This is a genomic window from Streptomyces sp. NPDC025806, from assembly GCF_055558275.1.
Window position 1 is genome coordinate 1 of sequence record NZ_JBVHMU010000020.1, and the last position, 100,345, is coordinate 100,345.

The window sequence follows — 100,345 nt, forward strand, 5'->3', positions numbered from 1 at the left end:
CCGGATGCACAACCTCGCCCTCGCCTGATAGGGCAGCGGGCACGGTAGCCCACCATGCCCGAGGCGACCAGAAGATCTTTTACGGGACAACCCTTAGGGTGTTGGGGCCTCGTCAGGGGCTGTAAGACTGGCCTCATGGCTGAACTGAACGGGAAACCCGTCACTCTCGACGAACTCCAGAGCCTTGCCCTCACGAACTACGGCCACTTCACCTCCATGCGTATGGAGGACGGCACGGTCCGCGGCTTGTCACTGCACCTCGATCGATTGGTGCGGGACTGCCGCATCGTCTTCGGAGTCGAGTTGGACCGCGAGCGGACGTTGAGCTACATCCGTAAGGCGGCGGAAGGCGTCACCGGGGTAGCTGGTCTCCGCGTCACGGTTTTTGACCCCGGGATCGACATGGGGCGTCCCAGCGAGGCCAAGGACCCGCACATCCTCGTGAACTTGCGTCCGGGAGGTGCCATGCCTCCGCCCCCGCTCACTGCCAAGACCTTCACCTTCACCCGGGACAGCGCGGCCGTGAAGCACATCGGGCTTCACTCACAGCTTCGGATTCGACGCGATGCCCAGCTCGCCGGCTTCGACGATGCGGTGTTCGTCGAGCCGGACGGACGGGTCTCTGAGGGCGGCACCTGGAACCTCGGGTTCGTCGACCAGGACGGCACGGTCATCTGGCCGGACGCTCCCGTCCTCCCCGGCACCACGATGCTCCTTCTCCAGGGGCTGGATGCCCCCAAGCAGGTCACAGCTCCAGTGCAGCTTGCCGACCTCTCGAACATGGCAGCCGCCTTCGCTACGAACACGACGATCGGGGTGCGCTCTGTGAGTGCTATCGACGACGTGCAGTTCCCGCAGGACCACCCCGTGCTCGAAGCGCTCCGTGTCGGCTACGTCGGGATTCCCGGCGACCGACTGTAGACGCGATCCGCCGCCCCTCCTCAGGGGCGGCGTTCACGACAGAGGTAGCCCATGCCACTCGTAACGAAATGGACCGGCCGTGAAGTTAAGGCTCTGCGCGAAGCCGTACGGATGAGCCTCATGGAGTTCGCTGAGAAGCTCGGGGTATCCGATCGCATCGTGTCGAGGTGGGAAGCCGACGGCGAGAAAGCCACCCTGCGCATGGTGAACCAGGCTGCGCTGGACACTGTTCTGGCTAAGGCCGACCAGGACGCCCAGGGGCGTTTCGTCGGCATCCTCGCGGTGGACGACATTCCTGCTCAAGCGGTCATCGAGCCGGATGAGGATCAGACGAGTAGCGGCGAGTACGTGAAGCATCCGGGTGACGGAAAGCTCATGGCACACGTGCCGGAAGGGATCTTCCTGTCCGGAGAGGACGACGATCCGGTGTGGGTGGACGATTTCCACATCGACACCTTCCCGACCACGAATGCCGACTACGCGCGATTCTGTGCGGCCACCAGGCATCCCGTGCCGGAGCACTGGGAGAACGGCCGATGTCCGCGAGAGCTGTATGACCACCCCGTTGTGCATGTGACATGGCGCGACGCGAACGCGTACGCGACGTGGGCGGGGAAGTCGCTGCCCACAGCAGACCAGTGGGAGAAGGCGGCACGCGGGACCGCCGGCCGTACCTTCCCCTGGGGCGATCAGAAGACGGCAGCCAAGTGCAACGTCAGAGAAACCGGAGTGGAGCGGACGACTTCGGTATCGCGGTACCACAGCGGTGTCTCGCCCTACGGGGTCTACGACATGGTGGGCAACGTGTGGGAGTGGCTTGCCACCCCGACTGAGCCAGGACGGTACGAGCTTCGGGGGAGCGCCTTTACGAGCCCGCTCTTCCGAGGTGTGCCGGCCGTCCCCAACGACGCCAACGACACGATGCAGGACGACGACACAGGGTTCCGCTGTGTGGCAACGCCCGAGCAGATGGTGCCCCGCAAGAAGTGACGCCATGGGGCCCGTTTCTGGGCCCCATGGGCCATGTGTGGGCCAGATGGCCTCTTGCCAGCCCTGAAACTGGGTGTGACCAGGGGATTCATGTTGCAACCTTGACGCTCTTGAAAACCGTCGTGGCGCGAGTCACCGTGGGTTCAAATCCCACACCCACCGCAGCAGGCCGACGGCCCCTGACCAGCATCATCGGTCAGGGGCCGTCGGCCTCTCGGCTCACCTGGCGGAGGAGCCGCTCGATATCGTCAGGTCCGATCGAGCCGCCTCGTGCAGCACGTTGAGCGCCTCCACCAGGAGGATCGGGCGCAGCGCGGCCGTGCCGTTCGAGGAGACCCGGGCGGTGTTCAGCAGCTCCCAGGTCCGCTGGTTGACCGCGTGGGCGGCGGTGGCGGCCTTCTCGTTGCTCAGCAGGACGAAGGTCTCGAAGAGGACGGACCTTCTGTTCTCGTTCTCCTCCATGGCGACCAGCGCCTCGGACGCGTCGGTTCCCTCGTCGCGGGCCCGGCCGGCGTCCATCGCGGCCCGCTGGATCTGCTTGATGCAGGTCACGTAGTCGATGTACGTGTCGAGCTTCCGCTCGTCCCAGCGAGTGGCCATCTCCCTCTGGAACTTGGCCCGTTCGGCGACGGCGGTGGCTACGTAGGACGTCAGGGCGCCGATGAGGACGCCGACCAAGGTGAAGATCTGGGTGGCCATGATCGACAACGTACCGTCGCCCCGACGGTCACCGGGACGCGGTCAGGCGGGCCGCCGAGGCGAGCGTCGAGCGCGTCTCGCGTTCGGTGAGGCCGGTGCGGATCGCGGCGTCGGCGAGGATCTCCAGGAACGCGTCGCCGAGACCGCTCTCGTAGGCGCGGCAGGCCGCCCAGAAGAGGCGTGTGTTGCGCTGTCCCTCATGGGCACCGAGCACGAACTGGACCAGCCCGTGGCCGTGTTGGCCGGAGTGCGGGACGGCGGCTCGGCCGGTGTGCGGCGGGCGGGGCGGGGGTGTGAGCAGCCGGAGCAGCGCGGGCGGGCAGGCGGCGGGGCTGAGGTGTCCGGTGCCCGGAACCGCGCTGTACACGCCCTGTTCGGTGCGGGAGCCGGGGCCCACGAGGTAGCCGCCGGCGCCGCGGATGTCGATGCCGGGGGCGAGGCGCCCGGCGGAGTTGGGCACGACGACGTCCGGCGGGCCGGTCAGCCACAGGTGCCGGCCGCCGCTGGGGGTGGCCACGACGACGGTGTCGGGGATCGTGAACAGATGCCGTAAGGCCAGCTCACGCAGCGAAGCGGAGGAATCCGTACCGGACTTGGTGTCCAGGTCGACGCCGATCAGGTGGTACGGCGGCAGACCGCAGGCGATGCCGTAGCCGGTGGCCCGGGGCGCGGCGGCGAACAGGGCGCGGATGCGGCGCGGGTCGGTCGTCGCGTCGTACACGCCGTGGCCGGGGAGCCCGCACTCGCCGTGGCAGCGCGGGGCGGACGGCGGGTCGCCGCGGTGCGGTGAGGGCAGGGCGGGGAGCTTCGTGCGGGAGAGCGGGATGACCGCGAGCCCGCGCTCGGCGGCGGAGAGGGCGTGCGCGAGGGCCAGGGTCGCGAGGGAGGCGCGCGGCACGGCGGAGGTGGGGCGTGCCGGGTGTCGGTCGGTGGTGGCCATGGCTCCATGTTCGTACATTCGTTCGAACAAGGGAAGTGGGTTGAGCCGTCCGGGGTGGCTATTTACCAAAAATGTGCCGAAACGCTTCATCCTCTGGGAGGACTGGGTGTTGATCGTCCTGGAGTGGGGTGTTCGCGGCTGAGCTGGGCTTTTGTGGCCGTGAGGCAGGTTTATCGACTTGTCCTCACGCTTGCGAGCGAATGAGGCGGTCCGGGGTGGTTCCCGGCGGATCCGGTGGGCAACTCTGGTCTCGCGACGTCGTGAACATCGCCGGGGCGGTCGGCCAACTTCCCCGGAGCAACCCGTACTTCTGGAGGAAAACACATGGCTTCCATCCGTACCGCCCGCGTCCTCGCCGCCGTCGCCGCCCTGCCTCTGGCCGCCGCCCTGTTCTCCGGGGTGGCGATGGCCGACAACGGCGCGATCGCGGACGACGGATCGAATGCGGGCGTCGCGTCGATCATCGGCAGCGGCGTGGGTCACGACAACTTCGGCAACTCCAGCACCACGCAGCAGCAGGCGGTCGGCGACGGCGCCTCGAACCAGAACAACAACGCGCAGGTGAACGGGTCGGCATTCACCGCGATCCACCAGTCCAACGAGAACATCGCGGTCCACTTCACCGAGCTCTGGTGACCTCCCGGCCCTTGTGCGACAGGGGCTCTGCGTGGGGTGCGTGACAGCTGCGCGGCGGTGCCATCGGCACCGCCGCGCAGGCGTTTTCCGCCCCGTGGGCCTTGAACGGGGCGCGGTCGCTGATCTCTTGACACCCGGCGGTATCTGACGGACAGTCAGAAACCCTTGTTCGTACGAGGTCCGGGAGGGCCGCCGCCGTGCACCTCGCCCCCACCGCGCGCCAGCGAGAGCTGCGCGCCCAACTGCGCGAACACTTCCGTACGGTGATGCCGGACGGCCCGCCCGCGGCCGACGACATCCCAGGTCAGCGCCGGGTGCTGCGGCGCCTCGGGGCGGAGGGGCTGCTCGGGCTCGGCTGGCCCGTCGAGTACGGCGGGCAGGGGCGCGGGCCCGACGAACAGTTCGTGTTCTTCGACGAGGCCTACCGGGCGGGCGCGCCCGTCTCGATGGTGACGCTGAACACCGTCGGCCCGACCCTCATGAAGTACGGAACCGAGGAGCAGAAGGCCTTCTTCCTGCCCCGCATCCTCAGCGGTGAGCTGGTCTTCGCGATCGGCTACAGCGAGCCGTCGGCCGGCACCGACCTCGCCTCGCTGCGGACCCGGGCGGTGCGCGAGGAGGGGAGCGGGGACTGGCTGATCGACGGCCAGAAGGTCTTCACGTCGAACGCGCAGAACGCCGACTGGATCTGGCTCGCCTGCCGCACCGACCCCGAGGCCCCCAAGCACCAGGGCATCTCGATCGTCCTCGTCCCGACCGACGCGCCCGGCTTCTCGTGGACGCCGATCGAGACGGTGGGCGGACTGACCACGACGGCCACGTACTACGACGGGATCCGGGTGCCGGGGACGAACCTGGTCGGGCCGGAGAACGGCGGCTGGGGCCTGATCACGAACCAGCTCAACCACGAACGGGTGGCGCTCGCCGCGATCGGCATGCAGGCCGAGGACTTCTACGAGCAGGTCGTCGAGGCGGCCCGTACACCCGATCCGGTGACGGGCGAGCGCCGGATTGACGCGTCCTGGGTGCGTTCCGGGCTGGCCGAGGCGCATGCCCGGCTGGCGGCTACGCGCCTGCTCAACTGGCGTTTGGTGGGGGATGTGGGGGCCGGCCGGCTGGCCCCCGGGGACGCCAGCGGCGTGAAGTTCGCGGGAACCGAATCGGCGGTCGAGGTGTACCGAATATGTCAGCAGATCGCGGGCGAGGCCGGGTGGGTGCGGGCCGGGTCGCCCGGGGCGTTCGGGGCGGGTGATCCCGCGGCGGGGGACGGGGAGTTGGAGCGGATGAACCGGGCGGCACAGATCAACACGTTCGGCGGCGGAGTGAGCGAGGTCCAGCGGGAGATCGTGGCCGCGATGCGGCTCGGGATGAAGCGGGGGAGGCGGTGACGGCCATGGTGCGAGAGGGAGGCAGGGAGCTGACCGAGGCGGAGCTGAAGCCGTTCGAGGGGCGGCCGGCGGCCACCGCGGCCGAGGGCAAGGACCCGGTCAACGGGCCGATGATCCGGCACTGGTGCGAGGCGGTGGGGGACACGAACCCGGCGTACGCGGGGCCCGACGCGATCGCGCCGCCGACGATGCTGCAGGCCTGGACGATGGGCGGCCTCTCCGGGTTCGAGGGGCGCTCGCCGGCCCACGACGAGCTGTTCGCGCTGCTGGACGGCGCGGGGTACACGTCGGTGGTCGCGACCGACTGCGAGCAGGAGTATCTGCGTCCGCTGCGGCCCGGCGACGCCATCACCTACGACTCGCTGATCGAGTCCGTCTCTCCGCTGAAGACGACGAAGCTGGGCTCGGGGCACTTCGTCACGACGCGGATGGACGTCCGGGTGGGCGGCGAGCTGGTGGGCACGCATCGCTTCCGCATCCTGAAGTACACGCCTGCGGCCAGGGAGCGGGCGGGGGCGGCGAAGGCGGGCGGAGCCGTGAAGAAGCGTCCGCGACCGGTGGTGAACAGGGACAACGCGGGCTTCTGGGAGGGCGTCGGCGACCACCGACTCCTCATCCAGCGTTGCACCACCTGCGAGACGCTCCGCTTCCCCTGGCTGCCGGGCTGCAACGCCTGCGGCGGGCAGGAGTGGGACACGGTGGAGGCGGCCGGCGAGGGCACGGTGTTCAGCTATGTCGTCATGCACCACCCGCCGTTCCCGGCCTTCGACCCGCCGTACGCGGTGGCCCTGGTGGAGCTCGCGGAGGGCGTGCGGATGGTGAGCAACGTGGTGGGGGTCCCGTACGACACGGTCCGGATCGGGATGCCGGTGCGGCTCGAATTCGTGGCTGTGGACGACGAGTTGGAGCTGCCCGTGTTCCGGGCCGTCGAGGCGGGTGAGGCGTGACATGGACTTCACCCCGACGGACGAGCAGGAGGCGGCGCGGGAGCTGGCCGCGCGGATCTTCGGCGACCTGTCCACCCCGGAGCGGCTGGCCGGCCTGGGCGGCGGCAGCGACACCGAGTTGTGGAAGGCGCTGAGCGGCGCGGGCCTGACCGCCGCCGTGGAGGAGACCGGGCTGCTCGGCCTGGTCCTGATGCTGGAGGAGCAGGGGAGGACGACGGCGCAGGTGCCGTTCGCGGCGAGCTGTGTGTACGGGCTGCTCGCGGTGGCGGGGCACGGTACGCAGGAGCAGCGGGAGCGGTTGCTGCCCGGGTTGCGGGACGGCACGACCGTGGCGACCGGGTCGTTCCCGGCGCGAGGTGGCATCGTGATCACCGGGCGGGAAGAGGGGGGTGCCGGGGGTGTGCGGGCGCGGCTGACCGGGACGGTGCCCTGGGTGCCGTGGCTGCGGGACGCGACGCAGGTGCTGGTGGCGGTCCGGGAGGACGGCCCGGCCCGAGCCGCGGGTGGAGAAGGCGAAGAAAGTATCCACAGCCTGTGGATGGTGTCGGCGGACGAGGCCGGATGCGAGCCGGTGGAGCTGACGGCGCCCTGGGCCGCGGGCCGGCTGGTGCTCGACGGGACGGCTGCCGAGCGGATCGGCGGGTCCGGGGCGTACGGGGAGGTGCTGGCGACGGCGCGGACCGCGTTCGCGGGGCTGCAGGCCGGGGTGTGTGCGGGCTCCCTGGCCCGGGCGGTGGAGTACACGAACGAGCGGGAGCAGTTCGGCCGGCCGCTCGCCGCCAAGCAGGGCGTCCAACTCCGGGCGGCGGAAGCCCATATGGACATCGAGGCGATCCGGGTCACGGCCTACGAGTCGGCCTGGCGGCGGGACGAGGGCCTCGCGTACGAGAGCCACGCGCTGACCGCGGCCTGGTGGGCGTCGGAGGCGGGCAAGCGGGTCGTGCACACGGGCCAGCACCTGCACGGCGGCATGGGCGCCGACCTGGACCATCCGGTGCACCGGCACTTCCTGTGGGGACGGCAGATCGACGGATACCTGGGGGCCGGTGGTGAACTGCTGGAGGAGCTGGGCGGGTTGATCGCGGCGGGGCAAGGGACGGGGACCACGGAAGGGAGCACGTCATGAAGGCAGGTGAGGCGCTGCCGCCGCTGGAGATTCCGGTGACCAGGACCCTGATCGTCGCCGGGGCCGTCGCGTCCCGGGACTACCAGGATGTCCACCACGACGCGGAGCTGGCCCGGCAGAAGGGCTCCCCCGACATCTTCATGAACATCCTGACGACGAACGGGCTGGTGGGCCGGTACATCACGGATCACTTCGGTCCCGCCGCAGTCCTGCGCAAGGTCGCGATCCGGCTGGGCGCGCCGAACTATCCGGGGGACACGATGGTGCTGACCGGCACGGTGCTCGACGTGGAGGCCGGTGACGAGGGGGAGACGGCCCGGGTCCAGGTCGTGGGGAAGAACGGGATCGGCAGCCATGTCACCGGCACGGTGACGGTCACCGTGCCGTCGGCGGGCCGGGACCGGGTCGCGGGGAGGCCGGCATGAGCGTGCGTGCGAAGGACCGGCTCGGCGGCAGGGCGGCGATCGCCGGCATCGGCGCCACCGAGTTCTCCAAGGACTCGGGGCGCAGTGAGCTGAAGCTCGCGGTGGAGGCCGTGCACGCGGCGCTCGACGACGCGGGCCTCTCCCCCGGTGACGTAGACGGACTGGTCACGTTCACGATGGACACGAGCCCGGAGATCACGGTCGCGCAGGCGGCGGGGATGGGGGAGCTCTCCTTCTTCTCCCGGGTGCACTACGGGGGCGGCGCGGCCTGCGGCACGGTGCAGCAGGCGGCCCTCGCGGTGGTGAGCGGGGTGGCCGAAGTGGTCGTCTGCTACCGGGCGTTCAACGAGCGGTCGGGCCGCCGCTTCGGTTCCGGCGTGCAGCACCGGGAGCCGTCGGCGGAGGGCGCGGCACTCGGCTGGTCCCTGCCCTTCGGGCTGCTCACCCCGGCGTCCTGGGTGGCGATGGCGGCGCAGCGGTATCTGCACGAGTACGGACTGACCCCGGAGGCGTTCGGTCATGTCGCCGTGGTGGACCGCAAGTACGCGGCGACGAACCCGGCGGCCTACTTCTACGGCAAGCCGATCACCCTCGACGACCATGCCGCCTCGCGCTGGATCGTCGATCCGCTGCGGCTGCTCGACTGCTGCCAGGAGACGGACGGTGGACAGGCGATTGTCGTCACGAGCGTGGAGCGGGCCCGGGACCTGCGCCGCGCGCCGGTGGTGATCGAGGCCGCGGCCCAGGGCGCCGGCCGGGCCCAGGAGCAGATGACCAGCTTCTACCGGGACGGTCTGACGGGGCTGCCGGAGATGAGTGTGGTGGCCCGGCAGCTGTGGCGGACCTCGGGGCTGCGGCCCTCGGACATCGACGTGGGGATCCTGTACGACCACTTCACGCCGTTCGTGCTGATGCAGCTGGAGGAGTTCGGGTTCTGCCGGCCGGGCGAGGCGGCGGACTTCGTCGCGGAGGAGCGCCTCCCGCTGAACACGCACGGGGGCCAGCTGGGCGAGGCCTATCTGCACGGGATGAACGGCATCGCGGAGGGCGTGCGGCAGCTGCGGGGCACGGCGGTGAACCAGATACCGGGTGCGGCGACGGCGCTGGTCACGGCCGGCACGGGCGTGCCGACCTCGGGACTGGTCCTCGGCCGGGACGGGTGAGGCGGGCACGGGCGGGTCTTCAGAGGGGGAGGCTCTCAGGGATGAACCCCCAAGGGTCCTCACCGCGTCCTCCACCTTCAGGAGGTGGGGCTACCACCCCGCGTACAACCTGAGGCGGACGCCGCTTCGGGACCTCCGGCCGATCCGCGGGGGTGGGGTGCGCTCATAGCGTGGAGCCATGACCGCAACCCTGGCGCCCGCCCGCAGCAGCGCAGCGCAGCCCGCACCGCGTCCCCCCGCCGGGACGCGCACTCCGGCGGGGACCTGTACCCCGGCAGGGGCGCGTACCCCGGCCGGGGCGCGTGCGGCGCACGGTGCGCACACGACGTACCCGTCGTTCGCGTCGTACGTCAGGGCGCGCCAGCCGGTGCTCCTGCGCACGGCCCGGTCGTTGACGGCGAACCCGTGTGACGCCGAGGACCTGTTGCAGACCGCGCTCGCGAAGACGTACGTCGCGTGGGACCGGATCGAGGACCACCGGGCGCTCGACGGGTACGTGCGCCGGGCTCTGCTGAACACGCGGACCTCCCAATGGCGTAAGCGCAAGGTGGACGAGTTCGTCTGCGACGAGTTGCCGGAGCCGCCGGTGCTTCCCGCCGGGGACCCGGCGGAGCAGCAGGCCCTGCACGACGCCATGTGGCGGGCGATCATGAAGCTGCCCGCGCGGCAGCGGGCGATGGTCGTCCTGCGGTACTACGAGGACCTGAGCGAGGCGCAGACCGCCGAGGTGCTCGGGGTCTCCGTCGGCACGGTCAAGAGCGCGGTCTCGCGGGCCCTCGGCAAGCTGCGGGAGGACCCGGAGCTGGGGCCGGTGCGGGCCTGATCTGGGGTTCAGGACGCCGATCGGGTGACCGCCCAGGTGATCGATCATTCCCGGGACTAGTGACATACCACGCGGTATGCGGTGAGAATCGGCAGAACTTTACTGCTCCGTAGCGCCCACCGGGAGGACGCCGTGCTGAGCACGATGCAGGACGTACCGCTGACCGTCACCCGCATCCTGAACCATGGGACGCGTGTGCACGGCACCTCGCAGATCATCACCTGGACGGGCGAGGGCGAGCCGCACCGCCGTTCGTTCGCCGAGGCGGGCGCCCGCGCGGCCCAGCTCGCGCACGCACTCCACGACGACCTCGGCATCCGGGGCGACGACCGCGTGGCCACCCTGATGTGGAACAACGCGGAGCACGTCGAGGCCTACTTCGCCGCCCCCGCGATGGGCGCCGTGCTGCACACGCTGAACCTGCGGCTCCCGGCGGAGCAGCTGAGCTGGATCGTGAACCACGCGGCCGACCGCGTGATCATCGTGAACGGATCGCTGCTGCCGCTGCTCGCCCCGTTGCTGCCCGGAATGGCGACGGTCGAGCACGTCGTGGTCTCCGGGCCCGGCGACCGTTCGCTCCTGGAGGGCGCGCGGGCGCGGGTGCACGAGTACGAGGAGCTCGTCGCCGGGAAGCCGACCACGTACGACTGGCCGGAGCTGGACGAACGGCAGGCCGCCGCGATGTGTTACACCTCCGGCACCACGGGCGACCCGAAGGGCGTCGTCTACTCGCACCGTTCGATCTACCTGCACTCGATGCAGGTGAACATGACGCAGTCGATGGGCCTGACCGACGCGGACACCTCGCTCGTCGTCGTGCCGCAGTTCCACGTCAACGCCTGGGGTCTGCCGCACGCCACGTTCATGACCGGCGTGAACATGCTGATGCCGGACCGCTTCCTGCAGCCCGGGCCGCTGGCCGAGATGATCGAGGCCGAGCGCCCCACGCACGCCGCCGCCGTCCCCACCATCTGGCAGGGCCTGCTCGCCGAGCTCGCCGCCAAGCCGCGCGACGTGTCGACGCTGACCCAGGTCACCATCGGCGGTTCGGCCTGCCCGCCCTCCCTCATGAAGGCCTTCGACGACCTCGGCATGCGGGTCTGCCACGCCTGGGGCATGACCGAGACCTCCCCGCTGGGCACCGTCGCCCGCCCGCCGGCCGGCGTCGAGCCGGGCAGCGACGAGGAGTTCGCGTACCGGCTCACCCAGGGCCGCTTCCCCGCCGGTGTCGAGGCGCGACTGACCGGCCCCGGCGGCGAGCAGCTGCCCTGGGACGGCGAGTCCGCGGGCGAGCTGGAGGTGCGCGGGCCGTGGATCGCGGGCGCGTACTACAACGGCCCGGACGCCGAACCGCTGCGCCCCGCCGACAAGTTCAGCGAGGACGGCTGGCTCAAGACCGGTGACGTGGGCACCATCAGCCCCGAGGGCTTCCTGACCCTCACCGACCGCGCCAAGGACGTCATCAAGTCCGGCGGCGAGTGGATCTCCAGCGTCGACCTCGAGAACGCGCTGATGTCGCACCCGGACGTCGCCGAGGCCGCCGTCGTCGCCGTCCCGGACGACAAATGGGGCGAGCGCCCGCTGGCCACCGTCGTACTGAAGGAAGGGGCGAGCGCCGACTTCGAGACGCTGCGCGCGTTCCTCGCCGAGAAGGTCGCGAAGTGGCAGCTGCCCGAGCGCTGGACGATCATCCCCGCCGTCCCGAAGACCAGCGTCGGCAAGTTCGACAAGAAGGTGCTGCGCCGGCAGTACGCCGACGGCGACCTGGACGTCACGCAGCTCTGACGCCCGGACCCACGCACTGTTTCACGTGAAACAGGGGCGGCCCCGTCTCGGGGCCGCCCCTGTTCCGTGCGCGTTCAGCGGGTCGTCAGTTCGTGCCGATCTTCGCCAGCAGGTCCACGATCCGGCCCTGCACCTCGTCGCTCGTCGACCGCTCCGCGAGGAACAGCACCGTCTCCCCCGCCGCCAGGCGCGGCAGATCCGCCTCGTCGACGGCGGCGGTGTAGACGACGAGCGGCGTGCGGTTCAACTGCCCGTTCGCCCGCAGCCAGTCGATGATGCCCGCGCGCCGGCGGCGGACCTGGAGCAGATCCATGACGACCAGGTTGGGCCGCATCTGGCCCGCCAGCGTCACCGCGTCCGCGTCGCTCGCGGCCCGCGCCACCTGCATCCCGCGCCGCTCCAGCGTGGCCGTCAGGGCGAGCGCGATCTCCTCGTGCTCTTCGATGAGCAGCACCCGCGGCGGGTGCTGCTCGCTGTCGCGCGGGGCCAGCGCCTTCAGAAGCACGGCCGGATCGGCACCGTACGCGGCCTCGCGCGTCGCCTGTCCGAGGCCCGCCGTCACCAGGACCGGCACCTCGGCGGCGACGGCGGCCTGGCGCAGCGACTGGAGGGCGGTCCGGGTGATCGGCCCGGTCAGCGGGTCCACGAACAGCGCGGCGGGGAACGCCGCGATCTGCGCGTCGACCTCCTCGCGCGAGTGCACCGTCACCGGACGGTAGCCGCGGTCGCTGAGCGCCTGCTGGGTCGTGACGTCCGGGGCGGGCCACACCAGCAGCCGGCGCGGGTTGTCCAGCGGCTCCGGGGGCAGCTCGTCGTCCATCGGCTGCGGCTGCGGCCGGTTGGCGATCTCCACGGCACCGCCGGGGCCGTCGAGCGGCTCGGGGCCCTCCGCCGCGTTCTGGTCGGGGGCGCCGATCGCGTAGGAACGGCCCGCGCCCTCCGAGGCGTTCGGGGACAACCGGGGCGGCTGCGGGTGCGGGCGGGCGGCGTTCGGCGCGGGCGCCGGTGCCGCTGCGGGCGCGGGTGCCGCCGCCGGAGTGGCCGTGCCCTGCGCGGGCGTCTGCGCACCCGTGGCCTCGGGCTGCTCCTGCCGGGTGGACAGCTTGCGCCGCCGACCCGAACCGCTCGTCGTGCCACCGCCCTGCGAGTGACCGTCCACCGGCTGCGGCACGCCCTGCGGCGGGGTCGCCCCGGCCTGCGCGGGCGTCTGCGGCGGCACGGATCCGGGAATCGGGCCCGGCGTCTGACCGCGGCGCTGCTGCTCGGCGATCTGACGCCCGAACGGCACGCCCTGCCCGAGCGTGCGCACGCTGAAGGCCCGGCCCTGCGTCGAGTTCGTGTCACCCGTCGGGGCCTGCGGGGCCTCCGCGGGCAGCGGCTGGGCGGCCCGCGCCTGCTGCTGCGCCTGCTGCGGTGTCTGCTGCTGCGGCGCCGGCGTGCCCTGGGCGGGCGTCGGCTGGGCCGGGTGCGGCTGCGGCGGGGTGTGGTCCTGGGCTGGGTCCGGCGCGGGCGACGCGTGCTGCTGGGACTCGTCCGCGACGGGCTGAGCGCCCTGCCCACCGGCACCGGCAGCCGCACCGGCCACGTCGGCGCCCTCGGCGTCGTCGTCACCGTCGTCCTCGAACTGCATGGGGGCCACGGTCGGGGCCACGACCGGCGCCGGAGCGGGCGCGGCCTGCGGCGCGCCCTGCGGAGCCGCTGCGGGCACGGACGGAACGACGAACGGCACCTGTTCGGGCACGGACGCCTGAGGCTGAGCGGGCTGAGGCTGTGGCGGCCGGGGCGTGCGGTCGGCCTCCGCCGGGGGCAGCGCGAACGCCTCCCGAGGCTGCGGCGAGGGGGCCGCCGCCTGCGCGGTGCCGAGTGCGCGCCGCGCCCGCCGCCCGGAAGGCTGCGCCACGGCACCGGAGTCGGCCGGTTCCAGCTCGTTCGCCCCCGCGCCGGGGGCTTCCTGCGGGGCCGCCGACGGCAGCGCGGGCAGCGCGTGCTGCTCCTGGGCGCCGGCCCGTCGGGCCCGCCGCCCGGTCGGCGCGGGCACGCCCTGCGGCGGCACCGTGTCGCCGAGGGCCGGGGCGCCCGCCGCGTGTTCGGCCGAGGTCATGACGGCACCCTGGGCCGCCGCGTGTTCCACCGCGCCGCCGCCGTCGGCGGCACGCGCCCGGCGCCGCCCGGTCCCGGAGGACGGTGCGCCGGAATCCGCAGGACCGACAGGGGTGTCCTGCGCCGGGGCCTGCACCGCGGGCAGTTCGAGACGCCCGGGCCCGCCGGAGTCGGCGGCGTCGACCGGCACGTCACCCTGAGCCGCGGCGGCGGACTCCACCCCCGCGTCGGCACCGGCCGCCGGTTCCTCGGCGGCCCGCCGCCCGCGCCGCCGGCCCGTACCGCCACCGGCGGCGGGCGGCTCGGCGAGCCCGCTCTCCAGGAACGCGTCCACCGACGGCCCCGAGGCCCGGCGCGCCCGACGACGTCCACCCCGCGTGGCCTGCGCCGGAACGTCCTGCGTGGCATCAGACGCGACCTCCGCCGCGACGGCAGAAGACGCAGAGGAACCAGAAGTCGCAGAGGACGCAGCGGACTCGGGAACCGGCACGGGAGCGGCGGGAACCACCCCGGCCCCACCCCCGATCGGCACTTCAAGGACGTACGCGCTGCCGCTCATGCCCGGCACCTCGTGCGTCTGCAGCACGCCGCCGTGCGCCCGCACGATGCCCCGGACGATCGGCTCGTGCACCGGGTCGCCGCCCGAGTAGGGGCCGCGCACCTCGATGCGGACGCTGTCCCCGCGCTGGGCCGCGGCCACCACGACGGTCGAGTCGACGTAACCGGCGCCCGCCACGGCCCGCGAGTTGCCGGTCGCGTCGATCCCGGCCACATCGGCGATCAGATGGGCGAGCGCGGTCGCGAGGCGCCCCGCGTCGACCTCGGCCTCGATCGGCGGCGCGTGCACGGCGAACTGGACCCGGCCGGGCCCGATCAGCTCGACGGCCCCGTCGACACCGGCCGCCACGACGGCGTCCAGCATCGCGGGCACCCGGGCGAGCTTCTCGTCGTCGGTGTCGAGGAGCTGGTACGCCAGCACGTTGTCGACCAGGGTCGTCATGCGGGAGTAGCCGGCCGACAGGTGGTGGAGCACCTGGTTGGCCTCGGGCCACAGCTGCCCGGCGTCGTCCGCCGCGAGCTGCCCGAGCTCCCGGCGCAGCTCCTCCAGCGGACCGCGCAGGGACTGGTCGAGGACGGCGAGCAGCTGCGCGTGACGGGCCGCCAGCGCCTCGAACCGGTCCTTCTCCCGCTCGGCGAACGCGGCGCCGCGCTCCCGCTCGGCCGACAGCTCCTCCGCGTGCTGCTCGCGCGCGGCGGCCAGCTCCCCGGTCAGGTCCTCACGGACGGAGGCGAGCTCGGCGGTCAGTTCCTCGCGCACCCGCTCCAGCTCGGCGGCGCGCTCCTCGCGCTCCTTCTCGGCGGCCTCGTCCCGCCGGGCCAGCTCGTCGGCGTGCTCGGTCACGAGCTGGTCGAAGGGGCGGCGGTCGGTGAACGTCATCACCGCGCCGACCAGTTGGTCCCCGTCGCGCACCGGCGCCGTCGTCATGTCGACGGGCACCTTCTCGCCGCTCTTCGACCACAGGACCTGCCCGCGCACGCGGTGCTTGCGCCCGGAGCGCAGCGTGTCGGCGAGCGGCGACTCCTCGTACGGGAACGTGTCGCCGTCCGCGCGCGAGTGCAGGACGAGCGTGTGCAGCTCCTTGCCGCCGAGATCGCTGGCGCGGAAGCCGAGGATCTGTGCGGCGGCCGGGTTGACCAGAACGATGCGTCCGTCGGTGTCGGTGCCGACGACGCCCTCGGCCGCGGCCCGCAGGATCATCTCGGTCTGCCGCTGCGAGCGGGCCAGTTCGGCCTCGGTGTCGAGGGTGCCGGAGAGGTCGCGCACGACGAGCATGAGCAGCTCGGAGCCGCTGTAGCCGCCGCCACCGAGCCCGCCGGAGCCGTAGGGGTCCACCGCGTCGCGCGCGCCGTCGGCCAGATTCGCGGAGGTGACCTCGACCGGGAACTCGCTGCCGTCGGTGCGGCGGGCGATCATCCGGGTCGGCTTGGTGCGCCCGCGCTCGTCGGTCGCGGTGTCCGGGCGGCGCATCGAGCCGGGGATCAGCCGCGAGTCGAACTCCGGCAGCAGGTCGAGCAGTCCGCGCCCGACGAGCGCGGTGCCCGGGGCCTCAAATGCCTCAAGTGCGATCGAATTGGCGTTGACGACGGTCCCGTTGGTGTTGACCAGCACCAACGCGTCCGGCAGTGCGTCGAGTATGGCTGCGAGGCGAGCAGCGCCTCGGGATGGCCTGCTGCTCACGACGACGCTTCCTCCCTGATGTACCGCTATACCGCGACCCGTCCACCGCACGGGCCCTCTTTGCCCCGCGGCGCGCGACGTGTCTCGGGAGGGAGTCTACGGGCAGTGGTTGCGCTCGCGACGCCGGATGAGAGGGAGCCCACGTAGAGGATGTGGGGATCCCGGGCGCGCCGGGTCATGACGCTGTGACCGATGGACCCTGGGTCACTGTGCGGTTGCGGGCAGCACGGGGCTCAGCTGGCGCCACCGGGCGATCTGGCAGCCGTCCCCCAGGCTGTACGAGGCGTCGACCGGGCGACCGTGCCAGGTGCCGGTGATGTGCGCGGTGGCGGGGCCGCCGTACTGCATCGTGCAGAGCTGGTCCTTGGGCGCGGGCGCGAACGGGTCCTGGCCCTCGTTCCCGATCTCGTCGAGCCGCGCGCAGGCCGCGGCGGCGTCCGGGTGCGTGCCGCCGGCGGGGGCACAGCGCAGCTCGTACGTGCCGTCGTTGCCGGTACCCGAGTCGGCGACCGTGAGCGTCAGCTTGTCGGGAGAGGGGGCAGGGGTGGGGGCCGCGCCCTGCGGGAGGAGTCCGTCGAGCAGGCCGACCGGGCCGGGGGCCGTGTGGATGGGGCCGGTGTCGGCGTGCGCGGCGGCGGGCAGCGAGGCGCCGAGGGCCGCGGCGGAGGCGGCGGCGGTGAGCAGCAGCCGGGCCGCGGTGCGGGTCGGCGACACGGACGTGCGGGAGGAGAAACGACGCAGCAACATGCCGTGTCTAACGCCCGGACCGCCACGACGTTGCGCGCCGCGCGGGGGCTTTGCCCTCTGGCCTGCCCTCCTAGTACCGTGGGGGGCGATTGGTGACGCGCCCTGAGCTGTGTCATCATCTGCACGCAACTCGACGCGCTCGCGCGGAGGGTTTGTGCTGGAGGCGTCGCCTAGTCCGGTCTATGGCGCCGCACTGCTAATGCGGTTTGGGCCTTAAAGCCCATCGAGGGTTCAAATCCCTCCGCCTCCGCAGCAAGATCCGAAGCCCCGGTCCACCAGGACCGGGGCTTCGCTGTTTCCACCGTGCTCCGCCGTGCTGTTTTTTGGGCGTCCGAGGGGCTCGCGGGGCCGCGCCCGCCGTCGGCGCCCAGCACCCGTCAGGCACGTTTTCGCAGGTCACAAGGGGTGGACCCAATGGATTTCACATGACGGCGGCAGTCATGTAATGTTCTTCCTGTCGCCGGGACAGGCCGAAAGGCCGGGAACGGAGACGACAACAAAACAAGCACTCGTAGCTTAACGGATAGAGCATCTGACTACGGATCAGAAGGTTGCAGGTTCGAATCCTGCCGAGTGCACATCGAGTGAGAGGCCCCGGACGAGAGTCCGGGGCCTCTCGCGTTTCAGGCTGCGGCGTCGGCCGGCTCCGGGGTCGCGGTCCGGGCGGGGGCGGTGACGCGGCGGCGGCGGGTCGGGAGGCCCATGGTCGGGTTGGCGACGCTCCAGGCCGCACCCTTGCAGATCAGTTCCTTGTAGAAGGCGGCGAGGCGGCCGGTCAGGGTTGCGTCGACGGCGCGATCGTCGGCGGTGACGTACTGGATCAGGCCCTCCTTGCGGCCCAGCGAGATGCACTGGTTGAAGTAGCGCAGCGGGGCGTTCGGGAGCTTGCCGCCGGTGAGGCGGGCGGCGATCGAGTCGGCGGCCTGCCAGGCGGTCGGGGTGCCGGAGGCGCAGGACATGCGCAGCGGCTTGTCGCCGGCGCCCATGGCGAGGGCGGCGTCGCCGATCGCGTACACGTCGGGGTGGGAGACCGAGCGCATCGTGCCGTCGACGACGATCTGGCCGGTGTCGCCGAGTTCCAGGGTGGTGGCGCGGGCGAGCGGGTGGGCGGCGAAGCCGGTCGTCCAGACCGTGACGTCGGCGGGGAGCGAGGTTCCGTCGGCGGTGGTGACCGTGTCGGGGCCGACCTCGGTGACGGCGGTGTTCTCGTGCACCGTGATGCCGAGTCCCGCGCAGACCTTGCGCAGGTGGCGGCGGCCCTTCGGGGAGAGCCAGTCGCCGAGTGCGCCGCGGGCGGCCAGGGCGACGGAGAGGTCCGGGCGCGACTCGGCGATCTCCGTGGCGGCCTCCAGGCCGGTCAGCCCGCCGCCGACGACGGTGACGGTCCCGCCGGCGGGCAGCGCGGCCAGGCGCTCGCGCAGCCGGAGCGCGCCGGGGCGGCTCGCGATCTGGTGGGCGTGCTCGGTGGTGCCGGGGACGCCGTGGGTGTTCCAGGCGCTGCCGAGGGCGTAGACGAGGGTGTCGTAGGCGAGTTCCTCGGGGGCCGCGCCGTCCGCGGTGACCGTGACGGTCTTGCGGTCGACGTCGATGCCGGTGACCTTCGCGAGCTTCAGGGCGACGCCGGTGCCCGCGAACATCTCGGCGAAGGGGCGGGGCGTCAGGTCCTGGCCGGCCGCCAGCTGGTGCATGCGGACGCGCTCGACGAAGTCGGGCTCCGCGTTGACCAGGGTGATCGAGACGTCGTCGCGGTGCAGGCGCTTGGTCAGGCGTCCCGCGGCGATGGCCCCGGTGTATCCGGCCCCGAGAACGATGATGCGGTGCTGCTGCATGTCCGGCTCCTGTCTGTGACGGTGTCGCCCCTTGAACCGGGCGGCCCGCCGATTCCTGACAGGAGTGGGATGTGACCTGGGTCACATGATGGTCAGAAGGCTGTGATCAGGGGTTCTCCGTGGTCCGTGGCGGTCCAGACGCGGGTCGCGCGCTCCAGCTTGTCGGGGTTCACCTGGCTGCGGACGGCCGCGACGTGCCCGTCGGCGATCTCCAGGCACATGACGCCGATGACGCGGCCGTCGACGACCGCCACGACCGCGGGGGCGCCGTTGGCCGTCGTGGCGTAGATGTCGGCCGGGCCGCCGGTGATGGCCCGCTTGGCCTTGCCCGGCTTGAACAGGCCGCGCATGAACGTGGCCACGGCCTTCGCGCCCTCGAACGCGCTCGCGCGGGCCGGCACCTTCCCGCCGCCGTCGCCGATCGCGATGGCGTCCGAGGTGAGGAGCTTGACGAGGGGTTCGGTGCGGCCGCTCGTGGCGGCGGCCAGGAACTCCTCGACGATGCGCTGGGCGGTCGCCTCGTCGATCTCGGTGCGGGGCGCGCGGGGCGTGCCGTCGGCGACGTGCTTCTTCGCCCGGTGCAGGATCTGCTGGCTGGACGCCTCGCTGATGTCGAGGATCTCGGCGATCTCCCGGTGCGGGTAGTCGAACGCCTCGCGCAGCACGTACACGGCCCGCTCGTTCGGCGTGAGCCGCTCCAGGAGGGTGAGGACGGCGTACGAGACGGACTCGCGCCGCTCGGCGGTGTCGGCGGGGCCGAGCATCGGGTCGCCGGGGAGCAGCGGCTCGGGCAGCCACTGGCCGACGTAGGTCTCGCGGCGGGCGCGCGCCGAGGTCAGCTGGTTGAGGCAGAGGTTGGTGAGCACCTTGGTGAGCCAGGCCTCGGGGACCTCGATGCGTCCGGGGTCGGCGGCCTGCCAGCGCAGATACGTGTCCTGCACCGCGTCCTCGGCCTCGCTCGCGGAGCCGAGGAGGCGGTACGCGATGGCCTGCAGGCGGGGCCTCGCGGCCTCGAACCGGTCCACGTCGTTCAGGCTCACGGACATGGTCCGGATCCTAGTCGGCGCCGGCGCGAGCGGCCCGGGGATTGTCAGTGGCGTGCGCCATCCTGGCCGTATGACGTGGTGGTGCACGGGGATGCGGTGGGCTGCGGACGGGCCGGAGTTCGGGTGGTGGTCGGGGGCGGCGACGGGGGCGTCGGCGGAGCGGGCGGGCGCGGTGCGGTTCGGGGAGCGGGTGGCGTTCCGGGTCTGTGGGCCGCGGCGGTGTCTGGGGGTGTGGCGGGGCGGGCGGCGCACGCCGTGTCCGGGGCGGGACGCGGTGCCGCAGCGGGGGACGCGGGCGCAGTGCGCGGAGTGTGCGGGGATCGACCGGGCGCGGTCGGTCGCGGCGGACACGCTGGCCGACGATCCGCGGCCGTACCGGGTGTATCTGGCCTGGTTCGGGGAGGGGCTGGTGAAGGTGGGGATCACGCGGGCCGACCGGGGCGGGGCGCGGCTCCTGGAGCAGGGGGCGGTGGCGTTCACCTGGCTCGGGGAGGGGCCGCTGATGGCCGCGCGGCGGGCGGAGGAGCTGCTGCGGGTCGGGCTCGGGGTGCCGGACCGGATCCCGTACGAGAAGAAGCGGCTGGTGCGGGTGGGGCTCGGGGGGCCGGAGGAGAGGGAGGCGGAGTTGGCGCGGGCGCATGCGGTGGCCGGGGAGCTGGAGGGGTGGCCGGAGTCGTTGGAGCGGCTGCCGTGCCGGGTGGTGGATCACGCGGAGGTGTTCGGGCTGGCGGCGCTCGACGGGCTGGACGGGGTCGTGGGCGCGGTGGTGGAGGGGGCGGTCGTGGCCGGGGTCGTGGTGGCTGTGGCAGGGCCGGATCTGCATCTGGTGGAGGCGGGCGGGCGGCGGCTCGCCGTCGATACGCGGGGGTTGGCGGGGTGGCCGCTGGAAGGGGTCGGGGCGGACGCGGTGGCCGAGGTGGCGGTGCGGGAGGTTCGCGGGGTTCAAGGGGGGTTGTTCTGAGGGGGGTTCGGGGCGGTCGACGGGCCTGAGGCGCCGGGTTCGGAGACCAAAGGGTCAAGGGTTGGATCCCGTTCGGAAAGGGTGTGGACAGGAAACGGCGGGAGAGGTGAACGTGAGGGCATGAGTGATCACAGAGATGCGCCCGCGCCGGTTCGACCGCAGCCGGCCTTCGAACCCCCGTACCACGTCGTCGTGTTCACCTCCGTCCGCGCCCAGGACGACGAGGGCTACGCCGAGACGGCGGTGCGGATGAGGGACCTGGTGCAGGAGATCCCGGGCTACCTCGGGCACGAGTCCGCGCGGACGCCGGGCGGACTCGGGATCACGGTCTCCTACTTCCGCGACGCCGCCGCGATCGAGGAGTGGCGGTCCGTGGGCGAGCACCGCGGCGCGCAGAAGCAGGGCCGCGCCGAGTGGTACGAGGAGTACACGGTGCACGTGGGCGAGGTCGTGCGCAGCCATGGATGGAAGCGTGACTGAGCCGCGCGACGGCGAGGGCGGGGGCGAGGACGAGGCCGCTCGGGTCGCCGCGTTCCGGGAGCGGCACGGGCTGCCCGCGCTCGTCGACGTGCACACGCACTTCATGCCGGACCGGGTGCTGCGCAAGGTGTGGGCCTACTTCGACTCGGCGGGTCCGCTGACCGGCTCCCCGTGGCCGATCACGTACCGCGAGGAGGAGGACCGGCGGCTCGCGCGGCTGCGCGAGTTCGGGGTGCGCGCGTTCACGTCGATGCTCTATCCGCACAAGGCGGGGATGGCGGAGTGGCTCAACGGCTGGTCGGCGGAGTTCGCCGCCCGCACGCCGGACTGCCTGCACACGGCGACGTTCTTCCCCGAGCCGGGCGCCGAGGACTATGTGCGGCGCGCGATCGAGGGCGGGGCGCGGATCTTCAAGGCGCATGTGCAGGTGGGCGCGTACGACCCGGCCGATCCGCTGCTCGACCCCGTGTGGGGGCTGCTCGCCGAGGCCGGGGTGCCCGTGGTGACGCACTGCGGTTCGGGTCCTGCGCCCGGCAAGCACACCGGGCCCGAGCCGATCGCGAGGGTCCTGGAGCGGCATCCGCGGCTGCCGCTGGTGGTCGCGCATCTGGGGATGCCGGAGTACACCGAGTTCCTGGACCTGGCGGAGCGGTACGGGGAGGTGCGGCTCGACACCACGATGGCGTTCACGGACTTCTGCGAGGAGCGCATGCCGTTCCCCGCGCGGGAGCGGGCCCGGCTCGCGGATCTGGGGGACCGGGTGCTGCTCGGCACGGACTTCCCGAACATCCCGTACCCGTACGTGCACCAGCTGGAGGCGATCGAGCGGCTGGGGCTCGGCAGCGCGTGGGTGCGGGCCGTGTGCCACGACAACGGGGCGAAGCTGTTCCTCGGCTGAGAGCCCGCTGTGCGTTTCTCAGGATTTTCACAGGTTCAGGAAAGGGGCTTCTCAGAGGGCGGTCGCAGGGTGGTGCCATGACCACAGCCGCGCCCCAGGGGCGAACCGAACTGCTGAGGCCGGACGGCAGGCCCGTCCGGGTGCTCGTGGTGGACGACGAACAGTCCATCACCGAGCTGATGTCGATGGCGCTGCGCTACGAGGGCTGGCAGATCAGGTCGGCGGGCGACGGGGCCGGGGCCGTGCGCAGCGCGCGGGAGTTCCGGCCCGACGCCGTCGTGCTGGACATGATGCTGCCGGACATGGACGGGCTGAGCGTGCTCGGCCGGCTGCGCCGTGAGCTGCCGGACGTGCCGGTGCTGTTCCTGACGGCGAAGGACGCCGTCGAGGACCGGATCGCCGGGCTCACCGCGGGCGGCGACGACTACGTCACCAAGCCGTTCAGCCTGGAGGAGGTGGTCGCGCGGCTGCGCGGCCTGATCCGCAGGACCGGCACGGCCGAGCGGCACAGCGACTCCGTGCTCGTCGTGGGCGACCTGTCGCTCGACGAGGACAGCCACGACGTCGAGCGCGGCGGCACCCACATCCACCTCACCGCCACCGAGTTCGAGCTGCTGCGCTTCCTGATGCGCAATCCGCGCCGCGTGCTCAGCAAGGCGCAGATCCTGGACCGGGTCTGGAGCTACGACTTCGGCGGCCGGGCCAACGTGGTCGAGCTGTACATCTCGTACCTGCGGCGCAAGATCGACGCCGGGCGTGAGCCGATGATCCACACCCGGCGCGGCGCCGGGTACCTGATCAAGCCCGCAGCGACGCCCGTGCCGTGAGGCGGGTCCGCGCACCGCGCGTCAGGACCCTGCGGACCCGGCTCGTCGTCACCGCCGTCGGCCTGATCGCCCTGGTCGCCGTGGTGATCGGCACGGTGACGACGCTGGCGCTGCACACGTATCTGTACGCGCAGCTGGACGGCAAGGTCGATCAGGTCGTGCACATGGCCCGGCGCGGCGACGGGCCCGGCGTGCAGGACGGCGGCCGGGGGCCCGGGACGGGCACGCGGGCGAGCGATCTGGCGTTCCTGGGCCTGCCGGGCCCCGGCGGCGGCGACACCGTGGGCGCGCTGGTCGACACCGACGGCTCCCTCACCCGCGCGGAGCGGTCCGAGCAGGACTCCCCCACCCGCACCACCGAGCTGACCGGCGCCCAGACGGACGCCCTCTCCTCGGTCCCCCGCGACGGGCGCGCGCACAGCGTCTCCCTGCCAGGACTGGGCGACTACCGCGTCCAGTCGAGCGGGGACGGCAGCCTGCTCGTCGGCCTCCCCTCCACGGACATCGACGCGACCCTGAACCGGCTCGTCCTCATCGAGGCCTCCGTCACCGGCGCGGGCCTGCTCGCGGCCGGGGTGACCGGCGCCGTCATGGTCGGCGTCGCGCTCCGACCGCTGCGCCGGGTCGCCGCGACCGCGACCCGCGTCTCCGAACTCCCCCTGCACAGCGGCGAGGTGGCCCTCCACGAGCGCGTCCCGGACGCGGAGGCCGACCCGCGTTCCGAGGTCGGCCAGGTCGGCGCCGCGCTCAACCGCATGCTCGACCACGTGCACGGCGCGCTGGAGGCACGGCAGCAGAGCGAGACCCGGGTGCGCCGGTTCGTCGCGGACGCCAGCCACGAGCTGCGCACCCCGCTCGCCTCCATCCGGGGCTACGCCGAACTGACCCGGCGCGGCCCCGAGCCGACCGGCCCCGACACCCGGCACGCGCTCGGCCGCATCGAGTCCGAGGCCCACCGGATGACGGGCCTGGTCGAGGACCTGCTGCTGCTCGCCCGGCTCGACACGGGCCGGCCCCTCGCCCACGAGTCGACGGATCTGTCGCCGTTGGTCGTGGACGCGGTCGCCGACGCCCGCGCCGCCGGGCCGGACCACGTCTGGCGGCTCGACCTGCCCGACGACCCCGCCGAGGTGCTCGCAGACCCGGCCCGCCTGCACCAGGTCCTCGTCAACCTGCTGGCCAACGCCCGTACGCACACCCCGCCCGGCACCACGGTCACCACGCGCGTGCACCGGGACGGGCCCTGGGTCCGCCTCGAGGTGCGGGACGACGGGCCGGGCATCCCGGCGGAGCTGCTGCCGCACGTCTTCGAGCGGTTCGCGCGCGGCGACTCCTCGCGCTCCCGCACGGCGGGCTCCACGGGGCTCGGACTGGCCATCGTGCACGCGGTCGTGGCCGCGCACGGCGGCGCCGTGACCGTGGACTCGGCCCCGGGCCGCACCGTGTTCACCGTCCACCTCCCGGCCCGGACCGAGCAGGACCAGCGAGACCGGCAGGACCAGAAGGACCGGCAGGACCAGCAAGTCCGGCAGGACCGGCAGGGTCAGCAAGACCGCCAGGACCGGCCTCAGGCGCCGCATCCGTACTCACAGGCGGGTCAAAGCCTCACCACACCGCCCTGACAGAGCAGTTGGCGACGGTCGGTGGCATGCGAACCGACTCTTCTGCGAGCACCGCTCCACCCGCCCCCGGGCCGGGGACGCTGCCGGCGCGGGAGCACCTTCCCGTCGGCAGCGGCGCCGTGCCGGTCCTGGACGTCGTCGTCCCCGTCTTCAACGAGGAGAAGGACCTCGACGCGTGCGTGCGGCGCCTGCACGCCCACCTGAACCGCACCTTTCCGTACCGCTTCCGGATCACGGTCGCGGACAACGCCTCAACCGACGCGACCCCGCAGGTCGCGCGGCGGCTCGCCACCGAGCTGGCCGGCGTCGCCTCCGTACGGCTTGAGGAGAAGGGGCGCGGGCGGGCCCTGCGCGCCGTCTGGTCCGCATCCGACGCGCCCGTCCTCGCCTACATGGACGTCGACCTGTCCACCGATCTGAACGCGCTGCTCCCGCTGGTGGCGCCGCTGATCTCCGGGCACTCGGACCTCGCGATCGGCTCCCGGCTCTCGCGTGCGGCGCGCGTGGTGCGCGGCCCCAAGCGGGAGTTCGTGTCCCGCACCTACAACCTGATCCTGCGCGGCTCGCTCCAGGCCCGCTTCTCCGACGCACAGTGCGGCTTCAAGGCGATCCGGCGCGAGGTGGCGCAGGTGCTGCTGCCGCTGGTCGAGGACACCGGCTGGTTCTTCGACACGGAGCTCCTGGTGCTCGCCGAGCGGGCCGGGCTGCGGATCCACGAGGTGCCCGTCGACTGGGTCGACGACCCGCACTCCAGCGTCCACATCGTGCGGACGGCGACCGAGGACCTGAAGGGCGTGTGGCGGGTCGGCCGGGCGCTCGCCACCGGTTCCCTGCCGCTCGACCGCCTCGCGCGCCCCTTCGGCGACGATCCGCGCGACCGCGGACTGCCCGGCGTCCCCAGGGGACTGGCCCGCCAGCTCGTCGGCTTCTGCGTCGTCGGCGGTCTGTCGACCCTGCTGTATCTGCTGCTCTACACCGGCTTCCGTACGTTCTCGGGGGCGCAGACCGCCAACGTGCTCGCGCTGCTCGTCTCGGCGGTCGCCAACACCGCCGCCAACCGGAGGCTCACCTTCGGCGTACGGGGCCGGGCGAACGCCGTGCGCCACCAGGCCCAGGGCATCGTCGTCTTCGGTATCGGATGGGTGCTGACCAGCGGCTCGCTGCTCGCGCTCGGTGCCGCGTCCGACGGCGGCGCCGCGCACTCCACCGAACTGGCGGTGCTCATCGCCGCGAACCTCGCGGCCACCGTGCTGCGCTTCCTGCTGCTGCGCGCCTGGGTCTTCCCGGACCGGTCCGACCGCCCGGCGATCTCCTCCGAGCCCACCCCCGGGAGCCGACGATGACCACACCACCCACCCCGACGGCCGCGCCCCTGACGGCGCCCGCGACCACGGTCGAACCCCGCCCCGCCGACCCCCGCTGGGTCCGCCCCGCGTTCCTCGCCCTCCTCCTCGTCATCGCCCTCGCCTACTTCTGGAACCTCTCCGCCTCCGGCTACGCCAACTCCTTCTACTCGGCCGCCGTTCAGGCGGGCAGCCAGAGCTGGAAGGCGTTCTTCTTCGGCTCGTCCGACGCCGCGAACGCGATCACCGTCGACAAACCCCCGGCCGCGCTGTGGCCGATGGGCCTCTCGGTGCGGCTCTTCGGGCTGAACTCCTGGGCGATCCTCGTGCCCGAGGTCCTGATGGGCGTAGCCACCGCGGCGGTCCTCTATGCCGCCGTGCGGCGCCGCTTCAGCGCCGCCGCGGGCCTGATCACCATGGCCGTGTTCGCCACGACCCCGGTTGCCGCGCTCATGTTCCGGTTCAACAACCCGGATGCGCTGCTCGCCCTCCTGATGACCGTCACGGTGTACTGCGTGCTGCGCGCGCTGGAGCGGGGCCGCACGAAGTGGCTGGTCCTGGCGGGCGCGGCGGTCGGTCTCGCCTTCCTCGCCAAGACGCTCCAGGCCTTCCTGATCCTGCCCCCGCTCGCCCTTGTCTACGGGGTCTGCGCCCCGGTGAGGCTGCGCCGCCGGCTCGCCCAACTGGCCCTCTCCGGGCTCGTCATGACCGTTGCGGGCTGCTGGTGGGTGGCCGTCGTCGAACTCTGGCCCGCGGCCTCCCGCCCGTACATCGGCGGTTCCCAGAACAACTCGTTCCTGGAGCTGACCTTCGGCTACAACGGCCTGGGCCGGATCAACGGCGACGAGACCGGCTCCGTCGGCGGAGGCGGAGCCGGTGGCGGCGGCATGGGCGGCGGTGACGGAGCCGGCGGCGGCATGGGCGGCGGAATCGGTCAGTGGGGCGAGACCGGCCTCGGCCGGATGTTCAACGCGGAGATCGGCGGCCAGATCTCCTGGCTGCTGCCCGCCGCGCTGATCCTGCTCGTCGCGGCGCTCGTCCTGACCCGGAAGGCCCGGCGCACGGACACCGCGCGCGCCGCGTTCCTCGCCTGGGGCGGCTCCCTGCTGACGACGGGCCTCGTCTTCAGCTTCATGGCCGGCATCTTCCACCAGTACTACACGGTGGCTCTGGCCCCGTATCTCGCCGCGGTGATCGGCATGGGCGCGGTCGTGCTGTGGGAGGAGCGGGCGAGGCTCGTCTGGCCGGTCACGCTCGGCGCGGCCGTCGCGGTCACCGGGATCTGGGGCTACGTGCTGCTCGGCCGCACGCCCGACTACCTGCCGTGGCTGCGCTGGGCCGTGCTGATCGGCACGCTCGCGGCGGGCCTGGGAAACGCGCTCGCGGGCCGGTTCGGGCGCGGGCTCGCGCTCGGCGCCGCGGGGCTCGGCCTCGTCGTGTCGCTGGCCGCGCCGACCGCGTACACCCTCAGCACGCTGGACACAGGGCACACCGGGTCGATCGTCACGGCGGGCCCGGCCGGCGCGAGCATGATGGGCGGCCGGGGCGGCCGGGGCGGTCCGGGCGGTGGTCCCGGGGGCGCCGGAGGCGGTCCGATGCAGCCGCCTGGTGGCCGGACGCAGGGCAACGGCCCCGGTACCGGCACCACCCCGGGCAACGGCCCCGGCGGGCAGCAGCGCGGCGGCTTCCCCGGAGGCTTCCCCGGCGGAGCCACGGCCGAGCGCGGACTCCGTGGCGGCGGTATGGGCGGTCTGCTCGACGGTGCCACGGTCGGCGCCGAGGCGAAGCGGCTGCTCCTGAAGGACGCCGACGCCTACACCTGGGCCGCCGCGGCCGTCGGCTCCCAGAACCAGGCGAGCTACCAACTGGCCACGGGCGTCCCGGTGATGGCCGTCGGAGGCTTCAACGGCACCGACCCGTCGCCCACCCTCGCCCAGTTCAAGAAGTACGTGGCGGAAGGGAAGATCCACTACTTCATCGGCGGAGGCATGGGCGGCGGCATGGGCGGCATGGGCGAGATGGGCGGCATGGGCTCGGGGGCGAGCTCCTCGTCCACGATCACCTCATGGGTCGAGCAGCACTTCGAGAAGGTGACGGCCGGAACGGCGACGTTCTACGACCTGACCCAGCCGAAGTCCTGACCCGGCCGAAGCCCTGATCCGACAGCCCGTCCGACAGCCCACGAGGCCTACCGGTCGAGCCGCACGTCGGCGACGACCGGCCGGTGATCGGAGGCGGCGGCCTCCGCCGGGATCGTCACGTCCCGCACGCCGACGCCCTCGCCGACCGCGACGTAGTCGATCCGGTTGACGGGGGCGTCCGCCGGATACGTACCGCCGGTCGCGGGCCCCGCGTCGCTTAGTTCCTGCCACAGCGGCGCCAGTTCGGGCGCGGTCGGCGCCGCGTTGAAGTCGCCGAGCAGGACCTGGCGGGCGCCGGGCAGGGCCGCGCGCTCGGCGCTCATGATCCGGCGGGTGTCGGCGACCTGCGCGGTCCGCACGGACGGGTCGCCCCGGTAGTCGAGATGGGTGACGAACACCTGGAGCGGGACGCCCCGCACCTTGAGGGTGACCTCGCCGAAGCCGGGGGCCGGGGCCGGCACCGGGTTCGGGACCTGGGTGGAGAGCCGGGTGATGTCGTGGTTGACGGCGGAGCGGATCCGGTACCGGGACAGGACGGCGACCCCGAACTCGCGGCGCGGCTGTCCGGCCGCCGCCGGGTCCAGGCTGTAGATCGGGGCGAACGCGACCCGCATGCCGAGCCGGTCGGCCAACTCCTGTGCCACGTCGAGGCTCTGGCTGCGGGCGCCCCAGTGCACGTCGACCTCCTGGAGCCCGATCACGTCGGCGTCGAGGGCGCGCAGCGCGGCGGCCTGCCGGTCGAGGTCGAAGACGTTGTCCTCCCCGGCCCCCGCGTGGATGTTGTACGTCGCGATGCGCAGCGGGACCGAGGGCGTCCCGGGCGTGTCGGCGGCGGCCGGTGCGGCTGCCGCGATCAGGCTCAACAGAGCGGCGGGCAGGGCCATTTGGGGGAGCGCGCGAGCGCGAGTCGGCATGCCGGAACGGTACGCCGAAAATGCCGTTGTACGGCGTACGAGCAATCCCTTACGGTGTATGGGAGACGGGTGCGGAGAGGCCCGGGACCGACACCGACAGGAGGCCGTATGACGGCGACCACCGCCGAGAACCACGACAGCCCGGAGCAGCCCGAGCAGACGGCGCCCCCGGCCGGCGGCGGCCACCCCCAGCGCTGGCTGATCCTCGGGGTCATCTGCCTCGCCCAGCTGACCGTGCTGCTCGACAACACCGTGCTGAACGTCGCGATCCCCTCCCTCACCCGGGAGCTGGACGCGTCGACGGCCGACATCCAGTGGGTGATCAGCGCCTACTCGCTCGTCCAGTCGGGTCTGCTGCTCACCGCGGGCTCCAGCGCCGACCGCTACGGCCGCAAGAAGATGCTCGCGGCGGGACTCGTCCTGTTCGGCGTCGGTTCGCTGGTCGCGGGTCTCGCGGGCTCGACCGGCCAGCTGATCGCGGCGCGGGCCGGCATGGGCGTCGGCGGCGCGCTGCTGATGACCACGACCCTGGCCGTCGTCGTGCAGATCTTCGACGACGCCGAGCGGGTCAAGGCGATCGGCCTGTGGGCGACCGTGAACTCGCTGGGCTTCGCCGTCGGCCCGCTGCTCGGCGGCGTGATGCTCGACCACTTCTGGTGGGGCGCGATCTTCCTCATCAACATCCCGGTCGCGGCCATCGGCCTGATCGCCGTGCTCGCGCTCGTCCCCGAGTCCAAGAACCCGCGCGGCGACCGCCCCGACCTGCTCGGCGCGCTCCTGTCCACGGTCGGCATGACCGGGATCGTCTACGCGATCATCTCGGGCCCCGACAAGGGCTGGACGGCCGGTCCCACGCTGGCCTCGGCCGCGATCGGGCTCGTCGTCATGGCCGCGTTCGTGCTGTGGGAGCTGCGCATCCCGTACCCGATGCTGGACATGCACTTCTTCCGGAACCAGAAGTTCACGGGTGCGGTGGCCGGCGCGATCCTCGTCGCGTTCGGCATGGGCGGCTCGCTCTTCCTGCTCACCCAGCACCTCCAGTTCGTGCTCGGGTACGGGCCCCTGGAGGCCGGGCTGCGCACCGCCCCGCTCGCCCTCACCGTCGTCGCGCTCAACCTCACGGGCCTGGGCGCCAGGCTGCTGCCCAGGCTGGGCACGCCGCTGACCATCGCGGCGGGCATGACCTGCCTGGCGGCGGGCCTCGCGGCGATCGCGCTGCTCGGCGGCGACGCGTACGGCGGGATGCTGGCGGGGCTGATCATCATGGGCGCGGGCATCGCGCTCGCCATGCCCGCGATGGCCAACGCGATCATGAGCGCGATCCCGCCGGAGAAGGCGGGCGTCGGCGCGGGGGTCAACGGCACACTGGCCGAGTTCGGCAACGGCCTGGGGGTCGCGGTCCTCGGCGCGGTCCTCAACGCGCGCTTCGCGGCGCTCGTCCCCGTCGCCGCCGCCTCGCTCCCGGCGGCGCTCGCGGCCGCGGACTCGGCGCCGGAGAAGGCCCGGATCGCGGACGCGTTCTCCTCCGGTCTGGAGACCAGCCAGCTGGTCGGGGCCGTGGCCGTGCTGGTCGGCGGGCTGCTCGCCGCGGCGTTGCTGCGGCGGGCGGAGCGGGCAGAATCAGCGGTGCCGGCTTCCGCATAGCATCGGTGGACGGGCGGACCGGACCCGATGGTTCCGCCCGTCCGTCCGCCCCCGACGAACTTGGAGAAGGTGCCCCGATGGCGAAGGCAGCGCGGATGAGCGTCTGGCTGGAGGAGACGGATCCGTCCAAGGCGCCGCGCGGCCGGCGCACCGAGCAGCCGAGCGGGCTGGACCGGGAGCGGATCACCGAGGCCACGGTGCGGCTGCTCGACGCCGAGGGGCTCGCCAAGTTCTCCATGCGGCGCCTGGCGGGCGAGCTCGGGGTCACCGCGATGTCCGTGTACTGGTACGTCGACACCAAGGACGAGCTGCTGGAACTGGCCCTGGACCGGGTGTTCGGCGAGCTCGGGGTCGCCGAGGACGGGCCCGGGGAGGACGACGACTGGCGGGAGTGGCTGCGCGACCTGGCGACCACCTACCGGTCGCTGATCGTGCGGCACCCGTGGATCTCTCCGCTGGCCGGCAACTTCCTCAACATCGGCCCGAACGCGCTGAAGTTCTCGTTCGCCGTGCAGCGCATCGTCGCCCGCACCGGCCTGTCCCTGACCCGGCAGCGCGGCGCGATCGCGTCCGTCTTCCAGTTCGTCTACGGGTACGGGACGATCGAGGGCCACTTCCGGCAGCGCTGCGTGGAGGTGGGCATGACCCAGGACGAGTACTACACGAAGGCCATGGCCGGGTTCTCGGCGCCGGCGGAGATGGCCGAGGCGGTGCGGCACGCCGAGCAGTTGATGGAGCAGGGCCCCGAGGGCGGCTCCGTGGACCAGGTCCTCGACGGCGACTTCGAGGTCGCCCTCGACCTCCAGATCGCCGGCATCGAGGCCCTGGTCGCCCGGGAGCCCTAGAGCGGCCCCGTCTAAGGCGTGTCCTGCGCGGCGAGCCGTGCCGGGAAGCCGCCGGTGGCCACCGGGCCCCAGCGCTCCGGCGTGACCCGGATCAGGGACTTCCCCTGCTTCACCATGGCGGCCCGGTACTCGTCCCAGTCCGGGTGCTCGCCCGAGATGTTCCGGAAGTACTCCACGAGCGGCTCCACGGACTCGGGCGCGTCGATCACTTCCGCCGTGCCGTCGATCTGCACCCAGGGCCCGTTCCAGTCGTCGCTCAGCACGACGACGCTCACGCGCGGATTCCGCTTCGCGTTACGGGTCTTGGCCCGCTCGGGGTAGGTGGAGACGACGATCCGCCCCGAGTCGTCGACCCCGCAGGTCAGCGGGGAGGCCTGCGGGGTGCCGTCGGCGCGGGCGGTGATGAGGAGGGCGCGGTGCCGGGGTCGCACGAAGTCGAGCAGCTCGTCGAGGCCGACCCGGTCGTTGGTCGCGATGTTCGAAGCCATGCGGCCCACCGTAGGGCCGCCGGGGTCAGGCGGCGGGGAGGGTGTCGCCCTGGACGGCCTGGATGTCGAGTTCGACCTTGAGGGTCGCGCCGATCGCCGCGATGCCGGCCTGCACGACCTGGTTGTAGTTCATCGCGAAGTCCTCCCGCTTCAGCTCGGCCGTCGCCTTGAACGCGGCACGGGTGCCGCCCCACGGGTCCGCCCCGGTGCCGAGATAGCTCAGTTCCAGGTCGACCGGCCGGGAGACCCCGCGCATGGTCAGCTCGCCGTGCACGGTCCAGCGGTCGGTGCCCGCGGGCTCAAGACCGGTCGAGCGGTACGTGATCTCCGGGTACGTCTCGACGTCCAGGAAGTCGGGCGACTTCAGGTGACCGTCCCGCATGCCGTTGCCCGTGTCGATGGACGCGGCCTTGATGACGGCCTCGACCCGCGACTTCTCGACGTCCTGCGCGATCTCGACCCGCGCGCCGAAGTCCGTGAACCGCCCGTGCACGGACGTGATCCCGAGATGCTGCGCGGTCGCCGCGACCGTGGAGTGCGCCGGGTCGACGGTCCACGGGCCGGGCGGCGGCAGCTCGGCACCGCCCTGCCGGGCCAGGACGACGGTGCCGACCTCGGCCCGCCCCGTGGCCGTCACCAGCGCGGTGGAGGCGGCCGGCGCGTACCCCACGGCGGTGACGATCACGGTGTACGGGCCGGGCGTCAGCGGGCTCGCGTCGTGCACGGCGCCCTCGTCGTCGGCCTCGGCCCGCAGCACCTGCGCACCGGTCATGTCGGTCACCGTGACGACGGCGTGCGGCAGAGCCCACCCGTCCCGCGTACGGATCCGCGCACTGAGTCCCATCGTTCACATCTCCTAGCTCAAGCTCACGTTCTCGCCTCCGTGCGGGAGTCGGTCGTCTCCCGCACGGGAAAGGGCCCCGGACCTGGCGTCTCCGGCCGTCCCCTGCCGTTCAACGACGCCACACCGTCCGGGGCCCCTTTCCCACATCCGGGCCGGTGCGGCGCGCGTCTCCGCTCGAAGCGCGCGCCGACCTTCAGGTGGCCCGGGGTCTACTCGACTACTCGCCGGGGTGGGCGAGTTCGATGTCGTGGCCGTCGACGCCACTGCCCTGCACCGAGAGGTGCGTGGCCACCGGCGGGTACCCGGTCGCGATGACCGTGTAGTCGCCGCCGTCCAGGTCGGTGAAGGCGTACGCGCCGTCCTCACCGGTGGTCGACGTCGCGACCACGTTGCCCGCGGCGTCGATCAGCGTGACCCGGGCGTCGTTCAGCGTCCGGCCCGCGGCGCGCACGGTGCCCTGCACCTGCGAGCCGGAGTTCAGCTCGATCTCGACCCGGGTGACACCCGTGCCGCCGACCTCGACGGGCAGCGCCGTCGGGCGGTGGCCCGCGGCGTTCACCGCGACGGTCACCGTGCCGGGCACCAGCTCGGCGAAGGTGAACTCGCCCTCCTGGCCGGAGAGCCCGGTGGCGAGCACGTCACCGCGCACGTCCGTGACGATGACCATGGCGCCGGTGACCGGGGCCTTGGTCTCGGCCGCCTTCACGACACCGCTGAGACCGCTGGTGCCGCTGAGGAGGATGTCGTACGTGACCGGCTCCTCGCCGACGACCACCGTGGAGGCCTGCGGCTGGTAGCCGTCGGCCGAGGCGATCAGCACGTACGAGCCGGCGCCGGGGGCGTCGAGCGCGTAGGCACCGTCGCCCTGGGCGACCCCGCGGCCCAGCTGCCGTCCGCCGAGGGAGATCAGCGTGACGGCGGCGCGGGCGACCGGGGCGGACTCGGCGCCGCGGACGAAACCGCGGACCGGGGTGCCGCCGCCCGTCGCACCGGCGGCCTGCGCCGGAGCGTCACCGGCGACCGAGGCCACGGCGGCGAGCTGCTGCGTCTGCGTGTCGGCGACGGGCGCGGAGGAGGCGGCGACCAGGCTGGGCACCTTCTCCTCGGCGACCGGGGCGACCGGGGCGGAAGCCGCGGCGGCGGGGGCCGGGGCGGAGTCGCCCTGGGCGGCCTGCTCCAGGGCACCGGACGTACGCAGCGGAACCTCCTTGATGAAGAGCGTCACGACGAACGCCAGCGCGGCGATCGGGGCGACGTACAGGAAGATGTCGGCGATGCCGTGCCCGTACGCGCTCTCCAGCCAGTTACGCACCGGGGCGGGCAGCAGGTCCATGTCGGGGATCTGACCCGAACCGGCGGCCTTGCCGGCCGCGGCCTGCGCCTGCGGGTCGAGCTGGCCGATGGTGTCCTTGGCGTAGTGCGAGATCCGCGTGGTCATGACCGAGCCGAGTGCGGAGACGCCGATCGCGCCACCGAGGGACCGGAAGAAGGTCACGACGGACGAGGCGGAACCGAGGTCCTGGGGGGCGACCTGGTTCTGGGTGCAGAGCACGAGGTTCTGCATCATCATGCCGACGCCGAGGCCCATCAGCGCCATGAAGATGGCGAGGTGCCAGTACGGGGTGTCGTAGCGCATCGTGCCGAGCAGGCCGAGACCCGCGGTCAGCAGGACGCCGCCGGAGACCAGCCACGCCTTCCACTTGCCGGTCTTGGTGATGACCTGGCCGGACACGGTGGAGGAGACGAACAGACCCGCGATCATCGGGATCGTCATGACGCCGGACATCGTCGGCGACTTGTCCCGGGCGAGCTGGAAGTACTGCGAGAAGAACACGGTGCCGGCGAACATCGCGACACCCACGAGTAGCGAGGCCAGCGAGGCCAGCGTGATCGTGCGGTTCTTGAACAGGCGCAGCGGGATGATCGGCTCGCTGGCCTTGGACTCGACGAACAGGAAGATCAGCGCAAGCACGAGCGCGCCGCCGACCATCGAGTAGGTCTGCCACGACAGCCAGTCGTACTTGTCGTCGGCGAAGGTGACCCAGACGAGGAGCAGGCAGACGGCCGCGGTGACGAAGAAGGCGCCGGCCCAGTCGACCTTGACCTTCCGCTTGACCACGGGGAGGTGCAGCGTCTTCTGGAGCACGAACAGCGCGATCAGCGCGAAGGGCACACCGACGTAGAGGCACCAGCGCCAGCCGAGCCAGGAGGTGTCGGTGATGACGCCGCCGAGCAGCGGACCGCCGACGGTGGCGACGGCGAAGGTGGCGCCCAGGTAGCCGGAGTAACGGCCACGCTCACGCGGGGAGATCATCGCGGCCATGATGATCTGCGCCAGGGCGGACAGACCGCCGGCGCCGATGCCCTGGATGGCGCGGGCGCTGATCAGCATCCCCGGGTTCTGCGAGAGACCGGCGATGACGGAGCCCACGACGTAGACGACGAGGGCTATCTGGACGAGGGCCTTCTTGCTGACGAGGTCGGCCATCTTGCCCCACAGGGGCGTGGTGGCGGTCATCGCGAGCAGCGAGGCGGTGACGACCCAGGTGTAGGCGGACTGGCCGCCGCCCAGGTCGCCGATGATCTCCGGCAGCGCGTTGGAGACGATCGTCGACGAGATGATGGCGGCGAACATGCCGAGCAGCAGCCCGGACAGCGCCTCCATGATCTGACGGTGCGTCATCGGAGCGCCGGAGTCGGGGGCGGCGCCTCCGTGCTTGGCATGGCTGCCCCGCACACCGGCCGGTGTGGATGTTGCCATGGGATTCCTTTTCTTACGTCTATGCGGGTGTACGGGTGGGGGACTGCGCCGGGACGGCGTCGGCGACCGGGACGTGGGCTCGTGCGGAGCCCGTGGTCCGGCAGTCGCCGAAGCTGTCGCGCAGCCGGGTCATGAGGGTGATCAACTGGTCGACCTCGTCGTCGGACCAGTCGCTCAGCCGGTCGGCGAGCAGCTGCGTGGTGCGCTCGTTGAGCACGCCCAGCTGCTTCGAGCCCATGTCGGTGAGGCTGAGGATGCGCGAGCGCTTGTCGGCCGGGTCGGCGTTCCGCTCGATCCAGCCGCGGTCGGCGGCGTGTGCGACGTGTCGGCTGGCGACCGACACGTCGACGGCGAGCAGCTCGGCCATGCGGCTCATCCGCATGGCGCCGTAGCGCGAGAGCAGGGTGAGCACGGCGGCGGTGCCGGCCGGGCAGTCGTGCGGCAGGATGCGCGCCATGTCCCGCTTGACGGCGCCGAAGGCGCTGAACTGTCGCGTGAGCTCGTCGTAACGACGCTGTGCGGCCACAGCTGCTCCTCCTGACGCATACCTTATTCGTTGCTTAGGGCAACCATAGAAGCAGTTGGTTGCCGCAGGCAAACGAAATGGGGGTGCGGAAGCCTAAAATCACGGCAAAGGGGAAGTGTGAAGGGGTAAAGCCGCAGCTCAAGTGGCATCTGTGCAGGCTGTGGCGCCTGTCGCGCCGATTCGCTAGGGTCCTGCCCCATGGCACACAACCCCCAGGGCCCGGGCCCCGAAGGCAACTACGACCCCGCGGGCAGCACCCAGATGTTCCGCGCATTCGTCGACGAGCAGCCCCAGGGCGCGCCCCGGCAGGCGGCTCCGGCGAAGTCCGGCCCCGGTGCGGGCCTGATCATCGGCATCGTGGTCGCCGTCGCGGTGATCGCCGCGGTGGCGTGGCTGGCGCTCGGCTAGGTCCCGCTGTGTGAGCTCCGGTTCCCGGAGCTCAGCCGGCGTCCACCGTGACGTCGCGCGTCTCCAGGTGCATGCCCAGCGGTACGCGCCAGGAGTCGACGCACACCTTCCACGTCTTCTCCTTCTTCTCCCCGGCCTCGATCGGCACGGGGAGCTTCTCCGTGCTCTCGATCGTCGCCCAGTCGACCCCGAGCGCGCCGATGATGTGCGTCTCGAAGGTCACCGTGCCCGAACGCACCGCGCTGCCACCGGAGTTGAGCAGCGTGAGGGTGACGTCCTGGCACCAGCGCCGATCGGTGTCGCCCAGTTCCGGGTCGCCGACGAGCTTGAGCAGGGCGGGACCGCCGGTGGACGGCTCGCCCGAGGGGTCCGGCGTCGGGGACCCGGGCGAGCTCGGGCCCGTACCCGTACCGGTGCCCGTGCCTGAACCCGTGCCCGTGCCGCCACCGGAGTCGGAACCGGAGCCGGGGCCTGTGCCGCCACCGCCCGCCGCGGTGTCCGAGCCGGGCGATGCCGAGCCCGCACCCGGGCCGCTCCCCGAGCCCGCGTCGTCCCGGGAGCCCGGAGCAGCCGCCCCGCCGTCCCCGGAGCCGCTCGCCCCGCCCTCGGAGGCCGATCCGGCAGAGCCGTCCCCGTCGCGGGCCGCGCCGGACGGGCCGGGTGGATCCAGGGGGACCAGCTCGACCTTGCCGCGGGGAGCCGCACCGCGGCCGGAGGCGTCGGCGGGGCCGCCCGCCGCGCCCACCGCCACGTAGCCGGCCCGTGGGGCGTCACCGCCGAGTGTGAACGAGGCGGTTCCTCCCAGGCAGACGACGGCGACCGAAACGGCCGCCACAGCCGCCCCTCTACGACCTCGCACCCATGCGCGCACCATCGCGCCAGTGTGTCTGACGGTCCGTCAATTAGGAACCCCGCGACGGGAATCCCGATGGCTCGGGGTCCCGGATTCGCGGGGTCCCGGCGTCAGTCGGCGATCAGGCCTTCCCTGAGCTGGGCGAGCGTGCGGGTGAGCAGCCGGGAGACGTGCATCTGCGAGATGCCGACCTCCTCGCCGATCTGGGACTGCGTCATGTTCCCGAAGAAGCGGAGCATGATGATGCGGCGCTCGCGCGGGGGCAGCTTCGCCAGCAGCGGCTTGAGCGACTCCCGGTACTCGACGCCCTCCAGGGCCGTGTCCTCGTACCCGAGGCGGTCGGCGAGGGAGCCCTCGCCGCCGTCGTCCTCGGGGGCGGGCGAGTCGAGGGAGGACGCCGTGTACGCGTTCCCCACCGCCAGGCCGTCGACGACGTCCTCCTCGGAGACGCCGAGCACGGCGGCGAGCTCCGGGACGGTCGGCGAGCGGTCCAGCTTCTGGGAGAGCTCGTCGCTCGCCTTCGTCAGCGCGAGCCGCAGCTCCTGGAGCCGGCGCGGCACCCGCACCGACCAGGACGTGTCCCGGAAGAAGCGCTTGATCTCGCCGACGACGGTCGGCATCGCGAAGGTCGGGAACTCCACGCCCCGCTCGCAGTCGAACCGGTCGATCGCCTTGATCAGGCCGATCGTGCCGACCTGGACGATGTCCTCCATCGGCTCGTTGCGGCTGCGGAAGCGGGCCGCCGCGTACCGCACCAGCGGCAGGTTCAGCTCGATGAGGGTGTCGCGCACATAACCCCGCTCAGGGCTGTGCTCGTCGAGGGTGGCCAGCCGCAGGAACAGGGAGCGGGACAGGGTGCGGGTGTCGAGGGGCCCCGACGCCTCAGGGCTCTCCGAGGCCTGGGCCGGCACGGCGGCCGGGGCAGGAGCGGGCGGAGTGTCGATCAGCGCGGCGGTCGCGGACTCGCTCAGGTCACCGGACGCGACGGATGCGTCGGGCGCGAGCGTGAGCACCTTCGAGCTGCCCTGGTCTGCGGACATGCCACCCCCTTGAGGTCGCGGACGGTCACGGCGGACGCTCCCGTCATTTAGGAGCGCAGCCTCCACCTGAATACCGGAGGGGAGGCCGCGCCAAACGCGGTTCCAGCAGAATGTCACATGTCGGCAACGCGCTGTAGTGACATGTCGACATGGATAGGGCGAAAACGCGCTGATAACAGGGGGTGTGGCCGAAGTTGGCGGGGTTTCTGTCGAGAAATCTCTGCGGAGCCGGTCTACCCGATTCAGCTATGCGTCGATCCTGTTTGCGGATCGAAGTCGCGCAAAACTACGCGCGAGGAGCCTTGACACATGCATCTGCGAGACGCCCAGTTCGGCGCTGATCTGAGACTGCGTCAAGTTCGAGTAGTAGCGCAGGAGAAGGATCCGCTGCTCGCGCTCCGGCAGCTGCACGAGGAGGTGCCGCACGAGATCGCGGTGTTCGACGCCGTCGAGTTCGGGGTCCTCGTAGCCGAGCCGGTCGAGCAGCCCGGGCATCCCGTCGCCCTCCTGCGCGGCCTCCAGCGAGGTCGCGTGGTACGAGCGGCCGGCCTCGATGCAGGCGAGCACCTCGTCCTCGGCGATGCGCAGCCGCTCGGCGATCTCGCCGGTCGTCGGGGAGCGTCCGAAGGCGGTGGTGAGGTCCTCGGTGGCGCTGGTGACCTGCACCCACAGCTCGTGCAGCCGCCGGGGCACGTGCACGGTCCGTACGTTGTCCCGGAAGTACCGCTTGATCTCGCCGACGACGGTCGGCATCGCGAAGGTGGGGAACTGGACGCCCCGGTCCGGGTCGAACCGGTCGATGGCGTTGATGAGCCCGATCGTGCCGACCTGGACGACGTCCTCCATCGGCTCGTTGCGGCTGCGGAAGCGGGCCGCCGCGTACCGCACGAGCGGCAGGTTCGCCTCGACGAGTGCCGAGCGCACGCGGGTGTGCTCGGGGCTGCCCGGCGGCAGGTCCTTGAGTTCGGCGAACAGGACCTGGGTGAGCGCTCGGGTGTCGGCCCCGCGGGTCTTCGCGGTCGGTGCTTGCGGCGCCTGAGGCGCAGTACTGGCCGGCACGGTCAACCCCACCTCTATCCGTCAACTGTTTACGTCAACTCATCGGTCAAAAGCGGTCATAGCATCACAAGACATGTGCACTGTGTGCAAGCACCGCATTACGTCGTGTTGAAGGGTGAGTTGGGTGTTAAACCTGGGGCCGGACATGGAAAGGCCCCTCACCGTTCCCGGTGAAGGGCCGTTCGGTCGTGCGAGAGGAGGCCGCGGCTCGGCGGCCCGGCCGGCTCAGAACTCGTAGTCGGCGATCACCCAAGTGGCGAACTCCCGCCACTGCGCCACGCCCGCCTGGTGGGCCGGGTGCTCCAGGTAGCGCTTGAGGGCGTCGGTGTCCTCGACCGCGGAGTTGATCGCGAAGTCGTAGGCGATCGGGCGGTCGGTGATGTTCCAGTCGCACTCCCAGAAGCGCAGCTCGGGGATCTGCTCGCCCAGCGCGCGGAAGGCCTTCACGCCCTCGGTCACACGGGGTTCGTCGCGGCTGACGCCGTCGTTGAGCTTGAAGAGGACCAGATGGCGGATCACAGGTGCTCCAGGCGGTGCCGTACGCGCGCGCGGGACGCACGCGTGGATGAACTCACTGGCCGCCGTTGGCGACCCATGTCATGAAGTCACCGACCGCCTGGGCGGCGGAGGATATGCCCTCGAAGCCTATCTGGACGTAGTCCGCGGCCTTGGCGGGGTCCGTGATGACCACATAGAGGACGAAGACCACCGCGACGTACAGACCCACCTTTTTCGCCTGCACCACGCTCGGCCTCCCCTGTACCTGTAGCCCCTGATCGCCGGCGGCGAGTGTATCCCGGACATCTGTTCACCCGGCCTTTAAGGACCAACGGCCCTGCGGTACGGGCCGTTTGCCGCGCTCGCGCGGGGGTGCGGTGGCGCAGGATGGATGACGAGCCCGGAGGACCTGGCAGGAATCCGAAGGGCAGGGACGAGCCCCGACTGCGGGGTCCGCGCCGCGCCTTCCCCCCGAGAAAGCGGCGTGGGCTACGGGGATCGTCCTCACCGGGGGGAGCGGCTTGTCCCCCCGATGCCGCTCCCCCCGACCTGCTTCTTCCGCCCTCGGCATGCAGAACGCCCCCTCTTCCTGGGAGAACCCGGGAAGAGGGGGCGTTGTCAGCGGTAGCGGAGGGATTTGAACCCTCGGTGACTTGCGCCACACTCGCTTTCGAGGCGAGCTCCTTCGGCCGCTCGGACACGCTACCGAGAGGAACTCTAGCCCAAAGATGGCCGAGGTCTGAAATCCGTATCCCTGAAGAATTGGATCAGGGGCTGTGCGCACTCCTCGGCGAGCACGTCCGCGATGACCTCGGGGCGGTGGTTGAGGCGCCGGTCGCGGATCACGTCCCACAGCGAACCGGCCGCGCCGGCCTTCTCGTCACGGGCCCCGTAGACGACCCGGTCGAGACGGGACTGGACGATGGCGCCCGCGCACATCGTGCACGGCTCCAGCGTGACGACGAGGGTGCAGCCGGTCAGCCGCCACTCGCCGAACGCCTCGGCGGCCCGGCGGATCGCCAGCACCTCGGCGTGCGCGGTGGGGTCGCCGGTCAGCTCGCGCTCGTTGTGCGCGACGGCCAGCACGGTGGTGCCGTCCGGCGCCAGCACGACGGCGCCGACCGGCACGTCACCGGCCGCCGCGGCGAGCCCGGCCTCGGCCAGGGCCCGCCGCACGGCCGGCTTCCACGGATCCCGCACCGGGTCGGGCGGTCCGTCGGGAGAGTCGTCGGAAAAGGCAGCGGGGGAGGTCACGCGCCGGAATCTATCCCGGCCGGCGCGCGGACCGGCCCCGTGCCGTCCTGTACGGGCCTTCAGCGCACCGTCTCGAGCACCTCCGCGGCGCCGAGCACCTCGGCGATCTCGTTCAGCGCCTCCCCGGCGCCGAGGCCCAGCAGGTCCTTCTCGGGGACGCCCAGGTCGGCGAGGAGCGCGGGGTCGCCGAGCGGGCCGGGCGGCACGATCTCCCCGTCACCGCCCTCGTCACCGTCGGCCGCGGCCTCCGGTTCGCCGTCCTCGGTGCCGTCCAGGTCGAGCGCGTCCAGCTCGTCCTCGACCGCGTCCGGATCCTTGCCGAGCAGTTCGTCGGTGAGCAGGATCTCTCCGTAACTGCTGCGGGCGGCGGCAGCGGCGTCCGAGATGTAGATCCGGGGGTCCTCCTCACCGTCCACACGGACGACGCCGAACCACGCGTCCTCCTGTTCGATGAAGACGAGAACCGTGTCGTCCTCGGCGCCGGCCTCGGCCGCCGCCTCGCGGGCCAGGTCGGCCAGGTCGGACAGGGTCTCCACGTCGTCGAGCTCTGTATCGCTCGCTTCCCACCCGTCTTCGGTGCGCGCGAGCAGTGCGGCGAAGTACACCGTGACTCTCCCACTGGTCTCAGGTGTGCCGGTCGGGGGTCCCCCCGGCGTCGGACGGCGGGAGTCGGGACCGGCCCCGCCACTCGGAATCGTGGCAGAAAGAACGGCTCCAAGAGAGGTCTTCCGCACGCTGTGTTGGCGGGGCGCCCTCGCCGGGCGTGTCGCGTGTGAGCCGCGTCACCTGCCCTTCGCCGGTGTGTCACCAGCGAAACGTGCGCATCCTCATCTGCTGACGCATGCGCGCGGCCCGCGCGCGCCGCGGCTGGACCCGGGCGCGCAGTTCGCGCGCCTCCGTCAGTTCCCGCAGGAACAGGGCGCGGCGCCGCCTGCGCTCGGCGTCCGTCTCCGGCTCCGGGTCCGCGCCCGCGCACTCCGGGTCGGACTCCGTCCCTTGCTCGCGGTCCGGCATCGGCGACACCACCACCCCAGTCGACGCGTCCCTTCCACTTTCCCTCCACCGGCCCGTTCGATGCCAGTGCGCGGGAGGGGGCAAGTGAGGCGGGTGCGCGGGGGAGCCGGGGCCGCGGGGCGCGGTTACTGTTGAGGACATGCGGATCCATGTCGTCGACCACCCACTCGTGGCGCACAAACTCACCACGCTGCGCGACCAGCGCACCGACTCCCCGACCTTCCGGCGCCTGGCCGACGAGCTGGTCACCCTGCTCGCCTACGAGGCCACCCGGGACGTGCGCACCGAGCAGGTCGACATCGACACCCCGGTGTCGCGGACGACGGGCGTGAAGCTCTCCCACCCGCGCCCGCTGGTCGTGCCGATCCTGCGCGCGGGCCTCGGCATGCTCGACGGCATGGTGCGCCTGCTGCCCACCGCCGAGGTCGGCTTCCTCGGCATGGTGCGCGACGAGGAGACCCTCCAGGCCTCCACGTACGCGACCCGGATGCCGGACGACCTCTCGGGCCGCCAGGTGTACGTCCTGGACCCGATGCTCGCCACGGGCGGCACGCTCGTCGCGGCGATCCAGGAGCTCATCAAGCGCGGCGCCGACGACGTCACGGCCGTGGTGCTGCTCGCCGCGCCCGAGGGCGTCGAGATCATGGAGCGCGAGCTGGCGGGCACGCCGGTGACCGTGGTGACGGCCTCGGTCGACGAGCGGCTCAACGAGAACGGCTACATCGTCCCGGGCTTGGGCGACGCGGGCGACCGCATGTACGGCGCCGCGGAGTAGTTCCTACGGGCCTGTGTCCCGCAGCGGCTGTGCCGCGGGGTGCGAGCCGACCACACGAAAGCCGCCGTCGCGACTGCTCGGTACAGGGCAGACGCGACGGCGGCTTTTTGCTGCGCGGAAACTAGCAGCGCGACTTCGCGGGCGCCGGCTTCGGATGCGTCAGCGCGGCCAGCGACTTGTCGGCCTCGGGCCGGGGCGACAGCTCCTTGAACGTGTCGCCGATGATCAGGTCGACCTCGGCCGGCTTGTCGCGGGCGTCAGCCTTGAGCTCGGCCCCGGCCAGCTGCGTACCCAGCACGGGCAGCGCCGCGTCGGTCGCCGAGGTCGCGCCGAGCAGCAGCCCGGGCCCCTTGACCTTCTTGTCGTACTCCTTCGTCGCGTTCCCCACCTCGCCGATCTTGAAGCCGCGCTTCTTCAGCTCGTCGGCGGTCTTCTTGGCGAGGCCGCCGCGGGGGGTCGCGTTCAGCACGTTGACCGTGATGCCGCCGGGGGCCGGGAGCTTCTCGGCCGCCTGGGCGGGGGTCGCGGAGGGGCTGGGCTTCGTCTTGCAGTGCGCGGAGCCGGCGCCGGCCGCGGTCGCCTTGTCGCCGCCCGTGAACACGTCGACGAGCTGGAAGGAGCCCCAGCCGATCAGGCCGACGGCGGCGACGGACGCGACGACGGCGAGCACGATCCGGGTGCGTGAGCGGCCGCGGCGCATGCGGGGGTACTTGTCCCCCGTGATGCGGTACTTGCCGCCCATGCCGGGGGGAGTGAGCATGCTCATGGGCGCAGCGTAGTGCCGCTCGCCGGTGATTCCTATTAAATGATCAGGCGAGATGTCCCGTACGACCCGAAAGGGTCAATCCGGGCCGCCGCGAGGGCGGACCGGCGCCGGGCTGTCAGCCGAGTTCGAGGACGCGCGCGTGCAGGACCTGGCGCTGCTGGAGTGCGGCGCGGACCGCGCGGTGCAGTCCGTCCTCCAGATACAGGTCGCCCTGCCACTTCACGACGTGCGCGAAGAGGTCGCCGTAGAACGTCGAGTCCTCGGCGAGCAGGGTCTCCAGGTCGAGCTGGCCCTTGGTCGTCACCAGCTGATCGAGGCGGACCGGGCGCGGCGCGACGTCCGCCCACTGCCGGGTGCTTTCCCGGCCGTGGTCGGGGTACGGCCGGCCGTTTCCGATGCGCTTGAAGATCACACGGAAAGCCTACCGGGCGAGCCTCACCGGGCGCAGCCATGGAGACCGAGTGCGACTCTGGGAAATACCGTGCAGAAACGGGATGTACTGGGATCACGGCAGCCGGGGACAGGGGCCTGAAATGAGTGACAGCGAGCCGAAGGCGGGCGACCAGGGCGGCGGATCGGGCCCGTCCGGGTCAGACGGCGGCGCCGGGTTGACGCCGGGCGGTGAGCTGCCCGCCGAGGCGCGGGAGATCGCCGCCGGATACGCCTTCACGGGTCCCGCGCTCGACCTCGGCGCACTCGTCTGGGACGGCGCGAGCCGCCCCGACGCGCAGATCCGCATCCCCCTCACGATGCTGAACCGGCACGGGCTCGTCGCCGGCGCCACCGGCACCGGCAAGACGAAGACCCTGCAACTCGTCGCGGAGCAGCTCTCCGCGCAGGGCGTGCCGGTGTTCCTCGCCGACGTGAAGGGCGACCTCTCCGGGGTCTCGGCGCCCGGCCAGGACGGCGACAAGGTGCGCGAGCGGGCCGGTCAGGTGGGCCAGAAGTGGTCCGGGACCGGCTTCCCCTGCGAGTTCTACGCGCTCGGCGGCATCGGCACCGGCATCCCGCTGCGCGCGACCGTCACCAGCTTCGGCCCGGTCCTGCTCAGCAAGGTGCTGCGGCTCAACCAGACGCAGGAGCAGTCCCTCGGCCTGATCTTCCACTACGCCGACCAGAAGGGCCTGGAGCTCTACGACCTCAAGGACCTGCGGGCCGTCGTCACCTTCCTGACCTCGCCCGAGGGCAAGACCGAGCTGAAGGGGATCGGCGGGCTGTCGGCCGCGACCGCAGGGGTGATCCTGCGGTCCCTGACCACGTTCGAGGCGCAGGGCATGGGCGACTTCTTCGGGGAGCCCGAGTTCGACACGAGCGAGCTGCTGCGGACGGCGTCCGACGGGCGGGGCCTGGTCTCCGTACTGGAGCTGCCGGCCGTGCAGGACAAGCCGCAGCTGTTCTCCACGTTCCTGATGTGGCTGCTCGCGGATCTGTTCCAGGCGCTGCCGGAGGTCGGGGACGTCGAGAAGCCGAAGCTCGTCTTCTTCTTCGACGAGGCGCATCTGCTGTTCAAGGACGCGTCGAAGGCGTTCCTGGAGTCGATCACGCAGACCGTGCGGCTGATCCGGTCCAAGGGGGTCGGCGTCTTCTTCGTGACGCAGACGCCGAAGGACGTGCCGGGCGATGTGCTCGCGCAGCTCGGCAACCGGGTGCAGCACGCGCTGCGGGCCTTCACGCCCGACGACCAGAAGGCGCTCAGGGCGACCGTGAAGACGTTCCCGAACGCGGCGTACGACCTGGAGGAGCTGCTGACGTCGCTGGGGACCGGGGAGGCCGTGGTCACCGTGCTCAGCGAGAACGGGGCGCCCACGCCGGTGGCGGCGACGCGGTTGCGGGCGCCGGAGTCGTTGATGGGACCCGTCGCGGCGGAGGCGCTGGCCGCTGCCGTGCGGGAGTCTTCTCTGTACGGGCGGTACGCGGAGGCCGTCGACCGGGAGTCGGCCTACGAGAAGCTGAACGCGGCCGAGCCCGCCGCTGCCCCTGCCTCGGCTCCCGCCCCGGCGCCTTCGCGGCGGGCCGCGCCGAAGGAGGACGAGTCGCTGGTCGAGCAGGTCGTGGGCAGCGGGATCTTCAAGTCGCTGGCGCGGTCGATGGGGACGCAGCTGGGGCGAGAGATCTCCCGGTCGATCTTCGGCACGCGGCGGCGCTGAACTCCGGCTTCGCTCCTCAAGCCCCTCCGGCGATTGAGGAGCGGGGGCGGGGGCGGAGCCCCTGGGGGTGCCGCCGTTGCGGGTCGCGGGTTCGTCGCCGGGTGACGGGTGCGTCGTGGTTGCTCGCGCAGTTCCCCGCGCCCCTGAAGGCACACTTCGTGCGCCCCCAGGGCCTGCGAAATCCTGCGCGCCCTCAGGGATCCGCGCAATCCTCCGCGCCCCCAGGACCTGCGAAAACCTCGGCGCCCCCCAAGGATCCGCGAAGGCCTCCGCGCCCCCAGGAGGCGTCGCCAAGTGGTCTCTTCGCGCGCCTGACGGCGGTGGGTCGGGACGATCAAGCCTCTCCGGCGATTGAGGAGCGGGGGCCGGGGCGGAGCCCCTGGGGGTGCCGCTGTTGCCGGTCGCGGGTTCGTCGCCGGGTGACGGGTGCGTCGTGGTTGCTCGCGCAGTTCCCCGCGCCCCTGGAGGGCGCACTTCGTGCGCTCCCAGGGGCGCGTCAGCCCGACTTCGCGGCCTTCGCCGCCTTCGCCGCCGCCTTCATCTCCTGTTTGTGGGCGCGGACCTTGGTCAGGGAGTCGGGGCCCGTGATGTCGGCGACGGAGCGGAAGGACTTGGCGGCGCCGTAGTCGCCGGCGGCCTCGCGCCAGCCCTTGGGGCGGACGCCGAGCTGCTTGCCGAGGAGGGCGAGGAAGATCTGGGCCTTCTGCTTGCCGAAGCCGGGCAGGTCGTTCAGCCGGGTCAGGAGCTCCTTGCCGGTGCCGACGCCCTCCCAGACGGCCGCCGCGTCCCCGTCGTAGTGCTCGACGAGGTACTGGCACAGCTGCTGGATCCGCTTCGCCATGGAGCCCGGATAGCGGTGCACGGCCGGCTTCTGGGAGAGGAGCGCGGCGAAGGCCTCGGGGTCGTACGCGGCGATCTCGTGCGCGTCGAGGTCGTCGGTGCCGAGCCGGTCGGCGATCGTGCGCGGCCCGGCGAACGCCCACTCCATGGGCACCTGCTGGTCGAGCAGCATGCCCACGAGCGCGGCGAGCGGACTGCGCCCGAGCAGCTCGTCGGCGGCCGGGTCCTGGGCGAGGTGGAGGGTGACGTCCATGCGGCTCATATGTCGATGATCGCGGGTGGGTGCGGGGGCTGCCAGCCGACCTGGAGTAGTTATTAGGTTAGGCTTCCCTAATTAATTCGAAGGGGAGTGGGGCGGCGTGCGGTTCGAGGTCTTCCGGGACGCGTGGGGGGTCCCCCATCTGCGGGCGGGCGACGCGCTGTCCCTCGCGTACGGGCAGGGGTACGTGACGGCCGTCGACCGGGCCTGGCAGATCGAGGTCGAGCGGCACCGGGTGCTCGGCACGTCCGCCGGCTTCCTCGGCGCGGAGGCGGCCGGCTGGGACCGGTTCGCGCGGCGGGCGCGCCTCGCCGACACCGCGCGCCGCTGCCACGCGGCCCTGGACGCGGACACCCGCACCTGGCTGGACGCGTACACGGAGGGGATCGACGCCGGTCTCCAGGCGGCGCGGAGGCCCGAGTTCGCGCGGGCCGGGATCGCACCCGGCACGTGGGAGCCGTGGACGGCGCTCGGGATCTGGCTGTCCACGCACGTGCTGTTCGCGGGGTTCCCGGCCAAGCTGTGGCGGGACGAGGTCGTGCGGCGGCTCGGGCGGGACGCCGTGGAGCTGTTCGCCACCGACGGGCCCGGCACCTGCGGCAGCAACGGCTGGCTGGTGGACGGGACGCGCAGCGCGAGCGGCGCCCCGCTGCTCGCCGGCGACCCGCACCGCTTCATCGAGGACCCCGGCGTCTACCAGCAGATCCGGCTCGCCTGCCCCGAGTTCGACGTGGCCGGGCTCGCCGTGCCCGGCGTCCCCGGCATCGGCCACTTCGGACACGCCGGCGAGGTCGCCTGGGCCATCACCAACGCCATGGCCGACTACCAGGACCTGTACCGGGAGCGGCTGCGGCGCACCCCGGACGGCGGCGTCGAGGCGTTCGGCCCCGACGGCTGGGAGCGTGCGTACGCCCACGAGGAGGCGGGCGTCGAGGTCGTCGAGACCCGGCGCGGCGTCGTCGTCATCGGCGGGCCCGCAGAGGGCGGGGCCGAGGGCGAGGGCATCAGCCTGCGCCAGCCCGCCCGCGTCTACGAGGACCTGGGCTTCGCCGCCCTCCCCGCCCTGCTGCGCGCCCGGACCGTCGCGGACGTCGACCGGGCCTTCGACCGCTGGGCCGAGCCGGTCAATGTCGTGCTGGCCGCCGACACCGCGGGCGGCCTGCTGCACCGGGTCGCGGGCACCGTCCCCGACCGCGACCCCGAGAACAGGCTGCGGGTCGTGCCCGCGTGGGAGAAGCGGTATGCCTGGCGCGGCCGGACGGAGCCGCTGCCCCGGGCCGCGATCGACACCGGCGTCGCCGTCATGGCCAACGAGCGCTCCCTCGCCGCCCCGCTCGGCGTCGAGTTCGCCCCGCCGCACCGCGCCCGCCGCATCACCGAACTGCTCGCGGGCCGCCCGGTCTGGGACGCCGACGGCATGCGCGCCGTGCACACCGACACCCTGCTCCCCTCGGCGGGCCCGCTCCTCACCCTCGTAGAAGCACTCGACGCAGAAGCACCCGACGCAGAAGCACCCGACGGAGAAGCACTCGACGGTCTGTCCCCCGAGGCAGCCGTACTGCGCGGTGAACTCCTCGGCTGGGACCGGCGGATGGACGCGGACAGCGCGCTCGCCGCCGCGTACGCCCGGGTCCGCGCCGCCGTCGTCCGGCGCATCGCCGCGCACCGGGCGCTCGCCCCGCTCGCCGGCCTGATGCCCGCCTACCCGGACGTCTTCCGCCCGTGGCTGGCGCTCGTACCGCGCGTCGCGTACGGCCTGGAGAACCTGCTGAGCCTGGACACGATCCCGTACGCGGACCGGCTCGCGGCCGTGCGGGAAGCCGTGGAGGAGGTCGCGGCCGAGCCCTCCGCCGCGACCTGGGGCGAGCTGCACCGGCTCGCGCCCTGGCAGGCGCTGCCCGACCCGGACGCCGCGTGGCCCGGCCTCGACGGCGACCACGACTGCGTGCTGTCGACGTCCGGGGTGCCCGGCGTCACCGAGTGCAGCGCGCGCGGGCCGGCCGCCCGCTACGTGTGGGACCTCGCCGACCGCGCGAACAGCCGCTGGATCGTCCCCCTCGGCGCCTCCGGCGTCCCCGGTCACGCCCACCACCGCGACCAGCTCCCCCTGTGGCTGCGCGGCGAACTCGCCCCGCTCGTCACCGACTTCGCCCAACTCACCGAGGAGCAGCACCCGTGACCCACGTGCACACACAGGCAGTGGACGGCTTCGGCACCTTCCGGATCACGCCCCTGGACCCGGAGGGCGCCGACATCGACGTCCTGCACGGCTGGGTGAGCGAGGAGCGGGCCCGGTTCTGGGGCATGACCGGCATCGGCCGCGAGGACGTGCGCGGCGTCTACGCCCACATGGCCACGCTCGACACCCACCACGCCTTCCTCGTCCGCCTCGACGGCACCCCGATCGCCCTCTTTCAGACGTACGAGCCGGAGGCCGACCGGGTCAGCGAGTGCTACGCCGTGCGGGACGGCGACATCGGCGCCCATCTGCTGGTCGCGCCGAGCGGTCCCGGGGGCGCCGTGCCCGGGTTCACACAGGTGCTGGTGAGCGTCCTCATGGCGTACCTGCTGGACGGGCTCGGGCGGCGGCGGGTCGTCGTCGAGCCGGACGCCCGCAACGCCAAGGCCGTGGCCCTCTTCGAGCGCGCCGGGTTCGAGGCGGCCGGGGAGATCGTGCTCCCGGAGGTCGACCTGCCCGAGGTGCACCTCCCGGAGAAGCGCGCCCGACTGGCCTTCTACAGCCGGTAGTTCACGTCCTAATGGCCTCAGCTGCGGGCGACCAGGAACGCGGAGGCCGTGACGCCCACGGTGACGATCACGCCGCGCAGCGCGGCCGGCGGCAGCTTGCGGCCGAGCCGCGCCCCGAGCAGGCCGCCCGCCGTCGAACCGGCCGCGATCAGCGCGGCGATCGTCCAGTCGACATCGGCGACCGCGATGAAGACGACCGCGGCGACCCCGTTGACCAGCGACGCGAGCACGTTCTTGGCCGCGTTCAGGCGTTGCAGGTCGTCATGGAGCACCGCGCCGAACATGCCCATCAGGAGCACGCCCTGGGCGGCGCCGAAGTAGCCGCCGTAGACACCGGTGCCGAGGACGCCGAGCCAGAGCGGGACGCCGCCGTCGGTGCGGGAGGCCTCGCCGCGGCGCCGCGCCACCCAGCGGTTCAGGCGCGGCTGGAGCAGCACCAGGACGCAGGCTGTGAGGATCAGCACCGGCACGATCGCGCGGAACGCGGCGGCGGGCAGGGTGAGCAGGAGCAGTGCGCCGCCGAGCCCGCCGAGCAGCGAGGCGGCGCCGAAGCGGAGCAACCGGGCGCCCTGGCCGCGCAGTTCGCGCCGGTAGCCGTAGGCGCCGCTCAGGACACCCGGCACCAGGCCGACGTTGTTGGAGACGTTCGCGAGGACCGGCGGTACGCCGAAGGCGAGCAGGGTCGGAAAGGTGATCAGGGTGCCGGATCCGACCACCGCGTTCATGCCGCCGGCGGCGACTCCGGCGGCCGTGATCGCCACGGCTTCCCAGATGTCCATGTGACTCCCTCTGTACGGCCGGACGGCCCTCTCGGCTGAACGGCCTTCTGTACGGCTGAACGGGTCGGCACCCGCCGGGAGTTCGCGACCTCCGCGGCGGGTTGCCGCCCTGGGCTGCCCCGCCGTTGATCGTCCGCCCCAGCCCTGACCCAAGTCAATCCTCGGGTTTTCTTGCACATGTCCAAGCAATGGCTTGGATCTTGGGTAGGTTGTCGGCCCATGACCCTCGACGACCTCCGCGTCTTCGTCGCCGTGTGCCGCGCCGGCAGCCTCAGCGCCGTCGCCCGCGACCTCTCCTGCACCCAGTCCGCCGTCAGCCAGCACGTCAAACGACTGGAGAAGGAGGTCGGCATCGGCCTCCTGGAGCGGCACCCGCGCGGCGTCGTCCCCACCCCCGCCGGACGCGTCCTCCAGGCCGCCGCGGCCGACGGCATCGGCGCCCTCGACCAGGCCCTGCGCCGGCTCGGCGACCTCGCCCGCGGCGAGAGCGGCTCGGTGCGGGTCACCACCGGCGCCACGTCCGTACGGCACTTCATGGCCGAGGCGATCGTCGACTTCCGGCGCGCTCATCCGCAGGTCAGCCTGGAGTTCCAGACGGTCAGCTCCAGCCGCAGCTGCTTCGAGGCGCTCGCCGCGCACGACCTGGACCTCGCCTGGATCACCATGGGCACCCCCGCCCGCGGCATAGAACTGCGCCCCGTCGTCGAACTCCCCTGGGTGCTCGCCGTCCGCGCCGACGACCCGCTCGCCGCCGCCACCGCCGCGAGCCCCGCCGACCTCACCGACTCGGCCCAGCTCATCCTGCCGCCCGAGCACTCCACGTCCCGCGGCCACCTCGACGACCGGTTCGCCGAGCTCGGCATCCCGCGCTCCACCGCGACCGGCACCGGCATCGCCGACTGGGACACCGCCGTCCACCTCGCCGAGCTCGGCCTCGGCCACGCCGTCGTCCCCGACCTGCCCGGACTGCGCGGCCCCGGCCACCCCGGCCTCACCCTGGTCCCGGTGCCCTGCCTGCCGCCGCTCCAGGTCGGCTGGGCCGTCCGCCGCTGGTCGGCCCTCTCCCCGCTGGCCCGCGCCTTCGCCGACACCGTCGCCCGCACCTGCCCGCCGCCGGGCCCGATCGGCTGACACACATCGCGCCGGGCGCCGCCGCGCGGGACCCTGGCCCCATGACCACCACCCACGACCTCACCGCCCTGGCCGAGGACCATCTGACCGCCGCCCGGGCCGCCGCGCACGGCCGCAGCGCCGAACTCCTGATCCGCGAGGACCCCCTGCGCCTCAGCGTCATCGCCCTGACCGAGGGCAACGCGCTGGAGGAGCACAACGCCCCCGTCGCCGCCACCCTCCAGGTCATCCGAGGCCGCGTCCGCCTCACCGCCGTCTCCGGCGACATCACCCTCACCGAGGGCCAACTCCACGCGATCCCCCAGGAACGCCACGGCCTGACGGCCCTCACGGACGCGGCGGTCCTGTTGACGGCGGTGACGGCCTGACCTGATCGTGTTCCCGTCCAGACGGGTGCAACCGGAGTGACCGGATAGAGGTACGCACGATGACGACGTCGTACGAGGAAGTGTTCCGCGCGAGCACCGAGGACCCCGAAGGGTTCTGGCTCGCGGCCGCCGGTGCGATCGACTGGGACGTCGCGCCCACGCGGGCGCTCGACGACTCCCGCGCGCCCTTCTACCACTGGTATCCCGACGGGCGGCTGAACGTCTGCCACAACGCCCTCGACCGGCACGTCGACGCGGGCCGCGGTGACCAGCCGGCCCTCGTCCACGAATCGCCCGTCACGGGCACCACGCGCACGTACACGTACGCCGAACTGCGCGACGAGGTGGCCCGGTTCGCCGGTGTGCTCGACGGCCTCGGGGTCGGGCGCGGGGACCGGGTCGTGATCTACATGCCGATGGTGCCGGAGGCCGCGATCGCGATGCTCGCGTGCGCGCGCATCGGCGCCGTGCACTCCGTCGTCTTCGGCGGCTTCGCGGCGAACGAGCTGGCGGTGCGGATCGACGACGCCGCGCCCAAGGTCGTCGTCTCCGCGTCCTGCGGCATCGAGGGCTCCCGCGTCGTCCGGTACAAGCCCCTGCTCGACCAGGCCGTCGAGCTCGCCGCGCACAAGCCGGAGAAGTGCGTCGTCCTCCAGCGGCCCCAGTACGAGGGCGAATTGGGGCCACGTGACGTGGAGTGGGCCGCCGAGATGCGGGACGCCCAGCCCGTCCCCTGCGTGCCCGTCGCCGCCACCGACCCGCTGTACGTCCTCTACACCTCGGGCACGACCGGCAGGCCCAAGGGCGTCGTCCGGGACAGCGGCGGGTACGCGGTCGCGCTGCGCTGGTCCATGGAGGCGGTCTACGACGTGGGCCCCGGCGAGGTGATGTTCACGGCGTCCGACGTGGGCTGGGTCGTCGGCCACTCGTACATCGTCTACGGGCCGCTGCTCGCGGGCGCCACCACGGTCCTCTACGAGGGCAAGCCGGTCGGGACGCCGGACGCGGGCCAGTTCTGGCGGGTGGCCGCCGAGCACGGGGTGAAGACGCTGTTCACGGCCCCGACCGCGTTCCGCGCGATCAAGAAGGCCGATCCCCAGGGGGAGTTCACCAAGGGCTACGACCTCTCCGGCCTCAAGTACCTCTTCCTCGCCGGGGAGCGCCTCGACCCCGAGACCTACCACTGGGCGAGCGACCTGCTCGGCATCCCCGTGCTCGACCACTGGTGGCAGACCGAGACCGGCTGGCCGATCGTCGCCAACCCGGCCGGCATCGAGCTCGCCCCGGTCCGGCCCGGCTCCCCGACCTGGCCGCTGCCCGGCTGGGACGTCCAGGTCCTCGACGCGTCCGGCAAGCCGGTCCCCGCGGGCGAGGACGGCGCCATCGTCGTGAAGCTCCCGATGCCGCCCGGCGCCCTGCCCACGCTCTGGAACGACGACGACCGCTTCGTCGCCTCCTACCTCTCCGCGTACGACGGCTACTACCTGACCGGCGACGGCGGCCACGTCGACGAGGACGGCTACGTCTTCGTCATGGGACGCACCGACGACGTCATCAACGTCGCGGGCCACCGCCTGTCCACGGGCGGCATGGAGGAGGTCCTGGCCTCCCACCCGGACGTCGCCGAGTGCGCCGTGATCGGCGTCGCGGACTCCCTGAAGGGCCAGGTCCCGCGCGGCTTCGTGGTCCTCAAGGCGGGCGTCGAGCGCGCCGAGTCCGATGTCGAGGCCGAACTCGTCCAGCTCGTACGGGAGAGGATCGGCGCCGTCGCCTCGCTCAAGGACGTCGCGGTCGTCGCCGCCCTGCCCAAGACCCGCTCCGGGAAGATCCTGCGCCGCACGATGCGCGGCATCGCCGACGGCCGCGACGAGCCCGTCCCGTCGACCGTCGACGACGCGACCGTCCTGGACGCGCTGCGCCCTGTCCTCACCCGCCGGAAGGAAGAGAAGAGCTGACGGCGTCCGCCGCCGCCAGATAGGCCGCCACCAGGGGCCGCTCGTCGCCCCGGCGGGCGGCCACCGCGAGCCGGGACGGGGACACGCCCCGGACCGGCACGGCGATCACCTCGTCGCGGACGACCAGCGGCGCGTTGCCGACGGCCAGCAGCGCGACCCCCTGCCCGTTGGCCACGCCCTCGTACGTCTCCTCGGCGCTGGCCACAACACCGCCGATCCGCGCCGGGCGCCCGCCCCGCGCGTCCAGCGCCAGCCAGTAGTCCCGCAGCGGTCCGGCCTCGGGCGGCAGCGCGAGGAACGGCTCGTCGAGCAGCTCCGCGAAGTCCACGGCCCCCTCGCCCTCGGCCCGCGCCGCGAGCGGATGCCGCTGCGGCAGGGCCACGAGCCGGGGCTCCTCGGCGACCACCACGCACCGGTAGCGCTCCCCGTCCGGCAGCGGCAGCCACACGAACGCCACATCACTCGACCCGTCCGCCAGCCCGGCGCTGGGATCGGCCCAGTTGACCTGCCGCAGCACCGGCCGCGCCTGCGGCGACCGGTCCAGAAGGCGGGCCCGCAACGCCGGCAGCAGCCCCCGCCCCGGACTCGTCGACATCCCGATGACCAGCGTGTGCGCCGCCGCGGCCCGCGCCCGCCCGACCGCCCCCTCGGCGTCCTCCCACACCTCCAGCATCCGCCGCGCGTACGGCAGCAGCGCCTCCCCCACCGAGGTCAGCCGCACCGCCCGCCGGTCCCGCGTGAACAGCTCCGCCCCGACCTGCTTCTCCAGCATCCGGATCTGCTTGCTGAGCGCGGGCTGCGACACGAACAGCCGCTCGGCGGCCCGGGTGAAGCTCAACTCCTCGGCCACGTAAGCGAAGTAGCGAAGATCCCGCCCATGGACATCCATAACCAACGGCTATCACAACGGGTCTTGGACGCGCCCCGCCTCCGGGCCGAAGGATGGACACCAGCCGCACCACACGAGGGAGAACGAGCGATGACGAACACGAGCGCGACGAGCGGTACGAAGGTGTCGACCGGGCGGGTCTGGCTGGTGACCGGCGCGACGAGCGGATTCGGGCGGGCGATCGCGGAGGCGGCGATCGCGTCCGGCGACACGGTGATCGGCACGGCCCGGCGCCCCGAGGCCCTGGCCGACCTGGTCGCCGCGCACCCCGACCGGGTGGAGGCCCTCGCCCTGGACATCACGGACGGCGCCCGCGTCGACGCCGTGGCCGCGGACGTGCTGGCCCGCTACGGCCGCGTCGACGTCCTGGTCAACAACGCGGGCCGCACCCAGGTCGGCGCCTTCGAGGAGACCACCGACCAGGAACTCCGCGACCTCTTCGACCTGCACGTCTTCGGCCCCGCCCGGCTGACCCGGGCGCTGCTGCCGCAGATGCGGGAGCGGGGCAGCGGCGCGATCGTGAACATGAGCAGCGTCGGCGGCCAGCTCTCCTTCGCCGGTTTCGCCGCGTACAGCGCGACCAAGGCGGCCCTCGAACAGCTCTCGGAGGCCCTCTCCGCGGAGGTGACCCCGTACGGGATCAAGGTCCTCATCGTCGAACCGGGCGCCTTCCGCACCAACCTCTTCGGCAAGGACGCCGCCTACTTCTCCGATGAGCACCCCGCCTACGCCGAGACCGCCGGCGCGACCCGCGCGATGGTCCGCGACGGCGGCGGCACCCAGCCCGGCGACCCGAAGAAGGCCGCCACCGCCATCCTCCAGGCCCTCACCGCCCCCGAAACCCCCCTCCGCCTCCCCCTCGGCCCCGACGCGGTCGACGCGATCACCGCCCACCTGGACGGCATCCGCACGGAGATCACGGCGTGGGAGAAGGTGTCGCGGGGGACGGGGTTCGACGGGGAGTAGGAACGGGGCACCGAGCGGTCCGGATCGCCCCGTGGGCGTGACGCGTCGGAATCGGCTGAAGGGGAGCGGGTCCCGAGCCGAAGACGCACGTCGCCGATGCCTGAACGCGCGACGGGGCACCATCCTTGACCGAAAAGCCATCGCTGTAGGTGATGCGCCCCCTACCTTCTGTGAGCCATGCGTGCTGTCATGCACCTCCGGCGGCGTCGTTCCGGCCTGAGGGGGAGTGGGACTCGTGATCGTGACGCTGAACCTGGCACTGGTGCTGGCCGTCATCGTCTACTTCCGCATCCGCCGCAAAGTGCAGGCACGAAGTCGCTCCGACCAGTGGCTGACCGTGTCGATCGTGCTCGTCCTCGGTCTGCTGGTCGCGCCGACGGACTTCGGCCGTGGCCTTCTGGGTGTCGTCGGGCAGGTGGCGCAGAGCGTCTCGCACAACGGCGGAGGTCCCGACCGCTGAGTGATCGGGACCTCCATCTGCCCCGGCGGGACGATTCGGCGCAGACGAGAGCTTGACCCGAAATCACTCAAGGAGGCTGTCGGCACTCGACTGAGGGGCCTGGAGGATGCGCCGGACCCGGCTCGCCATCCCCCTCACCGGGAGATAGATCTGGGTGCTGTTGGATCGGGCGGTGGTGACAAAGCCCTCTGTGGCGAGCCGCTGCAAGGCCTCGGGCACGAGCTGGCGGTGCTTGGCGTCCAGTCCGCGGAAGAGAGCGGACTCCTTTCGCCCAGTGCCTCGCTGCGCGTAGATCTTCTTCAATATCGTGAGGAGGACCTTGTTGAGCGGTGTCGTCTTCAGAGCGAGGATGCCCTTGGCTGTCGACATTTGTGCATCGAACTGGGCCACCTCGCACTCGACGAACCGGCCCGGCTGCAACGCCGCCCAGCCGGCCACACCGGTCATCTGCCCGATGAGGCAGTTCTGGAAGTGCGGGAGCGCGTATCCGTCATGGTCGGTGAGGTCGAGTTCCTGGATCACACAGTCGTGGAAACTCAGCCAGTCGTAGCCCTTGGCGTCGGCTGTCAGCGAGAAGCTGCGAAGCTCGACCTCGTGGATGGAAAGCGGTGCGCGCGACTCATCCCCCGGCCACAGGCGCGCGGCGACGCGGACGATGTCCGCGATGACGGAATCAGAGACTCCCCGGTGTTGGAAAGCGCTGGCAGATGAGTAGGCACGTCCCGGGCTCGCGGTGCTCTCTGCCTCCAGCCGCACAGCGGCCACGTCGATACCGACCTCGTCCAGACAAGCGATGCTGCCCGTCATCTCCAGCAGCGGGCTGTCCGCGTTCGGTTCGAGGATGCTGGTCACGACGTCGCCCGCGCGGGCGGCGTCGGCAAGCGAGACGTCCACGAAGCGCCGGGAGCCGTCGACGCGATCCATCGCTCCAAGCCCCGGGAGTCGCTGCAGAAGCTGGTACGAGCCCTCATCCGGGGCGTAGCCGCACACGGACTGAAAGACGGACGTCAGCTCTTCCTGCGAGATCGGGCCCAGTCCGTCTGTGGAGCGCCGGGCCTGTGTGGCAAGCCGTTCCAGCACCCTGCGGATGGTGAACCCATCCACGCCCACCTCCATGCTGGCCTCCCGCTCGGCGATGCGGTCCAGCATCATGTGCCAGCCCTCACCCGCCGAGCGGCCGAACGTCCCTTCGACGGATCCCTGGAGGGCGCTCGATGATCCCAAGTAGCTCAGCAACAGAGGCCGCGAGGGCAGCCAATCCGGAAGCGCGTCGTGCCAGCCGTAGGCATCCAGGATCCTCTTCGCTTGTTCCTCGGTTGGCTCGCCCGCCATCAGGGACAGGGACCCGTCACGGGCGCCCAGCGCGGTACGCATCTCGATTTCGCTGTCGAAGAAGTGCGCCCTGCCCGCGAGAACCACGGAGGTCGAGGGGCGCGAATCGCGACAGAATCGGCGCACCAGTTCCACGGAGCGGCGACGGATGTCTCGCATGGCCGACGTCTTACCGATCCAGCCGGGCGTCGCGATCTCGTCGAAGCCGTCCAGGATGAGCGTCACATCACCGGAACGCCATGCGCGGACCAGCTGTGCGGGCGCCGGGAAGCCGATCTCGCGAGCGTGTCGCTCCAGCGCCTCCACCGGGTAGACCTGGCCCTGGTGATCACGCAGGTTGAGGAGGATGGGGAAGGGCCCGAACCTGTCTTTGCGGTGGGCCTTCGCCAGACGTCGGTACAGCTCACGCAGGAACATGCTCTTGCCGGCCCCGTAATCGCCGTACAGGAGCACGGGCTTGCCGTTCCTGACCTCCTCGGCCACACGGGCTATCGAGAACGGTTCGCCCGTGGTGCTCTCCACCGGATCAACGGCGACGTAGGGCTTCAGGGCTTCGTGGTCGCCGCTGCTCGGCTCGCGCGCGCTGCCGAAGGGGTAGGAGCCGCGCAGCTCGAGGTATTTCAGGGAGTCGACAAGCTGCCCTCGCAGCTGGGCGAAGCTGCAGGCGATGAGCGGGGGACCGAAGCCCTTGACGACCGTGCGCTGGTCAGCGGTGGGTTCGTCGCGGGTGACGAAGAAGCCTTTGACGGACTTGAACGGGTGTTTCCGGGCCATGGCAAGGCAGGCGTCGTAGAGCTTCTTGCCGTCCTTCTCGGCCTTGTCCTTGCGTCGCGAGACCGTGCACTCGACGATCGTGACCGAGTCCGGACCGATGAAGACACCGTCACGTTCTGCGGTGCCGATGTAAGTGGACCCCTGGAACTCGTTCTCCGGCGCGAAGAGCGCGCGGGAGATCCGCAGGACCTCGGCCTCGAACTCCGATTCTTCCTGCTGCTTCTCGTCCGACGGCATGTGGACCCCCTCCGAGTCACGTCTGATGCCGCATCATATGGTCGAGAGCCAGGGCGATTTGAGCCCTCAACGGTTTGGCCGCCGCCTGGTTCGGGCTCGCGATGAGCGACGTGCGCGCGGCTCCATGATCGATGTCCGCCGACGGACATGCCGGAGTGACAGTGGCCCGCGCGTCGCCCTGGCCGACCTCTCTGCCCGACACGTCGCGGGACGGCGCCGACTCCTGGGGCCGGATCGCGTCATCGCCAGGTCATGGGCCGGGCCGGGAGGGGCGGCTTCGCGAACGCGGGCGGGTACCGCCATGTCGCGGGCGGCCTTCTCGAGGAACAACGAAGGGCCCCGCCGGTCACCGGCGGGGCCCTTCGTTTGCCCTGACGGGCGAGTGCGGAGGATACGAGATTCGAACTCGTGAGGGGTTGCCCCCAACACGCTTTCCAAGCGTGCGCCCTAGGCCTCTAGGCGAATCCTCCGCTGGAGACATTACATGACCGGAGGGAGTGCTCGCGAACTCGTTCCCACCCGCTCCGAGCATGTACTCTGTCCGCAAGCTCCCCACGCGGCGCTATCTGACTGAACTCCCCCAGGGCCGGAAGGCAGCAAGGGTAGGTCGGCTCTGGCGGGTGCGTGGGGGGCGTTTTGCGTTTCCGGGGCGGGGGGAGCCCGCGCCGAGGTCGCCGGGGCCCGGGTTGTCAGTGGTCGCCTATAACCTCGTAGGCGTGTCGTCTCTCGCGCTGTACCGCCGTTATCGCCCGGAGTCGTTCGCCGAGGTCATCGGTCAGGAGCATGTCACTGACCCGTTGCAGCAGGCGTTGCGGAACAACCGGGTCAATCACGCGTACCTGTTCAGTGGTCCGCGCGGCTGCGGCAAGACGACCAGTGCCCGCATCCTGGCCCGTTGTCTGAACTGCGAGCAGGGGCCCACGCCCACGCCCTGCGGTCAGTGTCAGAGCTGCCAGGACCTGGCGAGGAACGGGCCGGGTTCGATCGACGTCATCGAGATCGACGCCGCGTCGCACGGTGGTGTGGACGACGCCCGTGACCTGCGCGAGAAGGCCTTCTTCGGCCCGGCGAGCAGCCGGTACAAGATCTACATCATCGACGAGGCCCACATGGTCACCTCGGCGGGGTTCAACGCTCTGCTGAAGGTCGTCGAGGAGCCGCCGGAGCACCTCAAGTTCATCTTCGCGACCACCGAGCCCGAGAAGGTCATCGGGACGATCCGGTCGCGTACGCACCACTATCCCTTCCGGCTCGTGCCGCCCGGCACCCTGCGCGACTACCTGGGCGAGGTCTGCGGCAAGGAGGCCATCCCCGTCGAGGACGGGGTGCTGCCGCTCGTCGTGCGGGCCGGCGCGGGCTCCGTGCGTGACTCGATGTCCGTCATGGACCAGCTCCTCGCCGGCGCCGCCGAGGACGGTGTGACGTATGCCATGGCGACGGGTCTGCTCGGTTATACGGACGGGTCGCTGCTCGACTCCGTGGTCGAGGCCTTCGCCACCGGGGACGGGGCCGCCGCCTTCGAGGTCGTGGACCGCGTCATCGAGGGGGGCAACGATCCGCGCAGGTTCGTGACGGACCTGCTGGAGCGGCTGAGGGACCTCGTGATCCTGGCCGCCGTCCCGGACGCCGCCGAGAAGGGGCTGATCGACGCGCCCGCCGATGTCGTCGAGCGGATGCAGGCCCAGGCGAGCACCTTCGGTGCCGCCGAGCTCAGCCGCGCCGCCGACCTCGTCAACGAGGGCCTGACCGAGATGCGCGGGGCGAACTCCCCGCGGCTCCAGCTCGAGCTGATCTGCGCGCGCGTCCTGCTGCCCGCGGCCTACGGGGACGAGCGCTCCGTCATGGCCCGGCTCGACCGCATCGAGCGTGCCGGCGGCGCCTTCACCCCGGCCGGGCAGGGTCCCGCCCCGGCGATGGCGTACGTGCCCGGGCCCGAGGCGCACGCCGCTCCGGTCCCGCCCGGCGGCGGCCCTGCCGCGGCCCGCGCGGCCGTGCGCGGAGGCGCTCCGGCGCCCGCGACCCCGCCGCCGGCCGCCCCGGCACCTGCTCCGACTCCCGCACCGGCCCCTGCCCCCACCCCGGCTCCGGCGGCGGAAGCCCAGCCTCCGGCCCCCGCCCCGGTGGCCCAGCCCCCCGCTCAGCCCGAGCCCCAGGCCGCCCCGGCCGCGTCGGCTCCCGGTGCCTGGCCCACCGCCGCTCCCGCGGGCGGCGCCCGGCGCCCCGGCGGCTGGCCCACGGCGGCCGCGGCCGGTTCGGGCCCCGCGCCCGCACCCGCGGCCCCGCAGGCGGCCCCCGCCCCGGCCCCGCAGCAGTCCGCCCCGGCGCCCACGCCCGCGCCCGTGCCTCAGGCCGCCCCCGTCGGCGGCCCGGACCCCCGCACCCTGTGGCCGAACATCCTGGAGGCGGTGAAGAACAAGCGCCGCTTCACCTGGATCCTGCTCAGCCAGAACGCCCAGGTGACGGGCTTCGACGGCGCCACGCTCCAGCTCGGGTTCGCGAGCGCGGGCGCACGGGACAACTTCGCGAGCAGCGGCAGCGAGGAGGTGCTGAAGGCGGCGCTCACCGAGCAGTTCCATGTGAACTGGAAGATCGACGCCGTCGTCGACGCGTCCGGCGGCGCCCCCGCGCCCCCCGCGCCGGGCGGCTACGGAGGTGGAGGCGGCGGCTACGGCGGTGGCGGTGGCGGCTACACCCCGCCCCCGGCCCCGGCGGCCCCCGCCCCGGACCGCCCGGCCCCGCAGTCCGCACCGGCCCCGTCCCCGGCTCCGGCCCCCGCCCCCGCACAGCCGGCGGCCCCGCAGCCGCCGCCCCGCATGTCGGTCTCCCCGGAGGACGACACCCCCGAGGCCGACGACCCGGATCTGGACGAGAAGTCGCTGTCCGGCCACGACCTGATCGTCAGGGAGCTCGGCGCGACGGTGCTGGAAGAGTTCACGAACGAGTAGCCCACGGTTCCAGTCCGCCGGTGCCCCGCTTGTGCGAACCCACAAATCCACGCAGGCCCACCCATAGGCGGCCCGCACAACAGCCGCAGACTAGGCTGGCCCGCGTGAAGCTCCTCGTCATCGGTAACGGCGCCCGCGAACACGCCCTGTGCCGCTCCCTGTCCCTCGACCCCGCCGTCACCGCCCTGCACTGTGCTCCTGGCAACGCAGGCATCGCCGAGGTCGCCGAGCTGCACGCGGTCGACGCCCTCGACGGCGCGGCGGTCGCCGCCCTCGCCCGCGAGCTGGAGGCGGACCTCGTCGTCGTCGGCCCGGAGGCCCCGCTGGTCGCGGGAGTCGCCGACGCCGTGCGCGCGATCGGCATCCCCGTCTTCGGTCCGTCCGGCGCGGCCGCCCAGCTGGAGGGCTCCAAGGCGTTCGCCAAGGACGTCATGGCCGGCGCCGGTGTGCCCACCGCACGCTCCTACGTGTGCACGACGCCCGCCGAGATCGACGAGGCGCTGGACGCGTTCGGCGCTCCGTACGTCGTGAAGGACGACGGTCTCGCCGCCGGCAAGGGCGTCGTCGTCACCGACGACGTCGAGGCCGCCCGCGCCCACGCGAACGCCTGCGAGCGCGTCGTCATCGAGGAGTTCCTCGACGGCCCCGAGGTCTCGCTCTTCGCGATCACCGACGGCGAGACGGTCGTCCCGCTCCAGCCCGCGCAGGACTTCAAGCGCGCGCTCGACGGCGACGAGGGCCCCAACACCGGTGGCATGGGCGCCTATTCGCCGCTGCCGTGGGCCGACCCGAAGCTGGTCCAGGAGGTCCTGGACACGGTGCTGCAGCCGACCGTCGACGAGATGAAGAAGCGCGGCACCCCGTTCTCCGGCCTGCTGTACGCGGGTCTGGCGATCACCAGCCGCGGCGTCCGCGTCATCGAGTTCAACGCCCGCTTCGGCGACCCGGAGACCCAGGTCGTCCTGGCCCGGCTCCGGACTCCACTGGCCGGAGTCCTGCTGGCCTCCGCGAACGGCACGCTGGCCGACCTGGAGCCGCTGCGCTGGAGCGACGACGCGGCCGTGACCGTCGTCATCGCCTCGCACAACTACCCCGCGACCCCGCGCACCGGCGACCCGATCACCGGGCTCGTCGAGGTGGCCGCGCAGGACGCCCCGAACGCGTACGTGCTGCACGCGGGCACGAAGCGGGACGAGAAGAGCGGGCAGGTGGTCAGCGCGGGTGGCCGCGTCCTGTCCGTCACCGCGACCGGCACGGACCTCACGCAGGCCCGCGAGCGCGCGTACACCGCCCTGGCCCGCATCGGCCTCGACGGCTCCCAGCACCGTACGGACATCGCCGCGAAGGCCGCCGACGAGAGCTGACCGGCGTACCTGAAGGGCCGGGCGGGGGAGGGTGTCACCTTCCCCCGCCCGGCCCTTTCCTGTCACCCATCCTTTACCCAAAGCCATTCCATCGAGTGACCGCTGACCCATCCGGCTGACGCTGCCGCGACGCCCAACTATGGTGCGGCGCACGGAGTTCGGGCATCCGCGAGACCGGACAGAACCATACGGACCACCGGCATTGCGATGTCAGTGGCGGGTGCCACAGTGGGGGAGTGAGCAACGCCACCAGGGTCCTGCCGTGGGCGCGAGTCCGCGGCCGGACAGCAGGCACAGGCAGCAGGGGGTGACATCGATCGTGTCCGGTACGGGTGCGGAGGCGGGTGCGCGAAGTGCGCGGGCCCGGGCGCTCGCGGTGCTGCGCGTGCGCAGCAGGGCGACCGCACTGGCGCTGCTGCCCGCAGCCGCCGCGGTGATCCTGCTCGCGGGCGGCACCACGGGCCATCTGACGGGCGCCGGCTGGGATGTCGCGCGCGGGATCGTCACCGCGTGCGCCGTGGTCGTGCTGCTCGCCGCGGCGGGCATCGCCCTGGTCGTGGCGCGGGCCCGCCCCGCCGTCAGCCCGACGGTCCCGATCGCCGAGGAGACGGCCCCCGATCTGTACCGCCTGGTGCGGGACCTGGCCGACCGCCTGGACGTTCCGGCGCCCTCGGCGATAGCCCTCACCCCGGACTGCGACAGCTGGCTGGAGGACCGGACGCACCCCGCGCACGGCCCGCCGCGCCCCCGCCGCCGCATATCCGGGCCCGACGGCCTCGAAGGGCCGGACGGGAACTCCCCGGCGGCTCCGGTCGCCCCGGTCCTCGTCATCGGCTCCCCCTTCCTGTGGTGGATGCGCGTGGGTGAGCTGCGCGCCGTCCTCGCGCCGGTGGTCGCCGGTACGGGCCCCTCGGCCCACCCCGACATAGCCGCGGCCCGGCGCTTCGTCCGCGGTCTGGACGCCGCCGTCGCGGTCGCCGCCGCCCCCGGCCGCGGGCCGCTCTCCCGCCTCGTCCTCGCCGGAGTCGGCCGGGTCGCCCGGCTGATGCTGAGCAGCTGCCGCGTCCACGCGGGCGAGATGGAGCGCGGCGTCGCCGCGGCAGCCGCCGAGCGCGCCCAGACGGTGGACTACGGCCTGCGGATCGTCGCGCAGGAGCAGGTCGGCCTCGCCTACGCGGGCTGGGACCGGCTGCTGACCCGGGTGGCGCTGCCGGCCTGGCGGATGGGCCGCTGGCCGTCCCAGCTCGACGCGGGCGTGGTCTCCGCCCTGACCGAGCTGTCCCGCCGCGACCGCCTCGCCGCGCAGAACGGCGCGTTCGCCTCACGGCTCGGCGAGCGTCCCGCCTGTGACCTGCTGGAGGAGCCCGGAGTCGTCGACGAGGCGGCCTCCCTGCTGGCCGCCCGGCTGTTCCACGGCGGCCCCGCCGACCCCGGCCCGGACTGGGCCCCGGTCGACTGGCAGGAGTACCCGGACGAGGTCGTGGATCGTCAGTGGCGGGCGGACGCGGCCCGGCTGCACCGCGTGCTGGACGCGCTGGGTGTCCACAGCCCCGGCCCCTCCGGCCCCGCGGCCCACGGCCCGACGCTGGCCCGCGTCCTCGACCACCTCGCGGCCGACCCGGAGACGATGGCCGCGCGGGAGGCCGCCGAGCCGCCGGCCCACGACGTGGGCGACCCGGCGGCGGAGCTCGACCCTGATCACGGCCTGGCCCTCGGCTTCGCCCCCGAGGACGACGAGAGCGTCCCTTCCCGCCCCGAGGCCGACGCTCTCGCCGCCGGCATCGGCGCCGAGCTGGCCCGCGAGGAGCAGGCCCGCCCCGCGCCGCCCGCGCCCGCCGCGGGCCAGAGCCCGGACGAGGCGCTGTGGGACGAGGGCGCCCTGCCCCTGTTCCCGCTCCAGCCCCCGCGCACCGGCCGCGACCTCCTCGCCGACCATGTGGTCGCGATGGTCTGCTGCGCCGCCGTCGACACGGCGGGCGCGGCTCCCGGTCTGGACTGGCTCGACGGGCCGTCGCTGCTGGTCGAGGGCGAGCGCGCCGCCGACCTCGCGCCGCGCGTCCTGAGCCTGGTCGAGGACGGCGACCCCGAGCCCCTCAGAGGCTGGCTGACCACCCTCGGCATCCGCCCGGAAAAACCGGTCCGCCTGGTCTGACCCCCCTGGGGCGCGGGGCCTTATCTGACCAGCGACTCCGTGGCGGGGCGCGACCGACATGCCCCTGGGGCGCGCGAAGCGTGCCTTCTTCAGGGCCGCGGGGCTGTGCCGGATCAGCGACTCCGTGCCCCTGGGGCGCACGGAGTGTGCCCTTCAGGGGCGCGGGGCTGTATCCGATCAGCGACTCCGTCGCGGGGCGCGCCCAGCCCCCACCCACCCGCACCCGGCCAAACCACCGGCACCACCCCAATCCCCCCGTACACCACCCCGCACCCCCCGGAGGGCAACGTTCCACTCCCGCCCCCTCCAGCCAATTAGCGACGAACGGTGACGGACTGCGTGCGTAATGTGATGTGCTGGGACCGGTAGCGGAGCGATTCCGCGACCGGGCCGATCTCGGGGGAGCGAGGGAGGGGCGCAGCCATGGGGCGGGACAGCGCGGGCAAGGAGCACGAGCGGGAGCGGGCGGCTGCGGACCCGGTGCCGCCGAGGCCCCGCACACCCCGCTGGGAGTCCGGCGCGATGGCGCACGCGGTGTCCGACCCGTTCGGCCAGGGCCCGCTGCCCTGGCTGCGCGGCAGCGAGCACTACTTCGACGACACGGGCCAGGTCGTCCCCTGGTACGTGGACCACGCCCCGCAGCCCGGAGCCACGAACCTCGCGACGAGCGGCGCCCCGATCCCGGCCCCGCGCACGAGCGGCCCCCGCACCGCCGACGACGTGCACCGCCAGATCAAGGGCTTCACCTCCACCGGAGCGGCGGCGCCCGGCGAGGCGATCGACTTCCACATCACGGTCGATCCGCCCCAGCAGTTCACCGTGGACGTGTACCGGATCGGCCACTACGGCGGCGACGGCGCCTCCAAGATCACCACGAGCCCCCGCCTCTCCGGCATCGTCCAGCCCGCGCCGCTGACCGCCGACCGCACGGTCTCCTGCCACCACTGGTGGCTGTCCTGGCGCCTGCAGATCCCGTCGTACTGGAACGTGGGGGCGTACGTGGCCGTCCTGACCACGCTCGACGGCTACCGCTCGCACATCCCCTTCACCGTCCGCGACAGCGAGCCCGCCGATCTGCTGCTGCTCCTGCCCGACATCACCTGGCAGGCGTACAACCTGTATCCGGAGGACGGCCACACCGGCGCCAGCCTCTACCACGCGTGGGACGAGGAGGGCCGGCTGCTCGGCGAGAGCGAGGCCGCGACGACGGTCTCCTTCGACCGCCCGTACGCGGGCGCGGGCCTGCCGCTGCATGTCGGGCACGCCTACGACTTCATCCGCTGGGCGGAGCGCTACGGCTACGACCTCGCCTACGCCGACACCCGGGACCTGCACGCGGGCCGCGTCGACCCGACCCGCTACCGGGGCCTGGTCTTCCCCGGCCACGACGAGTACTGGTCGGCGAACATGCGGCGGACCACCGAGCAGGCCCGCGAGCACGGCACGTCCCTCGTCTTCCTCTCGGCCAACACGATGTACTGGCAGGTCGAGCTGAGCCCCTCCGCGTCCGGCGTCCCCGACCGCCTGCTGACCTGCCGCAAGCGCCGGGGCCCCGGAAAGCCGTCCCTGTGGCGCGAGATCGACCGGCCCGAGCAGCAGCTCCTCGGCATCCAGTACGCGGGCCGGGTACCCGAGCCCCACCCCCTGGTCGTGCGGAACGCGGACCACTGGCTGTGGGAGGCGACCGGCGCGCACGAGGGCGACGAGATCGAGGGCCTGGTCGCGGGCGAGGCCGACCGCTACTTCCCGCGCACGGCCCTGCCCGAGCACCAGGACCGCATCCTGCTCGCCCACTCCCCGTACCGGGACGGCGAGCGGACCCGCCGCCACCAGGAGACATCGTTGTACCGGGCGCCGTCGGGCGCGCTGGTCTTCGCGTCGGGCACCTTCGCCTGGTCCCCGGCCCTGGACCGGCCGGGCCACATCGACCCCCGCGTCCAGCGCGCGACGGCCAATCTCCTCGACCGCATCTGCAAACGAGACTGAGCACACGGCCCCACCGGCCGCCCCGTGGCCGGATCCGGTCCCCCCGTACGGGAGAATCGGAACCACTCGTACAGAACCACGGGGAGGCACCGTGTCCGGATTCGTCGAAAAGCCCGAGCCAGAGCAGGTCCCTGGCCTGGTACATCTCCACACCGGCAAGGTGCGGGACCTGTACCGCAACGAGGCGGGCGACCTGGTGATGGTCGCCACCGACCGCATGTCGGCCTACGACTGGGTGCTGCCGTCCCCGATCCCCGACAAGGGCAAGGTCCTCACCCAGCTGTCGCTGTGGTGGTTCGACCAGCTCAAGGACCTGATCCCGAACCACGTCATCTCGCAGGACCTGCCGGAGGGCGCCCCCGCCGACTGGGCGGGCCGCACCCTGATCTGCCAGAGCCTCGACATGGTCCCCGTGGAGGCCGTCGCCCGCGGCTACCTCACCGGCTCCGGCCTGGTCGAGTACAACGCGTCCCGCACGGTCTGCGGGCTCGCTCTCCCCGAGGGCCTCGTGGACGGCTCGGAGCTCCCCGCGCCGATCTTCACGCCCGCCACCAAGGCCGAGGTCGGCGAGCACGACGAGAACGTGTCGTACGAGGAGGTGGCCCGCCAGGTCGGTGCGGACACCGCCGCCGCGCTGCGCCAGGCGACGCTCTCCGTGTACGGCCGGGCCCGTGACATCGCGCGGGAGCGCGGCATCATCCTGGCGGACACGAAGTTCGAGTTCGGCTTCGACAAGGACGGCACGCTGATCCTCGCCGACGAGGTGCTGACCCCGGACTCCTCGCGCTTCTGGCCGGCCGACCAGTGGCAGCCGGGCCGCGCGCAGCCCTCGTACGACAAGCAGTTCGTGCGGGACTGGCTGACCGGTTCCTCCGGCTGGGACCGCAAGAGCGAGGAGCCGCCGCCGGCGCTGCCCGACGAGGTCGTCGCCGCGACGCGCGCCAAGTACATCGAGGCGTACGAGCTGCTGACCGGCACGAGCTGGAACCTGTAGCGAACGGAAGAAGGCCCCCGGTCGGTGACCGGGGGCCTTCTCCTTGTGGAGCGAACGACGAGGTTCGAACTCGCGACCTCAACCTTGGCAAGGTTGCGCTCTACCAACTGAGCTACGTTCGCAGGCTTGCTCTCCGGACTCTGTGGCCCGAAGCGCGACGCCAACTATACCCAACCTCGCTCGCGTGCGAGACGCACCGCCGCGTGACGGTTCTCGGCACCGAGCTTCGAGACGGCCGACGACAGGTAGTTCCGCACCGTCCCCTGGGAGAGGGCGGCCCGCTCGGCGATCTCCGCGACGGGCGCCCCGTCGGCCGCGAGTTCCAGTACTTCGGCCTCGCGCGCGGTCAGCGGCGAGTCCCCGGCGGAGATCGCGTCGGCCGCCAACTCCGGGTCCACATAACGGTTACCGGCATGGACGGTACGGATGAGCTCGGCGAGCCGCTGCGCGCTGACCGTCTTCGGCACGAAGGCGCGCACGCCCGCCGCGAGCGCCCGCTTCAGGTGTCCGGGGCGGCCGTGACTGGTGACGATCATGGTGCGGCAGGCGGGGAGTTCGGCGCGGAGCGCTGTGGCCACACTCACACCGTCGCAGCCCGGCATCTGCAGATCGAGCACCGCGACGTCGGGTCGGTGGGCGCGGGCCATGGCGAGCGCCTCGGGTCCGCTCGCGGCCTCGGCGACCACGGTCAGGTCGTCCTCCAGAGCGAGCAGCGCGGCGAGCGCGCCGCGGATCAGGTGCTCGTCGTCGGCGAGCAGCACGCGCAGGCTCATCGGGCACCTCCGCGCGACGCCGTTCCGGCCTCCACGGGTTCCGGCGCCTCCGGGGCCCCGGAACCGTCGGCCCGGCCCGCCCGGACCGGGACGGTCGCCACCACCCGGAACCTGTCGCGCTCCACCGCACCCGCCTCCAACGTTCCGGCCACCTCGGCGAGCCGCTCCCGCAGGCCCGCGAGTCCCGATCCCGGACGGCCGTCGCCGCCGGACGGGTCCACTCCGTCGTTCTCCACCGTCAGCACCACGTCGCCGTCACCCGCCGCGAGCGTGACCCGGCAGGTCCGGGCGTCGCCGTGGCGCAGCACGTTGGTCGTGGTCTCGCGCACCACCCAGCCGAGCGCCGACTGCACGTCGGCGGGCAGGTCAGGGGCGTCGCCGGTGACCGTGCAGGCGATGCCGGCGGCGCCCAGCACGCCGCGCGCACCGGCGAGTTCGGCGCCGAGGTCGGCCGCGCGGTAGCCCCGGACGACCTCGCGGACCTCCTTCTGCGACTCCTGCGCGATGCGCTGCACCTCGGTCATCTGGGCGACGGCGTCCTCGGTGCGGCCGCGCCGGGCCAGCTGCACGGCGAGCTCGCTCTTGAGGGCGACGACGGACAGGTTGCGGCCCATCACGTCGTGCAGGTCGCGCCCGAACCGCAGCCGCTCCTCGGCGACCGCGAGCCGCGCCTCGATCTCCCGGGCGTGCTCGGACTCCCACATCACCGAGAGGTTCCAGATGCTGCACCGGTAGCAGAGGAGGGCGATGCCCAGGGCGAGGGCCAGCATCGCGGTCAGGGTCGCGAGCCAGCCCGGCGACGGCCGGGCGATCACGGCGGTGGCCACGATGCCGACGGCGAGCAGCGCGACGGCCCGCCGGACGAAGGTGCGGATCGGGACCTGGAGCGCGTACGCCCCGCCGAACGGCATCGGCGCGAAGATCAGGGGCATCACGATCATGCCGTGCTGCACGCTCCGCGTCCCGGCCAGCGCGGCGATCAGGCCGACCGAGGCGAGCGCGAGACAGAAGCCGGCCGCGGTCCACGCCCGGGGCACCCGGCCCCGACCGAGGTACTGGTCGATGGCGAGCCGCACGTGCCGGTCGGCGACCACGCACTGCGCCACGTTGACGGCCATCAGGCAGCCGAAGAGCGTCGTGGCCGTGGCGTCGTCCCGGATGCTCCCGACGAGCCCGAGGCCCGACCAGGCCAGGAAGAACACCCAGTTGATGACGCGCAGACTGACCCGGCTCTGCCACTCGACCCGTTCGACCTTGCTCCGGTCCCGCCACCGCACCCGGCCCACCGCACACCCCCCGTCAGCGCCGCGGTTCCCAGCGGAACCACCGTCGTACAGCAAACACCGCCACGACCGTCCAGGCCACCGCCGTCAGGATCGCCGACAGGATCTCGGACGCGTCGAGTTGGCCGCTCCAGCCGCCCCGGATCAGGGTCAGCACCGGGGTCAGCGGCAGGAGTTCGCAGACCGAGGCGAGCCGGTCGGGCAGCAACTCGAGAGGCACGAACGAGCCCGAGCCGAACATCGTCAGGAGCATCAGCGGCATGGCGGCGACCTGCGCGCTCTCCACGCTGCGGCTCACCACCGTGGTCAGCGCGGCGAGCGCCGCACACAGCGGGAACCCGAGCGCCAGGCCCACCACGGCGAGCAGTGGTGCGTCCGGCATCCCGGTGCCGAGGAACGCGGCGCAGGCCACGGCGAGCACGAGGCACTGGAGCAGCCCGATCGCGGCGGACGGCAGCGCGGCCCCGGCGAGGATCTCCGCGTCGCGCAGTTCGCCGGTGCGCAGCCGCTTGAGGACGAGCTCCTCGCGGCGCGCGGCGTAGACGCTGACGAGGGCCGTGTAGACGGCGAACAGCAGCGAGAAGCCCATCGCGGAGGACACCACGACGGTGCCGAGGTCGAGGCCCGTGCCCTTGAGCCGGTCCTCCTTCAGGGTGCTGCCCAGGCTCAGCGGGAGGGCGAGCGGCACGAACAGGGAGGTGATCAGGACGCCCTTGCTGCGGCCGAGCAGGGTCAGTTCGGCGCGGCCGAGCGCGCGCAGCCTCCCGAGCGGGGTGGTCGTGGCCGTGATCGTCGCGGTGCTCATGCCGCCATCTCCTTCTCGCGGGCGGCGACCGTGCCGTCCTGCTGCTTGGCGTCCTGGGCGATGCGCAGGAACGCCTCCTCCAGCGAGGCGCCCCGCACGTCGAGCCGGCGCAGGGTCACGCCCGCGTCCCGCGCCCACACGAGGAGCTCGGTCGCGGTGCGCTGGAGTTCGCCGGTGCGCAGCCGGACGAGCCGTCCGTCGGCCTCGTGCCCGGTGACGCCGAGCCGGTCGAGCGGCGGCAGATCGCCCACGAAGTACCCGTCGGGCAGTTCGAAGGCGACGTGCGAGGGCTGGGCGGCGACGACCTCGTCGACCGTGCCCTGGGCGGCGATCCGCCCCTGGTGCAGGATCGCGAGCCGGTCGGCCAGCTCCTCGGCCTCCTCGAGGTAGTGGGTGGTCAGCAGGACCGTGGTGCCCTCGGCCCGCAGGGCCCGCACCAGGTTCCAGGTCTCCTGCCGGCCCTCGGCGTCGAGGCCGGTCGTCGGTTCGTCGAGGAAGAGCACCTCGGGCCGGCCGATCAGGGCGAGCGCGAGGTCGAGCCGCCGCTTCTCGCCGCCGGACAGCTGCTTGACCCGCACCTTGGCGCGGCGGGTGAGCCCGACGGACTCCAGGGCCTCGCCGACCGGCCGGGCTCCGCTGGTGCAGCCGGCCCACATGCGGACGGTCTCGGCGACGGTCAGTTCGGCGGGGAAGCCGCCCTCCTGGAGCATGACGCCGATCCGGGGCCGCACCCGGGCGCGTTCGGTGTGCGGGTCGTGCCCGAGGACCCGGACCTGTCCGGCGGCGGGCGCCGCGAGTCCTTCGAGGAGCTCGACGGTGGAGGTCTTTCCGGCGCCGTTCGTGCCGAGGAGCGCGAAGAGCTCGCCGCGGCCCACGGAGAAGCTGACTCCGCGCACCGCCTCGAAGGACCCCCGCTTGCCGTCCCCGTACACGCGGCGCAGATCAGTGACATCGATCACGCGCTCGTTGCTGGTCATGGATCCAGCCTCGCGGCGGCGCGGGCCGGCGGGCAGTGCGCGCTGTCATCGGCCCGCATGACAAATGTCAGGGGCGACCGGGGCGGGGCCAGGAACGCCGGAAGCCCCGGATCCTTGCGGACCCGGGGCTTCCGGAACTGGAGCGAACGACGAGGTTCGAACTCGCGACCTCAACCTTGGCAAGGTTGCGCTCTACCAACTGAGCTACGTTCGCATGCGGCCGATCAGCTCTCACTGGTCGGTGCGAGCACCAGCCTACCGCACCACAAGTGGTGATCGGTACGCGATGCAGAGCGGGTGACAGGAATTGCACACTGCGCCTTCCCCCTGGAAGGGGGATGTTCTACTACTGAACTACACCCGCATGTACTCCGTGAGGTGCGGCTTTTTCGGCCTTGCCCCTCGGCGTGCTCCAGACTCTAGCTGACCAGCGGGGGTGCAGCGCAAGTCGGTTCCGGCGAGGGGCTCCTGACGGAGGGACGCGCGCCTCAGTTGGCCTCGGCGAACGCCTCGTAGACGCGCTTGGGGATCCGGCCCCGCGGCGGCACGTCGAGCTGGTGCGAGCGGGCCCAGGCGCGCACCGCGGCCGGGGCGGGGGTCACCGCCGTGTGCGTGAACACCGTCGGGACCTTGGGCGTCCGCCCGGCGCCGGCGCCGCCGGTCTGCTTGCGCCCGGCCTGGAGGTACGGGGCGAGGGCCTTGCGGAGCTTTTTCGCATTGGCTTGATTCAGGTCGATCTCGTACGACTTGCCGTCGAGGCCGAAGACCACCGTTTCCGCCGCTTCTCCGCCGTCGATGTCGTCAAACAGAGTGACCACGACACGCTGCGCCACGAATATCGGTCCCTTCGTCCGGCATCCCGCTTTGACGTGCGGTGATGTCGACTGTCCTGCCGTTGGTGTGCCCTTGATGTGCCCTTGATAATTCCTTTTTACCCTGCCTGGCATTGTGCTGGGAAGGCCAATAGAAAACCTCCGCGTGTCTACCGTCCCCGTTTTCCGGGTGCCTCGCTCGGGTTTTCCCGTAATTTTCCGTACGGATCTCGGGGCGTTGCCCCGACGTGACGCGGATCTCGTAGCTTCCTACCGTCTACGCGAGTAGAAGATTTGGGCGGGTACGCTGAACGGACCTGCTCAGCACCACACACCGGGAGTGCCAGTGGCACGCGTCGTAGTCGACGTCATGCTCAAGCCGGAGATCCTCGACCCCCAGGGCCAGGCGGTGCAGCGTGCGCTGCCGCGCCTCGGTTTCGACGGCATCTCCGACGTCCGCCAGGGAAAGCGTTTCGAGCTCGAAGTGGACGGGCCGGTGGATGACGCCGCCCTCGCCCGTATCCACGAGCTCGCGGAAACCTTCCTCGCCAACACCGTGATCGAGAACTTCACCGTGAAGGTGGAAGAGCTCGCGGTGGGGGCCGAAAAGTGACCGCTCGTATTGGCGTCGTCACCTTTCCCGGTTCGCTCGACGACCGGGACACCCAGCGCGCGATCCGTCTGGCCGGTGCCGAGCCGGTGGCCCTGTGGCACAAGGACAAGGATCTGAAGCAGGTCGACGCGGTCGTCCTGCCCGGCGGCTTCTCCTACGGTGACTACCTGCGGGCGGGCGCCATCTCGCGCTTCTCGCCCGTCATGGAGACGCTGATCGACCAGGCGAAGGCGGGCCTGCCGGTCCTGGGCATCTGCAACGGGTTCCAGGTCCTCACCGAGGCCCACCTGCTCCCCGGCGCGATGCTCGGCAACGACCACCTGCACTTCATCTGCCGCGACCAGAAGCTGCGGGTGGAGAACGCGGACACCGCCTGGACCGCCGACTACGAGGCCGGCCAGGAGATCCACATCCCGCTGAAGAACATGGACGGGCGGTACGTCGCCGACTCGTACACGCTCGACAAGCTGGAGGCGGAGGGCCGGGTCGTCTTCCGGTACGAAGACTTCAACCCGAACGGTTCGCTGCGCGACATCGCCGGTGTCACGAACGAGGCGGGCAACGTCGTCGGTCTGATGCCGCACCCGGAGCACGCCGTCGAGCCCCTCATCGGGTCCGGCCGCACCGACGGTCTCCCCTTCTTCACCTCGATCCTCAAGAAGCTGGTTTCCGCGTCATGAGCCTCGACACCGTAGAGAACGCCGCCAAGACCCCCGACGTCGAACTCCCCTGGGCCGAGCTGGGCCTGAAGAAGGACGAGTACGAGCGCGTCGTGGAGATCCTCGGCCGCCGCCCGACCGGCGCCGAGCTCGCCATGTACTCGGTCATGTGGTCCGAGCACTGCTCCTACAAGTCGTCGAAGGTGCACCTGCGCCAGTTCGGCGAGAAGGCCCCCCAGTCCGACGCCATGCTCGTCGGCATCGGTGAGAACGCGGGCGTCGTCGACGTCGGCCAGGGCTACGCCGTCACCTTCAAGGTGGAGTCGCACAACCACCCCTCCTACGTGGAGCCCTACCAGGGCGCCGCGACCGGCGTGGGCGGCATCGTGCGCGACATCATCGCCATGGGCGCCCGCCCGGTGGCCGTGGTCGACCCGCTGCGCATGGGCGCCGCGGACCACCCGGACACCAAGCGCGTGCTGCCCGGCGTCGTCGCCGGCATCGGCGGCTACGGCAACTGCCTGGGCCTGCCGAACATCGGCGGCGAGATCGTCTTCGACGCCTGCTACCAGGGCAACCCGCTGGTCAACGCCGGTGCCATCGGCGTCATGCGGCACGAGGACATCCACCTCGCGAAGGCGTCCGGCGCGGGCAACAAGGTCATCATGTACGGCGCCCGCACGGGCGGTGACGGCATCGGCGGCGCCTCGATCCTGGCCTCCGAGACCTTCGACGACGCCAAGCCGTCGAAGCGCCCCGCCGTGCAGGTCGGCGACCCCTTCCAGGAGAAGCTCCTCATCGAGTGCACCCTGGAGGCCTTCAAGGAGAAGCTCGTCGTCGGCATCCAGGACCTGGGCGCCGCCGGCATCTCCTGCGCCACCAGCGAGCTGGCGTCCAACGGCTCGGGCGGCATGCGCGTCGAGCTCGACGACGTGCCGCTGCGCGACTCCACGCTCTCTCCTGAGGAGATCCTCATGAGCGAGTCGCAGGAGCGCATGTGCGCGGTCGTGGAGCCCGAGAAGGTCGAGCGCTTCCTCGAGATCTGCGACAAGTGGGACGTCATCGCGACCGTCATCGGTGAGGTCACCGACGGCGACCGCCTGGAGATCTTCTGGCACGGCGAGAAGATCGTCGACGTCGACCCGCGCACGGTCGCCCACGAGGGCCCGACGTACGAGCGTCCCTACGCCCGCCCCGAGTGGCAGGACGCGCTCCAGGCCGACGACGCGAACAAGCTGGCCCGCCCGTCCTCCGCGGACGAGCTGAAGCAGCAGGTCCTCGCGGTCGTCGCGTCGCCGAACCAGGCGTCGAAGAAGTGGATCACCTCGCAGTACGACCACTTCGTGCAGGGCAACACGGTCCTTGCGCAGCCCGAGGACTCGGGCATGATCCGCATCGACGAGGAGACCGGCCTCGGTGTCGCCATCGCGACGGACGGCAACGGCCGCTTCGCGAAGCTCGACCCGTACACCGGTGCGCAGCTCGCCCTCGCGGAGGCGTACCGCAACGTGGCGACGACCGGTGCCAAGCCGCTCGCCGTCTCCGACTGCCTGAACTTCGGCTCGCCCGAGGACCCGGCCGTCATGTGGCAGTTCGCCGAGGCCGTCCGCGGTCTGGCCGACGGCTGCCTCCAGCTCGGCACCCCGGTGACCGGCGGCAACGTGTCGCTGTACAACCAGACGGGCGAGGCCGCGATCCACCCGACCCCGGTCGTGGCGGTCCTCGGCGTGATCGACGATGTCGCCCGGCGCACCCCGGTCGCCTTCCGGGAAGAGGGCCAGCTCCTCTACCTGCTCGGTGACACGCACGAGGAGTTCGGCGGTTCGGCCTGGTCGCAGGTCGTCCACGACCACCTCGGCGGCATGCCGCCGAAGGTGGACCTGGAGCGCGAGCGGCTGCTCGGCGAGATCCTGATCTCGGCTTCCCGCGACGGCATGATCGACGCCGCGCACGACCTGTCCGACGGCGGTCTGATCCAGGCCGTGGTCGAGTCCGCGCTGCTCGGCGGCAAGGGCGCGCGCCTTGTCGTCCCGGACGGCCTGGACGCGTTCACCTTCCTGTTCTCCGAGTCGGCGGGCCGCGCGGTCGTGGCGGTGCCGCGCAGCGAGGAGCTCCGCTTCAACGACATGTGCGGTGCGCGGGGTCTTCCCGTCACCCGTATCGGTGTCGTCGACGGCGACGCGGTGGACGTCCAGGGCGAGTTCGCGCTCTCCCTGACGGAGCTGCGTGCCGCGCACGAGAACACGATCCCGGAGCTCATGGCGTAAGCCAGGCTCCCGGTACGTCACGAAGTCCCCGTCCGCTCCGGCGGACGGGGACTTCGCGCGTTTTCTACGGCTGGGTGGCCCCGGCGCCGACGGCGACCTGGGCCCGCGCCTCGTCCCTGCGCGGCAGGCGCGTGGCGAGCGCCGTGCCGAGCAGCATCAGGGCGGCGCCGCCCCAGAAGACGATGCTGGTGGCGTGGACGAAGTCCTGGACGGCCGCCGCGTGCGCGGAACCGTGCAGGGACGGGATGGTGTTGACGTCGGTGTCGAGGAGCCGGAAGAGGATCGTGCCGAACAGGGCGGCGCCCAGTGCGTTGCCCAGTGTCTGGAAGAAGCGGATGCCGGTCGTGGCGACGCCGAGGAGCGGGCGGGGCGCGGCGTCCTGCACGAGGAAGATCAGCTGCCCGATGAGCTGGCCGAACGCGATCCCGGCGAGGAACAGTTCGGCGCGGATCAGCCACAGGGACGTGTCGGGGGACAGGGTCGTGGCGAGGAGCGCGAAGACGGCGGCCATGGTGAGGGTGCCGGAGAGCGTGGCGGTCCGGGCGGGCCAGTCGAGGCGGCCCGCGACGAGGCCGGCGCCGGTCATGCCGACGGCCATCGGCAGCAGGTAGAGCCCGGCGTCGGAGCTGGACAGACCGCGGGCCACCTGGAGATAGACCAGCACGTAGTAGATCGAGCACATCATCGCGGCGCCGGTGATGCCCTGGACGACGAAGGCCCAGCGCAGTTCGGGGATCCGGAACAGGGACAGGGGGAGCAGCGGGTCGGCGGCGGTGGCCTGCCGCCGGACGAACAGGACGAGGCCCAGCACGGCGGCGCACAGCAGGCCGATGATCTGCGGGGAGCTCCAGGCGTACTCCCGGCCGCCCCACTCCATGGCGAGCAGCAGCGCGGTGGAGAAGCCGGCGGCGAGGGCGGCTCCGGCCCAGTCGAGCGGGCGGCGCACGGGGTGGTCGGGCAGCTTGAGGACGAGCGCGCCGGCGATCAGGACGGCGATGCCGAGCGGCAGGTTCACGTAGAAGATCCACCGCCAGCTCGCGTGGTCGGTGAGGAAGCCGCCGAGCCAGGGGCCGAGGGCCATGCCGCAGCCGGCGACGATGCCGCCGAGCCCGCCGCCCTTGCCGGCCCCTTCCTCTCCGGGGTCCTTGAGGTGCGCCATCACGACCATCGTCACGCTCATCAGCCCGCCGCCGCCGAGGCCCTGAAGGGCGCGAGCGGCGATCAGCTGGGTCATCGACTGGGCGAGCCCACACAGCGCCGAGCCCAGCAGGAAGGTGGCGACGGCGCCGAGGAAGACGCGCTGGGCGCCGAGGGTGTCGCAGAGCTTGCCGTACAGCGGCAGCATCGCGGCGGCGGCGAGGGCGAACGCGCTGACCAGCCACGGGAAGCAGTCGATGCCGTGGGCGGGGTCGAGGTCGCGGACGATCGGCACGGCGGCCGCGGACACGATCTGCAGGTCGAGGACGGCCAGGACGATCGTGAAGAGGCAGACGAACATGCCGATCGCGCGGGCCGCCGGAGTCATCGCTCCGGGCGTCTTCGGTGCGGGCGTCTCAGTCATGGCATCACCGTGCCCGAGAAAATGTATCGGGTCAATCTTTTTGCTCGGATCAAATTTCGGTGGAGCCAAAAATTTTGTCCGGCTCAAACTTCGACCACGGCTTGGTACGGTTCCGGCATGGCTGAAGACGGCGGACCCGGACTGCGCGAGCGCAAGAAGAAGCAGACGGCGATCAAGGTGTGGCGCACCGCGGTCGACCTGTTCCTGGAGCACGGCTACGAGCAGGTGTCCGTCGCCCAGATCGCCGAGGCCGCCGAGGTCTCGAAGATGACGGTCTTCAACTACTTCAAGACCAAGGAAGACCTCCTCATGGGCCCCATGGAGGAGCACGTCGAGGACCTGGCCGAGGCCATCAGGGCGCGCCCGAGCGGCAGTTCGGCCGTCGACGCGACCCGCGCGATGGTCCTCCGCAAGATCGCCGACCGGGACCCGTCGATCGGCCTCAGCGAGCAGGGCAACGAGCTGGCGCTGATCCAGCTCGTCCAGCGCACCCCGGTCCTGGCCCGCCGCGCGATGCTCTGGTCGGTGCGCGGCGAGCGGGCGGCGGCGACCGTGCTCACCGAGGAGACCGGCGACGCCCTGCTGTCCGCCGTCGCCGCGGCCCAGCTGTCCGGCGTGGTCGGCGCCCTCATGAGCGAGCACCACCGCAGGGTCCTGGCGGGCGAGTCCCCGGCCGCGGTCGCGGCGGACGCGGCGGAGCGCGCCGAGCGGGCGTTCGCCCTGGTCGAAAAGGGCCTGAGCGGATTCGCCGTGCGGGCGTAGGGTCACCGTCATGCCCGCGCCCAGGACCTCCAGAAAACGCCAGCGCTCCTACGACGCCGAGAAGTTGCGGACCGCCGTACTGGCCCAGTTCGCCGCCCTGCGTACGGCCGTCGAGGCCCTCACCCCGGAGCAGCTCGCGGCGCCCACCCGGCTCGGCGACTGGACCGTGCGGGAGCTCGCCGCGCACCTCACCATGGCCGTCGGGATGCTGCCCCGCGCCCTCGCCGAACCCGCCCCGGCCCGGGCCGAACTGACGCTGACGGAGTATCCGTCGCTCACCGCGCCCGCCGCCCCCGCCATCGACACGCGCGTCCACGAACTGGCCGCCGCCCCGCTCGGCGAGCTGTACGCGGAGGTCGCCGAGGGGCTCGACACGTACCTGCCGGCCGGGGTCGACGGCGAGCGGCCGCTCGCCCACCGGGTCGGGACCATGACGCTGACCACCGCCCTCGTCACCCGCGCGGTCGAACTCGCCGTCCACACCGACGACCTGAACGACGCTCTGCCCGAGCTGGGCCTGCCCGTCGAGCGGCAGTTGCTCGCCGCCGCGACCCGCTTCCTCGCCGACGCGCTCGCCGTGAAGGCGCCCGGCGCGTCCACCGAGGTGCGGATCCCGCCGTTCGCCGTCGTCCAGTGCGTCGAGGGCCCCCGGCACACCCGCGGCACCCCGCCGAACGTCGTGGAGACCGACCCACTCACCTGGCTCCGCCTCGCGACGGGCCGTACGAGCTGGCGGACCGCCCTCGACGACGCGAAGGTCAGCGCGAGCGGCGAGCGGGCCGACCTGGAGGCGCTGCTCCCGATCATGGCCTGAGGCCTACGGGGCGGGGCGGCCCCACGGGGCGGGATGGAACCGGACCGGGGGGCTCCCCCGTCCCATCGCCATGCCGATACGAACCACCCCCCGCGCCCTGCTCACCACGACGCTCAGCACCACGCTCGCGGTGACCGCCCTCGCCGCGCTCACCGCCTGCGGCACCGAGAAGGCCCCCGGCGCCGGCCGCCCCGGTCCCGGGACCGTGACGACCGACACCCCGCTGGTCGGCACGGAGTGGCAGGTCACGGGCCTGCGCTCGGCCGGCACCGACGCCCCGCTGCCGAAGGCCGCCCGGGACCGCGCCCGCGTCGTCCTGCACAAGGACGGCCGCGTCGACGCCCGCCTCGGCTGCAACACCGGCAGCACCAAGGCCACGGTCAAGGGCGACCGCATCAGCTTCGGCCGCCTGATCACGACCCGGATGGGCTGCTTCGGCCCCGCCGCGGACCTGGAGAAGGCGATGACCTCGGCCCTCGACAGCGAGGTCCACTACGCGATCAAGGGCGACCGGCTCACCCTGACCACGAAGGACGGCAAGGGCGTCACCCTGACCGCCAAGACCCCGTAGCCGGTAGCCGGCAGCCGCCCGGAGGACTCAGGCCGGATAGGGCAGCAGCCCCTTGTCGACGCGCTCCCAGACCGCCTTCAGCCCGGCCAGCCGCTCCGGCTCGTCCGCCGCCCGGTCGGCCTGTTCGCGGCGGTCAGCCGACAGGTCGAAGAGGCGGTCCTTGCCGTCCTTGCCGCGGTAGTACTTCCAGTCGCCGCGCCGCACGGCCCGTTCCCCGCGCACCCGCCAGAACAGATCGCGCTCCGCGAGCTCCTCGCCGCGCAGCAGGTACCCGGCCAGGCTCGTGCCGTCGAGCGGGTACGCCGGGTCGGGCCGGGCTCCGCCGATCTCCAGGAGCGTCGCCGTCCAGTCCGGGGTGAACACCGGCTCGTGGCTGACCTGGCCCGCGTCGAACCGGGCCGGCCACCGCACGATCGTCGGGACGCGGATGCCGCCCTCCTGGAGCGAGGACTTGTTGCCGGACAGCGGCCAGTTGTAGGAGAAGCGCTCGCCGCCGTTGTCGGACGCGAAGAAGACCAGCGTGTCCCGCTCCTGGCCGGACTCCTTCAGCGCGGCGAGCACCTGCCCGACGGACCGGTCCAGGTCCTCGACCATCTCGGTGTACTTCTCCACCGAGCCGCCGTCGTCGTGGAACAGGGCCCGCCGGTCACCGGCCTTGATCCGCCGCACGACCTCGGCGCTCGCCTCCTCGTCCCCGTCGGCGATCCACGGCCAGTGCGGGGTCGTGAAGTTCAGGTTGAGCAGCCACGGGGTGTCCCCGTGGTCGCGGCGCACGTACTCGCTCGCCCGCTCGGTGAGGATCCGCGTGTAGTACCGCAGGTCCTTGTACTCGGCGTCGCCCTCGTACAGGTCGTACTCCCCGCCGAGCCCCAGCTTCGAGTAGTACTCCAGGGCCCCGCCGAAGTTCCCGAAGAACTCGTCCCAGCCCGAGCGGGTCGGCGAGTAGTCCGGCAGGTAGCCGCAGTGCCACTTGCCGATGAGCGCGGTCGAGTAGCCCGCGCCCCGCAGCAGCGAGGCGAGCGTCGGATGGTTCGGGTCGAGCCCGGCGGACCGGTCGGCGATCGGCTCGGCCAGCCCGCCCTTCGTCCGGCCCGGATAGCGGCCCGTGTAGAGGCTGAACCGGGTCGGCGAGCAGGTCGCGGACCCGCTGTACGCGTCGGTGAACCGCACGCCCTGCCGGGCCAGCCGGTCCAGGTGCGGGGTCCTGATGTGCGGCGCCCCGTACGAGGACAGATCGGCCCAGCCGAGGTCGTCGCCGAGGATGAACAGGATGTTGGGCCGGCGGGAGCGCCGCCCGGCGGCGGCGCGGAACGGCCGCTCCCGCGGGGCGTCGGCCGCGGCAGGCGTGGTGGCGGCGGCGGGCGGGGCGGCGGTGCCGAGCGCGGCGACGGTCGCCGAGGCGCCGACCACCCCGCCGAACGCGCGCCGGGACAGCTTCGAGGCATGCGAGGACATGAAGGCTCCAGGAAGGAGAGCGAAGGGGGAGAACGGGCCAGGGACCGCTCCTCCGGCGCAAAGGAGCGACTCGCTGTGAACCCGGGAACGCAGGATCTGAACGGTGGAGAACGCGCTCAGAAGGCGCGGCGACAGATGGCGCTCGCGACACGGACCAGGTCGACGTGGCGGCGCCCCACAAGGGTGACCGTACGGTCACGGAGTGGCTGCATGACCCAGGACGATGCCGATCATGACGTACACCTGTCAACGCCGTTCCGCCCTGTGGACAACGGCGCCGGGGCGGCGGCAACGCGAGTTCCGTCACACCCGTCCCGCCCCCGCCCCGAGCCCTGCGGAGACCACGTTTACGCAGGTCAAAGCCATAGAAGAGGCTCAGGTCGACCGGTCCGGCGCACCCCGGACCCTGGGGCGGCCCCCGTTCGTCAACGCGGGTAGCGCTTGTCCCCAATTCGGACCAGTGGTCGATCCCGTCTACACTCGGTGGCGTGCCACGTGGTGACGGTCGACTCAATCACGATCTGCTCCCCGGCGAGAAAGGCCCCCAGGACGCTTGTGGCGTCTTCGGTGTCTGGGCTCCGGGCGAAGAGGTCGCAAAGCTCACGTACTTCGGGCTCTACGCCCTCCAGCATCGGGGTCAGGAATCCGCGGGAATCGCGGTCAGCAACGGCTCCCAGATCCTCGTCTTCAAGGACATGGGCCTCGTGTCCCAGGTCTTCGACGAGACTTCCCTAGGTTCACTCCAAGGTCATATCGCGGTCGGTCACGCCCGCTACTCGACCACCGGAGCCTCCGTGTGGGAGAACGCCCAGCCGACGTTCCGCGCCACCGCGCACGGTTCGATCGCGCTCGGTCACAACGGCAACCTGGTCAACACGGCGCAGCTCGCCGAGATGGTCGCCGCCCTCCCCAAGGAGAACGGCCGCGCCACCCAGGTGGCGGCCACCAACGACACCGACCTGGTGACCGCGCTGCTCGCGGGTCAGGTCGACGACGACGGCAAGCCCCTGACCATCGAAGAGGCCGCGCACAAGGTGCTGCCCCAGGTCCAGGGCGCTTTCTCCCTCGTCTTCATGGACGAACACACCCTCTACGCCGGCCGTGACCCCCAGGGCATCCGCCCGCTGGTCCTCGGCCGCCTCGAGCGCGGCTGGGTGGTCGCGTCCGAGTCCGCCGCCCTCGACATCTGCGGCGCCAGCTTCGTCCGCGAGATCGAGCCGGGCGAGTTCGTCGCCATCGACGAGAACGGCCTGCGCACCTCCCGCTTCGCAGAAGCGAAGCCCAAGGGCTGCGTCTTCGAGTACGTGTACCTGGCCCGTCCCGACACGGACATCGCGGGTCGGAACGTGTACCTCTCCCGCGTGGAGATGGGCCGCCGCCTCGCCAAGGAGGCGCCGGTCGACGCCGACCTCGTCATAGCGACGCCGGAGTCGGGCACCCCCGCCGCCGTCGGCTACGCGGAGGCCAGCGGAATCCCGTTCGGCAACGGCCTGGTGAAGAACGCCTATGTCGGGCGTACGTTCATCCAGCCCTCGCAGACGATCCGCCAGCTCGGTATCCGGCTGAAGCTGAACCCGCTCAAGGAAGTCATCAAGGGCAAGCGCCTGGTCGTCGTCGACGACTCGATCGTGCGCGGCAACACCCAGCGCGCCCTGGTCCGCATGCTCCGCGAGGCCGGCGCCGCCGAGGTCCACATCCGGATCTCGTCGCCGCCCGTGAAGTGGCCCTGCTTCTTCGGCATCGACTTCGCGACCCGCGCCGAGCTCATCGCCAACGGCATGTCGGTCGAGGAGATCGGCACCTCCCTGGGCGCCGACTCGCTCTCCTACATCTCCATCGACGGCATGATCGAGGCGACCACCATCGCCAAGCCGAACCTCTGCCGCGCCTGCTTCGACGGCGAGTACCCGATGGAACTGCCGGACCCCGAGCTCCTCGGCAAGCAGCTCCTGGAGACGGAACTGGCCGCAGGTCCTGCCGCCACCGCCGCGGCCGACGCGATCCGTCGGCCGTAGGCGCCCTAGTTCTCGTATCCACCAACCCGAAAGATCCCAGGCAATGTCTGAGACTGGTGCCAGCTACGCGTCCGCGGGCGTCGACATCGAGGCGGGCGATCGCGCCGTCGAGCTGATGAAGGAGTGGGTGAAGAAGACGCAGCGCCCCGAGGTCCTCGGCGGCCTCGGCGGTTTCGCCGGCCTCTTCGACGCCTCCGCCCTCAAGAAGTACGAGCGTCCGCTGCTCGCCTCCGCGACCGACGGCGTCGGCACGAAGGTGGACGTGGCCCGCCGCCTCGGCGTCTACGACACGATCGGCCACGACCTGGTCGCGATGGTCATGGACGACATCGTGGTGTGCGGCGCCGAGCCGCTCTTCATGACCGACTACATCTGCGTCGGCAAGGTTCACCCCGAGCGCGTCGCCGCCATCGTGAAGGGCATCGCCGAGGGCTGTGTCCTCGCCGGCTGCGCCCTGGTCGGCGGCGAGACGGCGGAGCACCCGGGCCTGCTCGGCGCGGACGAATTCGACGTCGCGGGTGCCGGCACGGGTGTCGTCGAGTACGACAACCTGCTGGGCCCCGATCGCATCCGCACGGGTGACGCGGTGATCGCCATGGCGTCCTCCGGTCTTCACTCGAACGGGTACTCGCTGGTCCGCCACGTCCTCCTGGACCGCGCGGGCATGGCGCTGGAGCAGCAGGTCGACGAGCTGGGCCGCACGCTCGGCGAGGAGCTCCTGGAGCCCACCAAGATCTACTCCCTGGACTGCCTGGCGCTCACCAACACCACTCAGGTCCACGCCTACAGCCACATCACGGGCGGCGGCCTCGCGGCCAACCTGGCCCGGGTGATCCCGGACGGCCTGCACGCCACGGTCGACCGCTCCACCTGGACCCCGGGCGCGATCTTCGACCTCGTCGGCAAGGCCGGCTCCGTCGAGCGCCTGGAGCTGGAGAAGACGCTGAACATGGGCGTCGGCATGATGGCGATCGTCCCGCAGGAGTCCGTCGACGTCGCCCTCGCGACCCTCGCCGACCGCGGTGTGGACTCCTGGGTGGCCGGCGAGATCACCGAGCGCGGCGACCACACCACGGGCGCCGAGCTCACGGGCGACTACGCCCGGTAGGACACACGGGGTGCCGCCCCGGGCCCTCAGGGTCCCGGGGCAGCACAAAACCCGGTCCGGCGTGGTGACCACCCCGGACCGGGTGAGTGCAGCAGTATTCGGAGAACGAATGAACTGCTGAACGTGCTATGTACTACGAGGTCAAGCGCCGCGGCGCTGAGACGATGGACCGGACTCCTCGTCCTCGTCCTCATCGTCGTCGTACATATCCGCATAGCGGGCGTACGGGTCCTCGTCGTCCTCCTCGTCCTCGAACGGCTCGCCGTTAGGCGGCTGATTCGAGACCGGATCAGACGTCGATGCGCCCAGCTCGTTGGCCAGACGCGACAGGTCAGTCCCGCCGCTGCTGTACTTCAGCTGGCGGGCGACCTTCGTCTGCTTGGCCTTTGCCCGGCCGCGCCCCATGGCTCGACCCCCTCGGTGACGGGGCTCGACGGCCCCAGAGTCTTGACACGCGTTCATGTTCAGGAACGGGCTCTCCGCAGAGAGACCGGTCCGTAGGGCTTCCACGGTACCTGAGCCCACGCCCATACGGTACGTCGCCCGCAGGACGCGCGTGTGCGCAGGACCAGCCAGGAGCCCCGTCCTCGCTGGTCAGCTGCGATTTTAACCTCTTCTCGACGGGCGACCCGCCGAGAAGAGTGACGCTCGTTACGCAGCGCCCGCGATCACGCCCGGCCGCGCGCCTCCGCCATGCGCTGCTCGGCGATCCGGTCGGCCGCGGCGGCCGGCGGGATCCCGTCGGACTTTGCGCGAGCGAAGATCGAGAGCGTGGTGTCGAAGATCTTCGACGCCTTCGCCTTGCACCGGTCGAAGTCGAAGCCGTGGAGCTCGTCGGCGACCTGGATGACCCCGCCCGCGTTCACCACGTAGTCCGGGGCGTAGAGGATCCCGCGGTCCGCGAGGTCCTTCTCCACACCCGGGTGGGCGAGCTGGTTGTTCGCCGCGCCGCAGACGACCTTGGCGGTGAGGACCGGCACGGAGTCGTCGTTCAGGGCGCCGCCCAGCGCGCACGGGGCGTAGATGTCCAGGCCCTCGACGCGGATCAGCTCGTCCGTGTCGGCGGCCACGCGGACCTCCGGGTGCAGGTCGGTGATCCGGCGCACCGACTCCTCGCGCACGTCCGTGATCACGACCTCGGCGCCGTCGGACAGCAGGTGCTCGACCAGGTGGTGCCCGACCTTGCCGACGCCGGCGACGCCGACCGTGCGGCCGCGCAGCGTCGGGTCGCCCCACAGGTGCTGGGCGCTGGCCCGCATGCCCTGGAAGACACCGAAGGCGGTGAGCACGGAGGAGTCGCCCGCGCCGCCGTTCTCGGGCGAGCGGCCGGTGGTCCAGCGGCACTCGCGCGCCACCACGTCCATGTCGGCCACGTACGTGCCCACGTCGCAGGCCGTCACGTAGCGCCCGCCGAGCGAGGCCACGAAGCGCCCGTAGGCGAGCAGCAGTTCCTCGGTCTTGATGCGGTCCGGGTCGCCGATGATGACGGCCTTGCCGCCACCGTGGTCCAGTCCGGCCAGGGCGTTCTTGTACGACATGCCGCGCGCGAGGTTCAGCGCGTCGGCGACGGCCTCCGCCTCGGTCGCGTAGGGGTAGAAGCGCGTGCCGCCGAGGGCGGGGCCCAGGGCGGTGCTGTGGAGGGCGATCACGGCCTTGAGGCCGCTCGCCCGGTCCTGGCAGAGCACGACCTGCTCGTGCCCGCCCTGGTCCGAGTGGAACAGGGTCTGCAGCACGTCGGCAGCGGCGCCGGTCACATCGGTCACTGTGGTGACTCCCAAGTAAGTTGCGGCGGTTGAGCGGAGCCCCGTACGGGTGGCGGGTCTCCGTGGGCAGAAGACTAGAACGCGCCGCGGGCCGCCACCCGCGCAGTGCCCAGGATCACTCTCTCGCGTCGGGGCACTCCGTACGCGGGGGCGCGTGCGCCGGGGCCTGCCGTGGCACGATTTGCAGTGTTTTCCGGGTCGTGGTCGGGGGAGGGAGCAGCCGTGCCGAAGAAGGTGTCCTCGCCGACCGTCCCGTACGCCGCCTATCTGCGGGTCTACGAACCGCTGGCCGCGTTCCCGCAGCCCGAGCGCGGCCACTGGGAGCGCTACGCCCGGCGCGAGCACCTGCCCTCCTACCAGGACGAACTGCGCCGCTCGCTCGCCGATCTGCTGCCGACGCCGCCGGTGCCCGTGCCGGTCCACGAGAGCGACGACGCGTTCGTGCTCGAGGCCGACGGGGTGGTGTGCGTCTGCCCGTGGCGCACCCGGCTGCGCGGCTGGCAGGCGCTCGGTGAGCTGCCGGGCTTCCTGCCGCTCCCGGTCCTGGACGCGGTGCTGCCGCCGGTGGTGCGCCGGCAGACGGCCGACGACTACGAGCGCTGGCTGGAGCGGAACCCGGACGCGCGCCCCTGGATCCGCACCTCGACCTGGCACGTGCCGCTGAACTGGTTCGTGCTCGTCTCCGACGAGGAGCGGGTCTACGAGCCGAAGAGCGCGGGCGGCGAGGCGTCGCTGCGGTACCGGACGCCGATGGTGCAGGCGCGGCGGCGGGTGGCGCGGGCGCTGAAGGCGCTCAAGGACGCGCTCGACGAGGGGCCGCTCATCGACGGCCTGCTGGATGTGGGGCGCTGGCTGGAGGAGTTCCACCCGCGCTCGTACGTGGAGCTCGACTACGGCGGGCTCGTGCACACCCTGCCCGCGGAGCAGTTGGACGAGGATCACTCGGCGGCGGACGTCGCGGAGGGGATCGCGGCGCTGCGGGCCGGCGACGGGGCGGGCGCGAGCGCGGCGTACGCGCGGCTCGTGGCACGCTGGCGTGCGGTGAAGGAACGGCAGAACGCCAACTGACCGGACGCATGCGGGCCTTCAGGACCTACGTCCTGATCCGGGCGTTTGCATCAAGCGTGATGCAAGCGTGACGGACTGCACTTACTTCGCCCTTGCGCCCATCACCCCTCCTCGTGCCAAAATAGGACAAGGAGTCCGGGGAGGACTCTGTCCGCCCGACTAGGCACCACTTTGGGCGGATCACTCAGCATTGCACTGTCTTTGGGGGGTCTGGTGACTCCTGACGCCCCTGTGACTGATCGTCACAGGGGCGTGACTGTCCGCTATGGCATGGTCCATCGGCTTCCGTCGCTGATGAACACCTGGGAGGGCAATTCCATCGGTTTGGCCGACGCGGCTGGACGGATGGTGTAGTTGTAGTGCCGAGGACAAGCCGTTCGTCCTATAACCGACTCGACCCGTGTCCGCCATATCGGGCAACGCGGGTCAAGGTGCAGAATTTAAAGGAAAGAACCGAGAAGGTTCGGTTCTCCCGAGGAGGCCGCTCATGACCGCTCGCACCCCTGATGCCGAGCCGCTGCTGACCCCCGCTGAGGTCGCCACGATGTTCCGCGTCGACCCGAAGACGGTCACGCGCTGGGCGAAGGCTGGCAAGCTCACGTCGATCCGCACGCTCGGCGGGCACCGCCGTTACCGCGAGGCCGAGGTCCGCGCTCTGCTTGCGGGTATTCCGCAGCAGCGCAGCGAGGCCTGAGGACCCCGCAGAACGCGGTGCATATCGGGCGTTTCGGGTCCCCCAACCCGTACTGCGCCCACCCCATAGCTCCACACGACGCGGGACCTGCCCCAACAGGCCCCCTTCTTATGAAGCGCCACGAAGCGTCATCTCCACTGCTTCACACGGTGCGTCGTCGATCGCGCTGGACTCCGCCGGGTCCAGCGCGATTTTTTTGTGCGCTGGGCGGGGTGCCGGCCGGGGGGTCGTGGGGGCTGTGGCGGGGGTTCCGGTGCGGTCTTGGTGGGTCTTGGGGGAGTCTCGGCGGGGCCTCTGGCCAGAGCCTGACGGAGGGCCGATGGAGGGCCGGTGGACGCCTGTGAGGGTGGTGCAATTGCACATATTAAATTGAGGAGTTGTAGGGCGGCTGTAAGAAACGGTGTTTCCAAAACAAGTTCGGTGACACCCGTCACATGCCCTGAATCTTGTTGCCGCAGATGCCCGTGCGCTAGAGGGGCCGGCGGGGGTGGGAGGGTCTCCGACTCTCCCCAGGCTGCCATCTGACGGGCGGCTTGTGGGTCGGCTTTCGTCACCCCTTCGAGGGACTTTCGTCCTCGCCCCCGTCGGAGGCGCTCTCACGGCCCGTCAGGGCCTGCGTGAGGTCCTCGGGGGCGAGCTCCCCGCCCGGCTCCATGGCGAGCCGCAGGAGGCGATGGCAGATGGGGCAGTGCCGGGTGACGTGCCGGTAGCCGGAGGCCGCGGCGAGGTGCGCGCGCAACAGGGCCCGGGTCTCGTGCCGTACGGGTGCCGCCATGCCGCCGCCTCCCCTCCCGCGGTGCGGTGCGTTGCTTCTGGCGTACTCAGCACCCGAGTACCCGTCAAGAGCGCGGGCCTACCGGGGTGCGGCGGGAAGGGCGCGGCCGCCTGGCACACGCAGAGGGCCCGCACCAGCCGGGGTGCGGGCTCTCTGTGGGTGTGGTCCTGGCGGGATTTGCGGTGTCGTCTGCGGTTTCGTCGCGGACGCGGCCTCTGGGGGTGGCCCAGGGGGGGGCGGGTGCACGCGGAGGGTGCGGTCTCCGGGGGTGGTCCAGGGCGGGCGGGCACACGCAGAAGGCCCGCACCATTCGGTGCGGGCCTTCTTACTGCGGTCCTGACGGGATTTGAACCCGCGGCCTCCACCTTGACAGGGTGGCGAGCACTCCAAACTGCTCCACAGGACCAGGTTCGCGGCGCTTTTTCTTCTGCGTTGCGCTGCGAGTAGGACAGTACAGCAGTGCAGGCCCACGCGTCGAACTCACCCCGCGTGGCTGCCTCGTCACGGAACGGCGGCGTCGATCGCCTTCACGATCCGCTTGTCGGAGACGGGGTGCGCGGTGCCCAGGGCGTGGGCGAAATAGCTGACCCGGAGCTCCTCGATCATCCAGCGGATGTCCAGGACCTCCTGCGGCACGGGACGTCCCTGCGGCATCTGTTCGAGCAGCCAGGCGTACTCGTCCTGCATCTCGTGGACCTTCTCCATACGGGTGGTGTCCCGCTGGACGTTGGTCGGCATCTGCTGGAGCCGCCGGTCGGCCGCGACCAGGTACCGCATCAGGTCCGGCAGCCGGCGCGTCCCCGTGGCCGTCACGAAGCCCGGCTTCACCAGCCGGTCCAACTGGGTGCGCACGTCCTGGAGGTTGGCGAGCAGCACCGGGCTCTTCGTCGACTTCAGGCGCCGCTCGCAGGCCTGCCAGGCGGCCAGCACCTGCTGCACCTGGTCCACCGTGCGCACCGTCGCGTCGACGATCTCGGCCCGCACCTTCTCGTAGAGCTTGCGGTACGACTCCTCGTCCCAGACGGGCCCGCCGAACTCCCCGATGAGCCGGTCCGCGGCCGCCATCGCGCAGTCCTCGAACAGCGCCTGGATCGAGCCGTGCGGGTTCGCGGAGAGGGAGAGCTTCGCCGCGTTGCTCAGCTTGTCGGAGGCGAACTTGCCCGGGTTCACCGGGATGTTGCGCAGGATGAGCCGGCGCGTGCCCTTCCACATGGCCTGCGCCTGCTCGGCCTCCGTGTCGAAGAGCCGTACGGAGACGGTGTCGCCGTCGTCGACGAGTGCCGGGTAGGCCTTGACCGGCTGGCCGGCGCGGCGGGTCTCGAAGACCTTCGACAGCGTGCCGAGCGTCCAGTCCGTCAGGCCCGTGCGTTCGAGGGACTCGCCGCCGGAGCGCTCGGCCGTGGCCGCGGCCGCCTTGGAGATCGCCTGCCGGGCCTTCGGCTTGAGCCGGAGCTTCAGCGCCTCCAGGTCCTTGTCCTCGGCGAGATTGCGGCGCCGCTCGTCGACGATCCGGAAGGTGATCTTCAGGTGGTCGGGGATGCGGGTGAGGTCGAAGTCGTCGGGCTTCACCGGGACCCCGACCATCCGCTGGAGCTCGCGCGCGAGCGTGGCCGGCAGCGGCTCCTGCAGGGGCACGGCCCGCTCCAGGAACGCCTTCGCGAAGTTCGGCGCCGGCACGTAGTTGCGCCGGATCGGCTTGGGCAGCGAGCGGATCAGCTCGACCACCACGTCCTCGCGCAGGCCCGGGATCTGCCAGTCGAAGCCCTCGTCCGTGACCTGGTTGAGCACTTGGAGCGGGATGTGGACGGTGACACCGTCCGCGTCCGCGCCCGGCTCGAACTGGTACGTCACCCGGAACTTGAGCTGCCCCTGCCGCCACGAGTCCGGGTAGTCGGCCTTGGTGACCGCCTCCGCCGACTCGCGGATCAGCATCGAGCGCTCGAAGTCGAGCAGCTCGGGCTCGTCCTTCTGCTTGTGCTTCCACCAGGAGTCGAAGTGGGCGCCCGAGACGACATGCTCCGGGACCCGCTGGTCGTAGAAGTCGAAGAGCGTCTCGTCGTCCACCACGATGTCGCGGCGGCGCGCCCGGTGCTCCAGCTCCTCGACCTCGGTCAGCAGCTTCCGGTTGTCCGCGAAGAACTTGTGGTGGGTGCGCCAGTCGCCCTCCACCAGCGCGTTCCTGATGAACAGCTCGCGCGAGACCTCCGGGTCGATCCGCCCGTAGTTCACCTTGCGCTGCGCCACGAGCGGGACGCCGTACAGCGTCACCTTCTCGTACGCCATCACGGCCGCCTGGTCCTTCTCCCAGTGCGGCTCGCTGTACGTGCGCTTGAGGAGGTGCTCGGCGAGGGGCTCGACCCACTCCGGCTCGATCTTCGCGTTGACCCGCGCCCACAGCCGGCTGGTCTCCACCAGCTCGGCCGACATCACGAACCGCGGCGGCTTCTTGAACAGCGCCGAGCCGGGGAAGATCGCGAACTTCGCGTTCCGCGCGCCCACGTACTCGTTGCGACCGCGATCACGGCCCGCCTGCTTGGGGTCCTTGGACTGCGACTCCTTGGACTCCTTCACGTCCTTCATGCCGATGTGCGAGAGCAGACCGGACAGGAGGGAGACGTGGATGGAGTCGCCGGGGGCGTCGTCCTCGTTGAGGTGGATGCCCATCTGCTTGGCGACCGTGCGCAGCTGTGTGTAGATGTCCTGCCATTCGCGGATGCGCAGGAAGTTCAGGAACTCGCGCTTGCACATCCGGCGGAACGCCGAGGAGCCGAGCTCCTTCTGCTGCTCGCGCACGTACCGCCACAGGTTCAGGAAGGCCAGGAAGTCGCTGGTCTCGTCCTTGAAGCGGGCGTGCTGCTGGTCGGCCTGCTGCTGCTTGTCGGAGGGGCGCTCGCGCGGGTCCTGGATGGACAGCGCGGCGGCGATCACCATGACCTCGCGCACGCAGCCGTTCTTGTCCGCCTCCAGGACCATGCGGGCCAGGCGCGGGTCCACGGGCAGCTGGGCGAGCCGGCGGCCCTGCTCCGTGAGCCGCTTGCGGACGTCCTTCTCCGCCGGGTTCAACGCGCCCAGTTCCTGGAGCAGTTGGACGCCGTCGCGGATGTTGCGGTGGTCCGGCGGGTCGATGAAGGGGAACTTCTCGATGTCGCCGAGGCCGGCCGCGGTCATCTGCAGGATGACGGAGGCCAGGTTCGTGCGGAGGATCTCCGCGTCCGTGAACTCGGGGCGGGCGAGGAAGTCGTCCTCCGAGTACAGCCGGATGCAGATGCCGTCGCTCGTACGGCCGCAGCGGCCCTTGCGCTGGTTGGCGCTGGCCTGGCTGACCGGCTCGATGGGCAGCCGCTGCACCTTCGTACGGTGGCTGTAGCGCGAGATGCGGGCCGTGCCCGGGTCGATCACGTACTTGATGCCCGGGACGGTCAGCGAGGTCTCCGCCACGTTCGTCGCGAGGACGATCCGGCGGCCCGTGTGGCGCTGGAAGACCCGGTGCTGCTCGGCGTGCGAGAGCCGCGCGTACAGCGGCAGCACCTCGGTGAACCGGTACTTCTTCTTCTCCAGCGCGTCCGCCGTGTCGCGGATCTCCCGCTCGCCGGAGAGGAAGACGAGTATGTCGCCGTCCCCCTCGCGCTGGAGCTCCTCGACCGCGTCCGTGATCGCCGTGATCTGGTCGCGGTCGGAGTCGTCCGAGTCCTCCTCCAGGAGCGGGCGGTAGCGCACCTCCACCGGATACGTACGGCCGCTGACCTCGACGATCGGGGCGTCGCCGAAGTGCCGCGAGAAGCGCTCCGGGTCGATCGTCGCCGACGTGATGACGACCTTCAGGTCGGGGCGGCGCGGCAGCAGCTGCGCCAGGTACCCGAGCAGGAAGTCGATGTTCAGGGACCGCTCGTGCGCCTCGTCGATGATGATCGTGTCGTACGCGCGCAGATCGCGGTCGGTCTGGATCTCGGCCAGCAGGATGCCGTCCGTCATCAGCTTCACGAACGTCGCGTCCTGGTTCACCTGATCGGTGAAGCGGACCTTCCAGCCCACCGCGTCGCCCAGCGGCGTGCGCAGCTCCTCCGCCACGCGCTCGGCGACCGTACGGGCCGCGATCCGGCGCGGCTGGGTGTGCCCGATCATGCCGCGCACCCCGCGCCCCAGATCCAGACAGATCTTCGGGATCTGCGTGGTCTTGCCGGAACCGGTCTCACCGGCCACGATCACGACCTGGTGATCGCGGATCGCGTCGGCGATCTCGTCCTTCTTCTGGCTGACCGGGAGCTGCTCGGGGTACGTGACCTCGAGCTCGGCCCGGCGGGCCCGGCGCGTGTCCGTGCGCACCGCGGCCTTCTCGGCCTCGGCGTCGATCTCGGCGATCACCGCGGCCCGGGCCTCGGGCTTGCGGATCTTGCGGGCCCCTTCCAGCCTGCGACCGAGGCGGTGGGCGTCGCGAAGGGAGAGCTCGGACAGGCGTCGCGCTACGGCGGCGATCCGGTCGGCGGCGGCGGGGGCAGGCTGCGTAGACATACGTCCTCCAGGATCTCACCTCGGAGAAATTCGTGGCGAACGGTTTTGCCGCGGGCCCGGCCCTGGGGGAGGGACGTGGACCCTTCTGGGATGTATGCGGCTTATACGTGCTTTAGCGTGCAGGGTATGTCGCCCCTGGCCGATGACGAACAGCCGCGCCCGCACCCGCCGCACGGTGAGCACGGACGCCCGCCCACCCGGGCCGACCACTGGGCCAACTACAAGAAGTCCCCGTTCCTGCCCGCGACCGTGCTCGTCCTCATCCTCGCCGCCGCGGCCGCGCTCTTCGCCGCCGCCTACACGTACTCCATGGCCAACCCGACCCCGCACCACATCCCCACCGGCGTCACCGGCCAGTACGACCAGGCCCGCGGCCGGCAGTTCCTCGGCGCGATGGAGAAGGCCCTCGACGCCCAGCTCGACCTCAAGCCCTACGCCTCCCGGCAGGACGCCGCCGAGGCCATCGACGAGCAGCGCATCTACGCCGTGATGGACGTGCGGGACGGCGGCGACCGGGTCCTGCTCGACGTCTCCGGCGCCTCCGGGTTCTCCGTCGCCCAGGTCTTCACCGAGGCCGGCCCCGCCGTCGGCAAGGCCACCGGCATCCCGGTCACCGTCCGCGACGTGCGCCCGCTGCAGAGCGGCGACCCGCGCGGCCTCACGATCTTCTACATCTCGCTCGCGGCCGTGATCATCGGCTTCGTCGGCGCGATCCAGCTCAGCGTCCACGCCCGCGGCCTCAACCCGGCCGAGCGGATCGCCTTCACCGTCGCCTACGCCCTGCTCGGCGGCTTCGCCGTGGCCGCCGTCGCCGACTGGTGGCTCGGCGCGGTCGACCTGCCCTTCGTCGAGTCCTGGCTGATCCTAGCCCTGACGATGTTCACCTGCGGCATGGTCTTCACGATGTTCAACACGTTCTTCCACCGCTGGGCGATGATCCCGACCTGGGGCCTGCTCGTCCTGCTCGGCAACCCGGCCTCCGGCGGCGCCGTCGCCCCGCCGCTGCTCCCCACCTTCATCGGCCGCCTCGGCCAGTGGCTCCCGCCCGGCGCCTCGGTCAACGCCCAGCACACGGCGGTCTACTTCCAGGGGAACCAGCACGCCTTCCCGTTCCTGGTCCTGACCGCCTGGTCCGTCGTCTCCTGCGCCCTCTTCTGGTTCTGGCGCCACCGCCACCCGGGTGGCCGCGGCACCCAGCCCGTGCACGCGGCACCGGTGTAGCCGCCGACTCGTAGGCTCCAGCCATGCCGAACGAGCTGTCTGTCGTGGACCGGCTCGCCGCCCTGCCGTTCCCGCCCGAGCCGACGCGGCCCCTGGAAGGCCGGTGGGGCGGACCCGGCCACCATCTCGCCGTGCTCCGCGAGAGCCGGGACTTCTGGGACGACCGGGACACCGAGACCGTCGAGGCGGCCGAGCGGGAGATCGAGGCCGCGCACTCGGAGCTCGCGGACCGGCTGACCGGACGCTGGGGCGCGCCCCTGGAGATCGACCTGTGGCCGTACGTGGAGGCGGACGGGCCGGTGCCCGAACCGCTGGGCTTCCTCAGCGGCATGGCCGGGACCGTCCAGGTGTGGCGCCTGCCGGTCACCGACCGCTGGATCGGGCTGGCCGTGGGGCAGGCGGACCCGGAATGGCCCGTCCAGTTGCTCCTCGCGGTCGGCGAGACCGTCGTGCTGCCGGAGAACTGACCCGGAAACGACTTCGGGCCCCGTCCGATGGACGGGGCCCGAAGGCTGGTGGCTGGGGCCGGGGTCGAACCGGCGACCTATCGCTTTTCAGGCGATCGCTCGTACCAACTGAGCTACCCAGCCACGAAGTTCCGAAGAACTTCGGCGGTCCTGACGGGATTTGAACCCGCGGCCTCCACCTTGACAGGGTGGCGAGCACTCCAAACTGCTCCACAGGACCAAGCTGTTGCGCGACCAAGTGTCGCACATTGTGTTGCGTGCCCCCAACGGGATTCGAACCCGTGCTACCGCCTTGAAAGGGCGGCGTCCTAGGCCGCTAGACGATGAGGGCTATCGGCCCGCCTGCGCGCTTCGCAGCGCGTCGGGGACGTGAGAAGCATATGGGATGCGGGGACGGTTCGCCAAAACGGTTTACGGGGTGCCCTTCGGAGGGCTCGGCGACGGCGTGGCCCCGGGCTGGTTCTCGGCCGGGAGATGGCGGCTGACCTCGGCCGTCGTCAGGCCCAGGCCGCCGAGCCTGATCTCGTCCCAGGCCTGGAGGCGCTTGGTCGTGCGGTCCAGATAGAGGACCGAGGCCTCCACCGGGTCAGGCTCCTTGTCGTCGACGGCGCGCAGCCCGCTGCCCCCGGTCGAGCCCTCGATCCGCAGCCGGGTCCCCAGCGGCAGCACCTCCATCTCCTGGTGGTGGATGTGGCCCGCCAGGACCAGCGGCACCGCCCCGTCCGTCTGGCGGGCGGCGAGCGGGTTGTGCGCGAGCGCGACGTCGACGGGCGTGCCGGCCGCCCGCTGGTTGCGCAGCGCCGAGGCGAGCCGGATGCCCGCGAGACGCTCGGCGGGGTCGCCGAGGGCCTTCGTGGAGCGGTCCGGGGTGTACTGCGGGTCGCCGGTGCCCGCGAAGCGCAGGCCCGCGACGGTGGCCGCCCGGCCCTCGTCGAGCACGTGCACGTTCTTGAAGCGGCCCAGATAGCGCTGGGTCTCCTTCGAGTCGTGGTTCCCGCGGATCCACACGTACGGGGCGCCCAGGTCGGCGACCGGGTCGAGGAAGGCGTTCTCGGCGGTGGAGCCGTGGTCCATGGTGTCGCCGGTGTCGACGATCACCGAGATCCGGTACTGCTTCACGAGCGAGGCGATGATCTTCCAGGACGCCGGGTTGAGGTGGATGTCGGAGACGTGCAGGACGCGGATCGTGGACGGGTCGGGCCGGTACGCGGGGAGCGTGGACGTCACGTCGTAGAGCTTGGTGACGTTGGTGACCAGGCGGGCCAACTCCTGCTGGTAGACGTCGAACTCCGTGACGATCGAGCGGGCGTTGCCGACGACGGAGGGGGCCGAGGAGAGCAGCCCGGAGAACTTCGGCTCCAGGACCGACTTCGGGTTCCAGGTGGCGTACGCGCTCACGCCCGAGGCCATCAGGAGCGTGAGAGCGAGGCCGCCGGCGGCGAGGGCGCGGCGCGGGCGGCGGTAGACGGCGAGGCCGAGGGCGGTGGCGCCGGAGACGACGGCGACGCAGGAGCGCAGGGCCAGGTCGACGGTGCCGTGCTCGACGTCGCGGGCCACCTCGTCCTGGAGGCCGGAGATGCGCTCGGGGTGGTCGACGAGGGCCTGGGAGCGGTCGGGGTCGAGCCGGTCGACGTCGACGTCCAGGCGGATCGGGCCCGTGTGCGAGTCCAGCTCCAGGGCGCCGAGCGGCGACACGTTGATCTTCGTGCCGCCGGTCAGGGACGGCCGCAGCGTCATCTTGGTGTCCATCGGGCCGACCGGGGTGCGGACGCTGCCCACGATCAGCAGGCCCAGCCAGGCGCCGAGCAGGACGACGGCGATCAGGCCGAGGGCGCGGGTCAGGGGGTGCGGCGGGTGGACGAGCTGGAGGGCGACGGGGCGCGCGCGGGGGGCCCGGGCTCCCCGCACGGCGCGGAGCGCCCGGCGCAGGACACGTATGGCGGCGACGGTCGGGCGGGCCATTGCTCCCGTATGCCCAAGTGGGCGGGTGGATATGCGGGTTGTGCCGGACAATGGCCGGGTGCTGGAGATGACGCGTGAGGAGTTCGAGGAACTGGTCGCCGAGGCGCTCGACCGGATTCCGCCCGAGTTGACGCGGCTCATGGACAACGTGGCCGTGTTCGTGGAGGACGAGCCGCCCGCCGACGACCCCGAGCTGCTCGGGCTCTACGAGGGCACGCCGCTGACCGATCGCGGTGAGTGGTACGCGGGGGTGCTGCCGGACCGGATCACGATCTACCGGGGGCCGACGCTGCGGATGTGCGAGGCGCGGGAGGACGTGGTCGCGGAGACGGAGATCACCGTGGTGCACGAGATCGCGCACCATTTCGGGATCGACGACGCCCGACTGCACGCGCTCGGATACGGCTGACGGGCGGTTCCGGCCAGGGTGGCGCGTGTCTTCTTGCGGGGCGCGGGAGTTGGGAACGGTGTCCCCGTTCCGTGCCCCGGAGGTGCCCCCGTGCGCCAGCTGCCCGTATCCGTTCGTGTCCTTCGTCTGGGGCGTGTGGCCGCGGCCACGGTGGCCGTCGCCGCGGCCGCCGGGTGCATGAGTGTGGCCGACGGCAAGGACGGGCCCGCGCCCTCGCACTCCGCCTCGCACCGCGGTGGCGCCGCGGCCCCCGAGGGCGGTACGGCGGACTCGGGCGGCGCCGCCGGGCCGCGGGCCGGCCGTGACCCCGGCCGCGCGGGGGCCTCGGACGGGGCGGACGACGACGCGAAGGGCGCCGAGGACGGCAAGGGCGGCAAGCACGGGCACGGCGACGAGGGGGCGGACGCCTCGGCGGAGCCGTCCGGGGCGGCGTCGCCCTCGCGCGGCGGGCGCCCCACGAAGCCGGCGCCCGCGCCCTCCCCGGGCCGGCCGACGCCGCCGCGCACCACCCCGCCGGTGACGACGCCCACGCCGGACCCGACCCCGTCGCAGACCCCGCCGCCGTCCCCGACCACCGCGGAGCCCTCGTCATCGGCGCACGAGCAGGCCGGGGCGCGCGTGATGATGGGGGAGCCGACCCCGCGCGCCGGGGCGCCCGCCTGAGCCCTCGCGGCCCGCTGTGAGCGGGGTCTCAGGGATCTGGTTTGCCTCGGGGGTGGGTGGGTGCGTATGGTGGTAGATCGTTTGATCCCATTTGCCCGGCGCCGCAGAAGAGAGCGCCGTGTGGCGCGTACTCTCCCTTGCCGTGGCTGGACCGCATTGAGGCGGTCGACTTGCGAAAGCGCAATTACACGGAGTTGACGGGCGCGTGCCGAGACTCCGGAAGGTTTCGCATTTCGCATGTCCATTTCCTTTGAGAACCTCGCTGACCAGAACGTCGACGTCGCCGTCGAGAGCGACGTGAACGACGAGGCCGTCATCGAGGCAGCGGCCCCCGAGGCCCCCCAGGCCGACGTCGTCGAGGCCCCCGAGGCCGAGCTCGACGAGACCGAGGACGCCGAGCCCACCATCACCTTCGCGGACCTCGGTCTGCCCGAGGGCGTCGTCCGCAAGCTCGCGCAGAACGGGGTGACCACCCCCTTCCCGATCCAGGCCGCGACCATCCCGGACGCCCTGGCCGGCAAGGACATCCTCGGCCGCGGTCGCACCGGCTCCGGCAAGACCCTCTCGTTCGGTCTGCCGACGCTGGCGCGTCTGGCCGGCGGCCGTACCGAGAAGCACAAGCCGCGCGCCGTCATCCTCACCCCGACCCGTGAGCTCGCGATGCAGGTCGCGGACGCGCTGCAGCCCTACGGCGACCAGGTCGGCCTGAAGATGAAGGTCGTCTGCGGCGGTACGTCGATGGGCAACCAGATCTACGCCCTCGAGCGCGGCGTCGACATCCTCGTCGCCACCCCGGGCCGTCTGCGCGACCTCATCAACCGCGGTGCCGCCGACCTCTCCGAGGTCGAGGTCGCGGTCCTCGACGAGGCCGACCAGATGTCCGACCTGGGCTTCCTGCCCGAGGTCACCGAGCTGCTCGACCAGGTCCCGGCCGGCGGCCAGCGCATGCTGTTCTCCGCCACGATGGAGAACGAGATCAAGACCCTGGTCTCGCGCTACCTGAACAACCCGGTCAGCCACGAGGTCGACGCCGCCCAGGGCGCCGTCACGACCATGTCGCACCACATCCTCATCGTGAAGCCCAAGGACAAGGCGCCGGTCACCGCGGCCATCGCCTCCCGCAAGGGCCGCACGATCATCTTCGTCCGCACCCAGCTGGGCGCCGACCGCGTCGCCGAGCAGCTGCGCGAGTCCGGTGTGAAGGCCGACGCGCTGCACGGCGGCATGACGCAGGGCGCGCGCACCCGCACCCTCGCCGACTTCAAGGACGGTTACGTCAACGTCCTGGTCGCCACCGACGTCGCCGCCCGCGGCATCCACGTCGACGGCATCGACCTGGTCCTGAACGTGGACCCGGCCGGCGACCACAAGGACTACCTGCACCGCGCGGGCCGCACCGCGCGTGCCGGCCGCACGGGCACGGTCGTCTCCCTGTCCCTGCCGCACCAGCGCCGCCAGATCTTCCGCCTGATGGAGGACGCGGGCGTCGACGCCGGGCGTCACATCATCCAGGGCGGCGCGGCCTTCGAGCCGGAGGTCGCCGAGATCACCGGCGCCCGCTCCATGACCGAGGTCCAGGCCGAGTCCGCGGGCAACGCGGCGCAGCAGGCCGAGCGTGAGGTCGCCTCCCTGACCAAGCAGCTGGAGCGCGCCACCCGGCGGGCCGGCGAGCTGCGCGAGGAGGCCGACCGCCTCACCGCCCGCGCCGCCCGTGACCGTGGCGAGGACGAGGAGGGCGTGGCCGCGGCCGTCGCCGCCGCCGCGGAGGCCGCTGCCGCCGCCGTCGTGGTCGAGGTCCCGGAGCAGCCAGAGCGTTCCTCGTACGAGCCGCGCCAGCGCCGTGACGACCGGGGCAACTACGAGCGCCGTGACCGTCGTGACGACCGGGGTGGCGACCGCGGTGGCCGTTCCTTTGAGCGTCGCGACGACCGGGGTGGCGACCGTCCGTTCAACCGTGACCGCCGTGACGACCGTGGTGGCCGTTCCTTCGAGCGCCGTGACGACAACCGTGGTGGTGGCTTCCGTCGGGACAACGACCGTGGCGGCTTCAACCGCGACGACCGCGGCGGCCGTTCTTTCGAGCGTCGTGACGACCGGGGTGGCGACCGTGGTGGCCGTTCCTTCGAGCGCCGCGACGACAACCGTGGTGGCGGCTTCCGTCGGGACAACGACCGTGGCGGCTTCAACCGCGACGACCGCGGCGGCCGTTCTTTCGAGCGTCGTGACGACCGGGGTGGCGACCGTGGTG

General features: G+C 72.0%; 87 protein-coding genes, 11 tRNA genes and 1 other RNA gene. 52 read left to right on the forward strand and 47 right to left on the reverse strand.

Going from position 1 to position 100,345, the window contains the following annotated elements:
* Positions 1-135: 135 nt before the first annotated feature.
* Both ACZ4E1_RS33420 and ACZ4E1_RS33425 read left to right on the forward strand, forming a co-directional pair.
* Positions 136-921 (forward strand): aminotransferase class IV family protein, encoded by a 786-nt coding sequence (locus tag ACZ4E1_RS33420; protein WP_467546601.1) that lies wholly within the window; start codon positions 136-138, stop codon positions 919-921.
* Between the two features lie 51 nt (positions 922-972).
* Positions 973-1,911: an SUMF1/EgtB/PvdO family nonheme iron enzyme gene (locus ACZ4E1_RS33425; protein ID WP_467546603.1), complete on the forward strand. Its 939-nt coding sequence runs from the start codon at positions 973-975 to the stop codon at positions 1,909-1,911.
* 219 nt (positions 1,912-2,130) lie between these two features.
* Here the strand turns inward: ACZ4E1_RS33425 and ACZ4E1_RS33430 are convergent, their stop codons facing one another.
* Together ACZ4E1_RS33430 and ACZ4E1_RS33435 are read right to left on the reverse strand one after the other, a co-directional pair.
* On the reverse strand, positions 2,131-2,610 hold the full coding sequence (locus ACZ4E1_RS33430) for a hypothetical protein (RefSeq protein WP_467546605.1): 480 nt from the start codon (positions 2,608-2,610) through the stop codon (positions 2,131-2,133).
* Positions 2,611-2,638: 28 nt separating this feature from the next.
* Entirely contained in the window at positions 2,639-3,550 is a 912-nt protein-coding gene (locus tag ACZ4E1_RS33435; RefSeq protein WP_467546607.1) for a bifunctional DNA primase/polymerase, read from the reverse strand.
* A 324-nt stretch (positions 3,551-3,874) separates the two neighbouring features.
* Between ACZ4E1_RS33435 and ACZ4E1_RS33440 the strand changes: the two genes are divergently transcribed.
* The 8 genes from ACZ4E1_RS33440 to ACZ4E1_RS33475 all read left to right on the forward strand — a co-directional run bounded on the left by ACZ4E1_RS33440 (position 3,875) and on the right by ACZ4E1_RS33475 (position 11,843).
* The gene (locus ACZ4E1_RS33440; RefSeq protein ID WP_188337882.1) at positions 3,875-4,186 is read left to right on the forward strand and encodes a hypothetical protein; all 312 of its coding nucleotides are present in this window, start codon (positions 3,875-3,877) and stop codon (positions 4,184-4,186) included.
* A gap of 197 nt (positions 4,187-4,383) precedes the next feature.
* On the forward strand, positions 4,384-5,574 hold the full coding sequence (locus ACZ4E1_RS33445) for an acyl-CoA dehydrogenase family protein (protein ID WP_467546609.1): 1,191 nt from the start codon (positions 4,384-4,386) through the stop codon (positions 5,572-5,574).
* A 5-nt stretch (positions 5,575-5,579) separates the two neighbouring features.
* Positions 5,580-6,521 (forward strand): bifunctional MaoC family dehydratase N-terminal/OB-fold nucleic acid binding domain-containing protein, encoded by a 942-nt coding sequence (locus tag ACZ4E1_RS33450; RefSeq protein ID WP_467546611.1) that lies wholly within the window; start codon positions 5,580-5,582, stop codon positions 6,519-6,521.
* A 1-nt stretch (position 6,522) separates the two neighbouring features.
* The gene (locus ACZ4E1_RS33455) at positions 6,523-7,647 is read left to right on the forward strand and encodes an acyl-CoA dehydrogenase family protein (RefSeq protein ID WP_467546613.1); all 1,125 of its coding nucleotides are present in this window, start codon (positions 6,523-6,525) and stop codon (positions 7,645-7,647) included.
* Positions 7,644-8,072 carry a MaoC family dehydratase gene (locus ACZ4E1_RS33460; RefSeq protein ID WP_467546615.1) on the forward strand — a complete coding sequence of 143 codons (429 nt, stop codon included), beginning with the start codon at positions 7,644-7,646 and terminating at the stop codon, positions 8,070-8,072. Before ACZ4E1_RS33455 ends, ACZ4E1_RS33460 begins: the two co-directional genes overlap by 4 nt.
* Entirely contained in the window at positions 8,069-9,235 is a 1,167-nt protein-coding gene (locus ACZ4E1_RS33465) for a lipid-transfer protein (protein ID WP_467546617.1), read from the forward strand. The genes ACZ4E1_RS33460 and ACZ4E1_RS33465 overlap by 4 nt, the downstream gene beginning before the upstream one ends.
* A gap of 178 nt (positions 9,236-9,413) precedes the next feature.
* Entirely contained in the window at positions 9,414-10,058 is a 645-nt protein-coding gene (locus ACZ4E1_RS33470; protein WP_467546619.1) for a SigE family RNA polymerase sigma factor, read from the forward strand.
* A gap of 132 nt (positions 10,059-10,190) precedes the next feature.
* Positions 10,191-11,843, forward strand: coding sequence for a long-chain fatty acid--CoA ligase (locus tag ACZ4E1_RS33475; protein WP_467546621.1), 1,653 nt, complete (start codon positions 10,191-10,193; stop codon positions 11,841-11,843).
* An 85-nt stretch (positions 11,844-11,928) separates the two neighbouring features.
* Here the strand turns inward: ACZ4E1_RS33475 and ACZ4E1_RS33480 are convergent, their stop codons facing one another.
* A complete protein-coding gene (locus ACZ4E1_RS33480) occupies positions 11,929-16,182 on the reverse strand; it encodes a response regulator (RefSeq protein WP_467546623.1) in 4,254 nt (1,417 codons plus the stop codon).
* A 204-nt stretch (positions 16,183-16,386) separates the two neighbouring features.
* Positions 16,387-16,929, reverse strand: a complete 543-nt coding sequence (locus ACZ4E1_RS33485; RefSeq protein ID WP_467546625.1) for an SSI family serine proteinase inhibitor — start codon at positions 16,927-16,929, stop codon at positions 16,387-16,389.
* 159 nt (positions 16,930-17,088) lie between these two features.
* Between ACZ4E1_RS33485 and ACZ4E1_RS33490 the strand changes: the two genes are divergently transcribed.
* Positions 17,089-17,179, forward strand: a tRNA-Ser gene (locus ACZ4E1_RS33490).
* Positions 17,180-17,434: 255 nt separating this feature from the next.
* Positions 17,435-17,507: transfer RNA gene (locus tag ACZ4E1_RS33495), tRNA-Arg, on the forward strand.
* 45 nt (positions 17,508-17,552) lie between these two features.
* Here ACZ4E1_RS33495 and ACZ4E1_RS33500 read toward each other — a convergent pair.
* Together ACZ4E1_RS33500 and sigJ are read right to left on the reverse strand one after the other, a co-directional pair.
* Positions 17,553-18,758 (reverse strand): NAD(P)/FAD-dependent oxidoreductase, encoded by a 1,206-nt coding sequence (locus ACZ4E1_RS33500; RefSeq protein ID WP_467546627.1) that lies wholly within the window; start codon positions 18,756-18,758, stop codon positions 17,553-17,555.
* Between the two features lie 92 nt (positions 18,759-18,850).
* Positions 18,851-19,804, reverse strand: a complete 954-nt coding sequence (sigJ, locus tag ACZ4E1_RS33505; protein ID WP_467546629.1) for an RNA polymerase sigma factor SigJ — start codon at positions 19,802-19,804, stop codon at positions 18,851-18,853.
* Between the two features lie 91 nt (positions 19,805-19,895).
* On the opposite strand from sigJ, the gene ACZ4E1_RS33510 reads away from it, so the two are divergent.
* From ACZ4E1_RS33510 to ACZ4E1_RS33540, 7 genes are all read left to right on the forward strand, one after another.
* Complete coding sequence (locus tag ACZ4E1_RS33510) at positions 19,896-20,765, forward strand: DUF2797 domain-containing protein (protein ID WP_467546631.1); 870 nt, start codon at positions 19,896-19,898, stop codon at positions 20,763-20,765.
* A gap of 120 nt (positions 20,766-20,885) precedes the next feature.
* Positions 20,886-21,245: an antibiotic biosynthesis monooxygenase family protein gene (locus ACZ4E1_RS33515; protein ID WP_467546633.1), complete on the forward strand. Its 360-nt coding sequence runs from the start codon at positions 20,886-20,888 to the stop codon at positions 21,243-21,245.
* A complete protein-coding gene (locus tag ACZ4E1_RS33520; RefSeq protein WP_467546634.1) occupies positions 21,226-22,143 on the forward strand; it encodes an amidohydrolase family protein in 918 nt (305 codons plus the stop codon). Before ACZ4E1_RS33515 ends, ACZ4E1_RS33520 begins: the two co-directional genes overlap by 20 nt.
* A gap of 77 nt (positions 22,144-22,220) precedes the next feature.
* Positions 22,221-22,970: a response regulator transcription factor gene (locus tag ACZ4E1_RS33525; RefSeq protein ID WP_467546636.1), complete on the forward strand. Its 750-nt coding sequence runs from the start codon at positions 22,221-22,223 to the stop codon at positions 22,968-22,970.
* Positions 22,967-24,592, forward strand: a complete 1,626-nt coding sequence (locus ACZ4E1_RS33530; protein WP_467546638.1) for a sensor histidine kinase — start codon at positions 22,967-22,969, stop codon at positions 24,590-24,592. Before ACZ4E1_RS33525 ends, ACZ4E1_RS33530 begins: the two co-directional genes overlap by 4 nt.
* 26 nt (positions 24,593-24,618) lie before the next feature.
* Entirely contained in the window at positions 24,619-25,935 is a 1,317-nt protein-coding gene (locus tag ACZ4E1_RS33535; RefSeq protein ID WP_467546640.1) for a bifunctional glycosyltransferase family 2/GtrA family protein, read from the forward strand.
* Complete coding sequence (locus tag ACZ4E1_RS33540) at positions 25,932-28,076, forward strand: ArnT family glycosyltransferase (RefSeq protein WP_467546642.1); 2,145 nt, start codon at positions 25,932-25,934, stop codon at positions 28,074-28,076. Before ACZ4E1_RS33535 ends, ACZ4E1_RS33540 begins: the two co-directional genes overlap by 4 nt.
* Positions 28,077-28,123: 47 nt before the next feature.
* Here the strand turns inward: ACZ4E1_RS33540 and ACZ4E1_RS33545 are convergent, their stop codons facing one another.
* The gene (locus tag ACZ4E1_RS33545) at positions 28,124-28,990 is read right to left on the reverse strand and encodes an endonuclease/exonuclease/phosphatase family protein (RefSeq protein ID WP_467546644.1); all 867 of its coding nucleotides are present in this window, start codon (positions 28,988-28,990) and stop codon (positions 28,124-28,126) included.
* 108 nt (positions 28,991-29,098) lie between these two features.
* Between ACZ4E1_RS33545 and ACZ4E1_RS33550 the strand changes: the two genes are divergently transcribed.
* Together ACZ4E1_RS33550 and ACZ4E1_RS33555 are read left to right on the forward strand one after the other, a co-directional pair.
* Positions 29,099-30,634: an MFS transporter gene (locus tag ACZ4E1_RS33550; protein WP_467546646.1), complete on the forward strand. Its 1,536-nt coding sequence runs from the start codon at positions 29,099-29,101 to the stop codon at positions 30,632-30,634.
* 77 nt (positions 30,635-30,711) lie between these two features.
* Complete coding sequence (locus tag ACZ4E1_RS33555; protein ID WP_467546648.1) at positions 30,712-31,479, forward strand: TetR/AcrR family transcriptional regulator; 768 nt, start codon at positions 30,712-30,714, stop codon at positions 31,477-31,479.
* Between the two features lie 11 nt (positions 31,480-31,490).
* Here ACZ4E1_RS33555 and ACZ4E1_RS33560 read toward each other — a convergent pair whose 3' ends face one another.
* The 4 genes from ACZ4E1_RS33560 to ACZ4E1_RS33575 all read right to left on the reverse strand — a co-directional run bounded on the left by ACZ4E1_RS33560 (position 31,491) and on the right by ACZ4E1_RS33575 (position 36,098).
* Positions 31,491-31,967: a PPOX class F420-dependent oxidoreductase gene (locus ACZ4E1_RS33560; RefSeq protein ID WP_467546650.1), complete on the reverse strand. Its 477-nt coding sequence runs from the start codon at positions 31,965-31,967 to the stop codon at positions 31,491-31,493.
* 25 nt (positions 31,968-31,992) lie between these two features.
* Positions 31,993-32,811: a YceI family protein gene (locus ACZ4E1_RS33565; RefSeq protein ID WP_467546652.1), complete on the reverse strand. Its 819-nt coding sequence runs from the start codon at positions 32,809-32,811 to the stop codon at positions 31,993-31,995.
* 217 nt (positions 32,812-33,028) lie between these two features.
* Positions 33,029-35,494, reverse strand: a complete 2,466-nt coding sequence (locus tag ACZ4E1_RS33570; protein WP_467546788.1) for an MFS transporter — start codon at positions 35,492-35,494, stop codon at positions 33,029-33,031.
* 97 nt (positions 35,495-35,591) lie between these two features.
* Positions 35,592-36,098 (reverse strand): MarR family winged helix-turn-helix transcriptional regulator, encoded by a 507-nt coding sequence (locus ACZ4E1_RS33575; RefSeq protein ID WP_467546654.1) that lies wholly within the window; start codon positions 36,096-36,098, stop codon positions 35,592-35,594.
* A 198-nt stretch (positions 36,099-36,296) separates the two neighbouring features.
* Here ACZ4E1_RS33575 and ACZ4E1_RS33580 point away from each other — a divergent pair, with 198 nt between their 5' ends.
* Positions 36,297-36,506: a hypothetical protein gene (locus ACZ4E1_RS33580; RefSeq protein ID WP_399124307.1), complete on the forward strand. Its 210-nt coding sequence runs from the start codon at positions 36,297-36,299 to the stop codon at positions 36,504-36,506.
* 31 nt (positions 36,507-36,537) lie between these two features.
* Here the strand turns inward: ACZ4E1_RS33580 and ACZ4E1_RS33585 are convergent, their stop codons facing one another.
* The 9 genes from ACZ4E1_RS33585 to ACZ4E1_RS33625 form a co-directional block, all read right to left on the reverse strand.
* Positions 36,538-37,341, reverse strand: coding sequence for a hypothetical protein (locus ACZ4E1_RS33585; RefSeq protein ID WP_467546657.1), 804 nt, complete (start codon positions 37,339-37,341; stop codon positions 36,538-36,540).
* Between the two features lie 128 nt (positions 37,342-37,469).
* Positions 37,470-38,399 (reverse strand): RNA polymerase sigma factor SigF, encoded by a 930-nt coding sequence (locus ACZ4E1_RS33590; protein WP_467546659.1) that lies wholly within the window; start codon positions 38,397-38,399, stop codon positions 37,470-37,472.
* Between the two features lie 246 nt (positions 38,400-38,645).
* Positions 38,646-39,470: an RNA polymerase sigma factor SigF gene (locus ACZ4E1_RS33595; RefSeq protein ID WP_399124304.1), complete on the reverse strand. Its 825-nt coding sequence runs from the start codon at positions 39,468-39,470 to the stop codon at positions 38,646-38,648.
* 213 nt (positions 39,471-39,683) lie between these two features.
* Positions 39,684-39,977, reverse strand: coding sequence for a Dabb family protein (locus tag ACZ4E1_RS33600; RefSeq protein ID WP_467546661.1), 294 nt, complete (start codon positions 39,975-39,977; stop codon positions 39,684-39,686).
* A 52-nt stretch (positions 39,978-40,029) separates the two neighbouring features.
* Complete coding sequence (locus ACZ4E1_RS33605; RefSeq protein ID WP_188337853.1) at positions 40,030-40,203, reverse strand: hypothetical protein; 174 nt, start codon at positions 40,201-40,203, stop codon at positions 40,030-40,032.
* 375 nt (positions 40,204-40,578) lie between these two features.
* A tRNA-Ser gene (locus ACZ4E1_RS33610) sits at positions 40,579-40,663 on the reverse strand.
* Between the two features lie 10 nt (positions 40,664-40,673).
* The gene (gene tadA / locus ACZ4E1_RS33615) at positions 40,674-41,210 is read right to left on the reverse strand and encodes a tRNA adenosine(34) deaminase TadA (protein WP_467546663.1); all 537 of its coding nucleotides are present in this window, start codon (positions 41,208-41,210) and stop codon (positions 40,674-40,676) included.
* 59 nt (positions 41,211-41,269) lie between these two features.
* Positions 41,270-41,815 carry a tRNA adenosine deaminase-associated protein gene (locus ACZ4E1_RS33620; protein ID WP_467546665.1) on the reverse strand — a complete coding sequence of 182 codons (546 nt, stop codon included), beginning with the start codon at positions 41,813-41,815 and terminating at the stop codon, positions 41,270-41,272.
* 199 nt (positions 41,816-42,014) lie between these two features.
* A complete protein-coding gene (locus ACZ4E1_RS33625) occupies positions 42,015-42,224 on the reverse strand; it encodes a hypothetical protein (RefSeq protein WP_467546667.1) in 210 nt (69 codons plus the stop codon).
* A 139-nt stretch (positions 42,225-42,363) separates the two neighbouring features.
* Between ACZ4E1_RS33625 and upp the strand changes: the two genes are divergently transcribed.
* Positions 42,364-42,999: a uracil phosphoribosyltransferase gene (gene upp / locus ACZ4E1_RS33630; protein WP_188337849.1), complete on the forward strand. Its 636-nt coding sequence runs from the start codon at positions 42,364-42,366 to the stop codon at positions 42,997-42,999.
* Positions 43,000-43,120: 121 nt separating this feature from the next.
* On the opposite strand, the gene ACZ4E1_RS33635 is transcribed toward upp, so the two are convergent.
* The gene (locus tag ACZ4E1_RS33635; protein WP_467546669.1) at positions 43,121-43,765 is read right to left on the reverse strand and encodes a LytR C-terminal domain-containing protein; all 645 of its coding nucleotides are present in this window, start codon (positions 43,763-43,765) and stop codon (positions 43,121-43,123) included.
* A gap of 115 nt (positions 43,766-43,880) precedes the next feature.
* Positions 43,881-44,177 (reverse strand): type II toxin-antitoxin system VapB family antitoxin, encoded by a 297-nt coding sequence (locus ACZ4E1_RS33640; RefSeq protein ID WP_003955420.1) that lies wholly within the window; start codon positions 44,175-44,177, stop codon positions 43,881-43,883.
* 121 nt (positions 44,178-44,298) lie between these two features.
* On the opposite strand from ACZ4E1_RS33640, the gene ACZ4E1_RS33645 reads away from it, so the two are divergent.
* Entirely contained in the window at positions 44,299-45,912 is a 1,614-nt protein-coding gene (locus tag ACZ4E1_RS33645) for a helicase HerA-like domain-containing protein (protein ID WP_467546671.1), read from the forward strand.
* Between the two features lie 496 nt (positions 45,913-46,408).
* Here ACZ4E1_RS33645 and ACZ4E1_RS33650 read toward each other — a convergent pair whose 3' ends face one another.
* Positions 46,409-47,005: an HhH-GPD-type base excision DNA repair protein gene (locus tag ACZ4E1_RS33650; protein ID WP_467546790.1), complete on the reverse strand. Its 597-nt coding sequence runs from the start codon at positions 47,003-47,005 to the stop codon at positions 46,409-46,411.
* Between the two features lie 106 nt (positions 47,006-47,111).
* On the opposite strand from ACZ4E1_RS33650, the gene ACZ4E1_RS33655 reads away from it, so the two are divergent.
* Both ACZ4E1_RS33655 and ACZ4E1_RS33660 read left to right on the forward strand, forming a co-directional pair.
* Positions 47,112-49,190 (forward strand): penicillin acylase family protein, encoded by a 2,079-nt coding sequence (locus ACZ4E1_RS33655; RefSeq protein ID WP_467546673.1) that lies wholly within the window; start codon positions 47,112-47,114, stop codon positions 49,188-49,190.
* Positions 49,187-49,759: a GNAT family N-acetyltransferase gene (locus ACZ4E1_RS33660; protein ID WP_467546675.1), complete on the forward strand. Its 573-nt coding sequence runs from the start codon at positions 49,187-49,189 to the stop codon at positions 49,757-49,759. Before ACZ4E1_RS33655 ends, ACZ4E1_RS33660 begins: the two co-directional genes overlap by 4 nt.
* A gap of 17 nt (positions 49,760-49,776) precedes the next feature.
* Here ACZ4E1_RS33660 and ACZ4E1_RS33665 read toward each other — a convergent pair whose 3' ends face one another.
* Positions 49,777-50,538 (reverse strand): sulfite exporter TauE/SafE family protein, encoded by a 762-nt coding sequence (locus ACZ4E1_RS33665; protein ID WP_467546677.1) that lies wholly within the window; start codon positions 50,536-50,538, stop codon positions 49,777-49,779.
* A gap of 219 nt (positions 50,539-50,757) precedes the next feature.
* Between ACZ4E1_RS33665 and ACZ4E1_RS33670 the strand changes: the two genes are divergently transcribed.
* From ACZ4E1_RS33670 to ACZ4E1_RS33680, 3 genes are read left to right on the forward strand one after another with little or no spacing between them, the layout of a single operon-like run.
* Positions 50,758-51,669: a LysR family transcriptional regulator gene (locus ACZ4E1_RS33670; protein ID WP_467546679.1), complete on the forward strand. Its 912-nt coding sequence runs from the start codon at positions 50,758-50,760 to the stop codon at positions 51,667-51,669.
* Positions 51,670-51,710: 41 nt separating this feature from the next.
* Positions 51,711-52,037: a cupin domain-containing protein gene (locus ACZ4E1_RS33675; protein WP_467546680.1), complete on the forward strand. Its 327-nt coding sequence runs from the start codon at positions 51,711-51,713 to the stop codon at positions 52,035-52,037.
* Positions 52,038-52,096: 59 nt separating this feature from the next.
* The gene (locus tag ACZ4E1_RS33680; protein WP_467546682.1) at positions 52,097-53,992 is read left to right on the forward strand and encodes a propionyl-CoA synthetase; all 1,896 of its coding nucleotides are present in this window, start codon (positions 52,097-52,099) and stop codon (positions 53,990-53,992) included.
* On the opposite strand, the gene ACZ4E1_RS33685 is transcribed toward ACZ4E1_RS33680, so the two are convergent.
* Positions 53,964-54,881 (reverse strand): LysR family transcriptional regulator, encoded by a 918-nt coding sequence (locus ACZ4E1_RS33685; protein ID WP_467546684.1) that lies wholly within the window; start codon positions 54,879-54,881, stop codon positions 53,964-53,966. The two genes, ACZ4E1_RS33680 and ACZ4E1_RS33685, sit on opposite strands and share 29 nt — an antisense overlap.
* 90 nt (positions 54,882-54,971) lie before the next feature.
* On the opposite strand from ACZ4E1_RS33685, the gene ACZ4E1_RS33690 reads away from it, so the two are divergent.
* Positions 54,972-55,847, forward strand: coding sequence for an oxidoreductase (locus tag ACZ4E1_RS33690; RefSeq protein WP_467546686.1), 876 nt, complete (start codon positions 54,972-54,974; stop codon positions 55,845-55,847).
* Positions 55,848-56,082: 235 nt separating this feature from the next.
* Positions 56,083-56,307, forward strand: a complete 225-nt coding sequence (locus ACZ4E1_RS33695; protein WP_467546688.1) for a hypothetical protein — start codon at positions 56,083-56,085, stop codon at positions 56,305-56,307.
* Between the two features lie 63 nt (positions 56,308-56,370).
* Here ACZ4E1_RS33695 and ACZ4E1_RS33700 read toward each other — a convergent pair whose 3' ends face one another.
* Positions 56,371-58,650, reverse strand: coding sequence for an NACHT domain-containing protein (locus ACZ4E1_RS33700; protein ID WP_467546690.1), 2,280 nt, complete (start codon positions 58,648-58,650; stop codon positions 56,371-56,373).
* 385 nt (positions 58,651-59,035) lie between these two features.
* A tRNA-Ser gene (locus tag ACZ4E1_RS33705) sits at positions 59,036-59,120 on the reverse strand.
* Positions 59,121-59,193: 73 nt separating this feature from the next.
* Here ACZ4E1_RS33705 and ffs point away from each other — a divergent pair.
* The 6 genes from ffs to ACZ4E1_RS33735 all read left to right on the forward strand — a co-directional run bounded on the left by ffs (position 59,194) and on the right by ACZ4E1_RS33735 (position 68,091).
* Positions 59,194-59,292, forward strand: an RNA gene (gene ffs, locus ACZ4E1_RS33710) — signal recognition particle sRNA small type.
* A 74-nt stretch (positions 59,293-59,366) separates the two neighbouring features.
* Positions 59,367-61,595: a DNA polymerase III subunit gamma and tau gene (locus ACZ4E1_RS33715; RefSeq protein ID WP_467546692.1), complete on the forward strand. Its 2,229-nt coding sequence runs from the start codon at positions 59,367-59,369 to the stop codon at positions 61,593-61,595.
* Positions 61,596-61,699: 104 nt separating this feature from the next.
* Positions 61,700-62,959 (forward strand): phosphoribosylamine--glycine ligase, encoded by a 1,260-nt coding sequence (gene purD / locus ACZ4E1_RS33720; protein WP_467546694.1) that lies wholly within the window; start codon positions 61,700-61,702, stop codon positions 62,957-62,959.
* Positions 62,960-63,278: 319 nt separating this feature from the next.
* Positions 63,279-65,111 (forward strand): M48 family metalloprotease, encoded by a 1,833-nt coding sequence (locus tag ACZ4E1_RS33725; protein WP_467546792.1) that lies wholly within the window; start codon positions 63,279-63,281, stop codon positions 65,109-65,111.
* A 522-nt stretch (positions 65,112-65,633) separates the two neighbouring features.
* Complete coding sequence (locus ACZ4E1_RS33730) at positions 65,634-67,097, forward strand: N,N-dimethylformamidase beta subunit family domain-containing protein (protein WP_467546794.1); 1,464 nt, start codon at positions 65,634-65,636, stop codon at positions 67,095-67,097.
* Between the two features lie 91 nt (positions 67,098-67,188).
* Positions 67,189-68,091, forward strand: a complete 903-nt coding sequence (locus tag ACZ4E1_RS33735; RefSeq protein ID WP_467546695.1) for a phosphoribosylaminoimidazolesuccinocarboxamide synthase — start codon at positions 67,189-67,191, stop codon at positions 68,089-68,091.
* 46 nt (positions 68,092-68,137) lie between these two features.
* Here the strand turns inward: ACZ4E1_RS33735 and ACZ4E1_RS33740 are convergent.
* From ACZ4E1_RS33740 to ACZ4E1_RS33775, 8 genes are all read right to left on the reverse strand, one after another.
* Positions 68,138-68,213: transfer RNA gene (locus ACZ4E1_RS33740), tRNA-Gly, on the reverse strand.
* Between the two features lie 42 nt (positions 68,214-68,255).
* Entirely contained in the window at positions 68,256-68,864 is a 609-nt protein-coding gene (locus tag ACZ4E1_RS33745) for a response regulator (protein ID WP_467546697.1), read from the reverse strand.
* Positions 68,861-70,150, reverse strand: coding sequence for a sensor histidine kinase (locus ACZ4E1_RS33750; RefSeq protein ID WP_467546699.1), 1,290 nt, complete (start codon positions 70,148-70,150; stop codon positions 68,861-68,863). Before ACZ4E1_RS33750 ends, ACZ4E1_RS33745 begins: the two co-directional genes overlap by 4 nt.
* A 13-nt stretch (positions 70,151-70,163) precedes the next feature.
* Entirely contained in the window at positions 70,164-70,952 is a 789-nt protein-coding gene (locus tag ACZ4E1_RS33755) for an ABC transporter permease (RefSeq protein ID WP_467546701.1), read from the reverse strand.
* The gene (locus ACZ4E1_RS33760) at positions 70,949-71,929 is read right to left on the reverse strand and encodes an ABC transporter ATP-binding protein (protein ID WP_467546703.1); all 981 of its coding nucleotides are present in this window, start codon (positions 71,927-71,929) and stop codon (positions 70,949-70,951) included. The genes ACZ4E1_RS33755 and ACZ4E1_RS33760 overlap by 4 nt, the downstream gene beginning before the upstream one ends.
* A gap of 138 nt (positions 71,930-72,067) precedes the next feature.
* Positions 72,068-72,143 (reverse strand) — tRNA-Gly (locus ACZ4E1_RS33765).
* Between the two features lie 78 nt (positions 72,144-72,221).
* A tRNA-Gly gene (locus tag ACZ4E1_RS33770) sits at positions 72,222-72,293 on the reverse strand.
* A gap of 124 nt (positions 72,294-72,417) precedes the next feature.
* Entirely contained in the window at positions 72,418-72,762 is a 345-nt protein-coding gene (locus ACZ4E1_RS33775) for a histone-like nucleoid-structuring protein Lsr2 (RefSeq protein ID WP_467546705.1), read from the reverse strand.
* Between the two features lie 325 nt (positions 72,763-73,087).
* Here ACZ4E1_RS33775 and purS point away from each other — a divergent pair, with 325 nt between their 5' ends.
* From purS to purL, 3 genes are read left to right on the forward strand one after another with little or no spacing between them, the layout of a single operon-like run.
* Entirely contained in the window at positions 73,088-73,354 is a 267-nt protein-coding gene (gene purS, locus ACZ4E1_RS33780; RefSeq protein ID WP_188337827.1) for a phosphoribosylformylglycinamidine synthase subunit PurS, read from the forward strand.
* Positions 73,351-74,034, forward strand: coding sequence for a phosphoribosylformylglycinamidine synthase subunit PurQ (purQ, locus tag ACZ4E1_RS33785; protein ID WP_399124281.1), 684 nt, complete (start codon positions 73,351-73,353; stop codon positions 74,032-74,034). The genes purS and purQ overlap by 4 nt, the downstream gene beginning before the upstream one ends.
* The gene (purL, locus tag ACZ4E1_RS33790) at positions 74,031-76,280 is read left to right on the forward strand and encodes a phosphoribosylformylglycinamidine synthase subunit PurL (RefSeq protein ID WP_467546708.1); all 2,250 of its coding nucleotides are present in this window, start codon (positions 74,031-74,033) and stop codon (positions 76,278-76,280) included. The genes purQ and purL overlap by 4 nt, the downstream gene beginning before the upstream one ends.
* Positions 76,281-76,344: 64 nt before the next feature.
* Here purL and ACZ4E1_RS33795 read toward each other — a convergent pair whose 3' ends face one another.
* Positions 76,345-77,841, reverse strand: coding sequence for an MFS transporter (locus ACZ4E1_RS33795; RefSeq protein ID WP_467546710.1), 1,497 nt, complete (start codon positions 77,839-77,841; stop codon positions 76,345-76,347).
* A gap of 117 nt (positions 77,842-77,958) precedes the next feature.
* Between ACZ4E1_RS33795 and ACZ4E1_RS33800 the strand changes: the two genes are divergently transcribed.
* The 3 genes from ACZ4E1_RS33800 (at position 77,959) to ACZ4E1_RS33810 (ending at position 79,988) form a co-directional block, all read left to right on the forward strand.
* Entirely contained in the window at positions 77,959-78,603 is a 645-nt protein-coding gene (locus ACZ4E1_RS33800; protein ID WP_467546712.1) for a TetR/AcrR family transcriptional regulator, read from the forward strand.
* A gap of 10 nt (positions 78,604-78,613) precedes the next feature.
* Positions 78,614-79,417: a maleylpyruvate isomerase family mycothiol-dependent enzyme gene (locus tag ACZ4E1_RS33805; RefSeq protein WP_467546714.1), complete on the forward strand. Its 804-nt coding sequence runs from the start codon at positions 78,614-78,616 to the stop codon at positions 79,415-79,417.
* Between the two features lie 70 nt (positions 79,418-79,487).
* Positions 79,488-79,988, forward strand: coding sequence for an META domain-containing protein (locus tag ACZ4E1_RS33810; RefSeq protein WP_467546716.1), 501 nt, complete (start codon positions 79,488-79,490; stop codon positions 79,986-79,988).
* Positions 79,989-80,015: 27 nt separating this feature from the next.
* Here ACZ4E1_RS33810 and ACZ4E1_RS33815 read toward each other — a convergent pair whose 3' ends face one another.
* Together ACZ4E1_RS33815 and ACZ4E1_RS33820 are read right to left on the reverse strand one after the other, a co-directional pair.
* Positions 80,016-81,443 carry a sulfatase family protein gene (locus ACZ4E1_RS33815; protein ID WP_467546718.1) on the reverse strand — a complete coding sequence of 476 codons (1,428 nt, stop codon included), beginning with the start codon at positions 81,441-81,443 and terminating at the stop codon, positions 80,016-80,018.
* Positions 81,444-81,559: 116 nt separating this feature from the next.
* A complete protein-coding gene (locus ACZ4E1_RS33820) occupies positions 81,560-81,655 on the reverse strand; it encodes a putative leader peptide (protein WP_384618887.1) in 96 nt (31 codons plus the stop codon).
* Between the two features lie 276 nt (positions 81,656-81,931).
* On the opposite strand from ACZ4E1_RS33820, the gene purF reads away from it, so the two are divergent.
* Positions 81,932-83,458: an amidophosphoribosyltransferase gene (gene purF / locus ACZ4E1_RS33825; RefSeq protein WP_467546720.1), complete on the forward strand. Its 1,527-nt coding sequence runs from the start codon at positions 81,932-81,934 to the stop codon at positions 83,456-83,458.
* 43 nt (positions 83,459-83,501) lie between these two features.
* Positions 83,502-84,566 (forward strand): phosphoribosylformylglycinamidine cyclo-ligase, encoded by a 1,065-nt coding sequence (gene purM, locus ACZ4E1_RS33830; RefSeq protein WP_467546722.1) that lies wholly within the window; start codon positions 83,502-83,504, stop codon positions 84,564-84,566.
* Positions 84,567-84,707: 141 nt separating this feature from the next.
* Here the strand turns inward: purM and ACZ4E1_RS33835 are convergent, their stop codons facing one another.
* Complete coding sequence (locus tag ACZ4E1_RS33835; protein WP_467546724.1) at positions 84,708-84,971, reverse strand: DUF3073 domain-containing protein; 264 nt, start codon at positions 84,969-84,971, stop codon at positions 84,708-84,710.
* 263 nt (positions 84,972-85,234) lie between these two features.
* Positions 85,235-86,329 (reverse strand): Leu/Phe/Val dehydrogenase, encoded by a 1,095-nt coding sequence (locus ACZ4E1_RS33840; protein WP_188337817.1) that lies wholly within the window; start codon positions 86,327-86,329, stop codon positions 85,235-85,237.
* A 222-nt stretch (positions 86,330-86,551) separates the two neighbouring features.
* Here ACZ4E1_RS33840 and ACZ4E1_RS33845 point away from each other — a divergent pair, with 222 nt between their 5' ends.
* Both ACZ4E1_RS33845 and bldC read left to right on the forward strand, forming a co-directional pair.
* Positions 86,552-87,397 carry a DUF8083 family protein gene (locus ACZ4E1_RS33845; RefSeq protein ID WP_467546727.1) on the forward strand — a complete coding sequence of 282 codons (846 nt, stop codon included), beginning with the start codon at positions 86,552-86,554 and terminating at the stop codon, positions 87,395-87,397.
* Between the two features lie 487 nt (positions 87,398-87,884).
* Positions 87,885-88,091, forward strand: coding sequence for a developmental transcriptional regulator BldC (gene bldC, locus ACZ4E1_RS33850; RefSeq protein WP_003949541.1), 207 nt, complete (start codon positions 87,885-87,887; stop codon positions 88,089-88,091).
* Between the two features lie 550 nt (positions 88,092-88,641).
* On the opposite strand, the gene ACZ4E1_RS33855 is transcribed toward bldC, so the two are convergent.
* The 3 genes from ACZ4E1_RS33855 to hrpA form a co-directional block, all read right to left on the reverse strand.
* Complete coding sequence (locus tag ACZ4E1_RS33855) at positions 88,642-88,866, reverse strand: DUF6274 family protein (RefSeq protein WP_467546728.1); 225 nt, start codon at positions 88,864-88,866, stop codon at positions 88,642-88,644.
* Between the two features lie 331 nt (positions 88,867-89,197).
* A tRNA-Asp gene (locus ACZ4E1_RS33860) sits at positions 89,198-89,272 on the reverse strand.
* A 95-nt stretch (positions 89,273-89,367) separates the two neighbouring features.
* On the reverse strand, positions 89,368-93,375 hold the full coding sequence (gene hrpA / locus ACZ4E1_RS33865) for an ATP-dependent RNA helicase HrpA (RefSeq protein WP_467546730.1): 4,008 nt from the start codon (positions 93,373-93,375) through the stop codon (positions 89,368-89,370).
* Positions 93,376-93,501: 126 nt separating this feature from the next.
* Here hrpA and ACZ4E1_RS33870 point away from each other — a divergent pair, with 126 nt between their 5' ends.
* Positions 93,502-94,596 (forward strand): ABC-2 transporter permease, encoded by a 1,095-nt coding sequence (locus tag ACZ4E1_RS33870; RefSeq protein ID WP_467546732.1) that lies wholly within the window; start codon positions 93,502-93,504, stop codon positions 94,594-94,596.
* 23 nt (positions 94,597-94,619) lie between these two features.
* Positions 94,620-95,063, forward strand: coding sequence for a hypothetical protein (locus ACZ4E1_RS33875; RefSeq protein ID WP_467546734.1), 444 nt, complete (start codon positions 94,620-94,622; stop codon positions 95,061-95,063).
* A 46-nt stretch (positions 95,064-95,109) separates the two neighbouring features.
* Here ACZ4E1_RS33875 and ACZ4E1_RS33880 read toward each other — a convergent pair.
* The 4 genes from ACZ4E1_RS33880 to ACZ4E1_RS33895 form a co-directional block, all read right to left on the reverse strand.
* A tRNA-Phe gene (locus ACZ4E1_RS33880) sits at positions 95,110-95,186 on the reverse strand.
* 22 nt (positions 95,187-95,208) lie between these two features.
* A tRNA-Asp gene (locus tag ACZ4E1_RS33885) sits at positions 95,209-95,283 on the reverse strand.
* Positions 95,284-95,321: 38 nt separating this feature from the next.
* Positions 95,322-95,394 (reverse strand) — tRNA-Glu (locus ACZ4E1_RS33890).
* A gap of 80 nt (positions 95,395-95,474) precedes the next feature.
* Positions 95,475-97,025, reverse strand: coding sequence for a metallophosphoesterase family protein (locus ACZ4E1_RS33895; protein ID WP_467546736.1), 1,551 nt, complete (start codon positions 97,023-97,025; stop codon positions 95,475-95,477).
* 58 nt (positions 97,026-97,083) lie between these two features.
* Here ACZ4E1_RS33895 and ACZ4E1_RS33900 point away from each other — a divergent pair, with 58 nt between their 5' ends.
* The 3 genes from ACZ4E1_RS33900 to ACZ4E1_RS33910 form a co-directional block, all read left to right on the forward strand.
* A complete protein-coding gene (locus ACZ4E1_RS33900) occupies positions 97,084-97,434 on the forward strand; it encodes a metallopeptidase family protein (RefSeq protein WP_384618905.1) in 351 nt (116 codons plus the stop codon).
* Positions 97,435-97,569: 135 nt separating this feature from the next.
* Positions 97,570-98,097, forward strand: a complete 528-nt coding sequence (locus ACZ4E1_RS33905) for a hypothetical protein (RefSeq protein WP_467546739.1) — start codon at positions 97,570-97,572, stop codon at positions 98,095-98,097.
* 237 nt (positions 98,098-98,334) lie between these two features.
* On the forward strand, positions 98,335-100,345 hold a 2,011-nt coding region (locus ACZ4E1_RS33910), incomplete at its 3' end, for a DEAD/DEAH box helicase (protein ID WP_467546741.1).

Coding starts and splice junctions, on each gene's coding strand:
- ACZ4E1_RS33755 (WP_467546701.1), bottom strand. CDS start 70,952: ATGAGCACCGCGACGATCACGGCCACGACCACCCCGCTCGGGAGGCTG.
- ACZ4E1_RS33665 (WP_467546677.1), bottom strand. CDS start 50,538: ATGGACATCTGGGAAGCCGTGGCGATCACGGCCGCCGGAGTCGCCGCC.
- ACZ4E1_RS33690 (WP_467546686.1), top strand. CDS start 54,972: ATGACGAACACGAGCGCGACGAGCGGTACGAAGGTGTCGACCGGGCGG.
- ACZ4E1_RS33430 (WP_467546605.1), bottom strand. CDS start 2,610: ATGGCCACCCAGATCTTCACCTTGGTCGGCGTCCTCATCGGCGCCCTG.
- ACZ4E1_RS33645 (WP_467546671.1), top strand. CDS start 44,299: ATGAGTGACAGCGAGCCGAAGGCGGGCGACCAGGGCGGCGGATCGGGC.
- ACZ4E1_RS33460 (WP_467546615.1), top strand. CDS start 7,644: ATGAAGGCAGGTGAGGCGCTGCCGCCGCTGGAGATTCCGGTGACCAGG.
- ACZ4E1_RS33470 (WP_467546619.1), top strand. CDS start 9,414: ATGACCGCAACCCTGGCGCCCGCCCGCAGCAGCGCAGCGCAGCCCGCA.
- ACZ4E1_RS33820 (WP_384618887.1), bottom strand. CDS start 81,655: ATGCAGCCACTCCGTGACCGTACGGTCACCCTTGTGGGGCGCCGCCAC.
- ACZ4E1_RS33440 (WP_188337882.1), top strand. CDS start 3,875: ATGGCTTCCATCCGTACCGCCCGCGTCCTCGCCGCCGTCGCCGCCCTG.
- ACZ4E1_RS33805 (WP_467546714.1), top strand. CDS start 78,614: ATGCCCGCGCCCAGGACCTCCAGAAAACGCCAGCGCTCCTACGACGCC.
- upp (WP_188337849.1), top strand. CDS start 42,364: ATGCGGATCCATGTCGTCGACCACCCACTCGTGGCGCACAAACTCACC.
- ACZ4E1_RS33680 (WP_467546682.1), top strand. CDS start 52,097: ATGACGACGTCGTACGAGGAAGTGTTCCGCGCGAGCACCGAGGACCCC.
- ACZ4E1_RS33525 (WP_467546636.1), top strand. CDS start 22,221: ATGACCACAGCCGCGCCCCAGGGGCGAACCGAACTGCTGAGGCCGGAC.
- ACZ4E1_RS33730 (WP_467546794.1), top strand. CDS start 65,634: ATGGCGCACGCGGTGTCCGACCCGTTCGGCCAGGGCCCGCTGCCCTGG.
- ACZ4E1_RS33545 (WP_467546644.1), bottom strand. CDS start 28,990: ATGCCGACTCGCGCTCGCGCGCTCCCCCAAATGGCCCTGCCCGCCGCT.
- ACZ4E1_RS33685 (WP_467546684.1), bottom strand. CDS start 54,881: ATGGATGTCCATGGGCGGGATCTTCGCTACTTCGCTTACGTGGCCGAG.
- sigJ (WP_467546629.1), bottom strand. CDS start 19,804: ATGTCCGTGAGCCTGAACGACGTGGACCGGTTCGAGGCCGCGAGGCCC.
- ACZ4E1_RS33500 (WP_467546627.1), bottom strand. CDS start 18,758: ATGCAGCAGCACCGCATCATCGTTCTCGGGGCCGGATACACCGGGGCC.
- ACZ4E1_RS33675 (WP_467546680.1), top strand. CDS start 51,711: ATGACCACCACCCACGACCTCACCGCCCTGGCCGAGGACCATCTGACC.
- ACZ4E1_RS33670 (WP_467546679.1), top strand. CDS start 50,758: ATGACCCTCGACGACCTCCGCGTCTTCGTCGCCGTGTGCCGCGCCGGC.
- ACZ4E1_RS33590 (WP_467546659.1), bottom strand. CDS start 38,399: ATGTCCGCAGACCAGGGCAGCTCGAAGGTGCTCACGCTCGCGCCCGAC.
- ACZ4E1_RS33515 (WP_467546633.1), top strand. CDS start 20,886: ATGAGTGATCACAGAGATGCGCCCGCGCCGGTTCGACCGCAGCCGGCC.
- ACZ4E1_RS33485 (WP_467546625.1), bottom strand. CDS start 16,929: ATGTTGCTGCGTCGTTTCTCCTCCCGCACGTCCGTGTCGCCGACCCGC.
- ACZ4E1_RS33435 (WP_467546607.1), bottom strand. CDS start 3,550: ATGGCCACCACCGACCGACACCCGGCACGCCCCACCTCCGCCGTGCCG.
- hrpA (WP_467546730.1), bottom strand. CDS start 93,375: ATGTCTACGCAGCCTGCCCCCGCCGCCGCCGACCGGATCGCCGCCGTA.
- ACZ4E1_RS33760 (WP_467546703.1), bottom strand. CDS start 71,929: ATGACCAGCAACGAGCGCGTGATCGATGTCACTGATCTGCGCCGCGTG.
- ACZ4E1_RS33795 (WP_467546710.1), bottom strand. CDS start 77,841: ATGACTGAGACGCCCGCACCGAAGACGCCCGGAGCGATGACTCCGGCG.
- ACZ4E1_RS33550 (WP_467546646.1), top strand. CDS start 29,099: ATGACGGCGACCACCGCCGAGAACCACGACAGCCCGGAGCAGCCCGAG.
- ACZ4E1_RS33815 (WP_467546718.1), bottom strand. CDS start 81,443: ATGTCCTCGCATGCCTCGAAGCTGTCCCGGCGCGCGTTCGGCGGGGTG.
- ACZ4E1_RS33555 (WP_467546648.1), top strand. CDS start 30,712: ATGGCGAAGGCAGCGCGGATGAGCGTCTGGCTGGAGGAGACGGATCCG.
- ACZ4E1_RS33650 (WP_467546790.1), bottom strand. CDS start 47,005: ATGGACGTCACCCTCCACCTCGCCCAGGACCCGGCCGCCGACGAGCTG.
- ACZ4E1_RS33455 (WP_467546613.1), top strand. CDS start 6,523: ATGGACTTCACCCCGACGGACGAGCAGGAGGCGGCGCGGGAGCTGGCC.
- ACZ4E1_RS33625 (WP_467546667.1), bottom strand. CDS start 42,224: ATGCCGGACCGCGAGCAAGGGACGGAGTCCGACCCGGAGTGCGCGGGC.
- ACZ4E1_RS33450 (WP_467546611.1), top strand. CDS start 5,580: ATGGTGCGAGAGGGAGGCAGGGAGCTGACCGAGGCGGAGCTGAAGCCG.
- ACZ4E1_RS33540 (WP_467546642.1), top strand. CDS start 25,932: ATGACCACACCACCCACCCCGACGGCCGCGCCCCTGACGGCGCCCGCG.
- ACZ4E1_RS33580 (WP_399124307.1), top strand. CDS start 36,297: ATGGCACACAACCCCCAGGGCCCGGGCCCCGAAGGCAACTACGACCCC.
- ACZ4E1_RS33565 (WP_467546652.1), bottom strand. CDS start 32,811: ATGGGACTCAGTGCGCGGATCCGTACGCGGGACGGGTGGGCTCTGCCG.
- ACZ4E1_RS33635 (WP_467546669.1), bottom strand. CDS start 43,765: ATGAGCATGCTCACTCCCCCCGGCATGGGCGGCAAGTACCGCATCACG.
- ACZ4E1_RS33855 (WP_467546728.1), bottom strand. CDS start 88,866: ATGGCGGCACCCGTACGGCACGAGACCCGGGCCCTGTTGCGCGCGCAC.
- ACZ4E1_RS33895 (WP_467546736.1), bottom strand. CDS start 97,025: ATGGCCCGCCCGACCGTCGCCGCCATACGTGTCCTGCGCCGGGCGCTC.
- ACZ4E1_RS33810 (WP_467546716.1), top strand. CDS start 79,488: ATGCCGATACGAACCACCCCCCGCGCCCTGCTCACCACGACGCTCAGC.
- ACZ4E1_RS33700 (WP_467546690.1), bottom strand. CDS start 58,650: ATGCCGTCGGACGAGAAGCAGCAGGAAGAATCGGAGTTCGAGGCCGAG.
- ACZ4E1_RS33465 (WP_467546617.1), top strand. CDS start 8,069: ATGAGCGTGCGTGCGAAGGACCGGCTCGGCGGCAGGGCGGCGATCGCC.
- ACZ4E1_RS33520 (WP_467546634.1), top strand. CDS start 21,226: ATGGATGGAAGCGTGACTGAGCCGCGCGACGGCGAGGGCGGGGGCGAG.
- bldC (WP_003949541.1), top strand. CDS start 87,885: ATGACCGCTCGCACCCCTGATGCCGAGCCGCTGCTGACCCCCGCTGAG.
- ACZ4E1_RS33570 (WP_467546788.1), bottom strand. CDS start 35,494: ATGACGCACCGTCAGATCATGGAGGCGCTGTCCGGGCTGCTGCTCGGC.
- ACZ4E1_RS33420 (WP_467546601.1), top strand. CDS start 136: ATGGCTGAACTGAACGGGAAACCCGTCACTCTCGACGAACTCCAGAGC.
- ACZ4E1_RS33560 (WP_467546650.1), bottom strand. CDS start 31,967: ATGGCTTCGAACATCGCGACCAACGACCGGGTCGGCCTCGACGAGCTG.
- ACZ4E1_RS33425 (WP_467546603.1), top strand. CDS start 973: ATGCCACTCGTAACGAAATGGACCGGCCGTGAAGTTAAGGCTCTGCGC.
- ACZ4E1_RS33870 (WP_467546732.1), top strand. CDS start 93,502: ATGTCGCCCCTGGCCGATGACGAACAGCCGCGCCCGCACCCGCCGCAC.
- ACZ4E1_RS33535 (WP_467546640.1), top strand. CDS start 24,619: ATGCGAACCGACTCTTCTGCGAGCACCGCTCCACCCGCCCCCGGGCCG.
- ACZ4E1_RS33835 (WP_467546724.1), bottom strand. CDS start 84,971: ATGGGGCGCGGCCGGGCAAAGGCCAAGCAGACGAAGGTCGCCCGCCAG.
- ACZ4E1_RS33510 (WP_467546631.1), top strand. CDS start 19,896: ATGCGGTGGGCTGCGGACGGGCCGGAGTTCGGGTGGTGGTCGGGGGCG.
- purL (WP_467546708.1), top strand. CDS start 74,031: ATGAGCCTCGACACCGTAGAGAACGCCGCCAAGACCCCCGACGTCGAA.
- purM (WP_467546722.1), top strand. CDS start 83,502: ATGTCTGAGACTGGTGCCAGCTACGCGTCCGCGGGCGTCGACATCGAG.
- ACZ4E1_RS33800 (WP_467546712.1), top strand. CDS start 77,959: ATGGCTGAAGACGGCGGACCCGGACTGCGCGAGCGCAAGAAGAAGCAG.
- ACZ4E1_RS33875 (WP_467546734.1), top strand. CDS start 94,620: ATGCCGAACGAGCTGTCTGTCGTGGACCGGCTCGCCGCCCTGCCGTTC.
- ACZ4E1_RS33745 (WP_467546697.1), bottom strand. CDS start 68,864: ATGAGCCTGCGCGTGCTGCTCGCCGACGACGAGCACCTGATCCGCGGC.